Origin of the sequence: Marinobacter lipolyticus, from assembly GCF_018424605.1 — a bacterium.
Taxonomy (GTDB): domain Bacteria; phylum Pseudomonadota; class Gammaproteobacteria; order Pseudomonadales; family Oleiphilaceae; genus Marinobacter; species Marinobacter lipolyticus_B.
The window spans coordinates 1-91,472 of the sequence record NZ_QTKT01000014.1 but is presented as its reverse complement, the minus strand read 5'-3'; the positions used below and the strand labels follow the sequence as shown (position 1 = coordinate 91,472).

The window sequence follows — 91,472 nt, the reverse complement described above, 5'->3', positions numbered from 1 at the left end:
TGCCTGACGACCATAGCGGTCTGGAACCACCTGATCCCATCCCGAACTCAGAAGTGAAACAGACCTGCGCCGATGGTAGTGTGGCGTTGCCCATGTGAGAGTAGGTCATCGTCAGGCTCCTAATACCCTAAACCCCAGCATCCTCGATGCTGGGGTTTTTTATTTGGGCCGCGAAAACTATGTGCCGGTGATATACTTCCGCCCATAAGCATCGAACCTTCTTAAGGGAGTATCCCAATGCCCGCAACCGATCATCTGGTCATTTTTGACACTACGCTCCGGGATGGAGAGCAAAGTCCTGGCGCTACCATGACCAAGGCGGAGAAGCTCCGGATTGCCAAGGTGCTGGAAAAGCTGCGCGTCGATGTGATCGAAGCGGGCTTTGCCATTGCAAGCCAGGGCGATTTCGAGGCGGTGAAGGCGATCGCTGAGAATATCACCGACTCTACCGTCTGCAGCCTTGCCCGGGCACTGGATGGTGATATAGATCGGGCCGCAGAGGCGATACGGCCGGCAAACAGCGGCAGGATTCATACGTTCATCGCGACCTCGCCAATTCATATGAAACACAAGCTGCAGATGGAGCCTGATCAGGTGGTTGAGCAGGCGGTCCGTGCGGTGAAGCGGGCGCGTAGCCACACCGACGATGTGGAGTTCTCCTGCGAAGACGCCGGTCGCTCAGAGCTGGACTTTCTCTGTCGCATTATTGAAGCGGCGATTGATGCGGGCGCCCGCACCATCAACATCCCGGACACCGTGGGCTACGCCATTCCCGAGCAGTTTGGTGAAACCATCCGCCAGCTACTGAACCGAATCCCCAACGCCGACAAGGCGATTTTTTCAGTCCATTGTCACAACGATCTCGGACTTGCGGTTGCCAATTCACTTGCCGCGGTTAGCCAGGGCGCGCGGCAGGTGGAGTGCACCCTGAACGGCCTCGGCGAGCGCGCCGGCAATGCCTCGCTTGAGGAAATTGTCATGGCGGTGCGCACCCGCCAGGACCTGTTCACGCTGGATACCCGTGTCGATGCCCGTCACATTGTTCCCGCGTCGCGGCTGGTGTCGACGATCACCGGTTTTCCGGTACAACCGAATAAAGCGATCGTGGGTGCGAACGCCTTTGCTCATGAGTCCGGCATTCATCAGGACGGGGTGCTCAAGCACCGGGAAACCTATGAGATCATGCGAGCGGAAGACGTGGGTTGGCACACCAACAGTCTGGTGCTTGGCAAGCATTCCGGCCGGAATGCCTTCCGCACCCGGCTGCTGGAGTTGGGCATCCAGTTCGAGACGGAAACGGAACTCAACGAGGCCTTTACCCGATTCAAGGCTTTGGCCGATCTGAAACACGAGATCTTTGACGAGGATTTGCAGGCGATTGCCAGTGATACCCGTCAGAAGGAAGAGGACGGTCGCTTTGGACTGGTGTGTATGCAGGTATGCTCGGAAACCGGCGTGGTGCCCAAGGCCACTCTCACGCTGATGATGGATGGCAAAGAGCACAGGGTGGAGGCCGAGGGCAGTGGCCCTGTCGATGCCACCTTCAAGGCCATCGAATCGCTGGTGGACTCAGGATGCAACCTCCAGCTCTACTCCGTCAACAATATTACCAGCGGAACGGACGCCCAGGGTGAGGTGACGGTAAGGCTGGAGCGGGGCGGGCGTATCGTGAATGGCGTGGGTGCCGATACTGATATTATCATTGCCTCGGCCAAGGCTTATATCGAAGCATTGAATCTCATCAGTCGAGGGGGTGTGCGACAACACCCTCAGGTAGCCGATGTCTGATCCCAGCGAAATCTCAGAGAGTCTGTATGTCCATTCCTGAAGTCGAGCGTCAGTTTTACCTGGGGATGGCCGGTATTCAGCTCTGGTATGCCCGTGAGCCATTGCCCGGAGCCGCGCCGAGTCCGGAGTTCGATTTCCCGGAGGAGATCGAGGTTGACAGTCTCGCAGGTGGAGCGCCGGTGCCGGCGCCTGCACCCGTCAAATCCGGCAGTGCTCCAGAGAACGTCGTCAGTTCAGGCCAGGCCGGTGAACGAATTGCCCACCTGCAAGCGCTGATGGCCGGCGCCACACCGGTTGCTGACCCGGCGCCGGTGGTGGCAGAGTCGGTGGCGATTGCGGAGTCAGAGGGCGAGGAGCCGACAGAGGAGCCTGGCACTGCTACGCCGGCGGTGGAGGTGGAACGTTTCTCCGATATTCGGGCGACGCTCGGGATCTGGCGTGCCGGCCAGATCGTCTTGGTTGCCGGCATCTCCGACGACGCCAGCGAGCGATTGCAGGAGGCTCTTGCCAGCAATATTCTCGCCGCACTGAGTGATCGGTCTGCGGTAGCGCCCAACTATGTGCGCTGGCCGGTATTCGCCAATCCGTTGGTGCCGGGGAATGGCTTTGCGGACTTATCACGTCTGCTGTCTTCCATGGTGGATAAACCGGAAGCGGGTCACCTTGTGCTTATGGGTGTGATGCCCGGCGAGCAGGTCGAGAACCGCCAGGGGTGGCTCGAGCGCACCTTCGGCGCTATCACAGTGGATTTTCCCCATTCGCTCGCGGAGCTTGCCGCCGTGCCTTCCTACAAGCGGGCCTTATGGAACGAGCTCAAGCCGCTGGTAGGGAGTCGCCAGTGACGCGGCTGTCATACCAGGCTGTGCGCGATAACGATTGCACCATCGACCCGCTGGCGCCGGGCGACCTGCCCGAGGTTATGGAGATTGAGCGGTGCAGTTACTCACACCCGTGGAGTGAGGCAGTGTTCCTCGATTGTTTTCGTCCGGACTACCGCCTGTGGGCTTTCCGCCACGGGGGGAGTCTGGGGGGCTACGCCGTCGTGGCCTACCTTTACGATGAGGCCCACCTGCTGAACCTGTGCGTGGCAAAGGCACGCCGTGGCGAGGGCGCTGGCCGTCAATTGCTGCGCCACCTCGTGGCCCGGGCAACCCACGACGGCATGCAACAGACGATTCTCGAGGTGCGGGTGTCCAATAGCAGTGCCGTTGCACTTTATGAGTCGGAGGGCTTCCGCGTGATTGGTCATCGCCCGGGCTACTATCCGGCGGCGAATGGCCGGGAAGATGCCAAAGTGATGGCACTTGACCTGAGCACTGACTGACTCGCCCCGGGGTAAAGCCTGGCGCGCTTCGTGGCAACCGCTCCGCCGGGGCGGACATCGTTCGCGTCTCGGTGTTATTCCCCCTATAATGGCGGCCTTTTCAGCGTATTTGAATCAGGTTGCCGTCCATTATGTCCACCCTTGAAAAAGAAGTGTCCAATCGTCGTACCTTTGCGATTATCTCGCACCCGGATGCTGGTAAAACCACCATTACCGAAAAGGTTCTGCTGTTCGGTCAGGCCATCCAGAAGGCCGGTACCGTCAAGGGCAAGAAGTCAGGCCAGCACGCCAAGTCGGATTGGATGGAGATGGAAAAGGAGCGGGGTATCTCGGTCACCACCTCGGTGATGCAGTTCCCTTACAGCAATCGCCTGGTCAACCTGCTTGATACCCCGGGGCATGAAGACTTTTCGGAAGACACATACCGCACACTGACCGCCGTGGATTCCTGCCTGATGGTGATCGACAGCGCCAAGGGCGTCGAGGATCGCACCATCAAACTGATGGAGGTCACCCGTCTCCGGGATACGCCGATCCTGACTTTCATGAACAAACTGGACCGTGACACACGGGACCCGGTTGAGCTGATGGATGAGGTTGAAGATATCCTCAAGATTGCCTGCTCACCGGTGACCTGGCCCATCGGTATGGGTAAGAATTTCAAAGGGGTTTACCATCTGTTGAAGGATGAGGTCATCCTTTATCAGTCAGGCCAGGGGCATACCATCCAGGAGCGCCGTGTCATTGCCGGGCTCGACAACCCGGAGCTGGATGAGGTCCTCGGGGCATATGCCTCCGATCTGCGCGACGAAATTGAGCTGGTCAAGGGCGCTTCCCATGAGTTTGATCACGAGGCGTTCCTCAAGGGCGAGCTTACACCGGTCTTTTTCGGTACCGCGCTGGGTAATTTCGGGGTCGATCACATGCTCGATGGTCTGGTGGAGTGGGCGCCGACGCCTCAGCCGCGCGAGACGGATCAGCGTCTGGTGGAGCCGACGGAAGATGGTTTTTCCGGCTTTGTTTTCAAAATCCAGGCGAACATGGACCCGCAGCACCGGGATCGCGTAGCCTTCCTGCGTATTGTGTCCGGCCGCTACAGCCAGGGAATGAAGGCCCGGCATGTGCGCATTGGCAAGGATGTACGGTTTTCCGATGCCCTGACCTTTATGGCGGGGGACCGTGAACATGCGGAAGAGGCGTTCGCCGGCGACATCATCGGCCTGCATAACCACGGCACGATCCAGCTTGGCGATACCTTCACCGCAGGTGAGGATGTAAAGTTCACTGGTATTCCCAACTTTGCGCCAGAACTGTTCCGCCGTATCCGCCTCAAAGACCCGCTTAAATCCAAGCAACTACAGAAAGGGTTGATCCAGTTGTCGGAAGAGGGCGCCGTGCAGGTATTCCGCCCCCTGAAAAACAATGACCTGATTGTGGGTGCCGTGGGGGTGCTGCAGTTTGATGTGGTGGTCAGCCGGCTGAAGAGTGAGTACAAGGTCGAGGCGGTTTACGAGGCCATTAACGTGGCGACGGCCCGCTGGGTCACCGCCGCCGATGAGCGCAAGCTCGACGAGTTCCAGCGCAAGAACAACGACTACCTGGCGCTCGACGGCAGCAACCAGCTGGCTTACATTGCACCTACCATGGTGAACCTGCAACTGGCGCAGGAGCGCTATCCCGACATTGGCTTCCACAAGACCCGGGAGCACTGACGACGGCCAGGCCGGATGGTATGAACCTCATCGACGTCCACTGTCATTTCGACTTTCCGCAGTTTGATGGCTGCCGGGAGCAGGTCCTGGCGCGTGCGCGCGAGCAGGGTGTCGAGCGGGTGGTCATCCCCGGCGTCCGGCGGCCGGACTGGCCGCGGGTAAGGCAAACGGCTGACAGTTGGTCAGGCCTGTTTTACTGCCTGGGGATCCATCCCTGGTTTATCGGTGAGCACAGTGCCGAAGACCTGGCAGCGCTGGAAGAAGCCCTTGGTAAGGCGGAGGGCCGCTGCGTGGGAGTCGGGGAGTGTGGGCTGGACCGCCTGAAGGGAGAGCTTGCCGACCAGATTCCCTGGTTTGAAGCGCAGGTGGACATCGCCAGTCGCCTGGGCCTGCCACTGATTATCCATTCCGTGCGAACCCACGACGAGATTCACGGCATTCTGCGGGCTCGCCGTTTCAACGGACGCTCGCTGGTGCACGGATTTTCCGGCAGCTACCAGCAGGCGCGGAAGCTGGTCGATCTGGGCTGCTACATCGGCGTCGGCGGTGTTATCACCCATCCCGGGGCGAGAAAAACCCGCGACGCCATTGCCCGCTTGCCAATTGACGCGCTCGTGCTCGAGACGGACGCCCCGGACATGGCGCCGGAGGGGGTCGCCAAGGGCTGCAACTCCCCGGAATATCTGCCAATTATTCTGGATGCCCTGGTCGAATTGCGGTCCGAGAGTCGGGAGGCGCTGGCCGGCCAGTTGGTGAGCAACGGCTGCCGGCTCTACGGCTTGCCCGCACCGGGGTAGGGGATTAGCGAAACAACGCGTAATAGGGTTGGCTTTCCGGTGTGGTTTGGATATACTTCGCGCCCTGGCTTTTCAAGGCGATGCCATCATCTCAGCCCCGAATGATGTCACTGCCGATCTTTACAGGTACAGAACCTCCTCCGGATGCCAAGCATTTACCGGTGGTGGTTTTTAACGTTTCTTATATAGCGTTCAAGGCGGAATCAATGAAGACTCTGAGTGCGAAACCAGAAACAGTAACACGTGACTGGTACGTTGTAGACGCAGCCGGCAAGACGCTGGGTCGTCTGTCAACCGAAATCGCCCGTCGTCTGCGGGGCAAGCATAAGCCTGAGTATACCCCTCATGTAGACACTGGCGATTACATCGTTGTGATCAACGCAAGCCAGGTCCGGGTTACCGGCAAAAAAGCATTTGCAAAGATGTACTACAGCCACACTGGCTTTCCGGGTGGAATCAAGTCCATCAACTTCGAGAAGCTGGTCGACAAGGCTCCTGAGCAAATCATTCAGAAGTCTGTCAAAGGCATGCTTCCGAGTGGCCCGCTCGGCCGTGCCATGTTCAAGAAGCTGAAAATTTATGCCGGCGCTGAGCATCCTCACGCAGCCCAGCAGCCCAAAGAACTCGACATTTAACGGAAGGCGGATATGTCTGTAGCACAAAATTACGGTACTGGTCGCCGCAAGACATCCACGGCTCGGGTTTTCATCAAGCCGGGAAGCGGTAACATCTCTATCAACGGTCGCTCCATCGAAGATTTCTTCGGTCGTGAGACCCTGCGCATGATCGTTCGTCAGCCTCTGGTTGTTGCTGAGTCCAGCGATCGTTTTGACATCAATATCACCGTCAAGGGTGGCGGCATCAGCGGTCAGGCCGGCGCTATTCGCCACGGTCTGACCCGTGCCCTGATGGATTACGACGAGACTCTGCGCCCGGCACTGCGCAAAGCGGGTTACGTTACCCGTGACGCCCGTGAAGTTGAGCGTAAGAAAGTGGGTCTGCGGAAGGCGCGTAAGCGTCCTCAGTTCTCCAAGCGTTAATTGCTGGAGCGCTACCCTCAAAAAACCCGGCCCTCGGCCGGGTTTTTTATTGTCCGGCTGACGATTCTCGACGTGGCCCGGGGCGGGGTGGTCCGTTGGTGGCGCCTTTCCGACTTGTAAGGCCCGGGTAATTTCATTACCATTTGGGCGCTTATAATTTTGGGTTGTGAAGTCCTTTTTGAAGTGTGGCAGCGCCGGATCGCGGTGCTCTGCGCCTCGCCTGATGGGAGAAAACCATAATGAGTAATGGCGACGTGAGCCAAGGCCGGCGCCGGTTTCTGATCGGTGCTACGTCGGTGGTAGGTGGAGTCGGCGTCGTCGGTGCGGCAGTTCCTTTCGTGGCGTCCTGGAATCCCAGTGCCAAAGCGGAAGCAGCTGGTGCGCCGGTCACCGCTAATGTCAGCAAACTGGAGCCGGGTCAGCAGATGACCGTTGAGTGGCGAGGTAAGCCGGTTTGGGTTATCCGCCGTACCCCGGAAATGCTTGAAAACATCAAAGAGCTGAACGACCGGGTAAAAGACCCCCAGTCGGAAGAGGCAAATCAGCCCGCGTATGTTGAAGGCATCTACCGTGCGGTCAAGGAAGAGTACGTGGTGCTGGTGGGCATCTGTACTCACCTGGGATGCTCGCCTCAGTTCCGTCCGGAAGTGTCTCCCGCTGATCTGGGCGAAAGCTGGCTTGGCGGTTTTTACTGTGCGTGCCACGGCTCACGTTACGATCTGTCGGGTCGTGTTTACGCCAACCAGCCGGCGCCGCAGAATCTGGAGATTCCTCCGTATCGTTTCGATGACGAGAATACTCTGACCATCGGTCTTGATCCGGAGGGGGCTGCGTAATGCAAAAGTTAGTATCCTGGATTGATGAGCGTCTTCCCGTTGTTGACGCCTGGAACAAACACGTTGGCAAGTATTACGCGCCAAAAAACTTCAACATGTGGTACTTCTTTGGCTCTCTGGCCATGCTGGTACTGGTCAATCAGCTGATTACCGGTATCTGGCTCACCATGAGCTACAATCCGTCAGCCGAGGGTGCCTTTGCTTCCGTTGAGTACATCATGCGCGATGTGGAGTGGGGATGGCTGCTTCGTTATCTGCATTCCACCGGTGCATCTGCGTTCTTCGTGGTGGTTTACCTGCACATGTTCCGTGGTCTGATGTATGGCTCCTATCAGAAGCCCCGCGAGCTGATCTGGATCTTCGGCATGCTGATCTATTTGGTGCTGATGGCGGAAGCCTTCATGGGTTACCTGCTGCCCTGGGGTCAGATGTCCTACTGGGGTGCCCAGGTTATCGTAAACCTGTTTGGCGCCATTCCGGTGATCGGCGACGATCTGTCCCTGTGGATTCGGGGTGACTACCTGATCTCCGGCATCACACTGAATCGCTTCTTCGCCCTGCACGTTGTCGCCCTGCCTATCGTCCTTCTGGGTCTGGTGGTGCTGCATATCCTGGCGCTGCACGAAGTGGGATCGAACAACCCCGACGGTATCGATATCAAGAAAAACAAGGACGAAAACGGCATCCCGAAAGACGGTATCCCGTTCCACCCTTACTACACCGTGCACGATCTGCTCGGCGTGGGTGTGTTCTTCTTTATCTTCTTCATCGTGGTCTTCTTCTTCCCGGAAATGGGCGGGCTGTTCCTCGAGAAGCCTAACTTCGAGCCGGCCAATGCGTTGAAAACGCCGGATCATATTGCGCCGGTCTGGTACTTCACACCGTTCTACGCGATGTTGCGTGCGGTGACAGTCGACCTGTTCGGACTGGACGCCAAGTTCTGGGGTGTTGTGGTCATGGGCGCCGCCATTGCCATCCTCTTTGTGCTGCCCTGGCTGGACAAGAGCCCGGTGCGCTCCATGCGCTACAAAGGCTGGATCAGTAAAGTCGCGCTGGCGATTTTCGTGGTGAGCTTCGTGATTCTGGGTTATCTGGGCATCGTCCCGGCGACCGAGGGGCGTACCATGGTGGCTCAGATTCTGACCACACTGTACTTCCTCTACTTCATTCTCATGCCGTTCTACACTCGCATGGAGAAAACCAAGCCAGTTCCAGAGAGGGTGACAGGATAATGAGAAAGCTGATTTTTGGTCTTTTCATCGCGATCCTGCCGGCGCTCGGGCTGGCAGCAGGTGCTGCGGTTCCCCTGGATACCATGGAGCCGGATCACACCAACAAGGCATCCCTGCAGCGTGGTGCGGCGCTGTTCACCAACTATTGCATGGGTTGCCACTCCATGGAGTATGCCCGCTACAAGCGGGTATCCGACGATCTCGAGATCCCGGCCGCTCTCTATGAAGAGAACCTGATTTTCACCGGCGCCAAGATCGGTGAGCTGATGAAGGTTTCGATGAGCAAGGACCAGTCCGCGGGCTGGTTCGGTGCGCCGCCACCCGATCTGACCCTTGAGTCGCGTCTGCGTGGCGAAAGCTGGATCTACTCCTACCTGCGTGGTTTCTATAAAGACGATTCGCGCCCGCTGGGTGTGAATAACGTCGTCTTTGAGAACGTAGGCATGCCTCACGTTCTGGTCGACCTGCAGGGCCTGTGTGCTGTTGAGCCGAAGATCGGCCATGGTGCCAGCGTGGATCCCCTCAGTGGCAACATCAATAATGCCGATGCCTGTCCCGAGTATGCGACCGAAGGTAGCATGTCGGCGGCGGAGTTTGACCGCGCCATGTACGACCTGACCAACTTCCTTTCTTACATGGGCGATCCGGTGAAAGTGGAGCGTGAGCGGATGGGGATCTTCGTTCTGATCTTTGTCGCCATCTTCTTCATCTTCGCCTACCTGCTCAATCGTGAGTACTGGAAGGACGTGCACTGAGATTTCAGGTATAATCTCCGGTCCTGAGTTCCAGCGGGCAATCACCGGCCCGCTGGATTTTTGCGTTTTCAGGATCATTCTGATTTGTTTACTCGTGAGGTAGTTCTATGGGCGTTGTGACCAAGCGGTCATCAATGACGTTTTTCTCTGACCCGGCCAGTCATTACAGCCATCGTGTGCGTATTGTTCTCGCGGAAAAGGGTGTAACGGTTGATATCGTCGATGTTGATCCGGATAACCCGCCGGCCGAGTTGGCCGACCTGAACCCGTACAATGCCCTGCCCACCCTGGTGGACCGTGATCTTGTGCTCTACGAGCCCAACATCATGATGGAATACCTTGATGAGCGGTTTCCCCATCCGCCATTGCTGCCGGTCTATCCGGTTGCCCGGGCGAACAGCCGTCTGATGATCCATCGGATTCAGAAGGACTGGTGTGGTCTGGTAGACCAGATTCTTGCCCAGCCGAACGCAAAGGCTTCTGAGGCGGCACGCAAGGAGCTGCGGGAAAGCCTGCTGGCCACGGCGCCTCTGTTCGGCGAAATGCCGTTCTTCCTGTCCGAGGAATTCACCATCGTCGACTGCTGCATCGCGCCGATCCTCTGGCGTTTGCCGGCGCTGGGCATTGACCTGGACGACAAGCAGGCCAAGCCGCTGCAGAAGTACATGGAGAGTATCTTCAGTCGGGAGGGTTTCAAGGCGAGCCTCTCTGACCTTGAAGAAGACATTCGTAGCTGAGTCAGTCAAGCAGGGCCTGAGAACGGGTCAGGAGAGAGGCAGTGCCTGATAGCAAAGTAACCATGACATCAAGCCGTCCCTATCTGGTCAGGGCGTTCAATGAATGGATTCTGGATAACGACTGCACGCCATACATCGTGGTTGATGCCGGCGTTCAGGGTGTTCAGGTGCCGACCGAGCACGTCGCCAACGGCCAGATCGTCCTGAACATCTCTCCCGGTGCGGTCCGTGGTTTGGTGATTGGCAACGGGGCTCTGGAATTCAGCGCCCGTTTTGGCGGCGTGCCGATGCAGGTCTTTATTCCGCTGCAGGCGGTGATGGCGGTTTACGCCAAGGAAAACGGCGAGGGGATGGTGTTTGGCAGCGAGCCCGGCTCTCCGGATCCGGACGACGATGGCACCGGCGGTTCCTCCGGTTCTCAGGGCGGCAGCGAACGCCCGACTGGCCGACCGACCCTGAAGGTCGTTAAATGAGTTGAGCCTGAAGCAGCAATAAAAAAGCCAGCATAATGCTGGCTTTTTTATTACCCGCCGAAAAGTTTGCTATCGATCAGCCCGCACAGCGCGTTGATGATCACCAGAAGCAAGGGTGTCGCGGCCGTGGCGGGAAGGTTGTCGAGGGCAATCTCGTAATCTTCCGGTTGCAGCAGGGAAGTGATATCGGACTTGTCCTTGGCGCTCAGGACCACAACGTTCATTTCACGGTCGTGCGCGGCCTGAATGGCCTGGATCAGATTGGCCTTGTGGCCGTCATCAACGATCACGAACAACAGGTCTCCGGCCTTGCCGATGGCCCGCACCGGCCTGGAAAAGGTGTCGTTGAAGCGGTTGTCGCGACAGATCGCGGAGTAGGTGGTAGCGTCGGCGCCCAGATTGATGGCCGGAAGGGCTGGCCGGTCGTGATCGAAGCGGTTCAGCAGCGCAGTGCAGAAATACTGGGCCAGGATGTTGGCGCTGCCGTTGGCACAGGTAATGATCTTGCCGTCGTTGAGCAGGGTGTTCACAAAGGCATCGGCGGCCCGCTCGATGGCCGGGGCGGTTGTGCTCGCTGCCTGGGCGGTCTGCTCCATGTGAGCAGCAAACCATTGATTGATCTGTTGTTCAGTGTCAGTCATGTCTACGCCTGAATAGCATTTTTGATCCATTGTATCCGGTATTTGCTGACTTCGCCCGGAGCGATCGCAACCACGTCAATGCGGCAGGGCGCGCTGCTGAGGCCGTTTCGGTGCAGGTAGAACGAGGCGGCCCTGATCAGTTTCCGCTGTTTGGAGGGTGTGATCGATTCCGCCGCGCCGACCAGGCTGTTGAGACCCCGAAAGCGAACCTCGAAGAATACCAGGGTGTCCCCATCCTGGCCGATCAGGTCAATCTCTCCGCCCCGGTTATAGACGTTGCGCTCAAGAATAGAGACGCCACGGCTTTGCAGGTAGCGTGCCGCGACGGCTTCTGTCTGGGTTCCGATGGCTTTGCTGCCGGGCTTGCCTTCCATGGCCACCACATCCTGAACTATCCGTGGGCGTTTATTCGTCGCCGGAACGCTCGTCTTCGGAGCTGGCCGGCAGCAGTTCCGGGGTTCCGCTGTTAAAGCGTGCCCACAGCTGCTCACGGTGGATGCTGCCGTCCGGTGTCATGGTCAGCGTGCCGGTCTGTCCGTCAATCGCGGCCCCCTCCACCTGGCGCAGCAACGGCAGTCGTTTGCTCAGGTTCCACGCGTCTGCACCCATGGCGAACAGGCGGCCGAGCTGGCCCCGCATATCGGGAAGCGCTTCTGTTGCGGTGATGCGGAACTCATTGTTGGCGTCCAGCACCCAGGGGATATCGGTGAATATGACCTCGTTGAGGTCACGATCCCGGGAAGGGTCTTTGTTGCCTTCGTACACCATGGACGGCGAGTAGACCGGCAGATCGCCGCCAAAATAGAAGGCAAACAATGGCTTGAACTGGCGAGCAACCGTCGGCTCGGCAACCATGACCACCGCATCGGCATCCTGGCGGCGCCGAGGTTCGAACTCCACGTCAATGCCCGCGGTGCGCTCAACGTCAATGGCCCGCTCGCGAGATGTGGTGATGCCCAGCAGATCCGCGGTGACCGCACGCAGGTTGTCTTTCTTGAAATAGCGCTCAGTGTCGAGTGCAACGCTGCCGTTCTCGGCCATGCGTTCGAGCAGAGCGTTTTCCAGTCTGTCACCCCACTCGCCCTGAGGAATCAGCACCAGTGCCTGATGGTTATTTTCGCTGGCCAGCCGGTCGGCTATCTGCCGGGCTTCGTCTTCCGCCGACAGGCCAAACTGGTAGAGGCCGGCGGGCACATTGGCATCACCTGGCAGATAATTCAGGCCAAGCACAGGCACAGGCAGGCTGGTCAGGCTGGTCAACGATGCCACAGCGTCTTTTTCCAGCGGGCCGACGATCAGGTCCTGACCATTGCCGGACATTTCGTCATACAGCGTGCGGAAGTCGGAGCCGGCGGTATTGACGACACGGATGCTGGTTTTGCCGCGGTCCGCAGACTGGTCGCTGTAGTAGGCGGCAAAGAAGCCGTCGCGGATGGCTTTTCCGGCGCTGGCCAGAGGGCCTTCCAGCGGCAGTGCGAGTGTGATCTGCTCCGGGCGGCTCTCCGCGAGACTGGCAATCAGTCCGAGTTCTGATGGCAGGGCGCTGGAGGCCGGGTGCCCCGGCCAGTTGTTTTGCCACTGGCGGACCCGGCGGCCCTGCTCGTCGAGGCTCATGCCCGGTTCGCGCAGAATGCCGGCCAGTTCGATCCAGCCCTGGGCTTCATAGCCGAGCACGGTGCCGGCTTCTTCATTTAACTGGGTGTCTGAGGTCGCCTTCAAGGCCTGCCAGATGCGATCGTGGATGGCCTGGAGGTTCTGGCGAGAGTCCGATTGGGCAAGGGTGATCAAGGTGGCCGCCGCGCCAAGGTGGTCGCCGGCCAGTTCCAGGGTGTCCGCCTGGAGGTTGGCGGCACGCGCCATCAGGCCGCGCTCATAATTGAGGAACTGGTCAGTGCTGAGTTCCGCTGCCAACTCGCGGGCCCAGTCACGATCCTCCAGTGCGGTGGCGCTAGCCATCGACAGCAGCAGATACTGGTCTTCCAGCTCGGCCGCCGGCGTCGATAGCTGATCGCTCGTCAGGATTTCCCGGGCGGAAGTGTGGTCGTCGCGCGTCTGGAATTCGTCCGCCGAGCGCAGCAGGTAGCTCTGGGCCTGCTGTCGGTCACTCTGCGTGCTCGCAGTCTGCAGGGCCTGCTCGGCGGTCTCGGCAACATGGGACTCCAGATTGACGCTGGCGCACCCCGTCGCCAGCAATGCCAGCACAAACAGAGTGAGGATGGTCTTCGGATTCAGGCGGTGTTTGGTCATGGCAGGCTCACGAACTCCGGGTAAATACGCTTGTGGCGCCGGATAAACGGCGGCATCATGCCGGAAGCTCCGGCGACGCCGGGCTCCCCTGTATCATTCTCAGGCTGGCAAGTTTAACAGCTCCCGGGCCATTTCACATGACGCAGGTGTCATGGTCCCCTGGTAAAGTGAGGCAATGTTGTGAAATCAGCTCACGGTAACGGTTCCGGCACCCTGTATATCGTGGCGACACCGATTGGCAACCTGGAGGATCTGTCGCCGCGTGCCTCTGCGGTGCTGTCGCGGGTGGCAGTCATTGCGGCCGAGGACACGCGTCACAGTGGTCGTTTGCTGCAGCATCTGGGCATCCGCAAGCCGATGATTGCCCTGCACGATCACAACGAGCGGGATCGTGCTGCTCAGGTGCTGGATCGCCTGGAAGGGGGTGACGACGTGGCGCTGATATCGGACGCTGGCACCCCCCTGATTTCCGATCCGGGCTTTGTGCTCGTGCGCCAGGCCCGTGAGCGTGGGGTGCGGGTAACGCCGGTGCCGGGGCCGTGCGCGCTGGTTGCCGCGCTCAGTGCGGCAGGCTTGCCCACGGATCGCTTTCTGTTTGCGGGATTCCTGCCGGCCAAGCGGGGTGCCCGCCGCACCGAGCTGGAGTCGCTCGCGGATACCAGTGCAACCCTGGTGTTTTACGAATCGCCCCACCGGATCCTCGAAACGGTGGCAGAAATCCGCGACGTCATGGGGGCCACCAGAGAGCTGGTGCTCGGGCGGGAGCTCACCAAAACCTTCGAGACGTTCTATGCGGGCGAGGCGGGCGAGGTCTGCGAGGCGATCGAGCGTGACCCCAACGGTGCCCGGGGAGAATTCGTGGTTATGGTCGGCGGTGCGCCGCTGAAAGCGGATGCCGGCGAGTCGGGTGAAGTGAATACCGATAAGCTGCTGAGTCTGTTGATGGCCGAGTTGCCGGTAAAGAAGGTGGCCAAAATTGTCGCGGAACTGACCGGTCGTCCGAAGAACGAGCTGTATCAGCGCGCGCTGACATTGAAGGCAGAGTGACGGGCGGCAGCGGCACGGTTTTGCTTGCACCGCTCCGACTGCGAGGGTATTGTCGTGCCCGAGCTCGCCAGACAGTCGCCGCCAGTCCGCTGGGGGAGGAAAGTCCGGGCTCCGCAGGGCGAGGTGCCAGGTAACGCCTGGGCGGCGTGAGCCGACGGAAAGTGCAACAGAAAGTAGACCGCCTAAGCGCCTTCGGGCGCCGGTAAGGGTGAAACGGTGCGGTAAGAGCGCACCGCGTGACTGGCAACAGTTCACGGCGATGGTAAACCCCACCTGGAGCAAGACCAAATAGGAATCCAATGGCGTGGCCCGCGCTGGATTCGGGTAGGTTGCTTGAGGCCTGTGGTGACGCAGGCCCTAGATGAATGACTGTCCACGACAGAACCCGGCTTACCGGCGAGCTCATTTCCTTTAGAAACCTGCCTTTGTGATGCTTGTCATTCTCAGGCAGCCTCTTTTATAGCCAAAAAATCTTACACCTCACTTGTCATCTTCAGACCTTTCTGCAGGTCCCTGATTTCTATCTGTTTCTTTTTGGTAATCTGGCCCTCTGCTCGAGTCCTCGCCGCTAACCTCTTGTCATAGAAGGAAGTTTTACAGGTGCGACGCTGTTAACGGCGCTTGCATTGTGTATTGCGTGTTTCTATAGTGTGCAGAAGTGGGAAAAAGTGGTTTTTAGTGGTTTTTTTTGGTTTCTGAACCCCAGAGTCGGTGCAAATGAGCAACTTTCTTGGCAGTCATGCCATCAATATGGATGCGAAGGGTCGTCTTGCGATCCCCGCCAAGGTGCGCGAAGAGCTCGCGCAAGCCTGTGGCGGCCGCATTGTATTGACAGCAAACGCCGATGAGGAACGTTGCCTGCTGGTGTATCCGGAACCGGAGTGGGAGATCCTGCGCCCGAAAATCGAAGCCTTGCCGAACATGAATCGGGCGGCCCGGCGCCTTCAGCGCCTGATACTGGGTAACGCCGCGCCGATGGAGCTGGACGGTGCCGGGCGGATTCTGGTGCCGCCAACTTTGCGCTCCTACGCCCACCTGGAGAAAAAACTGATGCTGATCGGGCAGGGCAAGAAGCTCGAGCTCTGGAGTGAGGAGCGCTGGTTCGCCTGGCTGGATGAGTCCACCGATGATGATGACATGCCGCCGGAAATGGAGGCATTGTCCCTATGACCTCCAAGCGCAAGCAGGGGGCGGCGGGCCAGGCATTCTCCCATCGCTCCGTGCTGCTGGACTCGGCGGTCGATTTCCTGGTTAACGACCCCGACGGATTCTACGTGGATGGCACCTTCGGTCGCGGTGGTCACAGCCGTCTTGTGCTGGGCAAGCTGGGGCCTTCGGGTCGGCTGCTGGGCATCGACAAGGACCCGGAAGCGGTTCGGGTCGCCCGTGAGCTGGCGTCAGAAGACGGCCGATTTTCCTGTTATCACGGCTCCTTCGCTGATCTGGGTGAAGCGATTGCCGATCAGGGCTGGGATAAAGTTAACGGTGTGTTGCTCGACCTGGGCGTTTCCTCGCCACAGCTGGACGACGCCGCCCGCGGCTTCAGTTTCATGAGAGATGGCCCGCTGGACATGCGGATGAATCCCCAGCAGGCGCCGAGTGCCGCGCAGTGGCTGGCCGAGGCAGAAGAAAAAGACATTGCCGATGTGATCTTCCGGTACGGCGAGGAGCGTTTCTCCCGCCGTATCGCGCGTTTGGTGGTCGAGCAGCGTCAGGAGACGCCGATCAGCACCACCCGGGAACTGGCCGAGCTGGTGAGTAAAGCGGTTCCCAAGAAGGAAAAGCACAAGCATCCGGCTACCCGAACGTTTCAGGCGATCCGGATTTTCATCAATCGGGAGCTTGAGGATCTGGAGGTGGGCCTGAAGGCTGCCGCAGATCGGCTGGCACCGGGTGGACGTCTGGTGGTGATCAGCTTTCATTCCCTCGAGGATCGCGTGGTCAAACGCTTCATGCGGGATCTCGCGCGAGGGCCACGGTTGCCAAAAGGGGTGCCGGTTACCGCCGTTCAGGAGGCATCGGGGTTCCGTCTGGTGGGTAAGGCCAGTAAGGCCAATACGGAAGAAATCAGCGACAACGTGCGCGCCCGCAGTGCAGTGATGCGGGTGCTTGAGCGTGTCGACAACAGACAGGATTAGCAGGGGAGCGCGTAGCCATGGGCGCGGTAGCGATTGAGCCGGCAGTGAGAAGTACTGGGCTGAGCAGGCAGAAGATGAAAGATGGCCTGGCCAGTGCCATACGGGTGTCGCAGCAGGTCTTTGAGGCATTGCAGCAGACTCGTGTGTTGATCTCGATGGCGTTGGTGGCGCTGCTGATTGCCTCGTCGATCGGCGTGGTGGTGAGTTCCTACCAGAACCGTCAGCTATTCAATACGTTGTCTCAGCTTCACGCCGAGCGGGACGGGTATCAGCGTGAATGGAGTCAGCTTCTGCTCGAGCAAAGCGCATTGAGCGCCCACAGTCGGGTGGAGAGTCTGGCGGCGCAACGATTCGGCATGGTGGTGCCGGCTCAGGAGGACATTGTGCTGGTGCCATTGATGACACCGGTGGCGGGTCTCTGAACAGCGAAAACAACAAACATAAGGTGGCAGTTTTGTCCGGTCAGGGAAACAACACAACATGGGGTCAGCGACTGGCTGCCGGGCTTGAAGCCTGGCGCTACGGCACCGTGCTGGGCGTTTTTCTGATCGTGGTCGGTGCGCTCGGTTGGCGCCTGGTCGACCTTCACGTGGTGGATAACGAGTTCCTGCGCCAGCAGGGTGACGTTCGCACCATTCGTGTCGAATCCATTGATGCTCACCGTGGCGTGATCACCGATCGTCATGGCGAGTCGCTGGCCGTCAGTACCCCGGTTCAGACGCTGTGGGCCAATCCGTCGGAGATGGATCCGAGTGAGCCCCGCCTGGCGCATCTCGCCCGCCTGCTGGATATCAGCGAGGCGCGGCTGCGCGAGCGCCTGCATACCTATTCTGATCGCGAATTCATCTACCTGCGCCGCAAGGTGCAGCCCGGGCTGGCCGAGAGCGCGTTGAACATGGGCATTCCCGGTGTCTACAGCCGACAGGAATACCGCCGCTATTACCCTGCCGGGGAGGTGACAGCCCACGTGGTCGGTTTCACCAACATTGATGAAAGTGGCCAGGAAGGCATGGAGCTGGCCTATAACCAATGGCTCAGCGGCAAGAGTGGCCGCAAGCGTGTGCTCAAGGACAACCGGGGCCGGGTCATCAAGGACCTGACGTTGATCCGCGAAGCGCGACCGGGCCGGGATATGGCGCTGAGTATCGATCTTCGCCTGCAGTACTTGGCCTACCGCGAGCTGAAGGCGGTTGTCGGTGCCCATGGGGCCCGCGGCGGGACCCTGGTGATGCTTGATGTGGATAGCGGGGAAGTGCTGGCGATGGTCAATCAGGGTTCCTATAACCCCAACGACCGCAGTCAGCTGAGCCCCGACCGGCTTAGAAACAAGGCGATCACCGATCTGTTCGAGCCCGGGTCCACCATGAAACCGGTCACCATGGCCGCCGCGCTGGAGTCGGGAAAGTTCAATCACAACAGCACCATTGACACGGCGCCGGGTTACCGGCGCTTCGGCCGTTTTACCATTCGTGACAGCCGCAACTACGGCGTCATGGGGCTCACCGATATCATCGCCAAATCCAGCAATGTGGGCGTCAGCCGCATTGCCACCGAGCTCGGTGGCGATGTCATCCGCGATCTCTATGCGCGGCTGGGTCTTGGTCAGCCCACCGGTATCGGTTTCCCGGGCGAGGCCGTGGGCGTTCTGCCGGCGCCGCCGAAGTGGCGCCCGGTCGAGGAGGCAACGCTGTCCTACGGCTACGGCATGAGTGTGAACGCCCTGCAGCTGGCGCAGGCTTACATGGTGCTGGCCAACGGCGGTATCCGTTACCCCCTCAGCCTGCTGAAGGTTGATGAGCGCCCGGTCGGGGAACGAGTGCTGTCCGAGAAGGTCTCATTTCAGGTGCGGGAGATGTTGCGTGAAGCGGTCGAGAATGGCACCGGCAAGCGCGCGCAGCCGGGTTTCTACTCCGCCGGCGGCAAGACCGGCACCGTGCATCTGGTCGGCAAGGGCGGATACCAGGACAGTCAGTACAAAGCCATTTTTGCGGGCATGGCACCGATTGATCATCCGCGGATCGTCACCGTTGTGGCGGTCGATGCGCCCCAGTCCGGGGAGTATTACGGCGGTGAAGTTGCTGCGCCGGTGTTTGCACGGGTAATGAGCGATGCATTGCGACTGCTGAATGTGAAGCCGGAACTGGATGTCGGCGATGCAGCAGCAGGCCAGAAAACACCCGGGGAGCGGGGGTAAGCGTATGTGTATCACATCACTCAGCACATTGTTGCAGGGCATTGCGCCAGTGCCCTCGGTGTTTGATGTCACCATCCATGGGCTGCAAACCGACAGTCGCCAGGTGACCTCCGGCGACGCCTTTATCGCTTTGGCCGGCCAGCGAACGACGGCGGAGCATTATGTGGATCAGGCGGTGGCCGCTGGGGCTTCGGTGGTCATTCTTGAGGTGCAGCAGCCCGCCGAATGCCACGAATACCGGGGCGCGCTGGTGGTGCCCGTGGAGAACCTGCGCGGCAAGCTTGGCCGGATAGCTGACAGGTTTTTCGAGCATCCATCCCAGCGTCTGCGCCTGATTGGTGTGACCGGTACCAACGGCAAGACGTCGGTGACCCAGTACATTGCGCAATTGCTGCAGCATACCGGTACACCGTGCGGGGTGCTGGGTACGCTCGGCTATGGCATGCCCGGTGCGCTGCAGACGGCTACCCACACCACGCCAGACGTGGTGCAGGTGAATCGGGTGCTGTCCCGCATCGTGGCGCTGGGCGGCCGTGCGGCGGCAATGGAGGTGTCGTCCCACGCGCTGGATCAGGGCCGGGTGGATCAGCTCACCATGACCGGCGCTGTGTTTACCAATCTGACCCGGGATCATCTGGACTACCACGGCTCAATGGAAGCCTATGGCGCAGCCAAGGCAAAACTGTTCGAGCGCGAAGAGCTGCACTTTGCGGTGATCAACTACGATGACCCGTTTGGCCGGCAACTCCATGATCAGCTGGCGGGAAAGTGTGACCGGGTTCGTTACAGCCTCCATGAGGCACAGACTGAATTGTGGCTGACCGAATTCGAGCCGACACTGGACGGTTTCTCCGCCTCCGTTGACGGCCAGTGGGGGCGCATTGATTTATCCGTCCCGCTGATGGGTAGCTTCAACGCCAGCAACGTGCTGGCGGCCATGGCCGCGGTGCTCTCGCTGGGTGTTCCGGTGGATCGGGTCAGGAGTGCCGTCAGTGCCCTGCAGCCACCTCCGGGGCGACTGGAATCCTTTACCGGTTCGGCCGGCGTGCGGGTGGTGGTGGATTACGCCCATACCCCGGATGCATTGTCGAATGCCCTCGCCGCGCTGCGCCCCCATGTCAGCGGAAAGTTGATGTGTGTGTTCGGTTGCGGTGGAGACCGGGACAGCGGCAAGCGCCCGGAAATGGCCCGTGAGGCGGAGCGCGGCGCCGACGTGGTGGTCGTGACCGATGACAATCCCCGCAGTGAACATCCCGCGGCGATCGCCCGGGACATTCTTGCCGGCTTTGCGGACCGGGATGCGGTTACCGTGATCCATGATCGCGCGGAAGCCATTGCCCGAACCATTCGCCAGGCCGCGGAGGGTGATGTGGTGCTGATCGCGGGTAAGGGCCATGAAGATTATCAGGAAGTGGCTGGCCAGCGCGTTCACTTCAGCGACGCCGAACAGGTGCGTCACGTGCTACAGCTCAACGGGGGTGTGGCATGATGCGGGCCTTCTCCCTGGCCGAAGCCGCGGTATTGACCGGCGGCCATTGCAATGACGACACCGCGTTGCTGCGCCAGTATGCGTCCGTGTCCACCGACACCCGCAAGATTCAGCAGGGCGACCTGTATGTGGCGCTGCGGGGTGAGCATTTTGATGGCCACGGGTTCGTGGACGCGGCCCGGGAAGCCGGAGCTGTCGGCGCCGTGGTCGATGTCGTCGATGACAGCGTGGCGTTACCCCAGATCGTGGTGCAGGACACCGTGAATGCCCTGGCGCAGCTGGCGGCGGGCAACCGAAACGAGAGTGCTGCCCGCCTGGTGGCAGTGACCGGCAGCAGTGGCAAAACCACGGTTCGGGAGATGGTGGCGTCGATACTGGCGCAGGCCGGCCCGACGCTGGCAACCGAGGGTAACCTCAACAATCACATCGGCGTACCGCTGACGCTGTTCCGGCTCGACCCGCAACACCGCTTTGGTGCGGTCGAGCTCGGTGCCAGCGGGCTGGGGGAAATTGCCCACACCGTGGCGATAACACGGCCGGAGGTGGCGATTCTGACCAACGCCGGCAGCGCACACCTTGAGGGGTTCGGGAGTTACGAGAACATCGTCGAAGCCAAGGGTGAGATTATCGAGGGCGTACCCGCAGATGGTCTGGTTGTGCTGAACGGTGACGATCCGGCGCTCGCCATCTGGCAGAAGCGCGCGGGTGAGCGCCGGGTGGCGGTTGTCTGCCGCGAGAGCGATCAGCGAGCGGATTATTACCCGACAGAAGTGACCGCCGATATCCATGGACAAAGTTTCATCGCACACCATCGCGATGGCTGGCAGTGTAGCGTCTCCCTGGCTCTGCACGGTGATCACAATATCACCAACGCCCTGCTGGCCATTGCCGCGGTGCGTGCCCTGGGCGTAGCGGATGAGGCTGTGCGGCAGGGACTGCAGGCGCTGGAGGCGGTCAAAGGCCGTTTGCAGATGGTCGAGGTATCGCCGTCGCTGACCGTGATTGATGACAGTTACAACGCCAATCCGGCTTCCATGAAGGCGGCTATTGGCGTGCTGGCGTCCCGGCCCGGTACCCGCATTGCGGTACTCGGGGCGATGGCTGAACTGGGGCCGGAAAGCCGCGCGCTGCACCGTGAAGTGGGTGCCTTCGCCCGGACGCAGCGCATCGAGCGGCTGATGGTTGTGGGGCCAGGGGGCGACGGCTATGTCGACGGTTTTGGCGACACCACCGAGCTATGCCAAACACACACTGAGGCTGTGGACCGCCTGTTGGTTGATCAGCAGCGTCCGTTGACCGTGCTGGTCAAGGGTTCTCGCAGTTCCGCCATGGATCGCGTGGTGGAGGGAATTAAAGAAAAGGTGAATAACTCATGCTGCTCTGGCTGACAGAGGTTCTATCACAGTATTTCACGGCGCTGACCGTGTTTCAGTATCTGACCCTGCGGGGCATCCTTGGCACGCTTACGGCGCTGGCTATTTCGCTGCTGATTGGCCCGCTGATGATACGGAAGCTCAGCCAGTACCAGATTGGCCAGGCGGTTCGCGATGACGGTCCGCAGACACACCTGAGCAAGGCCGGCACGCCGACCATGGGCGGTGCCCTGATTCTGGTGGCCATTGGTGTCAGCACGCTGCTGTGGGCGGATCTCAGCAATCGCTATGTCTGGGTGACCATTCTGGTGACATTGCTGTTCGGCGCCATCGGCTGGGTGGACGATTACCGCAAGGTGGTGGAGCGCAACCCCCGTGGTCTGCCCGCACGCTGGAAATACTTCTGGCAGTCGCTGATCGGCGCAACCGCCGCAGTCGTGCTGTTCTTCAGTTCCACTCTGCCGCAGGAAACCTCGCTGTATGTTCCTTTCTTCAAGAACGTATCGCTGACCCTGGGGCCGGTGATCTTCATACTGCTGACCTATTTCGTCATTGTCGGCAGCAGCAACGCGGTCAATCTCACCGACGGTCTGGACGGCCTTGCGATCATGCCGACCGTTATGGTGGCCGGTGCGCTGGGCCTGTTCGCCTACCTGTCAGGCCATGCGCAGTTCGCCGATTATCTGCTGATCCCGCATCTGCCCGGCACCGGTGAGCTGATCGTGTTCTGCGGTGCGCTGGTCGGCGCAGGCCTCGGATTTCTGTGGTTCAACACCTATCCCGCGCAGGTGTTCATGGGCGACGTGGGCGCTCTGGCGCTGGGCGCAGCCCTGGGTGTGGTGGCGGTCATCGTCCGGCAGGAAATTGTTCTGTTTATCATGGGCGGCGTGTTTGTCATGGAAACCGTCTCGGTCATTCTGCAGGTGGCGTCCTACCGCCTCACCGGTCGGCGAATCTTCCGCATGGCGCCGTTGCACCATCATTTTGAATTGAAAGGGTGGCCTGAACCGCGCGTCATTGTGCGGTTCTGGGTCGTAACTGTGGTTCTGGTTCTGATTGGCATTGCCAGTCTGAAACTGCGATAGGGCAAAGGCGTCTCCATGAGTGTCATCGCTTCAGATCGTCGCACACTGGTCGTAGGGCTCGGGAAAACCGGGCTCTCCTGCGTGCGCTATCTGTGCGATCAGGGACGGGATGTCGCGGTTGCCGACAGCCGGCAACATCCCCCGGGTCTGGAGGCGTTGACGGCCGGTTGGCCACAGGTACCGGTGCACACCGGCCCGTTCGACGCCGAGTTGTTCCAGACCTTCAACGAATTGGTGGTCAGCCCCGGAATCAGCGTCGAGAGTCCGGCCATCCAGGCGGCGCGGGCGCAGGGTGCCACCATCCGCGGCGACATCGACCTGTTTGCCGAAGCCGCAGACGCGCCCATTGTGGCAATCACCGGTTCCAACGGTAAAACCACGGTCACCACCTTGCTGGGCGAAATGGCAGCGGCTGCCGGCCGGCGGGTGGAAGTTGGCGGCAACATAGGCACACCCGCCCTGGACCTGCTGGGTCGGGGGGCTGACCTGTATGTGCTCGAGTTGTCCAGCTTCCAGCTCGAAACCACCGAAGAGCTCAATGCCCTGGCGGCCACGGTGCTCAATGTCAGCGACGACCACATGGATCGGTATCCGTCCAAGATGGCGTATTTCCAGGCCAAGCAGCGGATCTTCCGCGGCTGCCAGAACGCCATCGTGAATCTGGATGATGCGCTGAGTACGCCCATGGCGCGGGACAGTCTGCGTTTCCTGTGTTTCGGTTTCCATCGCGTCAATCCGGACACCTTCAGCACCCGGGACGATGATCAGGGCACCTGGATCACCTTTGGCTTCGATAACCTGCTACTGGCGAGCGAACTGAAACTGCTGGGGCGCCACAATCTCAGCAACGTGATGGCGGCGCTGGCGCTGGGTCAGGCCGCAGGACTGCCGATGGACACCATGTTGGCGGTGGCCCGCGAATTCCGCGGCTTGCCACACCGGTGTGAATTCGTGCGCCGGGTAAACGGCGTGGATTACATCAACGATTCCAAAGGAACCAACGTCGGTGCCACCGTGGCGGCCATCGAGAGCCTGGCGCCGGAGAATGGAAAGATCGTGCTGATTGCCGGCGGTGACGGTAAGGGCGCGGACTTCTCGCCGCTGGAAGCACCTGTCACGCTGCATTGCCGGGCGGTGGTGCTGATCGGTCAGGATGCCGGCCTGATTGCCGAGCGCGTCGCGACCTCCGTCGAGGTGGTCTATGCGCAGAGCATGGCGGGCGCGGTTACCGCGGCTGCCGCATTGGCACGAGCGGGAGACCGGGTACTGCTGTCACCAGCCTGCGCCAGTTTTGACATGTTCCGCGATTACACCGACCGCGGTGACCAGTTCCGTCGCGTGGTGGAGGGCGAGCTATGACCAACGCCAGCCTGTCGCTGCCCAACCGCCAGCAGCTGTTCAGCGACCTGCGGCCACTGCCGCTGCTGATTATCAGCTCCATGGCACTGCTGGTCATGGGCGTGGTGATGATCTCGTCGGCGTCCATGGACATGGCCGCTGAAACCGCCGGCAACAGCTACCACTATGTTATCCGGCAGCTTATTTTTGCCGGCATTGGCTGTTTTCTGGCGTTGGTGGCAGTCAACGTGCCGGTGGCCTGGTGGGAGCGCAGCGGCTGGTTGCTCCTGGGCGTTGGTCTGCTCGTGCTGATCCTGGTGCTGACGCCGCTGGGCCGCACGGTCAACGGCTCGACCCGCTGGATTCCGTTCGGCCTGTTCAATGTTCAGGTCTCTGAAGTTGCCAAGTTGTGTCTGATTGCCTATCTGGCGGGGTACGTGGTCCGCCGCCGTGAAGAGCTGCTGCACACCTGGGCCGGTTTCCTCAAACCGCTGGCGGTGCTGGGTGTTGCATCGATGCTACTGGTCATTCAGCCCGACTTCGGCGCCACGGTGGTGCTGGTCACAGCGGCGGCCGGCATGATTTTCCTCAGCGGCGTGCGGCTCAGTCGCTTCATGCCCCTGATCGGTATCCTGGTCACTCTCGGCATTGTTCTGGTCGTCACCCAGCCTTACCGGCTGAAGCGGGTGGTCAGTTATCTGGACCCCTGGAAGGACCAGTTTGACAGTGGCTACCAGCTTACCCAGTCGCTGATCGCGTTTGGTCGTGGCGAATGGGGCGGTGTCGGGCTCGGCAACTCGATTCAGAAACTGTTTTATCTGCCAGAGGCCCATACCGATTTCATTTTCGCCATCATCGCCGAAGAGTTCGGCCTGCTGGGTTCGCTGATTGTGCTGGGTCTGTTCACGGTACTGGTGGTCACCGGTTTCGTGATTGCCCGCCGGGCGGAACTGGCGAACATGCCGTTTGCGGCCTGCTTTTCCTACGGCATCACATTGCTGATTGGTCTGCAGGCGGGCATCAACATGGCGGTCAGTACCGGTTTGTTGCCCACCAAAGGCCTGACGTTGCCCCTGGTGAGTTACGGCGGTTCCAGCCTGATGATTACCTGTGTTTCCCTGGGTGTTCTGGCGCGTGTGGAAATGGAGCGGCTGGATCAGCAACGTCTGGCGCAGGAAAAGAAAGGCCGTAAGCGTGTCCGGGGAGGTGCGGTTTATGACTGAATCGCGTCGGTTCCTGATGATGGCGGGCGGCACCGGTGGCCATGTGTTTCCGGCGCTGGCGGCGGCGCGCCTGCTGCAGGAAAAAGGTCACGAAGTGTTCTGGCTGGGAGCCGCCGGCGGTATGGAAGAGCGCCTGATAGGCGACACCGGAATACCGCTGTCGCTGATCCATGTGTCCGGCCTGCGTGGCAAGGGCAGATTGGCATTGTTGACTGCGCCGTTCCGTCTGCTCAGAGCACTGGGCGAAGCCTTTGGTGTTGTGCGCAGAATCCGCCCCGACTGCGTTGTCGGCATGGGCGGATTTGTCACCGGGCCCGGGGGGCTTGCCGCCCGGGTCTGCGGTATCCCACTGGTGATTCATGAACAGAACGCCATCGCCGGGATGACGAACCGGATTCTGGTGCGGTTCGCCGACACAGTACTGGAAGCGTTTCCAGGGAGCTTCGATGAGAAGGTGATAACCCGTTGCACTGGCAACCCGGTTCGCCAGGACGTCGCGGCGTTGTTACCGCCGGAGCAGCGGATGGCAGGTCGTGACGGCCGGCTACGCGTGCTGGTTGTTGGTGGCAGCCTCGGTGCCCAGGTGTTCAATCAGCAGGTGCCCGAGGCACTGGCACTGATGAGCGACGCAGAGCGGCCTCAGGTACGCCATCAGTGTGGTGAGAAACACGCGGATGCGGCCCGCTCCGCCTATCAGGCCCACGGAGTGGAAGCGTCGGTCGAGCCGTTCATCAGCGATATGGCGGAAGCCTATGAATGGGCCGATCTGGTGGTCTGCCGGTCCGGCGCGCTGACGGTGTCGGAGTTGTGTGTGGCTGGCGTCGGCGCAATTCTGGTGCCTTTCCCCCACGCCGTAGATGACCATCAAACACAGAATGGCCAGCAAATGGTGAATGCCCGGGCAGCGGTTCTGATACCGCAATCCAGGCTGAACCCTGAGGTGCTGGCCGAGACACTGCGGGACCTGGCGAACGACCGGGCCCGGGTAATGAATATGGCGCGCGCAGCGAAATCGCTGGCGCGCCCGGACGCAACGGAGAGAGTTGTGAATTATTGTCTGGAGGCCGCTAATGGCTGATGTAACCAATCCGCCGCTGGTCTATCAGGTGCCGGAAATGCGCCGCATCCGCAACATCCACTTCGTGGGTATTGGCGGTGCGGGCATGAGCGGCATCGCCGAGGTGCTCAAGAACCAGGGCTACGACGTCTCCGGTTCCGATATTCGCGAGGGCGCCGTCACCGATCGCCTGAAGGCCATGGGTGTCGAGGTGCACATCGGGCACCGTGAGGCCAACAGTGCCAAGGCAGACGTAGTGGTGGTCTCCACCGCCGTGTCCGGAGATAACCCGGAGGTGGCGGCCGCACGCAGCCGTCGGGTGCCAATTGTGCCCCGTGCCGAGATGCTGGCGGAAATCATGCGCTATCGTCACGGTATTGCGGTGGCGGGCACCCATGGCAAGACCACCACCACCAGCCTGATTGCGTCGGTGCTGGGTGAGGCGGGGCTTGATCCCACCTTCGTTATTGGCGGCAAGCTGAACAGTGCCGGTACCAATGCCCAGCTGGGCGGTTCCCGTTATCTGGTGGCAGAGGCGGATGAGAGCGATGCCTCGTTCCTTCACCTGACACCGGTGATTTCGGTGGTCACTAACATCGAAGCCGATCACATGGACACTTACGGCGGTGACGTTGAGCGGCTGAAGCAGACGTTCGTCGACTTCCTCCACAACCTGCCGTTTTACGGCGTTGCGGTAATGTGCGTTGATGACGGGTTCGTACGCGAGATCATTCCCCGTATTTCCCGGGCCATCATCACCTACGGTATCGATAACCCCGACGCCGATTACCGTGCCGAGCAGATCAGTTCCGACGGCTTGCGGACGCACTTTGTGGTGCGTCGCCCCGGTGGCCGCGCGGATCTGCAGGTCGAGCTGAAAATGCCGGGCCGCCATAACGTACTCAACGCGTTGGCTGCGATCGCGGTGGCCACCGATGAGGGCGTGGATGACGCCGCCATCTGCCGGGGGCTCGCCGGGTTCGCTGGCGTCGGTCGTCGCTTCCAGGTGTACGGTGATTACCAGACGCCCAACGGCAACGTCACGCTGGTGGACGATTACGGGCACCATCCGACCGAAGTGGACGCGGTGATCCGTGCCGCCCGCGATGCCTGGCCGGGACGCCGCATTGTCATGCTTTATCAACCGCACCGTTTCTCCCGTACCCGGGATCTTTACGAGGACTTCGTGAAGGTGCTGTCGGAAGTCGACGGCCTGCTGTTGATGGACGTTTACTCAGCCGGCGAGGCCGCCATTCCTGGCGCCGACGGCCGCGCCCTGTGCCGCAGCATTAGACAGCGTGGCAATGTGGAGCCGGTGTTTGTGGAAGACAACAGCGAAATTGAACATTTGCTCGCCAACACCCTGCGGGACGGTGATCTGCTGATCACTCAGGGCGCAGGGGATATTGGCGGTGTTGCCGCACGCCTGGCGGCGGCAGGAGTGATTGCCAGTGAGTGACGCAAAACGCATCGATACCCAGGGCTATCAGGCTGCTCCCGAGCTGGTGCGGGCGCTCGGTCGTGTGGCGGTGTTCATGGGCGGTGACTCTGCCGAACGGGAAGTGTCGCTGAAAAGCGGTAATGCCGTACTGGCCGCGCTGCAATCGGCCGGTGTGGACGCCTATGGCGTGGATGTGCAGGGCTGCCTGTTGCGCACCGTGGATCATCCCGAATTTGACCGCGTGTTCATCGCGCTTCACGGTCGCGGCGGCGAGGACGGTACCTTGCAGGCGATCCTGTCACAGGCCGGGATTCCGTACACCGGCAGTGAAATGCTTGCCTCGGCGCTGGCGATGGACAAGCTGCGTACCAAATACGTGTTCGCTGGCTGTGGCCTACCCACGCCGAAATTCCGGGCCATGGGGTCAGTGGACGAGGCCGATGACATTCTCCGGGAGCTGTCATTGCCGCTGAGCGTCAAGCCATCCCGCGAAGGCTCAAGTATCGGTATCCGCAAGGTGAGCAATCGCGAGGAGCTGACCGACGCCTACCAGCAAGCCAGCGCGCTGGACCCTCTGGTGCTGGTGGAGGAGTGGGTCGAGGGCCCGGAATTTACCGTCAGCCTGCTGCAGGACAAGGCCTTGCCGGCCATCGGGCTGAGCACCGATCACGTGTTCTACGACTACGAAGCCAAGTACCTGACCGACGACACCCGCTACCGCATTCCCTGTGGGCTGGAGCCGGAAGCGGAACTGGAACTGCAACACCTGGCGCTGGAAGCGTTCCGGGTAACGGGGTGCCGCACCTGGGGCCGGGTCGACATCATGCAGGATCGCGACGGCGGGTTCTGGCTGCTGGAGGTCAATACCGTGCCCGGAATGACCGACCATAGCCTGGTCCCGATGGCGGCCAAAGCCGCGGGCATCAGTTTTGAAGAGCTGGTGGTGCGGATTCTCAAGGACACCCTGGAGGATGGCCATGCTTGAAAGTCTTCTGATCCGGAGTCGGGCGGTACCGTCCGAGCCTCCTCGGCGACGGGGAGCAACCTCCCTGGGCCCCGAGCGAGACCGGTTCGGATTGCTGAAAGCCGTACTGGCAGCCGTGCCCTGGCTGCAGGTTGGTATGGGCGCTGCCATCGTATTGCTGGCGGCGATGGTGCCCTGGGGCACCGGTCAGGTACTCAGTGCCATGGACCGGCAGATCATGGCCATCGATGTGACCGGCACGCTGGTTGGCGAGAGCCGCACCGATCTGGAGCGCAAAACCGGAGACTGGATTGGCAGGAGTTTCTTTGCCACCGACCTTTCGGACATCAAAACCGAGCTGGAGCAACGGCCCTGGGTGGAGTCGGCGGCGGTTCGCCGGGTCTGGCCGGACCGTCTGGAAATCGAAATCCGTGAGAAGAAGCCGCTGGCGTACTGGAACAGTGACCGTCTGGTGAGCCGCTCCGGCGAACTGTTTGCGCCGCCGAATCCGGAGATTGCCGGTCGGCTGCCACGGCTGGCGGGCCCCGATGAGCGGGTGAAGGATGTGATCCGTCAGGCCCGCACCATGAGTGAGACGCTTTCAGCCCGCGGGCTCGGCTTTGCCGGCCTGACGCTGGAGCAACGGGGCGCCTGGACCCTGACTCTGGCCAACGGTATCGAAGTGGTGCTGGGGCGTGATCAGGTTGAGGAGCGGTTCGAACGCTTTATCACAGTGTACGAGAATCGGCTGATCTCCCGCGAGGATGAAGTCAGCCAGGTGGATGCCCGCTACACCAATGGGGTGGCGGTTAAGTGGAAGTCGGACGTGTCCGGCTCCGGAAAAAAATCATAGCAACGTCAAATTCAGACCTACGGTTTGGTGAAACACATGTCATCGGTTGAAACGGAAAACATGATTGTCGGCCTCGATATCGGAACCTCCAAGGTGGTTGCGATTGTCGGCAAGCGCAAAATGGACGGGACCATAGAGGTGGTGGGCATTGGCTCGCACCCGTCACGGGGGCTGAAGCGTGGTGTGGTGGTGAATATCGAAACCACCGTGCAGGCCATCCAGCGCGCTGTGGAAGAGGCCGAACTCATGGCGGGGTGCCGGATTCACTCGGTGTATGCGGGCATTGCCGGCAGTCACATCAAGAGTCTCAACTCCCATGGCATTGTCGCCATCCGTGACCGGGAAGTGACCCAGGCGGACATCGACCGGGTCATCGACGCCGCCCAGGCGGTCGCCATTCCGGCGGATCAGAAAATTCTCCACATCCTGCCCCAGGAGTTCGTCATCGACAGCCAGGAAGGCATCAAGGAGCCCATGGGCATGTCCGGCGTACGCCTGGAAGCCAAGGTGCATCTGGTGACCTGTGCCGTCAACGCTGCCCAGAATATCGAGAAGTGCGTCAAGCGCTGTGGGCTGGAAGTGGATGACATCATTCTCGAGCAGTTGGCGTCGAGCCATGCAATTCTCACCGAAGACGAGAAAGAGCTGGGTGTATGTGTGGTGGACATTGGCGGTGGCACCACCGATATCGCCGTGTTTACCGGCGGTGCGATTCGCCACACCGCGGTGATCCCCATCGCCGGGGACCAGGTGACCAATGACATTGCCATGGCCCTGCGCACGCCCACGCAGAATGCCGAAGAGATCAAGATCAAGTATGCCTGCGCCCTGACCCAGCTGGCCGGCGCCGATGAAACCATCAAGGTGCCCAGCGTGGGCGATCGCGCGCCGCGGGATCTGTCACGCCAGGCCCTGGCTGAGGTGGTGGAGCCCCGCTACGAGGAGCTGTTTACCCTCGTGCAGTCGGAGCTGCGCCGGTCCGGGTTTGAAGACCTGATACCCGCAGGCATCGTGATTACAGGCGGTTCCTCCACCATGGAAGGGGTGGTGGAGCTGGCCGAAGAGATCTTCCACATGCCGGTAAGGCTGGCCTGTCCGCAGGCAGTCTCCGGGATGACGGAAGTGGTCAATAACCCGATCTACGCCACTGGCGTCGGGTTGTTGATTCATGGTTTCCGCCAGATGGATCTGGGGCGGACGCCAGTGCTCAAGGGTGAAGACGCACCCTCGCTGTTGGAGCGCATGAAAGCCTGGTTCACCGGTCATTTCTGACCGCGCCGGGTGGCAGTAAAGAATGCAACGAAGGTATCTCGAAAACACAATCTCGAACAAACAGCCTGGAACAAGGGCTGAAAACAGCACGAAGGAGTAGGGGAATGTTTGAACTCGTCGATAATGTCCAGCAAAGCGCTGTCATTAAAGTAGTGGGTGTAGGTGGCGGTGGCGGTAACGCCGTGCGTCACATGCTTAACAGTGACATTGAAGGTGTGGAATTCATCTGCGCCAATACCGATGCGCAGGCTCTGTTTGATATGGATGCCCGCCAGATCATCCAGTTGGGTGGTAACATCACCAAAGGTCTGGGCGCCGGTGCCAATCCGGAAGTAGGGCGCCAGTCGGCGCTGGAAGACCGTGACCGTATTGCCGAATCCATCAAGGGTGCGGATATGGTGTTCATTACGGCCGGCATGGGCGGTGGTACCGGTACCGGTGCGGCCCCGGTGGTTGCCGAGGTGGCCCGAGAACTGGGTATCCTGACCGTTGCCGTGGTCACCAAGCCGTTCCAGTTTGAGGGCGGCAAGCGCATGAGCGTTGCTGAATCCGGCCTGAAAGAGCTGGAGGAGAGCGTCGACTCCCTGATCACCATCCCCAACGAAAAGCTGTTGGCGGTGATGGGCAAGAAAACCAGCCTGCTGGACGCTTTTGCTGCGGCCAACGACGTACTGCTGGGCGCGGTTCAGGGCATCGCTGACCTGATCACCCGCAACGGCATGATCAACGTCGACTTCGCCGACGTGAAGACGGTGATGTCCGAAATGGGCATGGCGATGATGGGTACCGCCCGCGCCACCGGCGAGAACCGCGCCCGCGAAGCGGCCGAAGCGGCCATTCGCAGTCCGCTGCTGGAAGATATCAACCTGCAGGGCGCCAAGGGCATTCTGGTCAACATCACCGCTGGCATGGACCTCAACCTGGGCGAATTTTCCGAGGTTGGCGACATTGTGCGTGAGTTCGCCTCGGATTCCGCGACCGTCGTGGTTGGCACTGTGATTGATCCGGAAATGACCGACGAGCTGAAGGTGACCGTGGTTGCCACTGGCCTGGGCGGTGATCGCGAAAAGCCGACCAAGGTGGTGGACAACACCCGTTCTCTGGATGGCAAGACCGATTATAACCAGCTGGATCGGCCCGCAGTGCTGCGTCGTCGTGCCGTGGCCCATGGAAACGTGGCGCTTGATCAGAGCAAAGAAAGCGAAGAGCAGGGGGTCGACTATCTCGATATTCCCGCATTCCTTCGCCGTCAGGCTGACTGATAATCTAGTGCAATGGTGATCTGTTACCGGTTTCCTGACGAAAAAGGGGCCAGTACACCGGATTGAGTATGCGCTGATTGCAATGTGTTGGCTTATTGTAAAATTCAGGCAAAGCCAGATTGGTTAAATGGTACTCAGTCTGACTTTCTGATATTCTCCGGGCAGATTTTGCCTAGAATATCGCCAATTTGTGACGGAATGATGAACCGATGATCAGACAACGGACACTTAAAAACACTATCCGTGCAACCGGTGTGGGGCTGCATTCCGGGGAGAAGGTTTACCTGACCCTGAAGCCCGCGCCTGTTGATTCAGGGATCATTTTCCGCAGAACGGATCTGGACCCGATGGTCGAGATCCGCGCCTGCGCGGAAAATGTGGGTGAGACCATGCTGTCCACGACGCTGGTGAAAGACGGTGTCCGTGTGGCAACAGTAGAGCATTTGCTGTCGGCCATGGCTGGTCTCGGAATCGATAACTGCTTTGTGGAGCTCAGTGCTGCCGAGGTTCCCATTATGGACGGCTCTGCCGGTCCGTTTGTGTTCCTGTTGCAGTCTGCCGGCATTGCCGAGCAGGAAGCCGCCAAGCGCTTTATCCGCATCAAGCGTGAAGTGACCATTGAAGAAGACGACAAGAAGGCCACCTTCCTGCCGTTTGAAGGCTTCAAGGTCAGCTTCGGGATCGACTTTGATCACCCCGTGTTCAAGGGTCGCGCCCAGACCGCCACCGTTGACTTCTCCAGCACGTCCTTCGTGAAGGAAGTCAGCCGCGCCCGTACCTTCGGTTTCATGCGTGACATCGAAAAGCTGCGTGCGATGAATCTGGCGCTGGGTGGCAGTGTGGATAACGCCATTGTGGTAGACGACTACAAGATTCTTAACGAAGACGGCCTTCGTTACGATGACGAGTTCGTCAAGCACAAGGTGCTGGATGCGATCGGCGACCTGTACCTGTTGGGCAACAGCCTGATTGGTGAGTTCCGTGGCATCAAGTCCGGACACGACCTGAATAACAAGCTGCTGCGCAAGCTCAGGGCTGAAGAGGATGCGTGGGAAGTGGTGACCTTCGACGACGAGGCCACTGCCCCGATTTCCTACATGAAACCTGTGCTGGCGGCCCAGGCTTAAGGCTGGATGCTTTAATCCCGGACGTGGCTTGCGAGTTTTTCGAGAACCTCGCGTAATTGTTTGTCCTTCGTGTGCCCGGCTTCCTCTTTGAGGAGCCGGGCATTTTCGTTGCTCAGGGGTGCCTTTTCCACTTTCGGCTTGTCGCGAAACCGCGGCGGCGCCACCTTCACTTTCAGCTTCCACACGAAACGGAACATCTCATGGGTGCGCAGGCATTCCATGATTTCGTGTTGGCGAAAGCGGATCTGACTGGCCGCCCCGGCCGTTTCGGCGGAAAGCACCAGCTCGCCGTCCTGGCAGGTGACAAAGCGCGCCCCGCGGGCAAGATGATCGGGCAGTGCCGACAGCACCACGTCTTCGGCTTGCTGGTGCAGCTCGGCCTTGTGCATCAGTTCGCGCAGAACCGGCGCGCGGCGGAAGGTGTCCGGGGTCAACTTGAGGTCTGATTGCTTTTTCATGGTCGCGGTTTTTCTCGACGACTCCGGTTACGATTGGTTACACTTCAATACGGTTTGGCAGCAGCCCCTATATTACACTCCTTTTACATTGTCTCATGTGTGAATGTCCACGGGCGGCTGCGATAATTTCGATACGTAGTTGTTGCTAAGGATGGCAGGCCCGGTCAGAATTTCCGAGGCGCAACACTACAGGATCAGGTTGCGGCTCTTCTATGAAACCAGAAGACGATATGAACATAATTTTCGTTGGCAAGCGCCATGGCAAGTCTCGCGTGGTTGCTGTGAACGCACCTGTCGCGGCTGGTCTGGTGGTCATGGTTCTCGGGCTGTTGGCAGTCGCAGGCTGGTCCGGTTACCGCGTTGCTGTCAGTCAGGCCGAGGCGGCACAACCCACGCCTTCGGAGCTGGTGCTGGAATGGCAGGCCAAACTCTCTGAACAGAAAGCCGATCTCGCCCTTGTTGAACAGAACGTCCAGCAGCAGGTTGATGCACTGACGCTGCGCCTCGGCGAGATGCAGGGGCGCCTGCTGCGCCTGGATGCCCTCGGACAGCGTTTTGTCGAGTCCGGTCTGGTTGCCAGCGACGAGTTCGACTTTGATCAGCCCGCTGCGGTTGGTGGTCCTGAAGATGAGGGGCTGGCGGGAGAATCCTTTTCCACGCCCGAGCTGACGTTCATGATCGACCAGCTTGCCCGTCGCATTGAGGACCGTGAGCAGCAGCTGCGGTTGCTGGATCAGGTCGCCTCCCGCCAGAAACTGGAGGACGAGCTGTTTCTCGAGGGTCGCCCGATCACCTGGGGATGGCTGTCGTCCCGTTATGGTTATCGCTCCGATCCGTTCACCGGCAAGCGCACCTGGCATGCCGGTGTGGATCTCGCCGGCAAGGAAGGCAGCGACATTATTGCGGTGGCCGCCGGTGTGGTGACCTATGCCGACGAGCGCTATGGTTACGGCAATCTGGTGGAGGTGGACCATGGCGATGGCCTGGTGACACGCTATGCTCACGCCAAATCCATTGAGGTGAACGTTGGCGACGTCGTCCAGAAGGGGCAGGTAGTGGCTCTGATGGGCAGTACCGGCCGCTCCACCGGGCCTCACGTTCATTTTGAAGTGATTCGCAACGGTAAATCCGAGAATCCGGAAACCTACATTCAGCGGGCCAGCCGCTGACCCGCACCGGAGGAGGCAAGTGCCTCCCCCGCGCCTTTCCCTTTTGCAACCACTCCCGTAATATCAGAACGTTACCCCGGGCTGGACGATGTCACAGGCGTAAATGACGGCACTGTGAGCCCCGCCTTTTGTACTGTCGGCAAATAAGGTTAGAATGCCGGCTTCCTCCGATTAATCAAAGAAGCAGTGGTCTATGTTCGCGAAGCTTGCAACGAAGATGTTCGGCAGTAAAAACGCCAGAGAAATCAAGAGAATGCGCAAGATGGTTCTGCGCGTTAACGAACTTGAGGAACAGTTTGGCAATCTGTCCGATACCGAGTTGCAAGGCAAGACCGCTGAGTTCCGCCGCCGCCTGGAAGAGGGTGAAAAACTCGATGCCATTCTGCCGGAAGCCTTTGCCACGGTGCGCGAGGCCAGCCGCCGGGTGATGGGTATGCGCCATTACGACGTCCAGCTGATCGGTGGTATCACCCTGCACGAGGGACACATCGCCGAGATGAAGACCGGTGAGGGTAAAACCCTGGTGGCAACCGCCTCGGTCTACCTGAACTCGCTGCCCGGCAAGGGTGTGCACGTGGTCACCGTCAACGATTACCTGGCGCGTCGCGATGCCGAGTGGATGGGCAAGCTTTACCGTTTCCTGGGTCTGCAGGTAGGCGTTGTGGTGGCCGGTCAGGCCCCGGAAGAGAAGCGCGCGGCCTATCAGGCCGATATCACCTACGGTACCAATAACGAGTTCGGCTTTGACTACCTGCGGGACAACATGGCGTTCAGCACCGAAGACAAGGTCCAGCGCGGTCTGCACTACGCCATTGTCGATGAGGTGGACTCCATCCTTATCGATGAGGCCCGTACCCCGCTGATCATCTCCGGCGCCGCCGAGGACAGCTCCAAGCTTTACCGGGCCATCAACACGCTGATTCCGAACCTGGAAAAAGGCGAAGTCAGCGAGGAAGGCGAACCCAGCGGCGATTTCACCATCGATGAAAAATCCCGCCAGGCCGAGCTGACCGAGGCCGGCCACGAAAAAGTGGAAGAGCTGTTGCTTGAGCGCGGGCTGCTGAAGGAAGGCGAAAGCCTGTACTCCGCCGCCAACCTGAGCCTGCTGCACCACGTGCATTCGGCGCTGCGTGCTCATCACCTGTTCCAGAAGGATGTGGATTACATCGTCCAGGGTGATCAGGTGGTGATTGTCGATGAACACACCGGCCGTACCATGCCGGGGCGTCGCTGGAGCGAAGGCCTGCACCAGGCTATCGAGGCCAAGGAGGGGGTGCGGATTCAGGCCGAGAGTCAGACGCTGGCGTCGACCACCTTCCAGAACTACTTCCGCCTGTACGACAAGCTTGCCGGCATGACCGGTACTGCCGATACCGAAGCCTTCGAATTCCGCCAGATCTATGGTCTCGATGTGGTGGTGATTCCGCCCAACAAGCCGATTCAGCGTATCGATTACAACGACCTGATCTACCTGACACAGGAAGAGAAGTTCCACGCCATTATTGATGAGATCAAGGACGTCACCGCTGAGGGCCGTCCCATTCTTGTCGGTACCGCATCGATCGAGGCTTCGGAGCTGCTCTCCATGCTGCTCAAGAAGGCGCGGATCGACCATAAGATCCTCAACGCCAAGCAGCACGAAAGCGAGGCCCAGATCATCGCCCAGGCCGGTCGTCCCGGCGCGGTGACCATCGCGACCAACATGGCCGGGCGGGGAACCGACATTGTGCTGGGTGGTAACTGGGAGTTCGAGGTTGCCGGTCTCGACAACCCGACCGAGGAAGAGGTCGCGCGCCTGAAGGCGGAGTGGACCGAGCGCCATAACCAGGTGCTGGACGCCGGTGGTCTTCACATCATCGGTACCGAGCGTCATGAGTCCCGTCGCATTGACAACCAGTTGCGTGGTCGTGCCGGGCGTCAGGGTGATCCGGGCTCCTCCCGTTTCTTCCTGTCGCTGGAAGACAACCTGATGCGCATTTTTGCTCCGGATCGGGTCAAGAGCCTGATGCAGGCAATGGGCATGAAAAAGGGCGAGGCCATTGAGCACCGCATGGTGACCAACGCCATTGAAAAATCCCAGCGCAAGGTGGAAGGCCGCAACTTCGACATGCGGAAAACCCTGCTGGAGTACGATGACGTTGCCAACGACCAGCGTACGGTGATCTACGAGCAGCGCAACGAAGTGATGTCGTCTGCCGATGTGTCGGATATGATCAACACCATCCGCGAAGACGTGGTGGACGCTCTGGTCAGCGAGTACATTCCGCCGCAGAGCATGCCGGAGCAGTGGGATGTGGCAGGTCTCGAATCCCAGCTGCAGTCGGAAATGGCGATCGAACTGCCGGTGCAGAAGTGGCTGGACGAAGACAGCAAGCTCTACGAGGAAAGCTTGCGCCAGAAGATTCTTGACGCCATTGTCAGTGAGTATCAGGCCAAGGAAGCGGTGGCTGGCGCCGAATCCATGCGCAAGTTCGAGAAGCAGGTCTTCCTGCAGGTGCTGGACACGCTGTGGAAAGAGCATTTGTCCAACATGGATCACCTGCGGCGCGGTATCCACCTGCGCGGCTATGCCCAGAAAAACCCCAAGCAGGAGTACAAGCGCGAAGCCTTTAACCTGTTTGAGACCATGCTTGAAACCATGAAGCGGGATGTCACCCGGGTGTTGTGCCATGTTCGGGTGCAGAGCCGCGAAGAAATGGAAGAAGTGGAGCGCCGCCGCAAGGAAGAGCTGGAGCGTGAGCTGGCCCAGGCCAAGCTGCGCCACGAAGAAACCAGTGCCGCGGCCCAGAAGCAGCGTGAGGACGGTGAGAACGCCAACCAGCAGGGCACTCCGGAGACCTTCGTTCGCCAGGAACGCAAGGTAGGCCGAAACGAGCCCTGTCCCTGCGGGTCCGGCAAGAAGTACAAGCAGTGTTGCGGTAAGATCAGCTAATACCCGCATTTCTGCATCGAACCAGACGACCCGCACTCTGACCCAGTCAGGCTGCGGGTTTTTCGTTACGGCAGACACGATTTCAGAACAGAGCAGGAGAGTCAGCATGGCTGTAGGTCCGGGAACCTTGCCCGAATTTTTTCCGATTGCCGGCGTGCGGCTGGGTATTGGCAGCGCAGGCATCAAAAAGCCGGGCCGCAAAGACCTGGTGGTTTTCGAATTGGCGCCCGGCAGCCGGGTGGCGGGTATCTTTACCCGCAATCAGTTCTGCGCCGCACCGGTGACCGTCAGTCGCCAGCACCTCGCCCAGGGGGAGCCACGCTACCTGCTGATCAACACCGGCAATGCCAATGCCGGAACCGGTGAGCGGGGCATGGCGGACGCCCTGAGCTGCTGCCAGGCACTGGCGGATGCGGCCGGGGTTACGGCTTCTTCTGTGCTGCCGTTCTCCACAGGGGTGATTGGCGAGCCGCTGCCTGTCGAGAAGATTGTGTCGGCCCTGCCGGCGGCACTGGCGAATGCCGGCGAGAATCACTGGGCTGACGCCGCCGCCGGAATCATGACGACCGATACCCGGCCCAAAGGAGCCTCGGTGGAGCTGGACCTGGAAGGGCATCGGGTGTCGATCTCGGGGATTAGCAAGGGTGCCGGAATGATTCGTCCGAATATGGCCACCATGCTGGGCTTTATCGCCACTGACGCGAACATTGCTCCGGACCTCCTGGCGCAACTGGCCTCGGAGCTGGGGGAGCAATCCTTCAACCGGATTACCATCGACGGCGACACCTCCACCAACGATGCCTGCATGCTGATTGCCAGCGGCCAGTACGACGGGCCGGAAATCACCGCGGATAGCCCGTTACTGCCCAAGCTGAAAGAGGCGCTGCGGCAGGTGTACCTGGATCTGGCCCATGCCATCGTTCGTGACGGCGAAGGCGCCACCAAGTTTGTCACCATTGAGGTGAGCCAGGCTGCCAACCAGCAGGAGGCGCTGGATGTGGCCTACACCGTGGCGCATTCGCCACTGGTAAAAACTGCGTTGTTTGCCTCTGATCCCAACTGGGGGCGGATACTCGCCGCAGTGGGTCGTGCCGGGGTGGACGGCCTGGACCTCGGTGCCCTGGAGATTTACCTCGGGGACGTGTGCCTGGTGCGTAACGGTGGCCGCGCCGAGGATTATTCCGAGCAGCGGGGGCAGGCGGTGATGGACCGCGAGGAGATCACCATCGCTATCGATCTGAAACGGGGTGACGTCAACGAGCGGGTCTGGACCTGCGATTTTTCCCACGACTACGTCACCATCAACGCCGAATATCGCACCTGACCATGACCGGCAAAGATATTCATGTGGCGGTGGCGGTAATCGTCCGCGAGGGCAGGGTGCTGATCGCCCGGCGGCCGGATCATGTGCACCAGGGCGGTTTGCTGGAGTTTCCCGGCGGTAAAGTGGAAGCCGGTGAGACGGTGCAGCAAGCGCTGGTGCGGGAGATTCTCGAGGAAACTGGCCTACGGGTTCCGCAGGCATCGTTGCGCCCGGTGATTGAAATCCGCCATGACTACGGGGACAAACGGGTCTTTCTGGATGTCTGGCGAACCCACGATGCCATCGGTGACGCCGAGGGCCGCGAGGGCCAGCCAATCCAGTGGTTGCCCCTGGAGGCACTGCGGGACCACGACTTTCCCGTTGCCAACCGGCCCATCATCCGGGCCCTGCAATTGCCGTCCTGGCTGGCGATTACCGGCGGCTATCGGGCCCCGGCGGATCTGGTCAACCAGTTCCAGGAGCGGGTCAGCTTGGCGCGCCCGCCCTTGGCGATGCTGAGAGCACCGGCGCTCAACGATCAGGAATACCAGGCCGTGGCCCGTGATCTGGTGGCGATTGGCGCTGAGTATGGCACCTCGGTGGTGTTGCACGGTGGCGTTGACCGCATGGATCTGGTGCCTGAGGCGGCCGGGCTGCACCTGCCCTGGCGTGAGGCGGAATTGTGTGACGCGCGTTCGCTCCCCGCGGAGAAATGGCTGGGCGTGTCCTGTCACAACGAGGTCGAAGTGGCGCATGCACTCACGGTGCAGGCAGATTACATTACCCTCGGGCCGGTCGCTGCCACCGCTTCCCATCCCGGAGCCGCGGTGATGGGCTGGTCAGCATTCCGCGAACTCGCCGGTGCCGCGGGCATGCCGGTTTATGCTCTCGGCGGCCTGGTGTCCGATGATCTCGAGATTGCGGTCCGTCATGGCGCCCAGGGTATCGGCGGAATCAGTTTGTGGTGGCCGGGTATCTGAGTAATGTCAGCGCAGCTGGGGACTGCCTTCTGCTACCATGATCGGACAGAGTCCATGAAATCCGCAAGATCAGTCCCGGCGTGCCGGGCACAGGAGAACCGGTGAGCAAACTGACGCACCTCAATGACCAGGGCGAAGCCCGTATGGTGGATGTGACCGCCAAGGACGTGACCGAGCGTGAGGCCCGGGCCGAGGCGCGCATCCGCATGGCCGGCGACACGCTTGCAATGATTGTCGACGGCCAGCACCCCAAAGGGGATGTGCTGGCAGTGGCGCGTATAGCCGGCATCATGGCCGCCAAGAAAACCCATGAACTGATCCCGCTATGCCATTCGCTGAACCTGAGCTCGGTGAAAGTGGAGCTGACGCCGGGGAGCGATGGTGCCTCGGTGCATATCCTCACCAGCTGTAAGCTGGCGGCCCGGACCGGGGTTGAAATGGAGGCGCTGACGGCCGCCAGTGTGGCGGCGCTCACCCTGTACGATATGTGCAAGGCGGTTGACCGGGGTATGGTGATAGAAGGCGTTCGCCTGCTGGAAAAGAAAGGTGGTCGCAGCGGCCACTGGTCCGCTTCTGATCCTGAGTCGTAAAGCTGTAAGAATCAACTCAGCTGGAGGAGCGACAGTGCAGAGACTACGCCAAGCGGGCGGCCCCATGATAGAATGCGCGGCCCGATTGATTGAACCACGAGGAAACACTGTGGCTGTTCGTTACATCCAGACCTGCCGGTTGCCCACGCCGTTTGGGGTATTCGACATGCACGGCTTCGAAGAGCCGGATACCGGCAAGGAGCACGTGGCACTTACGTTGGGTGACCTGGACAGCCCTGAGCCGATGCTTGCCCGCACCCATTCGGAGTGCCTGACCGGCGATGCGCTCTACAGCATGCGCTGCGATTGCGGCTACCAGCTGGAGGAAGCCCTGCGCAGCATTGCCCGCGAAGGTCGGGGCATTCTGATGTATCTGCGCCAGGAAGGCCGTGGCATCGGCCTGTTGAACAAGATCCGCGCCTACAATTTGCAGGATCAGGGTGCCGATACCGTGGAGGCCAATGAGAAACTGGGTTTTGCGGCGGACCTGCGAGACTACAGCATGTGCAAGGACATGCTGGAACATCTGGGCATATCGAGTCTTCGGCTGATGACCAACAATCCCCGCAAGGTAGACGCGCTGACCTCATACGGCATCAACATCACCGAGCGCGTGCCGCTTCACGTTGGTCGTAATCCGCACAACGAGCACTACCTGGATACCAAGCAAAGCAAGCTGGGCCACTGGCTTGAGACTCACCAGGACGACGACCCGCAACCGTAATCCATCCCCCCGACCGGGCTCCCCAAGGGCCCGGTTTCTGCCGCTGAGCCCGTGCCCTATTTAACCGCTTTCAGGGTCTGGTGACGCAATCGTTCCAGGCGAACCTCAATAGCCCGGCGTATGCCGTCTGCATCAAGCCCGCAATCGCTGAGCAATTCCCCGTGTTTGCCATGGTCGATAAAGCTGTCCGGCAGGCCGAGCTGCAGCACCGGCTGGCATCGCTCCCGGCTGTTGAGGAACTCGGTCACGGCACTGCCGGCGCCGCCGGCAATGGTGTTTTCCTCCAGAGTGACCAGCAGGCTGTGGCGCTCCGCCAGTGACAGGATGAGTTCTTCGTCCAGCGGCTTCACGAAGCGCATGTCGGCCACCGTGGCGCCAATCGCCTCGGCGGCCTCCAGCGCCGGAGTCAGCAGCGTGCCAAAATTCAGAATAGCCACGTCGCGCCCCTCTCTCACCATGCGCCCCTTGCCGAGTGGCAGCGGCGTCAGCTCCTCCACGATGGCGGCGCCCGGCCCGGTACCCCGGGGGTAGCGCACGGCCGCAGGGCCGTCGAACATCAACCCGGTCTGCAACAGCTGGCGGGTCTCGTTCTCGTCAGAGGGCGTCATCACCACCATGTTGGGGATGCAGCGCAGGAAACTGATGTCGAACGCGCCGGCGTGAGTCGGCCCGTCCTCACCGACCAGGCCTGCCCGGTCGATGGCGAACAGCACATCGAGATTCTGTATGGCCACGTCGTGAATCAGCTGGTCATAGGCCCGCTGCAGGAATGTGGAGTAGATGGCCACCACCGGTTTGGCGCCGTCGCAGGCGAGGCCGGCGGCGAGCGTGACCGCATGTTGTTCGGCAATCGCCACATCGTGGTAGCGCTCCGGAAAACGCTGGGAGAAGGCCAGCAAATCCGAACCTTCACACATCGCCGGGGTAATGCCGACCACCCGCTCGTCCTGGGCGGCAGCGTCACACAGCCACTGGCCAAAGACGTTGGCGTACTTGGGGCGGGACGCCTTGGGCTTGACCGGCTCAGGCTTGCTGGCCGGCACCGGCTCGATCTTGTTGATGGCGTGGTAACCGATCGGGTCGGCCTCCGCCGGGGCGAAGCCCTTGCCCTTGGTGGTGACCACGTGGAGGAATTGCGGCCCATCCAGTTCGCGAATGTTTTCCAGGGTCTCCACCAGCAAGGGCAGGTCGTGACCGTCGATGGGGCCGATGTAATTGAAACCCAGTTCCTCGAACAGCGTGCCCGGCGCGATCATGCCCTTGAAGTGTTCCTCGGTTTTCTTCGCCAGCGCCATCAGGTTGGGGGCCCCCTGAAGCACTTTTTTGCTGCTGTCGCGGACCTGATTGTAGGTCCGGCTGGCCAGCAGCTTGGCAAAATAATTGGACAGCCCGCCGACGTTGCGGGAAATCGACATGTCGTTGTCGTTCAGCACCACCAGCATGTCGGCGTGCAGGTGGCCGGCGTGGTTCAATGCCTCGAACGCCATGCCCGCGGTCATCGCACCGTCGCCGATCACCGCAATGCTCTTGCGACCGGTGCCCTGCATGCGGGCGGCCAGCGCCATGCCCAGGGCGGCGCTGATGGAGGTGCTGGAGTGGCCCACGCCAAAGGTGTCGTATTCGCTTTCCGCGCGCTTGGGGAAGCCGGCCAGGCCGCCCTTGCGCCGAATGCTGCCCATTTGCTCGCGGCGACCGGTGAGAATCTTGTGGGGGTAGGCCTGATGGCCCACGTCCCAGACCAGACGATCCCCGGGGGTGTTAAAGACATAGTGCAGGGCCACCGTCAGCTCGAGCACCCCGAGGCCGGCACCGAAGTGGCCGCCAGTCTGGCCCACCGACCACAACAGAAACGCCCGCAGCTCGCGGGCCAGTTGCGTCAATTGTTCGGCCGGCAGTTCCCGCAGTTGGTCCGGAGTCTCAATCCTGTCCAGAAGCGGCGTATTGGGCCGCTGCGGCGGGATTTCCTTGAAAATATATGTGTCCTGCATCTGCTCGGGTCTTTTCCGGTCTATGTGTGACAAATCAGTGAATGATAGTGTGCGCTTCCGGCCCCGGATCAATCAATGGGTGCGGGCAACGACGTAATCGGCAATCGCGCGCAGCGGATCGGCTTCGGCACCAAAACCGGCCAGGCTCTGCAGGGCCAGTTTTTTCAGTTGCGACAGGTGATCCCGTGCGCCCTGAATGCCCAACAGTGAGGGAAAGGTTGGCTTGCCACGGGCCAGGTCCGAGCCCTGGGGCTTGCCGATAACCGCAGTGTCGCCCTCAATGTCGAGCAGGTCGTCCTGGACCTGAAATGCCAGGCCCAGCGCCCGGGCGTAGCAGCTCAGGTCTTCCAGTTGCCGGTCGGATACCTGCGTCGCGGTCATGGCGCCCAGACGGACACTGGCTTCGATGAGCGCGCCGGTTTTGTGGCGGTGCATCGATTCCAGTTCGGCGATGGTGAGGGCTTTACCCACGGAGGCCAGATCAATCGCCTGGCCGCCCACCATGCCGCGGTAGCCGCTGGCGTGGGCCAGTTCCCGCACCATGGCGATCCGCGTGGTGTCGTCCAGCCCGGGGGCTTCCGCCAGCCAGCCAAATGCCATTGCCTGCAGGGCGTCGCCGGCGAGAATCGCTGTGGCTTCGTCAAACGCGATGTGGGCCGTGGGGCGTCCACGGCGAAGCTCGTCGTTGTCCATGGCCGGCAGGTCGTCGTGAATCAGGGAGTAGGCGTGTACCAACTCCAGCGCGCAGGCCGGAACCAGCGCGCTTTCTGTGGGCTGGCCAACTGCTTTGGCGGCCGCCAGGCACAGCGCCGGGCGTATGCGTTTGCCGCCGCCCAGCACGCCGTAGCGCATGGCCTGCTGGAGCCGGTCGGAGGTCTCGCCGGCGGCCGCGATGCGGCCGTCCAGTTCGGCGTCAACCCGGGCCCGGGAGGTTTCCAGAAAGCTTTCCGCAAGCAGGGGTTGCGCGGTCATCCGGCCGACCCGTCCGGGGTGAACGGCCGCGATTCCAGGCTGCCGTCGCTGTTTTGCACCAGCTGTTCAACGCGCTGTTCCGCTGTTTTCAGCGCCTGCTGGCATTCGCGGGTCAGTTTTACGCCACGCTCGAAGGCGGCCAGGGATTGTTCCAGGGACAGTTCCCCCTGTTCCAGGTCGCGGACCAGCTTTTCAAGCTCATCGAGGGATTTTTCAAAGTCGGCAATGGATGTTGCGCCTTGTTCACCGGCCATCAGGGCCTCCGGTTGCGTCGCGGGTTTGCGCGGATTATATCAAAGGTTGCGGGCTATCGCTGCCAGCAGAACTGACGTTGTTCTCCGGGCTCGCCCATTGGCTGCCAGGTTTGTTCGGTAACCCGAATTTCCCCGCCACGGCTGACCGATACCACCGTGGTGGCGCGGGTGCCATAATCGCGTCCGACGATGAATGGCGAAGACAGGAAACGCTCCGTCTCGAGACCGACTCCGGTGTCGGGCAGCTCTCGATCCGGCGCCGGGTCGGTGTTCTGCAGCAGCGGGATCAGCGACTGGTGCAGCTGCCCGGAAGCGTTGGCGGGCGTTGCCGCCAGGAGCTGCGCCACCGCGGTTCGCAGTTTGAGGAGTTTTGGCCAGGGGCTTTGCAGCAGGTGATTGCTGAGGCCGTAGGTGCCCCGATGCAGGTGGCGGCCCGGGTGGGCATCGCGGTTGCTGTAATACCAGCCGCTGTCAGTGCTGAGGCGAATAAGATTGAAGCCCGCGTAGCAAGCCTGCTGTTCCGCGAGCTGCCGTGCAACGTCATCCGCGGATTCAGACAGCGCCCGCAGAGGCAGCTCGCCGCGGCTGGATTGCCCGGCCTCGGCGCTGCCTTCGCGCACATTGGTCACGGCGGCCACCTCGCCGCGCCGGGTGACGGCGAGCCAGGTGCCGCCCGACAGCAGATCGCGGCCAGCCAGCACCGGATTGCCGGCGGTGTCCTGCCACCATTCCATGGCGGCGGTGGGACGGCGGAAGAACTCGTCGCGGTTGGCGGCTACCACCAGCGGGTAATCCGGGTGTTGTCCGAGGGAAAAGGCTATCAGGCACATAGGGATCGGGGGCTCTCATAATGAACTCGGCTGCGTCGGTGTGTATCATACCAGCCTCATTAATTGTCCGGGTGTGACGGTACCATGACCCTGTTGAGCGTATTTGCCCTGTATCTGGCGCTGGGCGCCTTTGCCGGAACCCTGGCGGGGCTGTTTGGCATCGGCGGTGGCCTGGTGATTGTGCCGGTACTCATCTTCAGTTTCGGGCTTCAGGGGATCAGCCCCGACGTTGCCGCCCATCTGGCGGTCGGCACGTCGCTCGCGACCATCGTCTTCACCTCACTCAGCTCGATCCGTTCCCATCATCTGCACGGGGCGGTGCGTTGGGACATCATCCGGCCGATGACCCTGGGCATTGTGATCGGTGCGCTGGTGGGCGCCTGGACCGCGTCTCTGCTGAGCGGTCCGGCGCTGGAACTTGTGATCGGGGTGTTTGTCATTCTGGTGGCCATCAAGATGATCCTGGAGGTTAACCCCAAGCCTGGGCGGGTGGTGCCGGGATCCGTAGGCCTGGGCGCTGCGGGCGGGGGCATCGGTTGGGCTTCCGCCATTTTCGGTATCGGTGGCGGCACGTTGACCGTGCCGTACCTGAGCTGGTGCAACGTCAACATGCAACAGGCCGTCGGCACGTCGGCGGCCTGCGGCCTGCCGATCGCCCTGGCCGGCGCTCTGGGTAACGTCTGGACCGGCTGGGGGCACCCCCAGTTGCCAGAACTGACCGTGGGCTTTATTTATTTGCCGGCGCTGCTGGGTATTATTCTGACCAGCGTGGTGTTTGCGAGAGTGGGTGCCAACCTGGCGCATCGCTTGAACGCCCGCTTCCTGAAGCGCATTTTTGCCGTCATGTTGATCCTGGTCGGCATCCGCTTTCTTATGAGCTGAGAGGTTACTGATGCTGCAGCATCCGCAGTTTGATCCCGTGGCCATTTCCCTGGGGCCCCTGAAGATTCATTGGTACGGCCTGACCTATCTGGTCGGGTTCGTCGCTGGCTGGTGGCTGGGCCGCCTCCGTGCCCGCAAACCCTGGTCGCCACTGAACGAGGACCAGGTGGGCGACCTGCTGTTCTATATCGCCCTCGGGGTGATTCTGGGCGGCCGTTTCGGATACGTGGTGTTCTACAATTTCGACGCCTTTATCGCCGACCCGCTCTGGTTGCTGCGGGTCTGGGAAGGCGGCATGTCGTTTCATGGCGGCCTGCTGGGCGTGATGCTCGCCATGTGGTGGTACGGTCGCAAGGTGGGCAGTGGCTTCTGGCCCATGGCGGATTTCGTGGCGCCACTGGTGCCGATCGGCCTGGGTGCCGGTCGCATCGGTAACTTCATCAACGGCGAACTCTGGGGCAAGCCCACCGATGTGCCCTGGGGCATGGTGTTTCCACAGGCGCCGGATGCCCTGGCGCGTCACCCGTCCCAGCTATACCAGTTTGCGCTGGAAGGCGTCGTCTTCTTCATCATTCTGTGGTGGTTTTCCGCAAAGCCCCGCCCGCGTATGGCGGTCTCGGGCCTGTTCCTGGTGTGTTATGGGGTGTTTCGCTTCCTGGTGGAGTTCGTGCGCCAGCCGGATCCGCAACTGGGGTACCTGGCCTTTGACTGGCTCACCATGGGGCAGGTGCTGTCGTTTCCGATGATCGTGGCCGGTGCCGGCCTGATGTTGATTGCTTACCGCAGAGGTGTTCAATGAAAGCCTATCTCGACCTGATGAAAGACGTGGTGGATAACGGACTCGACCGCGGCGACCGCACCGGCGTGGGTACCCGTTCCGTCTTTGGCCGTCAGATCCGTTTTGATCTGCAGCAGGGCTTTCCGTTGGTGACCACCAAAAAAGTACATCTGCGCAGCATCATCCAGGAGCTGCTTTGGTTCCTGCAGGGCTCCACCGACAACAACTGGCTGAAAGAGCGTAACGTCTCCATCTGGAACGAATGGGCGCTGGACGACGGCGACCTCGGGCCGATCTACGGCAAACAGTGGCGCAGCTGGCATTGCCCGGGCGGCAGTACCGTTGACCAGATCAGCGAACTGATCGAGCAGATCCGCACCAAGCCCAACTCCCGCCGGCTGATTGTCTCCGCCTGGAACCCCGCGGAACTCCCGGACGAATCCATCGGGCCCCAGGACAACGTCCGCCAGGGTCGCATGGCGCTGGCGCCCTGCCACTGCCTGTTCCAGTTCTACGTGGCCGATGGCAAGCTCTCCTGCCAGCTGTATCAGCGCAGTGCCGACCTGTTCCTGGGCGTACCCTTCAACATCGCATCCTACGCGCTGCTCACCCATATGATTGCCCAGCAGTGCGACCTGGGTGTCGGCGAGTTCGTGCATACCTTCGGTGATTGCCACCTGTATCAGAACCACCTGACCGACGACATTGTGTTCGAGCAGTTGAAGCGGGAGCCGCGGGCGTTGCCTGAACTGGTGATCAAACGTAAGCCGGATTCGATTTTTGAGTACGAGTTGGAAGATTTCGAATTTGAGGGGTATGCCCCTTATCCTGGGATCAAGGCGCCGATTGCGATTTGACCGGGCCCAGGTGGGTGTCACCGGTCCGATAGTTGTGGGGCGGCAGGGTAGCGGGTGGGGATTTCCGAAAAACGCCTCAAGGCATCCATGCCCGGCTTCGGCTCCGCCATCCATGGCTCCGCAGATTTTCGGAAAGCCCCACCCGCTACCCTGCGTTTTGACAATAAAGTTCGCTGTTCAAGAAGATTCGGTCATGGTTGGGATGGCTTACTCCGGTTTGAGCAAACGACTGCTTCAGCAATCAGTTCGAACGGACGGACTCCATGGTCGAATCGCAAGAGGGCGGGCAGGGGTGTTCAAAAATCTGCGGAGCCATGGATGGCGGAGCCGAAGCCGCACAGGGACGTCTTGAGGCGCTTTTTGAACACCCCTGCTTGCCCTCTTGCAGCCCCAAAGTCTAATGCCCGAAGTTCAATGCCAGGACCTGAGAACCAAGAGGACAAAACATGAGAAAAGCCCTGATAGTCGCCATGTCCCGCAATCGGGTCATCGGTCGAGACAACAAGCTGCCGTGGTATCTGCCGGGCGATCTGCGGTACTTCAAGCAGGCCACCATGGGCAAGCCCATCATTATGGGTCGGAAAACCTGGGATTCCATTGGCCGGCCCTTGCCAGGGCGGATGAACGTGGTTATTTCACGGAATCCGGAATGGGAAGCGCCCGCTGGTACTGTGGCGGCAGCGTCACTGGAAGAAGCGTTGGTTAAAGCCGAGGCACAGGCTGAAATCGAGGGCGGGGATGAAGTCATGATTATCGGGGGCGGGCAGATCTATGCGGAAGCCCTGCCGTTGATCGATCGGATTTATATCACTCAGGTACACGCGGAGATCGAGGGGGATGCGTTCTTTCCGGAAGTGAACTGGGATGACTGGGAAGAAATCGGACGGGAGGATTTCTCCGCGTCCGATAACAACCCGTACGACTACAGTTTTGTCGTGTATCAGCGCTTGGCGTCAGCCTGACGGGGAGGGCGCTTGCCACCCTTGCCCGGGGGCTTGCCCTTGGGGCCAGGGCCACCGCGGCCTTTCGGCCCCTTCTTGAAACCAGGCTTGAAGCCCGGCTTTCCGCCCGGACGACCGCCGCCACCCTTGCGATCACGGCGCGGAGCAGAGGCAGACACCACCGGCAGCGCTTCCGGCTGCTCCAGCGGCATGGAGCCAGGCTGTAACGCTTCCATCCAGCACGCCAGGGCGCCGGCGACCATCGCCATGTCCATGTCATTGCGCTCGGCAATCTCATCCAGAAGCGCCATTGACTTGGCCAGCTTGCGGTCTTCGGCAAAGCCCAGCAACTGTTGCTCGAACTGCTGCTCCCGCATCTTTTTCAGATCCGTGGGGGAGGGCAGCTCATAGGCTTCCATCGGCGAGTTGGTGGCGCGCTCAAGGGTACGCAGCCAGCTGCGCTCCCGCGGCGTCACCAGCAGGATGGCCTTACCTTCACGGCCGGCACGGCCGGTACGGCCCACCCGGTGAATGTAGGCTTCGGTATCGTAAGGCACGTCGTAGTTGATGACGTGAGTGATGCGGGGCACATCCAGGCCGCGGGCGGCCACGTCCGTCGCAACGATAATGTCTTTCTTGCCGCGCTTGAGGTCTTCCACCGTCTGCTCACGCTGACGCTGGTTGAGGTCGCCGTTCAGCGGTGCCACGGCGTGGCCGCGGGCAGACAGCTTCTCGGCCAGCAGGGTGGTTTCCGCCTTGGTACGCACGAAAATGATCGAGGCGTCGAAGGGCTCCACTTCGAGAATGCGGGTCAGCGCGTCGAGCTTGCGCTCGGCGTAGACCGGCAGCACGAACTGGGAAATACGCTCGACGGTGCGGGTTTCGCTCTCGATTTTTACCTCGGTGGCGTTACGCAGATAGGTCTGCGCCACTTTCTTGATCTGCGGCGGCATGGTGGCCGAGAACAGAGCGCGCTGACAGTTCTCCGGTGTTTTGGCGAGAATCGCCTCCACGTCGTCGATGAAGCCCATGCGCAGCATCTCGTCGGCTTCGTCGAGCACCAGTGCCTTCAGGCTGTCGAGCTTGAGGGTGCCGCGACGGAGGTGGTCCAGCAGGCGTCCCGGCGTGCCGACAACAACCTGTGCACCTCGCTTGAGCGCTTTCAGCTGCGGATAGAAATCCTGACCACCGTAAATGGGCAGTACATGGAACCGGCTGAATTTGCTGGCGTAGGTAGTGAATGCTTCCGCCACCTGGATGGCCAGCTCCCGCGTGGGGGCCAGCACCAGGATCTGCGGGTCCATCACGGACGCGTCGATGCGGCTCAGCAACGGCAGCGCAAACGCTGCGGTTTTGCCGGTACCGGTCTGTGCTACGCCAAGAAGGTGGTTGCCAGCAAGCAGAGCGGGAATGGCCTGAGCCTGAATCGGGGACGGAGTTTCATAGCCGACGGCGGTTACAGCTTCAAGAACGGCTGCATCCAGACCAAGTTCGGCAAAAGACAATTCTGACATTAATGTACTCGGAATTCGGAGGGTAGAGCATTGCATGGCAATGCATGATGTGACCGCATTATAGCCCGTTTGTCGTTGCTTTAATACGCATAATACCGGACCGGTCGTAGGTAGTTGCCGGTGACGGCCATTGCGCTGGCGCGGATAATTGGGCAGTCTTCAGGCAGTTACCAATAGCAAGCTAACAGGGTGAGTCGATGAACTTTGATGACGTGCTGGCAGCCGGCAGGACCGGGAATCCGCTGGTTTTTACCTCAGACTGGGCGCAGGGGCGGGCGACCTTCGGCGGTATTATTGCCGCACTGGTGTTCGACCGGATGGAGTCCGTGGTGGCCGGTGGGCGCGCCATGCGGTCCATGCAGGTCTCGTTTGTAGGCCCGGTAACGCCCGACGTGCCGGTAGAGATCGACGCTGAAATTCTGCGGGAGGGCAAGGCTGTCAGTCAGGTTCAGGGCCGCATTCTTCAGGACGGTGAGGTGAAACTGGTGTGCCTTGCCAGTTTTGGCGGTGACCGGGAATCGGCGGTGGCGGTGAATCCACTGCCGGCGCCGGAAGCCACGGCCGTGGATCAGTGTCAGGGCCTGCCCTACATCAAGGGAATGACCCCGGAATTCACCCAGCACATTGAGATGCGCTGGGCCTTCGGCGCATTCCCGTTCAGCGGCAAGGGCGGACGGGAGATGGGTGGCTGGATGCAGTTCCGTGAGCCGCCCGAGGTGATGACCGACGCTCACATCGTTGCTCTGGTGGATGCCTGGCCGCCGGCACTGCTGCCGCACCTGAGTGAACGGGTGCCGGCCAGCTCCCTCAGCTGGGCGCTGGACATCATGCATCCGCGACCGGCCATTGCGCCCGGGGATTGGCTGCTGTACCGGGCGTCGATTGATCAGGCCGGCTCGGGCTACGGGCATACCCAGGCCGGTATCTGGACTCAGCAAGGGGAGTTGGTGGCACTGAGCCGGCAGACCGTGACGGTTTTTGGTTAAGCGCTCGGTTAAGCGTTTGGAATGAGTGAACGCGAGCTGGCGGGCCTCAGGCCGCCAGCTCGGATTTCAGCGCGTCGTTGATGATGCGCGCAAAGTCCTCCGGGGAATCTTCCTGCAGAAAATGTCCGCCGCTGAGGGTGATGTGGGGCTGGCCGAACGCCCCGGGAATGCGTCTTTGCATGTGGCGATCCCCGCCCCGGGTGATCGGATCCCCACTGCTAAAGCAGGTAATAAACGGCTTACGCCATTTCTCCAGCACTTTCCAGGCGGCCCGGTTGGCCTCGCTGGCGGGATCGTCCGGCGTGACCGGCACCAGTTTCGGGAACGCCCGGGCGCCGGCCTTGTACTCGGCACCGGGGAACGGTGCTTCGTAGGCGGCCAGTTCGGCCTTGCTCAGGGTACGTTCGGTGCCCAACTGGACAATCCGGCCGACCGGAAACCAGGGGCTGTGAGTGGCAAAGGCCTTCCACAGCGTAAAGATCGGCGGAATGGCGCTCTCTCCGGTCGGCAGCATGCCGTTGCCCACGATGATGCGCTGGAAACGGCGCGGATTTTCCGCCGCCAGCCGCAGCCCCAGTAACGAGCCCCAGTTCTGGCACACCAGTGTGACATTGGTAAGGTCGAGGGCTTCCAGCCAGCGTGTCAGCCAGCCAATGTGGCCTTCGTAACTGTAGTCGCTGACAGCGGCGGGCTTGTCAGACTTGCCGAAGCCGATCAGATCGGGCGCCAGAACGCGATGCCCTGCTGCGGCAACCAGCGGAATCATGTGCCGGTAGAGATAAGACCACGAGGGCTCGCCATGGAGCATCACCACCGGCGCTGCGGCGGCGGGACCTTCGTCCACATAGTGCATCCTCAGATCCGGCTCGAGATCCAGATAATGCGGTGCAAAGGGGTAATCCGTGAGACCCTCGAAGCGGGTCTCGTCGGTTCGCAGAATACGCATGCCCATCGACTGTCCTGACTGAGTGGTTGCGTGGCTGAAATGGTGTCAGCCTGAACTCAGAACAGGATAAATCAGATGGGAATTTTCTGTGTTTGGTTTAGGTAACAGTGCGTTGCCGGATTGAATCAGGACGCGATCCGGAACAGCAGCTCGGGGTCGTCGAGCGTTGACAGGGCCTGGTCGCAGCAGTTCACCGCCCCACAATCGTCGGCGGAGCAGAGGCCGATAATCTGGCAACAAAAGTCCTTGAAGCGTTCGCCGTCGTTACGAATCAGGCGTGCGCGGGGCAGGGTGGAGTGGCAGTGTCCGCAAAGCAACATTGGCACGGCGCTCCCTTCCGCGGCAATGGCGTTGTAATGTTCCTGTTGAATCATGGTAGACCTCCTCAGTATCCCTAACATAAGAGTGCCGTATGACAGTTCCAAGACGGCGGACCCTGCAGTAACCGATAAACAGGTACGTGCCGGTGTCCACTAACGTTCACTATAGGCCAGGCATCAGGTATCGGCATCCGGAAGTGGGCGACGGTTGGAGCGTTTGTCCTCCCAGTCGAGTTCCTTCGGGTTATACCAGCCGATACGGTCCAGCACCTTGTCCCGGGTCGCCGGCGACAGCGTCGGCCAAAGGTCCTGAAACTCCTCCAGGCCCAGCTCACGCTGTTTCTGCTGTTTGCTCTGCAGCCGGCGGATGATGCGCGGCAGGTGCAACGCCTCGCCCAGTTGGCCGGGTACCAGCACCTCCTGCCCCATCACCTTGCGGCGGTGGGTGCGGGCTGCGAGCACGCGGTGCAGGGCGCTGGCGGCGTCCAGGGCGGTTTCGGTGCTGAATTCGTCGTCGTGCAATGGGTTGACCTGTTTTATTACTGATCAATAACCGACCACTATACCTGCAAAAAGGCGGCAGTGGCCACGGGGCGTGTTAGGCTTAGGCCTGCCAACCGGAAATCGTCATCGGGGAACGCTGTAGGTATGTACGCAAAACTGGAAACACGGACTTTTCTTGCTCTGCTGGTGGGGGTCTCCCTGGCTTTCATTCTGCTTATGAAGCCGTTTTTTGGGCCGATTTTCTGGGCGGTGGCCATTGCGCTGATTTTTCACCCGGTGCGGGAAGCCCTGTCCCGAAAGTTGGGTGACCGGCCCAATATTGTGGCACTGCTGACGCTCACCATCTGCATGGTGATCGTGGTGATTCCGGTGGTTATCCTGGTGACGTCCCTGGTTGCCGAGGGGCTGGGGCTTTACCAGAAGATCCAGAGCGGCGAGATCCGTCCCGGGCAGTACATTGACCAGATCAATCAGTCCTTCCCTGCCATTGAGGCCTTCCTGGCCCAGTTCGATATCGACTTCGGCCAGCTGCGGGACCGTGCCGTCAGCATTTTTGTGGGCGGCAGCCAGTTCCTGGCGAAACAGGCGCTTGGCCTGGGCCAGAACACCTTCCAGTTTTTTCTCGGTCTGGCGCTGATGGTGTACCTGGCGTTTTTCCTGCTGCGCGACGGCAACAAACTGGTGGACCTGCTGATCCGCGCGTTGCCACTGGGCGATGCCCGCGAGCGCCTGTTGTTCGCCAAGTTTGCGGAAGTGACCCGCGCCACGGTGAAGGGCAATCTGTTGATCGCCATCATTCAGGGCGCCCTTGGCGGTCTGATCTTCTGGATTCTGGGGATTACCGGCGCTCTGCTCTGGGGCGTTGTGATGGCCATTGTGTCGTTGATCCCGGCCATCGGCGCCTCATTGGTCTGGGTGCCGGTGGCGGTCTATCTGGCGGCGGTCGGAGAGGTGGTGCCGGCGATTGTGCTGGCGGCCTACGGCGCCGTGGTCATCGGGCTGGCCGATAACGTTCTGCGCCCCATTTTCGTGGGCAGGGATACCAAGCTGCCGGACTACATTGTGCTGTTATCCACCCTTGGCGGAATAGTGATGTTCGGCATCAACGGGTTTGTCATGGGGCCACTGGTGGCAGCGCTGTTCATGGCCTTCTGGGGCATCTTTATCCGGGAGTTTGGCGGCGAGTCGGCCGTCGCCCCGACAGACCTTCCGGCGCCGCAGCAAAACCGGAACGATGGCGTTTAGGGCGCCGGTGAGCGAAAGTATGTTAGGCTTTTGCGTGCATGCCGTCCCAGTGGGGACAGGCGCCACACCCATAAAAAGAAGAACTGGTACCCAGGTGGTATCAGGCGAGTTCCAGGAGAATTCCATGCGCTTGAAAACATCGACAAGAAACCCGCTGGCTATTGCAGCGCTGACCGCCGCGCTCGCGTTCGCTGCAGCCCCCGCGGCCGCGGCGGACGATACCGTTGCCCTCAAGAACGCCCTCTACGGTGCCGGCTATGAAGTGGGCAACGTCAACAGTACGATGGACGAGGCCACCCGCTCTGCGCTGCGCTCGTTTCAGCAGGATCAGGGCCTGGAGGCGACGGGGGAGCTGAACGAGGCGACCAAGGCGGCGCTGGGTATGGTGCCGATGGATGAGGCGGCGTCCCAGCCGGCCGAAGCTCCGGCCAATGCCAACACCAGCGCCGATACCGGTGCCTCTGAATCGACGGCGGAAACCGAGGCTGCGCCGGAGGAAGACGATGCGGTGGAAGAGGACGACGACGGCGGCTGGTCGCTGTTCTGATCCTTGACCCATTAAAAAAGCCCGCCTGGGGTAATGCCTGAGCGGGCTTTTTTGTGGGCGGCAACCGGCCTCAGTCGAGCTTGCTGAGATCTCTGACCGCGCCTTTGTCAGCGCTGGTGGCCAGCAGTGCATAGGCCTTGAGCGCCGCAGACACCTTGCGATCCCTCGCCAACTCAGGCTTCCAGCCCCGGCTGTCACGCTCGGCGCGGCGACGGTCCAGTTCGTGCTGGTCCAGTTCCACGTTGATGCTGCGGTTGGGGATGTCGATGCGAATTAAATCGCCGTTCTCGATCAGTCCAATCGCACCGCCGGCGGCAGCTTCCGGCGACGCGTGGCCAATGGAGAGCCCGGAGGTGCCGCCGGAGAACCGGCCATCGGTCAGCAGGGCACAGTCCTTGCCCAGGCCCTTGGATTTGAGGTAGCTGGTCGGATACAGCATCTCCTGCATGCCGGGACCACCCTTGGGGCCCTCGTAGCGGATGATGACCACTTCGCCGGCCTTCACTTCGTCGCTCAGGATTCCGGCAACCGCGGAGTCCTGGCTTTCGAAAACGCGGGCCCTGCCTTCGAAGACATAAATGCTTTCGTCCACCCCGGCGGTTTTGACCACGCAGCCGTCCAGGGCGATATTGCCATAGAGCACCGCCAGACCACCCTCGGCCGAGTAGGCGTGTTCCACCGCGCGGATGCACCCGGTTTCCCGGTCACCATCCAGCGACGGCCAGCGTGTGCTCTGGCTGAACGCCGTCTGGGTCGGGATGCCGGCCGGGCCAGCCTTGTACATCTCCACCACTTCAGCTGGCGGCTTGCGCATGATGTCCCAGGTTTCCAGGGCTTCGCGCATGGTCTTGCTGTGCACCGTCGGCAGATCGGTGTTGATCAGCCCGCCACGCTCCAGCTCACCGAGAATCCCCATGATGCCACCGGCACGGTGAACGTCTTCCATGTGGTATTTGGGGGAGTTGGGGGCCACCTTGCAGAGCTGGGGCACCTTGCGGGAGAGCTGGTCGATTTCGTTCAGAGTGAAGGGCACGCCGCCTTCCTGCGCGGCAGCCAGCAGATGCAGAATGGTGTTGGTGGAGCCGCCCATGGCGATGTCCATCACCATGGCATTCTCAAACGCGGCCATGGAGGCAATGCTCAGTGGCAGCACACTGGCGTCGTCCTGCTCGTAATAGCGTCTGGCATTCTCCACAATCTGTCGGCCGGCCTTCAGGAACAGCTGTTCCCGGTCGGCGTGGGTGGCCAGCAGCGAGCCGTTGCCCGGCAGTGCCAGACCGATGGCCTCGGTCAGGCAGTTCATGGAATTGGCGGTGAACATACCGGAGCAGGAGCCACAGGTGGGGCAGGCACTGCGCTCGTATTCGGCCACGGTTTCATCATCGGCGTTGGGGTCGGCGGCAATCACCATGGCGTCCACCAGGTCAAGCTTGTGCTCGGACAGCTTGGTCTTGCCGGCCTCCATCGGGCCGCCCGATACAAAGATGGTCGGAATGTTGAGGCGCATGGCGGCCATCAGCATGCCCGGGGTGATCTTGTCGCAGTTGGAGATACACACCAGCGCATCGGCGCAGTGGGCGTTGACCATGTACTCCACCGAGTCGGCAATAATCTCGCGGGATGGCAGGGAGTACAGCATGCCGTCGTGCCCCATGGCGATCCCGTCGTCCACGGCGATGGTATTGAATTCTTTGGCAACACCACCGGCCGCCTCGATTTCGCGGCAGACCAGCTGGCCCAGATCCTTCAGATGAACGTGGCCGGGAACGAACTGGGTAAAAGAGTTGGCAACCGCAATGATCGGCTTGCCGAAATCGTCATCTTTCATGCCGGTGGCGCGCCAGAGCGCACGGGCACCGGCCATGTTACGGCCTGCGGTGGATGTCCGCGAACGATACTGAGGCATGGGCTTCTGGTCTCTCTGTTGTTGCCTGTGTTCAGAATGGAAGGGGCAAAGGATACCAGATTCGACCCTGATCGCATGGTTGTTTTGCGGGTCCGTGTTTACAATAGGTAACGAAGGGAAAGAACCGTAGCGTCTGGATACGGAAACGAGCGCCGTTAAAGGAGATGTTTATGGCTGGCCAGGAAAGCCTGCCGCTGAGTCGCCTCAGACAGTTTCAGCCGCTGAACCGGCTGACGGATGAACAGCTGGTTGTTCTGGCCAGCCGTGCCGAGCGCAGGGTTCACGGCCCGGGTCAGAAAGTGGCGGAACGGGGTGTTCGTGACGGCATGGACCTGTTCCTGGTGGCCGGAGTGGTGGAACTGGAATCCGCGGACGGTCGCAAATCGCTGATTGATGCCGACGGCGAGAAAGCCGTCAATCCCATCGCTCGCTTGCAGCCGCGCATGTATAACGTGACGGCGGTGCGCCCATGCGAGTTGCTGGTGGTGGAACAGGATATTCTCAATCAGTTACTGCGTGCCGCGCCTGTTCGTCAGGCGGAAATGGAGGCGGGCGATGATGTCGACAGTGGGGAGAGTGAGGAACACCATCTGCTGATGGAGTTCTACGCTGAATTGCGCTCCAATCAGATCAGCCTGCCCAGTGTGCCGGATGTGGCCTGGAAGGTGCGCCGTCTCGTGGATCGCGACGACTCCAGTGCCAACCAGGTCGCACAGGGGGTGGCGGCGGATCCGGCGATGGCGGCAAAGCTGGTGCGCGCCAGTAACAGTCCCCTGTACCGCGGGTTCAGTGATGTCCGCAACGTGCGCGAGGCGGTGGTCAGGCTGGGGATGCGCACCACCCGTCAACTGGTCACCGTGTTCGCGCTGCGGGAAGTGTTCAAGACCCGGCAGCCGGCGCTGCAGAAAGAAATGGATCGGCTCTGGCGCCATTCCCGTGAGGTCGCGGCCCTGAGCTGGGTGTTGGCCGACGGTGCTACGCGCCTGAACCCTGAGGAAGCCATGCTGGCGGGGTTGCTGCACGATATCGGGGTGGTGCCGGTGCTGGTTCAGGCGGAACATCACGTTAACCTGTTTGCGGATCAGGCCAATCTGGCCCATGCGGTAGCGGAACTTCGTGCGGACGTGGGCACGGCAATGCTGGAGAGCTGGTCGTTCCCCGCCTCGTTCACCGAAGCGGTTCGCCACGCCGAGGATTGGGGCTATGAGAGCCGTGATCCCGAGCCTCAGTTGGTGGATGTGGTGATTGTCGCCCAGTTGCACTCCATGATCGGTTCCAGTCAGAATGCCAGTTTGCCCGCATTTGACGAGGTACCGGCCTACCGGAGACTGGGCGAACTGGAACTGAATGCATCGCGCAGCCTGCAGCTGCTGACGGAAGCCCGCGCGAGGGTGGAAGAGGTTCACAAGCTGCTGTCGATACACTGAGGCTGCATGATGGTAATTTCGGAGCTAACTCAAAGGTGCCCGTTGTCCCGATGAACGTACCCCTCTTTCCATTGAACTCGATCGTATTGCCGAAAGGGCGGATTCCTCTGCAGCTGTTCGAGCCCCGTTACATCGACATGCTGACCCGCTGTTTGAAGGAGGATCGGGGCTTTGTCGTGGTGCTGCTGCGTGAAGGTCTGGAAACCAAGAAAGAGGCGGCCTTCTACGATATTGGCACCTACGTCCGCATCATCGATTTCCAGCAGCTTGAGAACGGCCTGCTGGGCATCACCGTGGAAGGGGAGGGCAAGGTGTCGGTGGTGCGCAGCTGGCAGGCGCCGGACGGTCTCAACCTTGGCGATGTCGAATGCCTGATGGACGAGGCCGAATGCGAGGTGCCCGAACGCTATACCGAACTGCCTTCTGTGCTCAGAGCGTTGTTCCGGCATCCGGTTATCCGTGATCTGGACATGAAGGTCGACTACCAGGACGCCCGTGACGTGGGCTGGCGGCTCACCGAGTTGCTGCCGCTGGACAAGCAGGAAAAGCAGCGGTTGGTGGAACTGCAGGACCCGCTGGCGCGCCTGAGTCGGCTGCAGACGCTGCTGGAAGCGCTCGAGCAGGACTGACACGCCCGCTCCCCGGCGGCATCGTCAGAGCGGAGAGTAGAACAGAACGGCCTCGGGCCAGCGCTGCCAGACATAGAAGGCGGTACAGCCTCCCCAGGCCAGGGCCGCCGCAACGAACGACACATCCGCCGTCAGCGGCACGCGGTCGTATCGGCTGTAGCTGGCGCGGATATAACCGGTTATCGCCAACCCCAGAAGCAGCCCCCCCACCACATCGGTAAACCAGTGGACCCCGAGATAAAGCCGGCTCACCGCCACTAGCACGATCGGCGCGCTGAACAGCAGATAGGTCCGCCAGCGCTTGCGATGACGGCCTTCGCGGGCGACGAAGCTGGCCAGCAGGGTGCAGAGTACCGTGATGCCCGCCGTGTGGCCGCTGGGGAAGGCACCGGAGGCGGGCGGGGCGAGCACTGCGTCAGGTCGTGGAATGGCGGTGGCGGTTTTCAGCAGCCACACCACGGCGAACGTAACCACGGCCGCCAGCATGACATGCACTGCCGCGCCATAGAAGCCGCGGAACCCCAGGGCCAGGCACAGCAGACCTGCGGCAGCCATCAGTACCGGTAGGTCGGCGATGACCGTCAGAAACACCATGAACGGATCGAACAGCGGATAGCGCAGCACCGAAAACCACTGGGCAACCGCCTGGTCAAACGGTTGCAGCAAATGCGTGCCGGTGGTGAGCAGGCCCCAGATCAGGAAAAGCGCGGTGGTGCCCAGGGCAAGAGAAAGTGAGGGCAGGGGAAACTCGCCGGCCTGGGCGGGGCGTTCGCTGGAATAAAGCCGCCAGAAGCGGTGCGTGGCGTCGTAGCGCGCCATACGTTCGGCCAGCCAGAGGTAAGCCTTGCTGTCGTGACCAAGGCCGAGCTGGAAGCGGAACACCGTGAGATAGATCAGTAACAGGGTGCCCAGGCTGATGGCAAGAACCGGGTAGAAGTGGGCCGGCGGCTGCATGTCCGACGCCAGCGCACTGCCCACCAGATAACCCGGGATTACGTAGACCGGCGCCCAACCAGCAGCTGACGCCAGATTGAACGCCAGGAACCGACGCCAGGGCATCAGTAACGCCCCGGCAACCAACGGGATCACCGGGCGCACCGGGCCGACAAATCGCCCGATCACCACGCTGATGCCGCCGTACTGGTAAAAGAAGTTCTCGCCCTTTGCGATGATCCGCGGGTAGCGGCTCAGCGGCCAGACCCGGTCGAGTTTGCCCTGACACAGGCGGCCGAGGGCGAAACTGACAAGATCACCGAGAATGGCGCCCATTGCGGCCCAGAACAGAACCTCACCCAGTGGCATGCTGACCTTGCCCGCCAGCGCCGCAACCGCAAAGATGATGGCCACGCCGGGGATAAGGATGCCGGCAATGGCCAGCGATTCTGCAAACGCCGTTGCAAACATGGCCACGGCGAGCCATTCCGGGTTGGCGGCGAGCCAGGCGGAGAGCGACGTCAGCCAGTTGCCACTCATGACCCGGTGGCGTCTCCCGGCAGGAACCAGACCGAATCGGCGCCGCGTTTACGGGCCTCTTCCATGGCCTGCCGCGCGCGCTTGCGCAGCGTGTCGGTGCGGGTGTCGCCCGAGCCTCTGGTCGTGCAGCCGAGGCTGACGGTGGCCTTGCCGACCACTGGCCAGTTGTGTTCGGCAATGGTTCGGCGGATACGTTCGGCGCTCACGCGGACACCTTCCTCCGGCGTGAACGGCAGGATCAGGAAAAACTCCGACTGATCGAGCGTGTATAGCGTATCCCCGGCGCGAATCACGCCGAACAGGTGCTGGGTAACGTCGCGGAAGAGCGTCTGCAGCCCGTTTTTGCCGTGCAGGTCTTCGGCTTCGTCGGCGTAATCAATGGCAAGGGTGATGACCGAAAGACTGTGCCCGGTGGCGATGGCGCGGCTGATCTCTTTCTGCAGGGTTTCATCCAGAAAGCGGGCGTTATGGGCACCCGTCACCGGGTCGGTGATCGCCAGATCCTCGGCAGACTGGGCCATGTGGTTATAGTGCCAGATGTACAGTGAGCCGATGGTGATCAGGGCCAGGCCGCCGGTCAGCAGTGTGAGTGCGGGCTGGAGCGGCTGACTGAACAGCAGGAATCCACCCAGTGCCAGCAACAGCAGCAACGACAGGATGACGCCCTGGCGCAGGGGCAGAATCAGCAGGTTGAGCAGGATCAGCGGCATGCTCCAGTGGCTGATGCCCGGCGCTTTCATGGCGTACATGGCCGCCACCAGGCCGCAGTTGAGCGCCGCCAGTATGATCAGGTGGCCCGGGGCCGAAAGCTGATGCCGCCGGCACAGAAACGTGTAACCGGCGCCGGCCAGAGTCAGTGCTGCCATGCCAGCGGCCAGATAGAACAGCCCGTAAAAGCCGTAACGCAGGTTCTGGAAGGCAAGGCTGGCGATGAACAGGCTGGCCAGGCAATAACCGGCCAAATGGGTGTACGTGCGCAGGCGGGTCTCGGTCATGCGGCGGGCCCTCCGGTTTCGGATTCCGAGGTGGCAGACGCGGGGTGTGACCAGGCACTGTAGGACTGTGCCCGGTTACCGCCCTGCAGTTGGGCCCGTCGCAGGGCGTTGGCCGCGGACTGTTGCAGGCTGTCAGCGTTGTCGCCGATGTTGAGGCCGGCAATGCCTGCGCTCACCGTCAGTTCCAGGCCGTGGGACACCAGCAGTGCCCGCAGGCCCTTGCGGATGGTATCGGCGCGTGCGGCGGCGTCGGAGGTGGAGATGCCCGGCAGGATGATCAGAAACTGCAGGTCGGCCACTCGGTAATAGGTGTCGAAATCCCGCAGTTGGGAGTGCAGATAACGACCGATGCGGGGGAGAATGGAGCGAATATCGGCATCGGGATCGTTGTCGCTCAAGTGCGTATCCAGGCCGATCATGATGAGCGACATCTCGGTGCCCTCACGCTCGCTGCGCTGGATCTCTTTGTGCAGGTCGGCGGACAGGTATTCGCGGCTGGCCGCCTGGGTCAGTTCGTCGGTGCGACGCAGCGGCGCCAGTTGGCGGGATTTGTACTCCCGCAGAAACACCAGCAGTGCGGACAGCATGATGGTCAGCAAGAACGCGCTGATCATCTGATGGCGTTCCGGCAGCCCCGCTGACCAGTGGGTGGCACCCATGGCCAGGAGCGAGCACACCAGGGTCACCAGCGACGCCCAGGTCAGTGACAGCAGTGCAAACGCCAGCAGGGGCGCGCCGTACAGCCAGTGCACCAGGCTCCAGGGGCCGGCCCACAGACTGCTGGCCAGCAACATCAGCAAGCCGCAGAACACCAGCCGGTTAACCACCGGCCACGGCGCGTCGGCCCGGTGTGGATGAAACGCGCGCCCGGTGAACACCAGAGCGGCAGCGGTCACCGCAGTGACCGCGGTCAGGGAGTCTCCGGACAGGCCCGCCAGAACTGCAATCGCCACCAGGATAACCACTCCGGCGCGCGACAGGCGGCTCAACAGGAATTTTTCGGCCAGCTGGGCCATAGTATCCATCCTCTCCCGGACATCCATTTGTTTCAGCATACCGCAGGTTGCGGGGAATAGCCTGCGCCGGTCGCCGTTCAGTGAGTGGCGGGCAAATCCACCAGCAGCGGTATAATAATGGTTTGGGATGCGTACTTGAATCGGGAAAGGTAAAGTTACTGCCTGAATTGTGATTCTGGCTATCAAAACGAAAGGTAAACGAATGGATATTGCAGCTTACATGGCTGGCGTCGGGCAACAGGCGCGGGTGGCAGCCACCGCCGTGGCCCGTTCAACCACGGCAGTGCGCAACCGTGCCCTGCTGGCGACCGCCGAGGCACTGGACGCTGCCCGCGCCGAGCTGGCCGCGGCCAACGCAAAGGACCTTGCCCGCGGGCGCGAGAACGGTCTTGATTCCGCCATGCTGGATCGTCTGGAGCTGACTGCGCCGCGCATTGATACCATGATCGAAGGTCTGCGGCAGGTTGCTGCGCTGCCGGACCCGATTGGCGTGATTACCGATATGACCTACCGTCCGTCGGGCATTCAGGTGGGTAAAATGCGGGTGCCCCTGGGTGTCATCGGCATCATCTACGAATCCCGCCCGAACGTGACCGTGGAAGCCGCCAGCCTTTGCCTCAAGTCCGGCAACGCCACCATTCTGCGCGGGGGCTCGGAATCGATCCATTCCAACCAGGCCATTGCCGCGTGCCTGGCCCGCGGGCTTGCAGAGGCAGGTCTGCCGGAAGCGTCGGTGCAGGTGATCAGCACCACTGACCGCGCCGCCGTCGGCGAGCTGATTACCATGCCGCAGTATGTCGATGTGATCGTACCCCGCGGAGGCAAGGGGCTGATCGAGCGCATCAGCCGTGATGCGCGGGTGCCGGTCATCAAGCACCTGGACGGGGTGTGCCACGTTTACATCGACAGTCATGCCGATCCCGAAAAGGCCCTGAAGGTGGCGGTCAACGCCAAGACCCATCGCTACGGCACCTGTAACACCATGGAGACCTTGCTGGTGGACGTCGAGATCGCCGATGATATGCTGCCGCTGCTGGCCGGCGCGTTCGCGGAAAAGGGCGTGGAGCTGAGGGGGTGCGAGCGTACCCGGGCGATCGTGCCGTCAGTAACCGCCGCCACCGAGGCAGACTGGGAGGCGGAATACCTGGCACCGATTCTGGCAGTGCGCGTGGTGGACGGCCTGGACGGTGCCATCACCCACATCAACCGGTACAGTTCCCAGCACACGGACAGCATCATCACCGAGAATTACACCCGGGCCCGTCGCTTTATCACCGAGGTGGATTCCAGCTCCGTAATGGTGAATGCCTCCACCCGCTTTGCCGACGGCTTTGAATACGGGTTGGGCGCGGAAATCGGCATCTCCACCGACAAGATCCACGCCCGCGGTCCGGTGGGCCTGGAGGGGCTTACGTCCCAGAAGTACGTGGTTTTCGGCGACGGCCACGTGCGGACCTGATTGGCCATGCACGTGATCTACGGCGGTACCTTCGACCCTGTTCACCACGGCCACCTGCGGCTTGCTATCGAGCTCAGGGACCGGCTCGGTGTTGACGAGGTGGCGCTGGTGCCCTGCCACATCCCGCCTCATCGGGGTGAGACCGGCGCGACCAGTGAGCAGCGGTTGCGGCTGCTGGAACTGGCGATCGCCGGCGAGCGCGGGCTGACGGTTGACGACCGCGAACTGCGGCGGGCGGGCGCATCCTATACCGCCGACACCTTGCGGCAACTGCGCGCCGAGCTGGGTGAGCACGAGCCGCTGGTCATGGTGGTCGGTACCGACGCCTTTGCCGGTTTCGACCGCTGGCGTGAGTGGGAAGCGATTCCGCAGCTCGCCCATGTGGTGGTGGTTCGCCGCCCCGGGCCTCAGCTGAACCCGCAGAGCGCCGCGGCAACGCTGTTGCGCGAGCGCGCCGCGGAGGAGCCGCAAGACCTTCACGCGGCCCCCTGCGGTCGCTTTCTGGTGCTGGATCCGCCCCTGCTGGATATTTCCGCGACCGGCATCCGTGCGCGGATCGCAGACGGTCGATCGCCGCGCTACCTTCTGCCCGACCCGGTCTGGCGGGAAATTTGCCGTCTCGGGCTCTACGGCGCGTGCCCTGAGGGCGGGTTTTAGTGCTACAATCGCAGCTGAATATGACTTTTCGGGTGGCCGCAGATGCCGTCACCCGTCCGACAGGGTGATTATGCAGGCTGAGCAACTGAAAGATCTGGTGATAAGTGCACTTGAGGATGTTAAAGCACAGGATGTGAGTGTGATTGACGTTCGGAACCGTACCAGCGTTACCGATTACATGGTGCTGGCGTCCGGCACGTCCAACCGTCACGTGAAGTCCCTGGCGGAGTCTGTTGTCGCCGAGGCGAAAGAGCAGGGGGTTCGCGCCAGCAATGTTGAGGGCAGCAACGTCAGCGACTGGATTCTGGTGGATCTTGGCGACGTGGTGGTGCACGTGATGATGCCGGCCACCCGCGAGTTTTACGATCTTGAGCGCCTCTGGCGCGATGCCCCGGATCTGGGTGTTGCAGGCAGCGAGTAAAAATGAGGTTACGTCTGATCTGTGTGGGGCAGAAAATGCCCGACTGGGTCAGCCAGGGTTATAACGATTACGCGCGCCGAATGCCGCCGGAACTGCCGCTTGAACTGGTAGAAATTCCCATGGCCCATCGCGGCAAGAATCCGGATATCCCCCGGCTGATGCAGAAAGAGAGCGACGCAATCCTGGCCGCCGCCGGTACGCGGGATCGTGTGGTTGCGCTGGAAGTGGGTGGGCGGCCCTGGTCGACCGAGAAGCTGTCCAGCCAGCTCGAGCTCTGGCAGCAGGACGGTCGCGACGTGAGTTTTCTGGTTGGTGGTCCGGATGGCCTGGCAGATGCCTGCCGCCAGCGGGCTGACCAGCTCTGGTCCCTTTCGCCGCTGACGCTGCCCCATCCGCTGGTAAGAATCCTGCTGGCCGAGCAGCTCTATCGCGCCTGGACGATTACCCGCAACCATCCCTATCATCGCGCTTAGGACACATCATGCCCTGGGGAGAGTTCAAAGACGTCGCCGCCGAACGCCGCCTCTTTCAGCGGCGCACGATGGTGATGCTGGGCGTTGTGCTGGTGATGCTGGGCATTCTGGTGGCGCGCATGTATCAGCTGCAGATCGTCGAGCATGACATCTACACCACACTCTCCGACAAGAACCGGGTACAGGTGCAATCGGTAGCGCCGCCCCGCGGGCTGGTCTACGACCGCAACAATGAACTGCTTGCCGAGAACCGCCCGGTATTCGGCGTCACAGTGGTGCCCGAACGTGTCGACGGCATGGAAGAAACCCTCAGCAGGCTGTCATCCATCCTCGCGATTTCGGAGGATGACATGGAACGTTTTCAGCGCCGGTTGCGAGAGCCCCGACGTCCTTTCCAGCCGTTACCCCTGCGCTACGATCTCAACGAACAGGAAATTGCCAGCCTCGCGGTCCAGCGCCACGAATTGCCGGGGGTGGAGGTTTCTGCTGAACTGGTTCGGTATTATCCGCACAGTGAGCTGACCGCCCATGCCCTGGGATTTGTCGGTCGGATCAATCGCGAAGAACTGCAGCGGATCGATCCGGTCAACTACGCCGGCACCAACTACATCGGCAAGTCGGGCATTGAACGCTTCTACGAGGCGCTGTTGCACGGTCAGGTCGGCTACCAGCACGTGGAAACCAACGCCCGGGGGCGCACCCTGAGAGTGTTGGAACGTCAGAACCCGGTGCCGGGGGAAGACATTGTGTTGCATCTGGATCTTCGGCTGCAGCGTCTCGCCCACCAACTGCTGGACGGGCGGCGTGGCGCAATCGTGGCGGTGGAGCCGAAAACCGGCGGGCTACTCGCGCTTGCCAGCGTGCCCGGCTTTGACGCCAATCAGTTTGTCACCGGCATCAGCGTGGACAACTATCGTGAACTCAGCCAGGACGTCGACAAGCCACTGTTCAACCGGGCTCTGCGCGGTCAGTACCCGCCCGGTTCAACCCTCAAGCCGATGCTGGCGGTGGCCGCGCTCGATAGCGGTGTCACCACGCGTGACAGAACCATCTGGGATCCCGGCTTCTTTCAACTGCAATCCGGTGGCCGGCGCTACCGTGACTGGAAGCGCAGCGGGCACGGTTGGGTGGACCTGACCGACGCGGTGGCCGAATCCTGTGACATCTATTTTTACGAGATCGCTGTCGAAATGGGTGTCGACACCATGTATGACTATCTGGCCCAGTTCGGCTTCGGTGAGGACGCGACGCTGGATGTGTCTGGGGCACTCAGCGGACTGCTGCCCTCGAGGGACTGGAAGCGTGCCGTGCGCAACGAGCCCTGGTACCCCGGCGACTCGGTCAACATGGGGATTGGTCAGGGCTTCATGCTGGCAACCCCCCTGCAACTGGCCACCGCCACGTCGTTGCTAGCCAACCGCGGGCGATGGGTGGAGCCGCGCCTGCTCAGGTCCATCAAAGGCGATCGGTCGGCTGAAGAATTCCTGCCGCCGCCGGATCACGATCCATTGATTCTGAAGAATCCCGATGACTGGGAGTTCGTGGTCGATGCCATGGCAGAGGTCATGCACGGCACCAGAGGAACGGCGCGTCGTGCGGCGAGTGGGGCTCCCTACCGGATGGCGGGGAAAACCGGCACCGCCCAAGTGTTCAGCCTGGCCGAAGACGAGGAATACGATGAGGAAGAAATTCGCGAGCGGCTGCGGGATCATGCCCTGTTCGTCGGATTCGCGCCGGTGGACGATCCGCAGATTGCCGTTTCCGTCATTGTCGAAAATGGTGGCAGTGGCAGTGGCACCGCCGCGCCGGTGGCAAGGGCCATGTTCGATGCCTGGCTGCTCGGCTTTCCCGACGCGGGCGAACCCCTGGTCTCCGGTGCTGCCAACGGGGGCGCGAACTGATGCTGGGTAAGTCGCTCGGGCAGTCGGCCCATCAGCCATTGACCGCACCCCGCAACCGCTGGTCTGCCTTTCACATCGATCCGATACTGCTGGTGCTGCTGTTACTGCTGATCGGCGGTGGCCTGGTGGTGTTGTATAGCGGTGCGGACCGCAATATCGAAGTGGTCAAGGCCCAGGGTATCCGTATGGCGGTGGCCCTGGTGGTGATGCTGGTGTTTGCGCAACTCGACCCGGCGGTGTTCCGGCGCTGGGCGCCGTGGTTGTACGTGGCGGGTATTGCCAGCCTGCTGGCGGTACTGCTGGTGGGCGTAGGCGCCAAGGGGGCCCAGCGTTGGCTGGCGTTGCCCGGGCTGCCGCGGTTCCAGCCATCCGAGCTGATGAAGCTGGTGGTACCCATCATGACCGCCTGGTATCTGTCCCGGCATTTCCTGCCGCCAAGACTGTCGCGGGTGGCCGTGGCACTGGTTATTGTGCTGGCACCCATGGCGATGGTCATCCTCCAACCTGACCTGGGTACCTCGCTGTTGGTGGGGTCGGCCGGCCTGTTTGTGGTCTTTTTTGCCGGCATGAGCTGGCGTTTGATTGGCGCGTTCGTTGCCATGGTGTCGGTGGCGGCGCCGTTGATGTGGTTCTTCGTGATGCGGGACTACCAGAAACAGCGTGTGCTGACCCTGCTGGACCCGCAAAGTGATCCGCTGGGCGCTGGCTGGAACATTATCCAGTCGAAGACCGCCATCGGGTCCGGCGGCGTGGATGGCAAGGGCTGGTTGCAGGGCACCCAGTCCCACCTCGAATTCCTGCCGGAAAGCCATACCGACTTCATTGTTGCGGTGCTGGCCGAGGAGTTCGGGTTTATCGGCATCCTGGCGCTGATGACCCTCTATCTGCTGATCATTCTGCGCTGTTTCTATATTTCGGCCACGGCCCAGGATTCCTTCAGCCGGTTGCTCGCCGGCGCGTTGACGATGACCTTCTTCATCTACATTTTCGTGAATGTTGGCATGGTGAGCGGGCTGCTGCCGGTGGTCGGCGTGCCCCTGCCACTGGTCAGCTATGGCGGCACGTCGGGGGTAACGCTGATGGCGGCCTTTGGTGTGCTGATGTCCATTCATACTCACCGGCGCATGATCAGCGCCTGACCATGGACGGTGGGTAATGGTTCGCCACTCGTGCTCCGTGGTAATGTAGCCGCCGAGCAGAACTCACCGATGGGCCATCACTTCACAGGTAAGTCATGACAGCTGTAGGTATTTCGGATTTTTGCCGCTCTGTTTGCCGGGTTTTTCTGGTCACGATCCTTTCCATCTCCCCCGTTTCGTTTGCCCAGGCCAAAGGTTACGCCGCGACGGCCGAGGGTCGTGCACTGATTGATGAGATGGTCGCGAAATATGGTTTCGACGGTGACCGGGTCGAAGCACTGCTGGCGGAGGCCACTCGCGTCGACAAGATCCTGGAGTCGATCAGCCGACCGGCGGAGCGGACTCTGACCTGGGGCGAATACCGTCGGATTTTTATTAAACCCGCGCGCATCGAACAGGGCGTGGCGTTCCTGCAGACGCACAAAGACGCCTTTGCCCGTGCAGAGGCTGAGTTTGGCGTACCCGCGCCTATCATCGCGGGGATTATTGGTGTGGAAACCTGGTACGGCAACTACCTGGGAAACTACCGGGTGCTGGACGCATTGGCCACGCTGGCCTTCGATTATCCGCCTCGCAGCCGTTTTTTTCGCAGTGAACTGGTCCAGTACCTGCTGATGACCCGCGAGCAGCGGTTTGACCCGTTGCAGGTGAAGGGCTCGTACGCCGGGGCCATGGGCTACGGCCAGTTTATTTCCAGCAGCTACCGTCACTACGCCATCGATTTCGACGGTGACGGCGTCGCGGACCTGCTGAGCAATCCGGTAGACGCCATTGGCAGCGTTGCCAACTATTTCAGCGCCCACCACTGGCGCGAGGGCGGGCCGGTTGCCGAACCGGTCGAAGACCGCCTCGCCATGGACTCACCGCTGCTGACCAGGGAACTGAAACCAAAGCTGACGGTCAGTGACTACCGCAAGGCGGGGCTGGAGCCGGAGCTGGCGGTGAAAGACCATTCTGCCGCCAGGGCCATTCGCCTTGAAGGCGCCGATGGCCCGGAACTCTGGCTGACGTACCACAACTTTTACGTCATAACCCGCTACAATCACAGTCATCTGTATGCCATGGCGGTGCTGGAGCTGGCGGGGGAGCTTGCCCGAGGGCTTGCCGACGCGAACGAGACAACCAAAAACACAGAGGAATCCTGACCGGTGGTAATCAAGTTTCCCGCAACGCTGCTGCTGATGGCGGTCTCCGTCCTCGTGGTGTCAGGCTGTGCCTCTTCACCGGCTCCTGAAAGCGATCATTCGTCGCGGTACACCCTGTCCCAGGACCGGGCGCCCGACGGCAATTTTGACGCGTCAGGTCTGGTGGATGCCAAGCCCCGCTATGAGGCGCCCCGCTCAGCCGGCAACATGTCGTCCTATAAAGTCTGGGGAAAACAGTACTCGGTCCTCGGCAGTAACGATGGCTACGTTGAGCGAGGCACCGCCAGCTGGTACGGGGAAAAGTTCCACGGTCACAAAACCTCCAATGGCGAGGTGTTTGATATGTACGCCATGACCGCCGCCCACAAAAGCCTGAGGATTCCCAGCTACGCGCGGGTGACCAATCTGGACAATGGCCGTTCGGTGGTGGTCCGTGTCAACGACCGGGGGCCGTTTCACGGTGACCGGCTGATCGACCTGTCCTACGCCGCGGCCAAGAAGCTGGGCTATCAGAGCCGGGGAACGGCACGGGTGGAAGTGGCGGCCATCACGGTGGCGAAAGACGGCACCATGTCGCTCGCCGGCCGGCCATATCCCGGCAGCGCCGCCCCGGTGCCGGTGGAACGGGTTGCCGCGCAGCCCGCGGTGGGCAGCGGAGAGTCGGCGCTTTTCGTGCAACTCGGCTCGTTCAGCAGCCGCAGTCCGGCAGAAACCCTGATGGGCAGGGCCCGCGATGCGGTTGCCGATCCGTTGCGCGTCCGCGAAGTGGAAACGGCGTCCGGACGTTTTCACCGGGTTCAGGTTGGCCCCTTCAGCAATCCGGATGATGCACGAAAAGCCCAGACGAGGCTTGAAAACCGGGGATTCGGCCAGACCATACTGCTGACCGATTCTCACTAATAAGTACACACACCCTTAACGACGAATGATTGGACCCATGGCGATGAATTCTGTTTTCCGCGTACTCACTGCAGTTCTGCTCCTGGTCTTGCTGCCTGCTGCCCAGACCGTTGCCCAGACGGTGCTGATACCCTTGCCACCCCAGGTGGCGGGCAGTTCCTACATTCTCATGGATCCGCTGAGCGGGCAGATCCTGATGGACGAGAACAGCAACGAGCGCCTGCCGCCGGCCAGCCTGACCAAGATGATGACGGCCTACATCGTTGAGCGCGAGCTGGATGAAGGGCGGATTTCGATGTCCGACATGGTGCCCATCAGTGTCAATGCCTGGCGCACCGAGGGCTCGCGGACCTTTGTTCAGGAAGGCACCCAGGTATCCGTGGAAGATCTTCTCAAAGGTGTCATCATCCAGTCCGGTAACGACGCTTCCGTGGCGCTGGCGGAATTCATTGCCGGCAGCGAAGGCGCGTTTGTGGACATCATGAATCAGCAGGCCCAGCTGCTGGGCATGAACGATACCCACTTCCAGAATGCCACCGGGCTGCCGGCACCCGATCATTTCTCAACCGCCCACGATCTGGCGCTGCTGGCCAAAGCGATCATCAACGATTTCCCGGAAAACTACCCGCTGTACGCCGAGAAACACTTTACCTACAACAACATCCGCCAGCCCAATCGCAACAGCCTGCTGTGGCGTGATGAATCCGTCGACGGCCTGAAGACCGGCCACACCGAGGAGGCAGGGTACTGTCTGGTGGCCTCCGCCAAGCGCAACGACACCCGCCTGATTGCGGTGGTTATGGGTACCGACAGCACCGGCGCACGGGCCCAGGAAGTCCAGAAAATGCTCAACTACGGCTTCCGTTACTATCAGAGTGAAACGCTGTTCAGTGCCGGCCAGGAATTGATCGAGGCAAGGATCTGGGGTGGTCGTGACGACCAACTGTCGGTCGGGGTGACCCGCGATGTCAACGTCACCATTCCCCGTGGCTCCCGCGATTCGCTGGAATCCACAGTGGATCTGGATTCGGTGATCAAGGCACCCATCAAGGTCGGGGATGAGCTGGGCCGGGTGCAGGTCAAGCTGGGAGACGAGGTGATCGTGGATCAGCCGGTCCTGGCGCTGACGGATGTGCCTGAGGGCGGTCTGTTCAAGCGCCTGTGGGATGCCATCAAACTGTTCTTTATCCAGTTGTTCTAATCAAGGCCTGATGGGCTTCAGGAGTCAGCCGGCATGAGTGAGCCGAAAGCACCAAAAATCGAGTTTCCCTGTGACTATGTGATCAAGGTCATCGGCAATGCCGCACCCGATTTCACCGAGTTTGTGGTGGAGGTGGTGGAGCAGCACGCACCGGGGATCCAGGAAGCGGATATTTCGGTGAACAGCAGCAGCGGCGGGCGTTTTTCATCGGTTCAGCTGAAGATCGTGGCCACCGGTGAGGCGCAGCTTAAGGCACTGTTCGAGGAACTGAAGGCGAGCGGCCGGGTTCACATGGTACTTTGATCCGATGCCGCAATTGATTGTCCGTTCACTGGGAGTTCAGCCCTACCTGGAGACCTGGGAGGCCATGAAGTCCTTCACGGCGGGCCGCGACGCCGCCGTTGCGGACGAACTCTGGTGCCTGGAGCATCCCCGGGTGTACACCCAGGGGCAGGCTGGCAAAGCGGAACACATTCTTGCACCCGGCGATATCCCGGTGATTCAGGTGGACCGTGGTGGTCAGGTGACCTACCACGGCCCCGGGCAGCTCGTGATTTACCTGCTGATTGATCTGACGCGTCTGAAGTTCGGCGTGCGCACGCTGGTGGATGTGATCGAGCAGGCTATCGTCAGGTTGCTGGCGGAGCAGGGCATCACGGCAGCACCCCGCCCGGATGCCCCGGGGGTTTATGTGAACGGCGCCAAGATTGCATCTCTGGGGTTGCGGGTTCGCCGGGGCTGTTCCTTTCACGGTCTGGCGCTGAATGTCGCCATGGATATGGAGCCGTTTAGACGGATCAATCCCTGCGGATTCGCTGGCATGCCCATGTGTCAGGTGAGTGATTTCTCGCCGGCCGCGACGGTGACCGGGCTGTCCGCCAGGTTGGCGGAAGAGCTGGTAGCCGGGCTCGGTCACGAGCAGGTGGAATACCGCTCCGGCTGGTAGCCTCTCAGGCGGGCTCTGGTACCGCGGAACTCTCGGCGTGGCAAACGGTGTTGCGCCCCAGGGTTTTGGCGCGATAGAGCGCCTCGTCGGCCCGTTGCAGAAGGCGGTCGACGGATTCCGAGCCGCTGATGGTGGCGACGCCAACACTGATGGTCGCGGCGATGGCCTGTTCTTCAGCGTTGATGGTTTTGCTGCCCACTGACTCCCGGATACGATTGGCGGTCTGCACGGCCTCGGCCGTTCCGGTCTCCGGCAGCAGCACCAGATACTCCTCGCCGCCCCAGCGAGCCAGGGTATCCACTTTGCGGCATTGCTCCCGGAGGGTGGTGGCGACCAGCACGATCATTTCATCGCCTACATGGTGGCCGTAGTTGTCGTTGACGCTCTTGAACAGGTCAATATCCATCAGTAATACCGAAAACTCCCGCGCGTTGCGCAGGTAGCGTTGGTACTCGCTATCCAGTTGCGCCATGACTTCGCGGCGGTTGGCGAGACCGGTCAGCGCATCGTGTTTGGCGGCGTACTCGAATTCCCGGGCCAGTTTCAGCAAACTGAGTTTGCTGCGTCGCCGGCTCTGGTCGAGCACGTAACAGGTCGACATTTCGAATGCCAGAACCGCCAGCATGGTGAGCCGGAAGCTGGTGCTGTAGGGAGAATCGAATACCAGATCGCCAAGTGGGCTGAACAGCAATGCAACAGCCGCCAGCCCGCCTGAGCAGGCCAGCACGCCGACCCTGGCTTGGCTGATGTAGAAAATGATGGGAGGGTAGGCAAACAGCCAGATGATGGCTGAGCCGTCCTCGACTGCTCGCACGGCCAGGTAAGTGAACAGGACGGTGATGACGGTGATGAAGCCGCGGCGCTGAAGCGTGCTGTGCCTGGTCAGCAGATAGATCAACCCATTGGCAGCCAATAGCCCCGCGAAGACCAGCAGCAGGATGGGTGTGAGGGGGTCGCCCCGCAGTGAAGACCGGTAGGCGAACAGAATAAGCAGGGGCACGGCGGCCAGAGTCAGCCAGCCGATCAGGGTTGGAATCGGAATCTCTCCCTTCACCCGATATTGGGACAGATCTGTGTCTGCTGGCTTCATGGCTGTTCGCCTCATTTTCACGTCTTGTTGTTCAGGTGTTATTGTTGGTCAAGGCTGTGAGCCGCCTCTCATATTAGACGGATTTGCTGGCCCTGATTGTGTAAAAACGTAAAGAGTTGCAAGGAGTTCACCACTATACGGCGACAGAGGGCGGTGCATTGGCCCCGCCGCCGCACAGGTTGCGGCGGGTCAGTGAGCCCCGGAGGTAGCCCTGTCCGTATAATGTTGCAAACGGCCCGCGAGCTTAAATTTCTGAACCGCGCAGGTATTTGATGGTGTCCAAAAAACGGGGAACATCGGTTTCACGGATCAAAACCGGGAGCTTCGAGCGACGTCTGACGCTGACCAGGGCCGGCTTGTTTGCGGGCACGCGAATGGCCTCCCATATGGCGACCAACTGGTTCAGCAGTCGCGAAAAGCGGGATCAGCGCCACCGGGACATGTTGTCGAGCCAGGCGGAATTCCTGGTGGAGGAACTGGGAAAGCTCAAGGGCAGCGTGGTGAAGATTGGCCAGGTGATGGCCCTTTACGGGGAGCACTTCCTGCCGGAGGAAGTCACCGAGGCACTGCACACCCTGGAAGACCAGACCACCTCTCTGGAATGGGGCGCCATTGAAAAGGTGCTGCAGGAGGAGCTGGGCGCTGACCGTCTGGCGCAGCTGGAGGTGGACCCCGAGCCCATTGGTGCGGCGTCGCTGGGGCAGGTGCATCGGGCCCGCCGCAAAAGCGATGGTCTGGAACTTGTGCTGAAGGTGCAGTACCCCGGCGTGGCCGACGCCGTGGACAGTGACCTCAACGCCGTCGCGCAGCTGTTGAAGATTGCCCGCCTGGTATCCTTCGGGCCGGAGTTCAACGACTGGCTGGAAGAGGTGCGGGACATGATGCACCGGGAAGTGGACTACCGCCTGGAAGCCCGCACCACCGAGAAGTTTCGCGCCATGCTGACGGCCGACCCGAGGTTTGTCGTGCCACGGGTGCTGACAGAGTTTTCCACCGCGCACGTCATCGCCTCAACCTACGAGCACGGCCACTCGGTCAGTTCGGTAGCGCTGCGTGAGCTGCCGCTGGCGCGCCGGACCGCCCTGGGCGAGGCGGCCCTGGAGCTGTTTTTCCGCGAACTGTTCGTCTGGGGCGAGATACAGACCGATCCGAATTTCGGCAACTACCGCATCCGGATTGCCGGTGAGCAGGGCGCTGATCCGGGCTATGACCAGATCGTGTTGCTGGATTTCGGAGCGGTGCAATCCTATTCCAGAGACTTTCTCGACCCGGTGATCCAGATGATCCGTGCCTCCTACGAGGGTGATCTGCCGGCGGTTATCGAAGGCGGCGTGACACTGCGCTTCATGAGCCGCGACTGGCCGGACGATGTGCTCGACAAGTTTGGCTCGGTTTGCATGTCGGTGCTCGAACCGCTGTCCCGCGACCGTAGCCAGTGGCCGGATTACGCGGTCAACGAACAGGGGCAGTACCGTTGGAAACAGAGTGATCTGCCGTCCAGGGTGGCTCGCCAGGCGGCGCGATCGGCGATCAGCCGCTATTTTCGGGTGCCGCCGAAAGAGTTTGTATTCCTTAACCGCAAGCTGATCGGCGTTTACACCTTTATTGCGGTGCTCAATGCCGAGTTCAATGGCGAGGATCTGCTCCGGGCCTACCTCTACGGCGAGGGAACGGACTCGGAGGGGACGCCGGCTGCTTCCATGACCAGCCACAAAACGAAGGCGTAACGCGCGCCTTTGCCGATGGCTACCAGAACGATGAAGTTGAGCCAGGGCACGCGCATGATACCGCCGACCAGTGTCAGCGCATCGCCCCCCAGGGGCAGCCAGCCCAGTAGCAGAGACCACTGCCCGTAACGGTTGAAGCGCTCCCGCGCTTTGTCCAGCTGGGTTTCCGTCACCGGAAACCAGCGTTTGTTCTTAAAGCGATCCACTTGCCTGCCGATAACCCCATTAACGACGGAGCCCAATGTGTTGCCGGCGGTGGCCCAGACCCATAGCCACCACAGCGAATAGCCCTGGGTGACCAGCGTGCCCAGCAGCACTTCGGAATAGGCCGGAAGCAGCGTGGCCGCTGCGAACGCCGTCAGAAACAGGGTCAGGTATGCCACGTTGTTACCTCGTTCTAAATACCGTTACCGTACAGGTTTCACCATCATGAAAAAGCTTTCCCTACGCCTGAAACTCTACGCACTGGTGATCACACTGCTCCTGGTTATGGGGGTCAGCATTGTGGTGACCGCCCAACTGTCCCTCAGCGATATGGAAGGTCGGATCACCACGGAAACCCGCAATACGGTGCAGAGTATTGTGATGGAGCGGCTGGGCGCAACCGCCGGTCAGTACGGGGAGCTGGTCAGTGGCCTGTTTGCGACCGCGTACCGCACGCCGGAAGTGGTGCGCAATGTCGTCACCCGCAACATTCAGGCGGACAGTTCGGGGCGCATCAGCCGCATCGACCTGCAGGAAACCATCGGTGCGGTGCTGGAGGAGCAGAAAGGCCTGAGCTCGGTCTACGCCCAGTTTGAACCCGACGCCTACGATGGCCAGGATCGCTATTTCACCGGCGGCGTGGAAGAGCACAGCAGCGATGAAGGCACGCTGGAGATCTACTACTACCGCAACCCCCAGGGTGAGGTGGTGTTCAGTCGCACCGAAGACCCGGCCACCAAATATCTCGACAACCGGAATGAATTCGGAATTCGCGAGGCCGAGTGGTATCTGTGCTCCAGAGACAGCAAGAAACCCTGCATCATGGAACCCTACGATTATGAAATTGAAGAGGGTTACTCCGAGCTGATGACCAGCCTGGTGGTGCCGATCCTCGATGGCAACCAGTTTGCCGGGGTCGTCGGGGTCGACATCAACCTGTCAACGCTTCAGCGCACGATTCAAAATGTCAGTCAGCAACTTTACGGTGGTGACTCCCGTGTCACCTTGCTGAGCAAAAAGGGACTGATTGCAGCCTCCAGTCATTATATGGACCACCTTGGCCGCCCCCTGAAGGAGGCCCTGCCCCAGCTGGCCGACCAGTTCGCCGGCCTGCACCGGGGCGAGGGCACCTACGATGACGGCGAGACTCTGGCGGTTTCCTACCCGGTCGACATTGCCCTGCCGGGCACGCAGTGGTCGCTGTTGATTGAGCTGCCCCGAGCCACTGCGCTGGCGGAGGTGGATCAGATCACCGGCCTGTTGTCCGACGAGGTGGCCGCCACAGCAGCGCGGCAGACGATGGTCGGCATGGTGGTCTCGGTGCTCGCCATTCTGGTGCTGGTGCTGCTGGTACGCTCGGTGACGCGACCGCTGAACGAGATCCGTGACCGCATGAAGAATCTCGCCAGTGCCGAAGGCGACCTGACCCGGGAACTGACCATCGACACCCACGCGGAACTGATCGAACTGGCGGGTGGCTTCAACGCCTTTCTGGCGCGGCTGCGGAGCATGATCAACGACCTCAAGAGCGTCAATGGTCAGGTGCGCCAGCAGGCGACGGACGTCGGTGGTATCGCCCGTGAAACCGATGCCCAGACCGAGCGTCAGCACCAGGACATCGAAAGCGTGGTTACCGCCATGAACGAAATGTCGGCGGCGGCCGGCGAAGTGGCGGGGTTTGCCGGCGAGGCCGCGGATAACGCACGCCAGGCCCAGGACGGCGTGAAGTTCACCCAGGGTACTCTGAGCACCGCCGTGGAGGGTGTCAGCGCGCTGTCTGGTGATATGGACCAGGCCAGCACCGCCATTACCCAGGTGGCGGGTCGCAGCGACGACATCAACCGGATCCTGGATGTGATCCGCAGTATTGCCGAGCAAACCAACCTGCTGGCACTCAACGCCGCCATTGAGGCTGCCAGGGCCGGGGAGCAGGGGCGGGGCTTTGCGGTGGTCGCCGATGAGGTTCGCACCCTGGCGTCCCGTACCCGGGAATCGACAGACGAGATCAGTGATATGATCGAAGGCCTGCAGCAGGATGTCGATGGCGCAGTGTCGGTGATCCGCTCCGGCGTCAATCGCGCCACTCTGGCTGTGGAAGGCACCCGCGAGGCCGATCATTCCCTCGCTGCCGTTGTGGAGCGCATCGGTACGATCGTTGAGCATGTCACTCAGGTGGCAACCGCGGCTGAAGAGCAAAGCTCGGTGAGCGAGGAAATCAACCGCAACCTGACCCAGATTGGTGACGCTGCCAGCGATCTGCGGGGCCTGGCCCAGCGGGTAAGGCGCAGCGGCGATGCGCTGGACGAGCAGGTGGAGGTTCTGGATACGGAGTTGGGTCGCCTGAAAACCTGAAGGCGGTCCGCCGGTCGCTCGCAGCAGGAATGGGCCACCCCTATGGTGGCCATTCATAGCATCAATTTTGTGATCGTTTGATGACATGCCATCATGGCGGCAGTTTGAATCCACGGCGAAAGCCTTGCCGCAATACTGGCAGATTGAGGAGCATTTTATGGAGCATGTGACCATTTACGGCCGTACGTCGTGCGGTTTCTGCGTGCGTGCCAAACACTTGTGTGAGTCCAGAGGCATTCCACATACCTGGATAGACATGGTGGCCGAAGGCCTCAGCAAGGACGATGTCGCCGACCGGATTGGCCGCCCCGTGTACACGGTCCCGCAGATTCTGGTTGGCCAGCAATACATCGGTGGCTCGGATGAATTCGTCCAGTACGTGCGTGCGCAGGAAGCGGCCACCGCCAACTGAGTTTGCCCGCCATCGACAAACGTCACCGATAAAAAAAGGCGCTTGTGACATCATCACAAGCGCCTTTTTTTATCACCCGATGCAGTCGGGCCTGGCCATTACAGCTGGAAGTCGGTCTTCAGCTTCTTCTCGATCAGCGTGTTCTGCAGCTTGGCCACCCGGGGCAAGCCATTATCGAACGGTGGGAAGCTCTCACCGAAGATCAGCGGTTCCAGGTAATCACGGCAGTCCTGGGTGATGCCAAAGCCGTCGTCGGTAATGTAGTGGATCGGCATTTTCTTTTCCTGGTTGGCCACTTCGCTCAGTGGTGCCTCGCCGATGTGCCAGCGATACGGCTTGGCCTGCTCCCGCACGATGGTGGGCATCAGCGCCTGCTTGCCTTCCATGGCCATCTCGACGGCTGCCTTGCCCACGGCATAGGCCTGCTCGACGTCGGTGGCGGAGGCGATATGACGGGCACTGCGCTGCAGGTAGTCGGCCACCGCCCAGTGATACTTGTGGCCCAGCGCCTGCTTGACCATGTTGGCCAGCGCCGGTGCAACGCCGCCAAGCTGGGTGTGGCCGAAGGCGTCCTTGGCGCCGGCGTCCGCCAGGAAGCGGCCGTCTTCGTACTGGGCACCCTCAGAGGCGACGATGACGCAGTAGCCGTACTCTTTCACACAGAACTCTACCCGCGCCAGGAAGGCGTCGCGGTCGAAAGGCACTTCCGGGAACAGGATGATGTGGGGCGGTTCGCCCTCGCCCTGTCCTGCCAGCCCGCCGGCAGCGGCAATCCAGCCGGCATGGCGGCCCATGACCTCGAGAATGAACACCTTGGTAGAGGTCTCGCACATGGACTTGATGTCGAGGCTGGCTTCCAGGGTGGAGGTGGCGATGTACTTGGCGACCGAGCCGAAACCGGGGCAGCAGTCAGTGAACGGCAGGTCGTTGTCGACGGTCTTGGGCACACCGATGCAGGTGATCGGATAGCCCATCTTGTCCGCCAGTTGGGATACCTTGTAGGCGGTGTCCTGGGAATCCCCGCCGCCGTTGTAGAAGAAATAGCCGATATCGTGGGCGCGGAAGACTTCAATCAGACGCTCGTATTCGCGTTTGTTCTCGGAGAAGTTCTTGAGCTTGTGGCGGCAGGAACCGAAAGCGCCACCCGGGGTGTGGATCAGCGCCTCAATGGCCTCATCGCTTTCCAGGCTGGTGTCAATCAGTTCTTCCTTGAGCGCGCCGATAATCCCGTTGCGCCCGGCGTAGACCTTGCCGATGCGGTCCGGGTACTTGCGGGCGGTCTGAATGACCCCGCAGGCGCTGGCGTTAATGACTGCGGTCACACCGCCGGATTGAGCGTAAAAAGCGTTCTTGGTGGCCATCTCGGGCTGGAGCCTCCTGCTGGTTCAGTAAATGCCGCCGATGATACGCCATATACCGGTTTTTTTCATGAGCAGGATTGCGGATAACGAAGCGCTTGACGGCTCGTGATCTATACGGGAGGCTTGGCACGTTCCAATTGCGGCCAATCAAGGGGTCAGACCGGTCATGCACATTCATATCCTGGGAATTTGTGGCACTTTCATGGGCAGCCTCGCGGTGTTGGCCCGGGAGCTGGGCCACACGGTTACGGGTTCGGACCAGGGCGTCTACCCCCCCATGAGCACACAGCTGGAGGCCCAGGGTATCGGGCTGCTGGAAGGCTACCGTGCGGAGAACCTGGAACCCGCGCCGGATCTGGTGCTGATCGGCAATGCCATGTCCCGGGGTAATCCGGAAGTGGAGGCGGTGCTCAATCGCAATATCGATTACATGTCCGGCCCCGAATGGCTGGCGCGGGAAGTCCTGCGTCATCGCTGGGTGCTGGCGGTGGCCGGCACCCACGGCAAAACCACCACCACCTCGATGCTGTTGTGGATTCTCGAGCAGGCCGGTTTCGACGCCGGCTACCTGGTCGGAGGTGTGCCGAAGGATTTCCCGGTGTCGGCTCGTCTGGGCTCCGGCGATTTTTTCGTTATCGAGGCCGATGAGTACGACAGTGCCTTCTTCGACAAGCGGTCGAAGTTCGTCCATTACCGCCCCCATACCCTGATCATGAATAACCTGGAGTTCGATCACGCCGATATCTTCGACAACGTTGAAGCCATTGAGCGCCAATTTCACCACCTGGTTCGCACCGTACCCTCGAATGGCCTGATCGTGCGTCCGGCGAAAGATGTGCACCTGGATCGGGCGCTGGCGATGGGGTGCTGGAGCGGGGTGCAAACCACCGCCATCGGCAGTGAAGTGGCCCATACCCCGGATTGGCGGGCAGAACTGTTGTCGGAGGATGGCAGCCGGTTCATGGTGATTCATCACGAGCAGCCGGTAGCGACTGTCGACTGGGCCCAGACCGGGCTGCACAACGTACGCAATGCACTGGCGGCCATCGCCGCCGCCCGCCATGTGGGCGTCACCCCGGACCACGCGGTCGCGGCCCTGTGTCGTTTTTCCGGAGTGAAGCGGCGCATGGAGCTGCTGGCGGAGATCGACGGCGTCAACGTGTACGACGACTTTGCCCATCATCCGACCGCCATCGCCACCACCCTGGAGGGGTTGCGCCATAAAGTGGGTGACGAGCCGGTGATCGCCCTGATCGAACCGCGCTCCAACACCATGCAGCAGGGCGTACACCAGCAGGCGCTGTTGCCGAGCGCGGGTGCAGCTGACCAGGTAATCTGGGCCAACCTGAATGAGCTGGAATGGCTGCCGGCGCTGGTCGGCGACTGGCAGGGTGCGCAAGGCGAGGCGGTTCAACACCATGTGGAGTCCAGCGTGGACGCGCTGATCGAGAGAACACTGGCGCAAGTGAGCAGCCCCTGCCACATTGTGATCATGAGTAATGGCGGTTTTGGTGGTATCCACCAGAAACTGATCGCGGAACTTGAGCGTAGATTCCCGGCATGACCGATTCTTCCCTGCCATCACGGACCATCAACCTGGCGTTCACCGGCGCTTCCGGAGCGCAGTATGGACTGCGCCTGCTGCAATGCCTGATCGCTGCCGGCTGCACCGTGAATGTCATGGTCAGTCGCGCCGCCCAGGTGGTGATTGCGACCGAAACCGATCTGCGTCTGCCGGGTGCTCCTGCGGCCATGCAGACGGCGCTGAGCGAGTTCGCCGATGCCGGGCCGGGGCAGTTGCTGGTTTTCGGCCGTGAAGACTGGTTTGCCCCGCCGGCCTCCGGCTCCGGCGAGAAGGCCCCACTGGTGATTTGCCCCTGCAGCACCGGCACTCTTTCAGCGCTGGCCACGGGGGCCAGCAACAACCTGATTGAGCGGGCGGGTGACGTTGCCCTGAAAGAGCGGCGGCAACTGCTCCTGGTGCCGCGGGAGGCCCCCTATTCCGAGGTGCATCTGGACAACATGCTGCGCCTGACCCGCATGGGCGCGGTGATCATGCCGGCCAGCCCGGGGTTCTATCATCAGCCCCAGTCGGTCAGTGATCTGGTGGATTTTATCGTTGCCCGCATCCTCGATCACCTCGGCGTGCCGCAGGATCTGATGCCGCGCTGGGGCGAGGAGCATGCCGACGGCAAGCGCCGGGACCGTACCTAGACGATGGTTTTGGTCAGCCCGATTGATGGTTTTCACCATTGAGCGAAATGACCACTCGGCAGAGACTTGGTGAACGATAACCACAACACAGGTCACTCACCGAGGTTCACCATGATTCCACGCACACTCTTCGACGCCGATCTTGAAGGTTTCCGCGATTCCGTCCGCAAATTTCTGGAGCAGGAAGCCGCGCCCTATCATGAGCAATGGGAGAAAGACGGCCAGGTCAGCCGCGAGCTGTGGCGCAAGGCCGGCGAGCTGGGCTTCCTGTGCCCGACCATGCCGGAGGAATTTGGCGGGGTGGGAGCCGATTTCCGCTACAGTGCGGTCATCATCGAGGAAATTTCCTACGCCGGTCTTTCCGGCATTGGTTGGGGGCTACACTCCGACATCGTGGCGCCGTACATACTCAACCACGGGTCCCAGGAGCAGAAAGAGCGCTACCTGCCAAAAATGGCCTCCGGAGAGATGATCACCGCCATTGCGATGACTGAGCCGGGCGCCGGGTCGGATCTTCAGGGGGTGAAAACCACCGCGATCAAGAACGGTGACCATTACATTCTCAACGGTTCGAAAACCTTTATAACCAACGGCCAACTGGCGGATCTGGTCATTGTGGTGGCCAAAACCGATCCCAAGGAAGGCGCCAAGGGCACCAGCCTGTTGTTGGTGGAGACCGCCTCAGAAGGGTTCGAGAAGGGGCAGAACCTGAACAAAGTGGGGATGAAGGCCCAGGACACCTCCGAACTGTTCTTCCAGGACGTCAAAGTGCCCGCGGAAAACCTGCTTGGTTCCATGGAAGGGCAGGGCTTCTTCCAGCTGATGCAGGAACTGCCGGCGGAGCGCCTGCAGGTGGCCCTCGCCGCCGTGGCCGCGTCAGAGGCAGCGTGGAAGTGGACGCTGGATTACGTCAAGGAGCGCAAGGCCTTCGGTAAGCCGGTGATCGCCTTCCAGAACACCCGCTTCAAACTGGCGGAGCTGAAGGCGGAAATTACTGCGGCACGGGTATTCTGTGACCGTTGTCTGGAACTTCATCTGGACAAGAAGCTCGACATCCCCACCGCCGCCATGCTCAAGCAGTGGACCACGGATATCCAGTGCAAGGTCATGGATGAGTGTGTGCAGTTGCACGGTGGGTACGGCTACATGTGGGAATACCCGATTGCCCGTGCCTGGGCCGATTCCCGTGTGCAGCGTATCTATGCCGGCACCAACGAGATCATGAAAGAGATTGTCGCCCGGTCATTCTGATCGAGGCGTCCCTGGCGGCCCCGTGCCGCCGGGGACACTGGTTACCAAACTTTACAAATTGCCAAACCTATCAAGGTTCCTCCCGGCAACATCCCCTACAGTAGCGGCACAACCTCTAACAAGGATAACCGGTTGCTGCCATGAAACGCATTCTCCCCCTGTCTGTATCGCTTCTTGCCCTGGCCATGGCGGGTTGTGGCGAAGAGTCCGACCAGCTGCCGGTGGACGGCCGTGATTTCGACGGCGTCGACTACAGTGAGCCTGCGCCCTACACCGGAAAAGTCATTGACGGTTACCTCCGCAACGCCCGCGTGTGGCTGGATATCGACGGCGACAGCCAGTATACAGCGGGGCCAGTAACGGTAGAACTGGAGTCGGGCAACGAGGTAACGCTGGCGACCGGCGAGCCGACGACCTTGTCTGGGGAAGACGGGGCTTTCTCGCTGGACATCGGCGGGTTATTGAACGACCCGGCCGAGGCTCCGGATCTGGACCCGAGGGATTATCCGCTGTTTGCCGTGGCGTTGCCGGGCAAAACGGTGGAGCAGCTGCGCCACGGTGATGAAACCATCACCGACGCCTATATGATGTCTGCGCCTCCAGGCGTCACCAACATAACGCCACTGACTACCCTGGTGCGTTACCGACGCCTGGCCGGAGCCGGCGCCCTGGTGGATGGCACAGGCAGTGCCAGTGAGTCCCTCACCAGCGTCAATCTGGTGTCTGACTACATCCGCTCGGGAGACGACCGGGCCCATGCCTACGCGCGGGCGCTGGCCCGTTTTATGGCCAGCCAGTACCCCTACAGCGACTTGCTGGCTGAAGCGAATGCCGATGGCACCGAACGGGTGCTGTCACCTCAGGCGGCCTATCTGCTTGGGTTATCGCTGGTTCAGAATGCCCCGGGCATCGTGGATCTGGTAGATGCGGCGGCGTCTGCCGGTGACTACGCCAACGTCAACGTGGCGGAACTGGAGTTGCCGCAAGTACCGCTGGAGCTGGCTGACCCGATGCTGCTGGACAGCCAGCAGGTGTACGCCTATCCGGAAAACGGCTCGCTGCCGGCAAACCGTTCCAATCTTCAGGTCTCGGCCGAATCGCAATTCGATTACAGCCCGGATGGGCGCCTGCTGTCGGTATCCGTCAATGGCTGTATGAACCCGTCGATGCCGGAACTGGTGAGGCTGATCAACGTCGGCGGCCGCATGGCGGAACTCGGCACCCAGTGGTTGCCTTCCATTTCCCTGTCGCTGCAGAGCTTCGCGGCTTACGAGGCCGATGGCGTGGACGAGCGGCTGACTTTTGATTGGGAGCAGCGCGAAGCCTACTTCCGAACCACCACGTCCTGCCAGAACGGCCTTGCGGACAGCACCGAACTGGAAGGGCCTGCGGAAATTACCTACGCCTGGACCATGGAGGACGGGCAGGTCGCGCAGCTGTCGGCGGTCTCCGCCGACGAAACCCGCACCCTGTCGCCGGATTACACCAACAGTACCGCCGATCCGGAGGGCGAGGACGATCCCTACCGTTCCCCGCTGTTCCACGGCTACCGCCTGCAGGTCAATGGCGACGAATCGGTGGTTGTCGCGCTAACCGATGAGGCATCCGAATGCGCCCTGGAAGAGGGAGTGGAGGCAGCGGGCCACGTGGTGTCAGCGGTTCAGCCTTATACCTACACTGCGGCGACCGCTCCGGACGGGTTTGATGCGCTCTCGCTGGAGCTGGACACCCGCGATGACCTGTTCCGCCTGTTGCGCTTTACCTTTGCCGACCCGGCGAATGCGGGATTCGATCATGTCGACTCCGACGGCGGTTTCGACTGGATCATGTATTACCCCCAGGAAGGGGCGGCGGGGTATGTGGCCGAGCAGCCCAATCTGATTGCCGACGCATACCTGACCGACGTGCGAACGTCGGCGTCCTGCGGACGTGAATTCGAGGATGAACCGTCATCGGTGTTCGGGCGGGTGGCGTATCAGTACCAGCGGTTGTCGGAATACCTCACCGGCCAGGTGGAGTAGGGGCTTTCGGGCTCTGCTCCGCCGCCTGCCTGAGGCCAACGCACGAAAAAACGCGCTGTACGCGATAATGCGTGGAGCGACGGATAACATCTGAGCTTGAATCTGGAGTTGTTTCGCCATTTCCCGGGGGAGGAAATGGTGCCGAGGAGCGGCCCCTCTTGTGTTTCAGGAATAAATATTTTAATCAATGCTTTAGCGCCTAGCCCCTCGGTGTTCGTGTGCCAATCTTGTGACTCCTGACACCGGAATCGATGACAACCGTTGACGCCATGGACCGCCGGACAGGCCGAAAGGTTTGTGCTGCAAAAATGTGAGCGCCTTCATATCAAGTAAGGGTTGTGGTATTTGCCCCCTTACCCCTGTCAGCGTGATCCCAGATTAAAGAAGGGGGCGCAGGTGAGAAGCGGAACCTTGGGCAACAATCCCATCTCCCCATTCTCGAATCGCTACTAATTGTCAATCAATGTAAAACCTTCCGGTCGGGCTCCAACGTTCTGATTTTTTGGGTAATATTTCGCTACCTGAAACTGAGGAATGTTCAATGATAAAGTTCGCTTTCGCTGCTGTAGTGCTTGGTCTTTTTGTGCTGATTTTCATTGGCAAAAAATTAGCTGCAGGCACGAAAGAGGCGTGGTCGAAAGCTAATGCCATGACCAATGCCAAGCTGGGGAGCGACCGTAATTCATTGTCTACAGGTCGAAGTCCAACGGAAGCGCAAGACCACTCGTTTACAACCTTCATGGAAGCCCAGTCAGCTCTGCTCAACCTCGATGGAATGGGCTTGATTCTAGATTCTGAACTTGAAAAGCAGCTCTATGTTCACTTTATGGCTGGAGCTGCTGATAGATTATCCCGGACGATTCCTGATCAAGCCGATAGCGAACGGTGGTTCTTGTTATCTGCCCATTCCTATGCGTCTACGGCATGCGGTGAGCGCGCCGCAGTCGAGATACTGCATTCGTACGGCAGGTCAGATAACTTACAGCTCTGTGCGGCTGGCAAGGCTGGCTGGGATTCAATGAGCGCATATATCGGATTATCCTCGGGCAAGGTAACTGAGGAGCAGTTCAAGCTCATGATGATGTACCTGTTTGCCGTCGTGAGGCAGAAAGAGCTTCCAGTTGCTTGAGGTTGGTTGTCATTGCCACCGTCTCAGTGCGTGGCCGTTCCCCCTATACGCTGTCCAGATAGGTAAGCATTTTGAGATCAAGGCATCTCCTAAAGTGCTTGGGGTGTTTGATGCGCTATGTGAAGCTGCCCACGTTGACCGTGATTCCGGCTTCGCCTTTTTGCTGCTGGACTTCTTTGAAGGGTGCCCTGGTATTCAGGGGGAGTTGGAGCAAGATGACTATCGGGAATGGGTGGTCAAAAGTCGGCAATTTGTGATGGACCACTGTTTCTAGGCTAGCGACCACATTGGGTGACCTGCAGACATTGTGGGTCACCCGCTGTTACTGATCAGCTAAAAATCAGTTTCCCTGCATTATCCCGCAACCACTCCCGACAACGCCGATACTCCGGCATCACCCGCGCCATTTCCCCCCAGAACTCCGGGGAATGATCATGCTGGATCAGGTGACAAAGTTCGTGCATAACCACGTAATCAACCATCCGGTTGGGTGCCATCATGATCTGCCAGTTGAATTCCAGCTTACCCTTGGCGGTGCAGCTGCCCCAGCGGGACTTGAACGTGCGGATGCCTACCCCGGCAGGTTCTACTCCTACCGTCGGAGCGAAGCGGTTCACCTTCTCGGTCAGCTTCTGCTCAGCTTGCCGTTTGTACCAGCGCACAAGTGCGTTGCGGACCATGTGGGGCTGTTCGATGCCGTTGGGTACTGTGACCACTAAACGTCCGTTCAGCAGCTTTACAGGCGCGAAGTTGCCGGTTTCTACCTTCAGCCGGTAGTTACGCCCCAGATAGCTGAAGGCTTCGCCAGACACATAGCGTTTGCTGCTGGCGGGGGTCATTTCCCGGTGCAGGGTGATCTTTTCTTTGATCCAGCGGCGTTTGGCTGCCAGTAGCTGGTCAATCTTTTCAGTAGGGGTGTTCACGGGGACCACCACAGACACGGCACCGTCTTCCACCCGAATATCCGCAGACTTCCGGCGGTTGGTGCGGATGACCTCAGCAATGAAGCCGTGGGCATCCCGATATTCTGGTTTCTGCGCACCTGCCATCATTTGAACTTGTTCTTCGCCAGTTCCATGAATCGGTCCTGAACCACGTTTACAAGGGCTTTTTCACCGAAGGAGCAGTCCAGCACAGCCCGTTTGATCTCCTTCTTCATCCGCTTCACTTCGTCCGGCTTGCTGAAGAAATCCACAATCTGGGTGGCTTCATCGAACATGCCTACCAAGTCCTGGCTGGTTGCCTTGATTTCGTCGTGTACGGCTTCGCTGATGGCATCTTCACCGGCATGACTGGTCACTTCTGCCATCAGGATGTTGTAGAACGCGAATTCCGTTTCACTCAGTCCCAGATCATTTGCAGCCTGCTTGTGTTCAGACTCCATGCTATCGACCATCTGAAGCAGTAGTTCCAGTTGCTGATCCCACTTGCCCGCCGTCTTTTCGATAATGTCCCGCAGGCGAAGGCTCAGGGATTTGTAGTATTCCGGGTCTTCATCCAGATTCACCGTAATGTGGTGTTTGATGGCGCTTTCGATTTCGGACGCGCGGGATTCGGGGGATTTGATCTGCTCCACCGTTTCCTTGAAGTTCGCTGCCATCAGGTCCACGGGCGGAATCTTCGGGTCTACCCCGGTGCTGATGATGTGTTCATCCACCAGTTGGCGGACCTTCGCCCCTGCATCGCTGATGTTCAGTCCGGGGTCACGGTAGCGATTACGGGCAGCATTCTGCACCTTGCCCCACAGCTTAAGGTCCGGGATGAATGGCTTGGCGGCAGTATCCGGCAGAATCACATCCATCTGCTTGGCGAACTTCTTGAAAGCCAGTTCGAACTGCTGGCGGGTGTCTTCATCCTTCAGGTGCAGAACGTAATCATCTACATCCGTGCCTTTAACACCGGCAAAGATGGCAGCCACACGGGTGTGAGCCGCTTTCAGGCGCGGTATTTCGTCCTTCAGCGTGTGGTAGGTGCCTTCCACGTCTTCACTGCTGAACTGGTTCAGGGCGTCGGTCAGGTAGTCTGATAGCCCGTAATAGTCCACCACGTAACCGCAGGCTTTGCCCTTGTAGGTCCGGTTTACCCGTGCGATTGCCTGCATCAAGGTATGATCCTTCAGGCTCCGGTCGATATACATCACCTGGGCAATGGGGGCGTCGAAGCCGGTCAGCAGCATGTCCTTCACGATCAGGAAGCTGGTGGGGTCTTCCTTTTCTTTATCCGTGCCTAGTGGCTTGGTGAAGTTCTTGATCACCTGCTTCTGGTGCGCACTGTCTGTGTATTGGCTCAGGTATGCCGGGTCGTTGTGGGTGCCGGAAATGATCACTTCAGACGGGGGCGCTTCCAGGTCGTCCAGGGTCTTTTTGAATACCGTGGCAGCATGGCGGCTGCCCACCACGATCATGGCTTTGAAGCCATTGGGCTGAATCTTTTCCCGGTAATGCTTCAGCAGGTCGATACACACCCAGCGTATGCGGGCAGGGGCTTCCCGTACCGCGCGTTCCACACCGTATTTCTTTTTGATTTCCCGCTTTTCTTCGTCGCTTTTGTCTTTGAAGTATTCTTCAAACAGCGCGTCCAGCGAATCACCTACCACATCGCTCTGAACCTGGCGACCTTCGTAGATGATGCGCACCGTGGCACCGTCTTCCACGGCTTCGTTGATCTTGTACTTGTCGATGTACCCGCCGAAGGCTTTGTCCATCTTCTGGGACTTCAGCAGGGGAGTACCGGTAAAGCCGATCTTCGGGGCGTTGGGCAGGGCGGCATTGATGGTCATTGCCAGTCCGCCAAACTGGGTGCGGTGGGCTTCATCCGCCAGCACAATGATCTTGTCGCTGGGGTTCAGGTCGGTAAAGTCGCCTTCCTGTTCCGCTTCCTGAAACTTCTGCACCATGGCGGTCACAATGTCGGAAGAATCTTTGGACAGCAGTTCCTTCAGTTCCGCGACAGACCCCGCGTTATAGATGGATTCGTTCTGGGCATCCCGGAAGGTTTTGGACAGTTGCCCGTCCAGTTGGGTACGGTCGGTGACGAACACCAGTTTGTACTGCTTCAGCTCCGGGTCACGGCGCATCTTCACCGCCAGCATGACCATGGTCAGAGACTTTCCGGAGCCTTGGGTATGCCAGACTACCCCGGACTTTTCCTTGCGCGTTTCGCCGTTCTTGAGGCGTTCTATGACCTTGTTCACTGCCCGGTATTGCTGATACCGCGCCACCTTCTTGATCAGGCGACCATCCACCGGCTCAAACAGGGTGAAGTTCTGCATCAGGTCCAGAAAGCTGGCGGGGTTGAACATGCCGGCAAGCAACCGCTGTTGCGGGGTGACTTCGCCTGAACTGGTTCCGGCACCTGAAGCGACCTGTTTAACGGCAACCAGATATTCCGGTGAGGGTACGTCACCGGTCTTGTGCCTGGATGTTGTCGAGCCGGTGGAGATAAAGGCAGGTTGTTGCACCATCGCCTGAATATCAGCATCCGTAAACGGGTAGGCGTCCTTCCAGTCACCATAATGCTGCGCGCTGGAACTGATAGTGCCTACCTTCGCCTGATCCCGGCAGGTGGACACCATCAGTTGGTTGTACCAGAACAGCTTCTGGGCACCCTCATCGTCTTCCGGGTTGCGCAGGTTGGCGTAACGGCGCAACTGGTTGATGCCCTCAGCTACCGCGTCGGCAATGTAGGGCGATTTACACTCAATCACCGCCAGCGGCAAGCCGTTCACGAAGCAGACAATATCGGGGATGATGTTCTGGTTGATGCCTTCAACCTTGAACTGATTGGCACACAGGAATTCGTTGTTTTCAGGATTGTCGAAGTCGATGACCTTGACCGTCTGTCCCTTACGACCGGCACCCAGGTCCTGTTCAACGGACAGGTAGTTCACCAGCAGGTCATAGATGGACTGGTTGTACTCCATCAAGCCCGCATGGTTGGGGTGGGTGAACTCACGGACCACTTTGCGCAGGTTTTCGTCACTGATCCACGGGTTCAGCCGGACCACGGCAGCTTCCAGGCGCTTGGTCAGCACCACATCCCGGTAGTAGCCCCTTTCGCCTAATGGTGCGCCGTCCACCGGCAGAACCGGCGCAAGGTCTACACCGGGCACGTAGGTCCAACCAAGGCGGGTCAGTTGCTCAATGGCGGGCAGCTCGACTTTCTCGACTTCATCCTGAAACATATCGGGGCAGGTGCCGGGTTAGGCAACCGCTGACTCCTTTTGATCGACTTTGACTCTGACCTTGCCGGTTAGCAAGTCTTGCATAAGGGCTTTTTTTGCCAACATAAGGTGGTCAAACTTTGACCGTAACATTTTGATCCTAATCGTAACGGACTCAATTGCTGTAGCAATTGCAACTTGCTCATCTATAGGTGGTAACACAATCTGAAGTTCACGCTGAGCAGTTATCGGTACTTGGTTTCGAGTGGTTTGTCCCATTATCGCCTGAAGCTGGGAAACAAAAGCCGTTGACTGGAAATAGGTGACTAGGTACCGATTCAGGAGTTTTGTTGGATCAGTGCGATAATAGGTTGTGGATGTGCTGGCTATCACCTCATGTTTATCATCGGGAATAATAGCCGTCCTACCGACCGTGGCATTATGAGTCAGAATTACATCCCCACTCTGTGCGGGGCGAATTCGAAGCCGGTTTGCATGGTCTTGGCTTAAGTGTGGGCATTGTGAAAAATCAATTTCACCAAACTCAGATATATGTGAAGCCGCAATATAGAGCCTGTAAACCAAATTGTGTAACTGCCCACGACTGAGTAATCTTTTCAAAAGGATACCATCGTGGGTACACAAGTGGACCAAGAAAAACTCAAAGCCATGGCCGCAGAGCTGGCCAAAGATATC

Annotated in this window: 84 protein-coding genes, 1 rRNA gene, 1 other RNA gene and 1 pseudogene; 65 read left to right on the top strand and 22 right to left on the bottom strand. The window is 60.7% G+C overall.

The features are described 5' to 3' along the window. Positions 1 to 2: 2 nt before the first annotated feature. The 13 genes from rrf to DYI22_RS16000 all read left to right on the top strand — a co-directional run bounded on the left by rrf (position 3) and on the right by DYI22_RS16000 (position 10,694). Positions 3 to 117 (top strand): 5S ribosomal RNA (gene rrf / locus DYI22_RS16060). A 120-nt stretch (positions 118 to 237) separates the two neighbouring features. Beyond that, the gene (locus DYI22_RS16055; RefSeq protein WP_213479078.1) at positions 238 to 1,788 is read left to right on the top strand and encodes a 2-isopropylmalate synthase; all 1,551 of its coding nucleotides are present in this window, start codon (positions 238 to 240) and stop codon (positions 1,786 to 1,788) included. Positions 1,789 to 1,814: 26 nt separating this feature from the next. Next, entirely contained in the window at positions 1,815 to 2,630 is an 816-nt protein-coding gene (locus DYI22_RS16050) for a 2-isopropylmalate synthase (protein ID WP_213479077.1), read from the top strand. 5 nt (positions 2,631 to 2,635) lie between these two features. Continuing rightward, entirely contained in the window at positions 2,636 to 3,112 is a 477-nt protein-coding gene (gene rimI / locus DYI22_RS16045) for a ribosomal protein S18-alanine N-acetyltransferase (RefSeq protein WP_266099183.1), read from the top strand. Positions 3,113 to 3,243: 131 nt separating this feature from the next. After that, complete coding sequence (gene prfC / locus DYI22_RS16040; RefSeq protein WP_213479075.1) at positions 3,244 to 4,824, top strand: peptide chain release factor 3; 1,581 nt, start codon at positions 3,244 to 3,246, stop codon at positions 4,822 to 4,824. A gap of 20 nt (positions 4,825 to 4,844) precedes the next feature. Beyond that, a complete protein-coding gene (locus tag DYI22_RS16035) occupies positions 4,845 to 5,621 on the top strand; it encodes a TatD family hydrolase (RefSeq protein WP_213479074.1) in 777 nt (258 codons plus the stop codon). A 206-nt stretch (positions 5,622 to 5,827) separates the two neighbouring features. Further along, on the top strand, positions 5,828 to 6,256 hold the full coding sequence (rplM, locus tag DYI22_RS16030; RefSeq protein ID WP_213479083.1) for a 50S ribosomal protein L13: 429 nt from the start codon (positions 5,828 to 5,830) through the stop codon (positions 6,254 to 6,256). Positions 6,257 to 6,268: 12 nt separating this feature from the next. Next, positions 6,269 to 6,661, top strand: a complete 393-nt coding sequence (gene rpsI / locus DYI22_RS16025; protein WP_213479073.1) for a 30S ribosomal protein S9 — start codon at positions 6,269 to 6,271, stop codon at positions 6,659 to 6,661. 239 nt (positions 6,662 to 6,900) lie between these two features. Beyond that, positions 6,901 to 7,497, top strand: a complete 597-nt coding sequence (gene petA / locus DYI22_RS16020) for a ubiquinol-cytochrome c reductase iron-sulfur subunit (protein ID WP_213479072.1) — start codon at positions 6,901 to 6,903, stop codon at positions 7,495 to 7,497. Beyond that, positions 7,497 to 8,729 (top strand): cytochrome b, encoded by a 1,233-nt coding sequence (locus tag DYI22_RS16015; protein ID WP_213479071.1) that lies wholly within the window; start codon positions 7,497 to 7,499, stop codon positions 8,727 to 8,729. The genes petA and DYI22_RS16015 overlap by 1 nt, the downstream gene beginning before the upstream one ends. Next, on the top strand, positions 8,729 to 9,484 hold the full coding sequence (locus DYI22_RS16010) for a cytochrome c1 (protein ID WP_213479070.1): 756 nt from the start codon (positions 8,729 to 8,731) through the stop codon (positions 9,482 to 9,484). The genes DYI22_RS16015 and DYI22_RS16010 overlap by 1 nt, the downstream gene beginning before the upstream one ends. A 107-nt stretch (positions 9,485 to 9,591) precedes the next feature. Further along, a complete protein-coding gene (locus tag DYI22_RS16005) occupies positions 9,592 to 10,221 on the top strand; it encodes a glutathione S-transferase N-terminal domain-containing protein (protein WP_213479069.1) in 630 nt (209 codons plus the stop codon). 62 nt (positions 10,222 to 10,283) lie between these two features. Beyond that, entirely contained in the window at positions 10,284 to 10,694 is a 411-nt protein-coding gene (locus tag DYI22_RS16000; protein ID WP_213479082.1) for a ClpXP protease specificity-enhancing factor, read from the top strand. A 50-nt stretch (positions 10,695 to 10,744) separates the two neighbouring features. Here DYI22_RS16000 and DYI22_RS15995 read toward each other — a convergent pair whose 3' ends face one another. The 3 genes from DYI22_RS15995 to DYI22_RS15985 are packed head-to-tail and all read right to left on the bottom strand — an operon-like array spanning position 10,745 to position 13,582. Further along, positions 10,745 to 11,335: an SIS domain-containing protein gene (locus tag DYI22_RS15995; RefSeq protein WP_213479068.1), complete on the bottom strand. Its 591-nt coding sequence runs from the start codon at positions 11,333 to 11,335 to the stop codon at positions 10,745 to 10,747. A gap of 2 nt (positions 11,336 to 11,337) precedes the next feature. Next, the gene (locus DYI22_RS15990; protein ID WP_213479067.1) at positions 11,338 to 11,709 is read right to left on the bottom strand and encodes a YraN family protein; all 372 of its coding nucleotides are present in this window, start codon (positions 11,707 to 11,709) and stop codon (positions 11,338 to 11,340) included. 31 nt (positions 11,710 to 11,740) lie between these two features. Further along, positions 11,741 to 13,582, bottom strand: a complete 1,842-nt coding sequence (locus tag DYI22_RS15985) for a penicillin-binding protein activator (RefSeq protein ID WP_213479066.1) — start codon at positions 13,580 to 13,582, stop codon at positions 11,741 to 11,743. Positions 13,583 to 13,762: 180 nt separating this feature from the next. On the opposite strand from DYI22_RS15985, the gene rsmI reads away from it, so the two are divergent. The 18 genes and pseudogenes from rsmI to lpxC all read left to right on the top strand — a co-directional run bounded on the left by rsmI (position 13,763) and on the right by lpxC (position 33,445). Beyond that, positions 13,763 to 14,629, top strand: coding sequence for a 16S rRNA (cytidine(1402)-2'-O)-methyltransferase (gene rsmI / locus DYI22_RS15980; RefSeq protein WP_213479065.1), 867 nt, complete (start codon positions 13,763 to 13,765; stop codon positions 14,627 to 14,629). A 59-nt stretch (positions 14,630 to 14,688) separates the two neighbouring features. Next, positions 14,689 to 15,038, top strand: an RNA gene (gene rnpB, locus DYI22_RS15975) — RNase P RNA component class A. Between the two features lie 308 nt (positions 15,039 to 15,346). Beyond that, complete coding sequence (gene mraZ, locus DYI22_RS15970) at positions 15,347 to 15,799, top strand: division/cell wall cluster transcriptional repressor MraZ (RefSeq protein ID WP_213479064.1); 453 nt, start codon at positions 15,347 to 15,349, stop codon at positions 15,797 to 15,799. After that, positions 15,796 to 16,767 carry a 16S rRNA (cytosine(1402)-N(4))-methyltransferase RsmH gene (rsmH, locus tag DYI22_RS15965; RefSeq protein ID WP_213479063.1) on the top strand — a complete coding sequence of 324 codons (972 nt, stop codon included), beginning with the start codon at positions 15,796 to 15,798 and terminating at the stop codon, positions 16,765 to 16,767. Before mraZ ends, rsmH begins: the two co-directional genes overlap by 4 nt. Before the next feature lie 17 nt (positions 16,768 to 16,784). Next, the gene (gene ftsL / locus DYI22_RS15960) at positions 16,785 to 17,189 is read left to right on the top strand and encodes a cell division protein FtsL (protein ID WP_213479062.1); all 405 of its coding nucleotides are present in this window, start codon (positions 16,785 to 16,787) and stop codon (positions 17,187 to 17,189) included. Positions 17,190 to 17,221: 32 nt separating this feature from the next. Next, positions 17,222 to 18,961, top strand: coding sequence for a peptidoglycan D,D-transpeptidase FtsI family protein (locus DYI22_RS15955; RefSeq protein WP_213479061.1), 1,740 nt, complete (start codon positions 17,222 to 17,224; stop codon positions 18,959 to 18,961). Between the two features lie 4 nt (positions 18,962 to 18,965). Then, positions 18,966 to 20,450: a UDP-N-acetylmuramoyl-L-alanyl-D-glutamate--2,6-diaminopimelate ligase gene (locus DYI22_RS15950; protein ID WP_213479060.1), complete on the top strand. Its 1,485-nt coding sequence runs from the start codon at positions 18,966 to 18,968 to the stop codon at positions 20,448 to 20,450. Continuing rightward, positions 20,447 to 21,838, top strand: coding sequence for a UDP-N-acetylmuramoyl-tripeptide--D-alanyl-D-alanine ligase (locus tag DYI22_RS15945; RefSeq protein ID WP_213479059.1), 1,392 nt, complete (start codon positions 20,447 to 20,449; stop codon positions 21,836 to 21,838). The genes DYI22_RS15950 and DYI22_RS15945 overlap by 4 nt, the downstream gene beginning before the upstream one ends. Further along, complete coding sequence (mraY, locus tag DYI22_RS15940) at positions 21,823 to 22,908, top strand: phospho-N-acetylmuramoyl-pentapeptide-transferase (protein ID WP_213479058.1); 1,086 nt, start codon at positions 21,823 to 21,825, stop codon at positions 22,906 to 22,908. The genes DYI22_RS15945 and mraY overlap by 16 nt, the downstream gene beginning before the upstream one ends. A gap of 15 nt (positions 22,909 to 22,923) precedes the next feature. After that, positions 22,924 to 24,267, top strand: coding sequence for a UDP-N-acetylmuramoyl-L-alanine--D-glutamate ligase (gene murD / locus DYI22_RS15935; RefSeq protein ID WP_213479057.1), 1,344 nt, complete (start codon positions 22,924 to 22,926; stop codon positions 24,265 to 24,267). Then, positions 24,264 to 25,469: a putative lipid II flippase FtsW gene (gene ftsW, locus DYI22_RS15930; RefSeq protein ID WP_213479056.1), complete on the top strand. Its 1,206-nt coding sequence runs from the start codon at positions 24,264 to 24,266 to the stop codon at positions 25,467 to 25,469. Before murD ends, ftsW begins: the two co-directional genes overlap by 4 nt. After that, on the top strand, positions 25,462 to 26,547 hold the full coding sequence (murG, locus tag DYI22_RS15925; RefSeq protein WP_213479055.1) for an undecaprenyldiphospho-muramoylpentapeptide beta-N-acetylglucosaminyltransferase: 1,086 nt from the start codon (positions 25,462 to 25,464) through the stop codon (positions 26,545 to 26,547). Before ftsW ends, murG begins: the two co-directional genes overlap by 8 nt. Continuing rightward, positions 26,540 to 27,985, top strand: coding sequence for a UDP-N-acetylmuramate--L-alanine ligase (gene murC / locus DYI22_RS15920; protein ID WP_213479054.1), 1,446 nt, complete (start codon positions 26,540 to 26,542; stop codon positions 27,983 to 27,985). Before murG ends, murC begins: the two co-directional genes overlap by 8 nt. Then, complete coding sequence (locus tag DYI22_RS15915; RefSeq protein ID WP_213479053.1) at positions 27,978 to 28,952, top strand: D-alanine--D-alanine ligase; 975 nt, start codon at positions 27,978 to 27,980, stop codon at positions 28,950 to 28,952. Before murC ends, DYI22_RS15915 begins: the two co-directional genes overlap by 8 nt. Then, positions 28,945 to 29,784 (top strand): cell division protein FtsQ/DivIB, encoded by an 840-nt coding sequence (locus tag DYI22_RS15910; RefSeq protein WP_213479052.1) that lies wholly within the window; start codon positions 28,945 to 28,947, stop codon positions 29,782 to 29,784. Before DYI22_RS15915 ends, DYI22_RS15910 begins: the two co-directional genes overlap by 8 nt. A gap of 36 nt (positions 29,785 to 29,820) precedes the next feature. Then, entirely contained in the window at positions 29,821 to 31,056 is a 1,236-nt protein-coding gene (gene ftsA, locus DYI22_RS15905) for a cell division protein FtsA (RefSeq protein WP_213479051.1), read from the top strand. Positions 31,057 to 31,160: 104 nt separating this feature from the next. Beyond that, positions 31,161 to 32,150 (top strand): annotated as a pseudogene (gene ftsZ, locus DYI22_RS15900) (cell division protein FtsZ); the annotation flags it as partial. Between the two features lie 377 nt (positions 32,151 to 32,527). Continuing rightward, a complete protein-coding gene (lpxC, locus tag DYI22_RS15895; RefSeq protein WP_213479049.1) occupies positions 32,528 to 33,445 on the top strand; it encodes a UDP-3-O-acyl-N-acetylglucosamine deacetylase in 918 nt (305 codons plus the stop codon). Positions 33,446 to 33,456: 11 nt separating this feature from the next. Here the strand turns inward: lpxC and DYI22_RS15890 are convergent, their stop codons facing one another. After that, positions 33,457 to 33,903 carry a DciA family protein gene (locus DYI22_RS15890; protein WP_213479048.1) on the bottom strand — a complete coding sequence of 149 codons (447 nt, stop codon included), beginning with the start codon at positions 33,901 to 33,903 and terminating at the stop codon, positions 33,457 to 33,459. Positions 33,904 to 34,115: 212 nt separating this feature from the next. On the opposite strand from DYI22_RS15890, the gene DYI22_RS15885 reads away from it, so the two are divergent. The 6 genes from DYI22_RS15885 to ribA all read left to right on the top strand — a co-directional run bounded on the left by DYI22_RS15885 (position 34,116) and on the right by ribA (position 41,601). Beyond that, on the top strand, positions 34,116 to 35,072 hold the full coding sequence (locus DYI22_RS15885) for a M23 family metallopeptidase (RefSeq protein WP_213479047.1): 957 nt from the start codon (positions 34,116 to 34,118) through the stop codon (positions 35,070 to 35,072). Positions 35,073 to 35,265: 193 nt separating this feature from the next. Further along, positions 35,266 to 38,004 (top strand): preprotein translocase subunit SecA, encoded by a 2,739-nt coding sequence (gene secA / locus DYI22_RS15880; protein ID WP_213479046.1) that lies wholly within the window; start codon positions 35,266 to 35,268, stop codon positions 38,002 to 38,004. Between the two features lie 106 nt (positions 38,005 to 38,110). Further along, entirely contained in the window at positions 38,111 to 39,328 is a 1,218-nt protein-coding gene (argJ, locus tag DYI22_RS15875; protein ID WP_213479045.1) for a bifunctional glutamate N-acetyltransferase/amino-acid acetyltransferase ArgJ, read from the top strand. Positions 39,329 to 39,330: 2 nt separating this feature from the next. Then, on the top strand, positions 39,331 to 40,287 hold the full coding sequence (locus DYI22_RS15870; protein ID WP_213479044.1) for a Nudix family hydrolase: 957 nt from the start codon (positions 39,331 to 39,333) through the stop codon (positions 40,285 to 40,287). A gap of 101 nt (positions 40,288 to 40,388) precedes the next feature. Further along, positions 40,389 to 40,877 (top strand): cyclic pyranopterin monophosphate synthase MoaC, encoded by a 489-nt coding sequence (gene moaC / locus DYI22_RS15865; RefSeq protein ID WP_213479043.1) that lies wholly within the window; start codon positions 40,389 to 40,391, stop codon positions 40,875 to 40,877. Positions 40,878 to 40,986: 109 nt separating this feature from the next. Next, positions 40,987 to 41,601, top strand: a complete 615-nt coding sequence (ribA, locus tag DYI22_RS15860) for a GTP cyclohydrolase II (protein WP_213479042.1) — start codon at positions 40,987 to 40,989, stop codon at positions 41,599 to 41,601. A 56-nt stretch (positions 41,602 to 41,657) separates the two neighbouring features. On the opposite strand, the gene dxs is transcribed toward ribA, so the two are convergent. From dxs to DYI22_RS15840, 4 genes are all read right to left on the bottom strand, one after another. Then, complete coding sequence (dxs, locus tag DYI22_RS15855) at positions 41,658 to 43,589, bottom strand: 1-deoxy-D-xylulose-5-phosphate synthase (protein ID WP_213479041.1); 1,932 nt, start codon at positions 43,587 to 43,589, stop codon at positions 41,658 to 41,660. Positions 43,590 to 43,661: 72 nt separating this feature from the next. Then, a complete protein-coding gene (locus DYI22_RS15850) occupies positions 43,662 to 44,561 on the bottom strand; it encodes a polyprenyl synthetase family protein (RefSeq protein ID WP_213479040.1) in 900 nt (299 codons plus the stop codon). After that, positions 44,558 to 44,815 carry an exodeoxyribonuclease VII small subunit gene (locus DYI22_RS15845; protein ID WP_213479039.1) on the bottom strand — a complete coding sequence of 86 codons (258 nt, stop codon included), beginning with the start codon at positions 44,813 to 44,815 and terminating at the stop codon, positions 44,558 to 44,560. Before DYI22_RS15845 ends, DYI22_RS15850 begins: the two co-directional genes overlap by 4 nt. 53 nt (positions 44,816 to 44,868) lie before the next feature. Beyond that, positions 44,869 to 45,645, bottom strand: a complete 777-nt coding sequence (locus DYI22_RS15840; RefSeq protein ID WP_213479038.1) for an NRDE family protein — start codon at positions 45,643 to 45,645, stop codon at positions 44,869 to 44,871. A gap of 84 nt (positions 45,646 to 45,729) precedes the next feature. Between DYI22_RS15840 and DYI22_RS15835 the strand changes: the two genes are divergently transcribed. The 4 genes from DYI22_RS15835 to DYI22_RS15820 all read left to right on the top strand — a co-directional run bounded on the left by DYI22_RS15835 (position 45,730) and on the right by DYI22_RS15820 (position 49,124). Continuing rightward, the gene (locus DYI22_RS15835) at positions 45,730 to 46,527 is read left to right on the top strand and encodes a sulfite exporter TauE/SafE family protein (protein ID WP_213479037.1); all 798 of its coding nucleotides are present in this window, start codon (positions 45,730 to 45,732) and stop codon (positions 46,525 to 46,527) included. Positions 46,528 to 46,537: 10 nt separating this feature from the next. Continuing rightward, on the top strand, positions 46,538 to 47,326 hold the full coding sequence (lgt, locus tag DYI22_RS15830; RefSeq protein WP_213479036.1) for a prolipoprotein diacylglyceryl transferase: 789 nt from the start codon (positions 46,538 to 46,540) through the stop codon (positions 47,324 to 47,326). Continuing rightward, positions 47,323 to 48,162: a thymidylate synthase gene (locus DYI22_RS15825; RefSeq protein ID WP_213479035.1), complete on the top strand. Its 840-nt coding sequence runs from the start codon at positions 47,323 to 47,325 to the stop codon at positions 48,160 to 48,162. Before lgt ends, DYI22_RS15825 begins: the two co-directional genes overlap by 4 nt. A 446-nt stretch (positions 48,163 to 48,608) precedes the next feature. After that, positions 48,609 to 49,124 (top strand): dihydrofolate reductase, encoded by a 516-nt coding sequence (locus DYI22_RS15820; protein ID WP_213479034.1) that lies wholly within the window; start codon positions 48,609 to 48,611, stop codon positions 49,122 to 49,124. On the opposite strand, the gene DYI22_RS15815 is transcribed toward DYI22_RS15820, so the two are convergent. Beyond that, complete coding sequence (locus tag DYI22_RS15815) at positions 49,103 to 50,617, bottom strand: DEAD/DEAH box helicase (protein WP_213479033.1); 1,515 nt, start codon at positions 50,615 to 50,617, stop codon at positions 49,103 to 49,105. The genes DYI22_RS15820 and DYI22_RS15815 overlap by 22 nt on opposite strands. Before the next feature lie 197 nt (positions 50,618 to 50,814). Here DYI22_RS15815 and DYI22_RS15810 point away from each other — a divergent pair, with 197 nt between their 5' ends. Beyond that, positions 50,815 to 51,603 carry an acyl-CoA thioesterase gene (locus tag DYI22_RS15810; RefSeq protein WP_213479032.1) on the top strand — a complete coding sequence of 263 codons (789 nt, stop codon included), beginning with the start codon at positions 50,815 to 50,817 and terminating at the stop codon, positions 51,601 to 51,603. 46 nt (positions 51,604 to 51,649) lie between these two features. On the opposite strand, the gene DYI22_RS15805 is transcribed toward DYI22_RS15810, so the two are convergent. From DYI22_RS15805 to DYI22_RS15795, 3 genes are all read right to left on the bottom strand, one after another. Continuing rightward, the gene (locus DYI22_RS15805; protein WP_213479081.1) at positions 51,650 to 52,549 is read right to left on the bottom strand and encodes a haloalkane dehalogenase; all 900 of its coding nucleotides are present in this window, start codon (positions 52,547 to 52,549) and stop codon (positions 51,650 to 51,652) included. Positions 52,550 to 52,674: 125 nt separating this feature from the next. After that, positions 52,675 to 52,923 carry a hypothetical protein gene (locus DYI22_RS15800; protein WP_213479031.1) on the bottom strand — a complete coding sequence of 83 codons (249 nt, stop codon included), beginning with the start codon at positions 52,921 to 52,923 and terminating at the stop codon, positions 52,675 to 52,677. Between the two features lie 123 nt (positions 52,924 to 53,046). Then, on the bottom strand, positions 53,047 to 53,391 hold the full coding sequence (locus DYI22_RS15795; RefSeq protein ID WP_213479030.1) for a hypothetical protein: 345 nt from the start codon (positions 53,389 to 53,391) through the stop codon (positions 53,047 to 53,049). A 126-nt stretch (positions 53,392 to 53,517) separates the two neighbouring features. Between DYI22_RS15795 and DYI22_RS15790 the strand changes: the two genes are divergently transcribed. Next, positions 53,518 to 54,618 (top strand): AI-2E family transporter, encoded by a 1,101-nt coding sequence (locus DYI22_RS15790; RefSeq protein ID WP_213479029.1) that lies wholly within the window; start codon positions 53,518 to 53,520, stop codon positions 54,616 to 54,618. Positions 54,619 to 54,742: 124 nt separating this feature from the next. Next, the gene (locus tag DYI22_RS15785) at positions 54,743 to 55,165 is read left to right on the top strand and encodes a peptidoglycan-binding domain-containing protein (protein ID WP_213479028.1); all 423 of its coding nucleotides are present in this window, start codon (positions 54,743 to 54,745) and stop codon (positions 55,163 to 55,165) included. Between the two features lie 70 nt (positions 55,166 to 55,235). On the opposite strand, the gene ilvD is transcribed toward DYI22_RS15785, so the two are convergent. After that, complete coding sequence (ilvD, locus tag DYI22_RS15780; protein WP_213479027.1) at positions 55,236 to 57,071, bottom strand: dihydroxy-acid dehydratase; 1,836 nt, start codon at positions 57,069 to 57,071, stop codon at positions 55,236 to 55,238. A gap of 170 nt (positions 57,072 to 57,241) precedes the next feature. Between ilvD and DYI22_RS15775 the strand changes: the two genes are divergently transcribed. Together DYI22_RS15775 and DYI22_RS15770 are read left to right on the top strand one after the other, a co-directional pair. Continuing rightward, entirely contained in the window at positions 57,242 to 58,498 is a 1,257-nt protein-coding gene (locus DYI22_RS15775; RefSeq protein WP_213479026.1) for an HDOD domain-containing protein, read from the top strand. 50 nt (positions 58,499 to 58,548) lie between these two features. After that, positions 58,549 to 59,127 (top strand): LON peptidase substrate-binding domain-containing protein, encoded by a 579-nt coding sequence (locus DYI22_RS15770; RefSeq protein WP_213479025.1) that lies wholly within the window; start codon positions 58,549 to 58,551, stop codon positions 59,125 to 59,127. 24 nt (positions 59,128 to 59,151) lie between these two features. Here the strand turns inward: DYI22_RS15770 and DYI22_RS15765 are convergent, their stop codons facing one another. From DYI22_RS15765 to DYI22_RS15755, 3 genes are read right to left on the bottom strand one after another with little or no spacing between them, the layout of a single operon-like run. Continuing rightward, complete coding sequence (locus DYI22_RS15765) at positions 59,152 to 60,600, bottom strand: bifunctional DedA family/phosphatase PAP2 family protein (RefSeq protein WP_213479024.1); 1,449 nt, start codon at positions 60,598 to 60,600, stop codon at positions 59,152 to 59,154. After that, complete coding sequence (locus DYI22_RS15760; protein ID WP_213479023.1) at positions 60,597 to 61,595, bottom strand: GGDEF domain-containing protein; 999 nt, start codon at positions 61,593 to 61,595, stop codon at positions 60,597 to 60,599. Before DYI22_RS15760 ends, DYI22_RS15765 begins: the two co-directional genes overlap by 4 nt. Next, a complete protein-coding gene (locus DYI22_RS15755) occupies positions 61,592 to 62,611 on the bottom strand; it encodes a GGDEF domain-containing protein (RefSeq protein WP_213479022.1) in 1,020 nt (339 codons plus the stop codon). Before DYI22_RS15755 ends, DYI22_RS15760 begins: the two co-directional genes overlap by 4 nt. Before the next feature lie 202 nt (positions 62,612 to 62,813). On the opposite strand from DYI22_RS15755, the gene DYI22_RS15750 reads away from it, so the two are divergent. The 11 genes from DYI22_RS15750 (at position 62,814) to lipB (ending at position 72,853) form a co-directional block, all read left to right on the top strand. Continuing rightward, positions 62,814 to 64,070 carry a glutamate-5-semialdehyde dehydrogenase gene (locus DYI22_RS15750; RefSeq protein WP_213479021.1) on the top strand — a complete coding sequence of 419 codons (1,257 nt, stop codon included), beginning with the start codon at positions 62,814 to 62,816 and terminating at the stop codon, positions 64,068 to 64,070. 6 nt (positions 64,071 to 64,076) lie between these two features. Next, complete coding sequence (nadD, locus tag DYI22_RS15745; protein ID WP_213479020.1) at positions 64,077 to 64,727, top strand: nicotinate-nucleotide adenylyltransferase; 651 nt, start codon at positions 64,077 to 64,079, stop codon at positions 64,725 to 64,727. Between the two features lie 70 nt (positions 64,728 to 64,797). Continuing rightward, positions 64,798 to 65,148, top strand: coding sequence for a ribosome silencing factor (rsfS, locus tag DYI22_RS15740; protein ID WP_213479019.1), 351 nt, complete (start codon positions 64,798 to 64,800; stop codon positions 65,146 to 65,148). A 2-nt stretch (positions 65,149 to 65,150) separates the two neighbouring features. Beyond that, positions 65,151 to 65,621 carry a 23S rRNA (pseudouridine(1915)-N(3))-methyltransferase RlmH gene (gene rlmH, locus DYI22_RS15735; protein WP_213479018.1) on the top strand — a complete coding sequence of 157 codons (471 nt, stop codon included), beginning with the start codon at positions 65,151 to 65,153 and terminating at the stop codon, positions 65,619 to 65,621. A gap of 8 nt (positions 65,622 to 65,629) precedes the next feature. Next, positions 65,630 to 67,522, top strand: coding sequence for a penicillin-binding protein 2 (mrdA, locus tag DYI22_RS15730; protein WP_213479017.1), 1,893 nt, complete (start codon positions 65,630 to 65,632; stop codon positions 67,520 to 67,522). Further along, positions 67,522 to 68,661 (top strand): rod shape-determining protein RodA, encoded by a 1,140-nt coding sequence (gene rodA / locus DYI22_RS15725; RefSeq protein ID WP_213479016.1) that lies wholly within the window; start codon positions 67,522 to 67,524, stop codon positions 68,659 to 68,661. The genes mrdA and rodA overlap by 1 nt, the downstream gene beginning before the upstream one ends. A gap of 95 nt (positions 68,662 to 68,756) precedes the next feature. Further along, positions 68,757 to 69,806 carry a lytic murein transglycosylase B gene (mltB, locus tag DYI22_RS15720; RefSeq protein ID WP_213479015.1) on the top strand — a complete coding sequence of 350 codons (1,050 nt, stop codon included), beginning with the start codon at positions 68,757 to 68,759 and terminating at the stop codon, positions 69,804 to 69,806. A 36-nt stretch (positions 69,807 to 69,842) separates the two neighbouring features. Beyond that, positions 69,843 to 70,706, top strand: coding sequence for a septal ring lytic transglycosylase RlpA family protein (locus DYI22_RS15715; protein ID WP_213479080.1), 864 nt, complete (start codon positions 69,843 to 69,845; stop codon positions 70,704 to 70,706). 37 nt (positions 70,707 to 70,743) lie between these two features. After that, on the top strand, positions 70,744 to 71,907 hold the full coding sequence (locus DYI22_RS15710) for a D-alanyl-D-alanine carboxypeptidase family protein (RefSeq protein WP_213479014.1): 1,164 nt from the start codon (positions 70,744 to 70,746) through the stop codon (positions 71,905 to 71,907). 33 nt (positions 71,908 to 71,940) lie between these two features. Further along, the gene (locus DYI22_RS15705; protein WP_213479013.1) at positions 71,941 to 72,210 is read left to right on the top strand and encodes a YbeD family protein; all 270 of its coding nucleotides are present in this window, start codon (positions 71,941 to 71,943) and stop codon (positions 72,208 to 72,210) included. Between the two features lie 4 nt (positions 72,211 to 72,214). Next, positions 72,215 to 72,853 carry a lipoyl(octanoyl) transferase LipB gene (gene lipB / locus DYI22_RS15700; RefSeq protein ID WP_213479012.1) on the top strand — a complete coding sequence of 213 codons (639 nt, stop codon included), beginning with the start codon at positions 72,215 to 72,217 and terminating at the stop codon, positions 72,851 to 72,853. 4 nt (positions 72,854 to 72,857) lie between these two features. On the opposite strand, the gene DYI22_RS15695 is transcribed toward lipB, so the two are convergent. After that, the gene (locus DYI22_RS15695; protein ID WP_228301085.1) at positions 72,858 to 73,943 is read right to left on the bottom strand and encodes a GGDEF domain-containing protein; all 1,086 of its coding nucleotides are present in this window, start codon (positions 73,941 to 73,943) and stop codon (positions 72,858 to 72,860) included. Positions 73,944 to 74,215: 272 nt separating this feature from the next. Here DYI22_RS15695 and DYI22_RS15690 point away from each other — a divergent pair, with 272 nt between their 5' ends. Beyond that, on the top strand, positions 74,216 to 75,670 hold the full coding sequence (locus DYI22_RS15690) for an ABC1 kinase family protein (protein WP_213479010.1): 1,455 nt from the start codon (positions 74,216 to 74,218) through the stop codon (positions 75,668 to 75,670). On the opposite strand, the gene DYI22_RS15685 is transcribed toward DYI22_RS15690, so the two are convergent. Further along, the gene (locus tag DYI22_RS15685) at positions 75,601 to 76,053 is read right to left on the bottom strand and encodes a YqaA family protein (protein ID WP_213479009.1); all 453 of its coding nucleotides are present in this window, start codon (positions 76,051 to 76,053) and stop codon (positions 75,601 to 75,603) included. The genes DYI22_RS15690 and DYI22_RS15685 overlap by 70 nt on opposite strands. A gap of 46 nt (positions 76,054 to 76,099) precedes the next feature. Between DYI22_RS15685 and DYI22_RS15680 the strand changes: the two genes are divergently transcribed. After that, positions 76,100 to 78,226, top strand: a complete 2,127-nt coding sequence (locus DYI22_RS15680) for a methyl-accepting chemotaxis protein (RefSeq protein ID WP_213479008.1) — start codon at positions 76,100 to 76,102, stop codon at positions 78,224 to 78,226. Positions 78,227 to 78,311: 85 nt separating this feature from the next. Continuing rightward, positions 78,312 to 78,638, top strand: a complete 327-nt coding sequence (locus DYI22_RS15675) for a GrxA family glutaredoxin (protein ID WP_323132931.1) — start codon at positions 78,312 to 78,314, stop codon at positions 78,636 to 78,638. Positions 78,639 to 78,736: 98 nt separating this feature from the next. Here DYI22_RS15675 and DYI22_RS15670 read toward each other — a convergent pair whose 3' ends face one another. Further along, positions 78,737 to 79,999 (bottom strand): 6-phosphofructokinase, encoded by a 1,263-nt coding sequence (locus DYI22_RS15670; protein ID WP_213479007.1) that lies wholly within the window; start codon positions 79,997 to 79,999, stop codon positions 78,737 to 78,739. 166 nt (positions 80,000 to 80,165) lie between these two features. Here DYI22_RS15670 and mpl point away from each other — a divergent pair, with 166 nt between their 5' ends. The 5 genes from mpl (at position 80,166) to DYI22_RS15645 (ending at position 86,614) form a co-directional block, all read left to right on the top strand. Next, positions 80,166 to 81,563 carry a UDP-N-acetylmuramate:L-alanyl-gamma-D-glutamyl-meso-diaminopimelate ligase gene (gene mpl, locus DYI22_RS15665; protein WP_213479006.1) on the top strand — a complete coding sequence of 466 codons (1,398 nt, stop codon included), beginning with the start codon at positions 80,166 to 80,168 and terminating at the stop codon, positions 81,561 to 81,563. Beyond that, positions 81,560 to 82,213: a flavin prenyltransferase UbiX gene (locus tag DYI22_RS15660; RefSeq protein ID WP_213479005.1), complete on the top strand. Its 654-nt coding sequence runs from the start codon at positions 81,560 to 81,562 to the stop codon at positions 82,211 to 82,213. The genes mpl and DYI22_RS15660 overlap by 4 nt, the downstream gene beginning before the upstream one ends. Positions 82,214 to 82,324: 111 nt before the next feature. Continuing rightward, complete coding sequence (locus DYI22_RS15655) at positions 82,325 to 83,464, top strand: acyl-CoA dehydrogenase family protein (protein WP_213479004.1); 1,140 nt, start codon at positions 82,325 to 82,327, stop codon at positions 83,462 to 83,464. Between the two features lie 140 nt (positions 83,465 to 83,604). After that, positions 83,605 to 85,485, top strand: coding sequence for a hypothetical protein (locus DYI22_RS15650; protein ID WP_213479003.1), 1,881 nt, complete (start codon positions 83,605 to 83,607; stop codon positions 85,483 to 85,485). 541 nt (positions 85,486 to 86,026) lie between these two features. Then, a complete protein-coding gene (locus tag DYI22_RS15645) occupies positions 86,027 to 86,614 on the top strand; it encodes a hypothetical protein (protein WP_213479002.1) in 588 nt (195 codons plus the stop codon). A 329-nt stretch (positions 86,615 to 86,943) separates the two neighbouring features. Here DYI22_RS15645 and DYI22_RS15640 read toward each other — a convergent pair whose 3' ends face one another. From DYI22_RS15640 to DYI22_RS15630, 3 genes are all read right to left on the bottom strand, one after another. After that, on the bottom strand, positions 86,944 to 87,666 hold the full coding sequence (locus tag DYI22_RS15640) for a M48 family metallopeptidase (RefSeq protein ID WP_213479001.1): 723 nt from the start codon (positions 87,664 to 87,666) through the stop codon (positions 86,944 to 86,946). After that, entirely contained in the window at positions 87,663 to 90,797 is a 3,135-nt protein-coding gene (locus tag DYI22_RS15635) for a type I restriction endonuclease subunit R (RefSeq protein WP_213479000.1), read from the bottom strand. The genes DYI22_RS15640 and DYI22_RS15635 overlap by 4 nt, the downstream gene beginning before the upstream one ends. An 18-nt stretch (positions 90,798 to 90,815) precedes the next feature. Then, on the bottom strand, positions 90,816 to 91,472 hold a 657-nt coding region (locus DYI22_RS15630; RefSeq protein WP_213478999.1), incomplete at its 5' end, for a restriction endonuclease subunit S.

Excerpts from the sequence above, each read along its gene's own strand:
- DYI22_RS16055 (WP_213479078.1), top strand. The coding sequence starts at position 238 with ATGCCCGCAACCGATCATCTGGTCATTTTTGACACTACGCTCCGGGAT.
- DYI22_RS16050 (WP_213479077.1), top strand. The coding sequence starts at position 1,815 with ATGTCCATTCCTGAAGTCGAGCGTCAGTTTTACCTGGGGATGGCCGGT.
- prfC (WP_213479075.1), top strand. The coding sequence starts at position 3,244 with ATGTCCACCCTTGAAAAAGAAGTGTCCAATCGTCGTACCTTTGCGATT.
- DYI22_RS16035 (WP_213479074.1), top strand. The coding sequence starts at position 4,845 with ATGAACCTCATCGACGTCCACTGTCATTTCGACTTTCCGCAGTTTGAT.
- rplM (WP_213479083.1), top strand. The coding sequence starts at position 5,828 with ATGAAGACTCTGAGTGCGAAACCAGAAACAGTAACACGTGACTGGTAC.
- rpsI (WP_213479073.1), top strand. The coding sequence starts at position 6,269 with ATGTCTGTAGCACAAAATTACGGTACTGGTCGCCGCAAGACATCCACG.
- petA (WP_213479072.1), top strand. The coding sequence starts at position 6,901 with ATGAGTAATGGCGACGTGAGCCAAGGCCGGCGCCGGTTTCTGATCGGT.
- DYI22_RS16015 (WP_213479071.1), top strand. The coding sequence starts at position 7,497 with ATGCAAAAGTTAGTATCCTGGATTGATGAGCGTCTTCCCGTTGTTGAC.
- DYI22_RS16010 (WP_213479070.1), top strand. The coding sequence starts at position 8,729 with ATGAGAAAGCTGATTTTTGGTCTTTTCATCGCGATCCTGCCGGCGCTC.
- DYI22_RS16005 (WP_213479069.1), top strand. The coding sequence starts at position 9,592 with ATGGGCGTTGTGACCAAGCGGTCATCAATGACGTTTTTCTCTGACCCG.
- DYI22_RS16000 (WP_213479082.1), top strand. The coding sequence starts at position 10,284 with ATGACATCAAGCCGTCCCTATCTGGTCAGGGCGTTCAATGAATGGATT.
- DYI22_RS15995 (WP_213479068.1), bottom strand. The coding sequence starts at position 11,335 with ATGACTGACACTGAACAACAGATCAATCAATGGTTTGCTGCTCACATG.
- DYI22_RS15990 (WP_213479067.1), bottom strand. The coding sequence starts at position 11,709 with ATGGAAGGCAAGCCCGGCAGCAAAGCCATCGGAACCCAGACAGAAGCC.
- DYI22_RS15985 (WP_213479066.1), bottom strand. The coding sequence starts at position 13,582 with ATGACCAAACACCGCCTGAATCCGAAGACCATCCTCACTCTGTTTGTG.
- mraZ (WP_213479064.1), top strand. The coding sequence starts at position 15,347 with ATGAGCAACTTTCTTGGCAGTCATGCCATCAATATGGATGCGAAGGGT.
- rsmH (WP_213479063.1), top strand. The coding sequence starts at position 15,796 with ATGACCTCCAAGCGCAAGCAGGGGGCGGCGGGCCAGGCATTCTCCCAT.
- ftsL (WP_213479062.1), top strand. The coding sequence starts at position 16,785 with ATGGGCGCGGTAGCGATTGAGCCGGCAGTGAGAAGTACTGGGCTGAGC.
- DYI22_RS15950 (WP_213479060.1), top strand. The coding sequence starts at position 18,966 with ATGTGTATCACATCACTCAGCACATTGTTGCAGGGCATTGCGCCAGTG.
- DYI22_RS15945 (WP_213479059.1), top strand. The coding sequence starts at position 20,447 with ATGATGCGGGCCTTCTCCCTGGCCGAAGCCGCGGTATTGACCGGCGGC.
- mraY (WP_213479058.1), top strand. The coding sequence starts at position 21,823 with ATGCTGCTCTGGCTGACAGAGGTTCTATCACAGTATTTCACGGCGCTG.
- murD (WP_213479057.1), top strand. The coding sequence starts at position 22,924 with ATGAGTGTCATCGCTTCAGATCGTCGCACACTGGTCGTAGGGCTCGGG.
- ftsW (WP_213479056.1), top strand. The coding sequence starts at position 24,264 with ATGACCAACGCCAGCCTGTCGCTGCCCAACCGCCAGCAGCTGTTCAGC.
- murG (WP_213479055.1), top strand. The coding sequence starts at position 25,462 with ATGACTGAATCGCGTCGGTTCCTGATGATGGCGGGCGGCACCGGTGGC.
- murC (WP_213479054.1), top strand. The coding sequence starts at position 26,540 with ATGGCTGATGTAACCAATCCGCCGCTGGTCTATCAGGTGCCGGAAATG.
- DYI22_RS15910 (WP_213479052.1), top strand. The coding sequence starts at position 28,945 with ATGCTTGAAAGTCTTCTGATCCGGAGTCGGGCGGTACCGTCCGAGCCT.
- ftsA (WP_213479051.1), top strand. The coding sequence starts at position 29,821 with ATGTCATCGGTTGAAACGGAAAACATGATTGTCGGCCTCGATATCGGA.
- lpxC (WP_213479049.1), top strand. The coding sequence starts at position 32,528 with ATGATCAGACAACGGACACTTAAAAACACTATCCGTGCAACCGGTGTG.
- DYI22_RS15890 (WP_213479048.1), bottom strand. The coding sequence starts at position 33,903 with ATGAAAAAGCAATCAGACCTCAAGTTGACCCCGGACACCTTCCGCCGC.
- DYI22_RS15885 (WP_213479047.1), top strand. The coding sequence starts at position 34,116 with ATGAAACCAGAAGACGATATGAACATAATTTTCGTTGGCAAGCGCCAT.
- secA (WP_213479046.1), top strand. The coding sequence starts at position 35,266 with ATGTTCGCGAAGCTTGCAACGAAGATGTTCGGCAGTAAAAACGCCAGA.
- argJ (WP_213479045.1), top strand. The coding sequence starts at position 38,111 with ATGGCTGTAGGTCCGGGAACCTTGCCCGAATTTTTTCCGATTGCCGGC.
- DYI22_RS15870 (WP_213479044.1), top strand. The coding sequence starts at position 39,331 with ATGACCGGCAAAGATATTCATGTGGCGGTGGCGGTAATCGTCCGCGAG.
- dxs (WP_213479041.1), bottom strand. The coding sequence starts at position 43,589 with ATGCAGGACACATATATTTTCAAGGAAATCCCGCCGCAGCGGCCCAAT.
- DYI22_RS15850 (WP_213479040.1), bottom strand. The coding sequence starts at position 44,561 with ATGACCGCGCAACCCCTGCTTGCGGAAAGCTTTCTGGAAACCTCCCGG.
- DYI22_RS15845 (WP_213479039.1), bottom strand. The coding sequence starts at position 44,815 with ATGGCCGGTGAACAAGGCGCAACATCCATTGCCGACTTTGAAAAATCC.
- DYI22_RS15840 (WP_213479038.1), bottom strand. The coding sequence starts at position 45,645 with ATGTGCCTGATAGCCTTTTCCCTCGGACAACACCCGGATTACCCGCTG.
- DYI22_RS15835 (WP_213479037.1), top strand. The coding sequence starts at position 45,730 with ATGACCCTGTTGAGCGTATTTGCCCTGTATCTGGCGCTGGGCGCCTTT.
- lgt (WP_213479036.1), top strand. The coding sequence starts at position 46,538 with ATGCTGCAGCATCCGCAGTTTGATCCCGTGGCCATTTCCCTGGGGCCC.
- DYI22_RS15825 (WP_213479035.1), top strand. The coding sequence starts at position 47,323 with ATGAAAGCCTATCTCGACCTGATGAAAGACGTGGTGGATAACGGACTC.
- DYI22_RS15820 (WP_213479034.1), top strand. The coding sequence starts at position 48,609 with ATGAGAAAAGCCCTGATAGTCGCCATGTCCCGCAATCGGGTCATCGGT.
- DYI22_RS15815 (WP_213479033.1), bottom strand. The coding sequence starts at position 50,617 with ATGTCAGAATTGTCTTTTGCCGAACTTGGTCTGGATGCAGCCGTTCTT.
- DYI22_RS15810 (WP_213479032.1), top strand. The coding sequence starts at position 50,815 with ATGAACTTTGATGACGTGCTGGCAGCCGGCAGGACCGGGAATCCGCTG.
- DYI22_RS15805 (WP_213479081.1), bottom strand. The coding sequence starts at position 52,549 with ATGCGTATTCTGCGAACCGACGAGACCCGCTTCGAGGGTCTCACGGAT.
- DYI22_RS15800 (WP_213479031.1), bottom strand. The coding sequence starts at position 52,923 with ATGATTCAACAGGAACATTACAACGCCATTGCCGCGGAAGGGAGCGCC.
- DYI22_RS15790 (WP_213479029.1), top strand. The coding sequence starts at position 53,518 with ATGTACGCAAAACTGGAAACACGGACTTTTCTTGCTCTGCTGGTGGGG.
- DYI22_RS15785 (WP_213479028.1), top strand. The coding sequence starts at position 54,743 with ATGCGCTTGAAAACATCGACAAGAAACCCGCTGGCTATTGCAGCGCTG.
- ilvD (WP_213479027.1), bottom strand. The coding sequence starts at position 57,071 with ATGCCTCAGTATCGTTCGCGGACATCCACCGCAGGCCGTAACATGGCC.
- DYI22_RS15775 (WP_213479026.1), top strand. The coding sequence starts at position 57,242 with ATGGCTGGCCAGGAAAGCCTGCCGCTGAGTCGCCTCAGACAGTTTCAG.
- DYI22_RS15770 (WP_213479025.1), top strand. The coding sequence starts at position 58,549 with ATGAACGTACCCCTCTTTCCATTGAACTCGATCGTATTGCCGAAAGGG.
- DYI22_RS15765 (WP_213479024.1), bottom strand. The coding sequence starts at position 60,600 with ATGAGTGGCAACTGGCTGACGTCGCTCTCCGCCTGGCTCGCCGCCAAC.
- DYI22_RS15760 (WP_213479023.1), bottom strand. The coding sequence starts at position 61,595 with ATGACCGAGACCCGCCTGCGCACGTACACCCATTTGGCCGGTTATTGC.
- DYI22_RS15755 (WP_213479022.1), bottom strand. The coding sequence starts at position 62,611 with ATGGCCCAGCTGGCCGAAAAATTCCTGTTGAGCCGCCTGTCGCGCGCC.
- DYI22_RS15750 (WP_213479021.1), top strand. The coding sequence starts at position 62,814 with ATGGATATTGCAGCTTACATGGCTGGCGTCGGGCAACAGGCGCGGGTG.
- nadD (WP_213479020.1), top strand. The coding sequence starts at position 64,077 with ATGCACGTGATCTACGGCGGTACCTTCGACCCTGTTCACCACGGCCAC.
- rsfS (WP_213479019.1), top strand. The coding sequence starts at position 64,798 with ATGCAGGCTGAGCAACTGAAAGATCTGGTGATAAGTGCACTTGAGGAT.
- rlmH (WP_213479018.1), top strand. The coding sequence starts at position 65,151 with ATGAGGTTACGTCTGATCTGTGTGGGGCAGAAAATGCCCGACTGGGTC.
- mrdA (WP_213479017.1), top strand. The coding sequence starts at position 65,630 with ATGCCCTGGGGAGAGTTCAAAGACGTCGCCGCCGAACGCCGCCTCTTT.
- rodA (WP_213479016.1), top strand. The coding sequence starts at position 67,522 with ATGCTGGGTAAGTCGCTCGGGCAGTCGGCCCATCAGCCATTGACCGCA.
- mltB (WP_213479015.1), top strand. The coding sequence starts at position 68,757 with ATGACAGCTGTAGGTATTTCGGATTTTTGCCGCTCTGTTTGCCGGGTT.
- DYI22_RS15715 (WP_213479080.1), top strand. The coding sequence starts at position 69,843 with ATGGCGGTCTCCGTCCTCGTGGTGTCAGGCTGTGCCTCTTCACCGGCT.
- DYI22_RS15710 (WP_213479014.1), top strand. The coding sequence starts at position 70,744 with ATGGCGATGAATTCTGTTTTCCGCGTACTCACTGCAGTTCTGCTCCTG.
- DYI22_RS15705 (WP_213479013.1), top strand. The coding sequence starts at position 71,941 with ATGAGTGAGCCGAAAGCACCAAAAATCGAGTTTCCCTGTGACTATGTG.
- lipB (WP_213479012.1), top strand. The coding sequence starts at position 72,215 with ATGCCGCAATTGATTGTCCGTTCACTGGGAGTTCAGCCCTACCTGGAG.
- DYI22_RS15695 (WP_228301085.1), bottom strand. The coding sequence starts at position 73,943 with ATGAAGCCAGCAGACACAGATCTGTCCCAATATCGGGTGAAGGGAGAG.
- DYI22_RS15690 (WP_213479010.1), top strand. The coding sequence starts at position 74,216 with ATGGTGTCCAAAAAACGGGGAACATCGGTTTCACGGATCAAAACCGGG.
- DYI22_RS15680 (WP_213479008.1), top strand. The coding sequence starts at position 76,100 with ATGAAAAAGCTTTCCCTACGCCTGAAACTCTACGCACTGGTGATCACA.
- DYI22_RS15675 (WP_323132931.1), top strand. The coding sequence starts at position 78,312 with ATGCCATCATGGCGGCAGTTTGAATCCACGGCGAAAGCCTTGCCGCAA.
- DYI22_RS15670 (WP_213479007.1), bottom strand. The coding sequence starts at position 79,999 with ATGGCCACCAAGAACGCTTTTTACGCTCAATCCGGCGGTGTGACCGCA.
- mpl (WP_213479006.1), top strand. The coding sequence starts at position 80,166 with ATGCACATTCATATCCTGGGAATTTGTGGCACTTTCATGGGCAGCCTC.
- DYI22_RS15660 (WP_213479005.1), top strand. The coding sequence starts at position 81,560 with ATGACCGATTCTTCCCTGCCATCACGGACCATCAACCTGGCGTTCACC.
- DYI22_RS15655 (WP_213479004.1), top strand. The coding sequence starts at position 82,325 with ATGATTCCACGCACACTCTTCGACGCCGATCTTGAAGGTTTCCGCGAT.
- DYI22_RS15650 (WP_213479003.1), top strand. The coding sequence starts at position 83,605 with ATGAAACGCATTCTCCCCCTGTCTGTATCGCTTCTTGCCCTGGCCATG.
- DYI22_RS15645 (WP_213479002.1), top strand. The coding sequence starts at position 86,027 with ATGATAAAGTTCGCTTTCGCTGCTGTAGTGCTTGGTCTTTTTGTGCTG.
- DYI22_RS15640 (WP_213479001.1), bottom strand. The coding sequence starts at position 87,666 with ATGATGGCAGGTGCGCAGAAACCAGAATATCGGGATGCCCACGGCTTC.
- DYI22_RS15635 (WP_213479000.1), bottom strand. The coding sequence starts at position 90,797 with ATGTTTCAGGATGAAGTCGAGAAAGTCGAGCTGCCCGCCATTGAGCAA.